The sequence below is a fragment of the Mucilaginibacter pankratovii genome (genome assembly GCF_014773265.1).
Lineage (GTDB): Bacteria > Bacteroidota > Bacteroidia > Sphingobacteriales > Sphingobacteriaceae > Mucilaginibacter > Mucilaginibacter pankratovii.
On record NZ_JACWMY010000016.1, the window covers coordinates 1 to 115,343 of the forward strand.

The 115,343-nt window shown below is 46.0% G+C and carries 99 protein-coding genes and 1 pseudogene (1 of these 100 running past the window's edge); 43 read left to right on the top strand and 57 right to left on the bottom strand.

The window, feature by feature from the left end; genetic code table 11:
• Positions 1-204 precede the first annotated feature (204 nt).
• Together IDJ77_RS24585 and IDJ77_RS24590 are read left to right on the top strand one after the other, a co-directional pair.
• On the top strand, positions 205-660 hold the full coding sequence (locus IDJ77_RS24585) for a hypothetical protein (RefSeq protein ID WP_191191644.1): 456 nt from the start codon (positions 205-207) through the stop codon (positions 658-660).
• A 133-nt stretch (positions 661-793) separates the two neighbouring features.
• The gene (locus IDJ77_RS24590; RefSeq protein WP_191191645.1) at positions 794-1,750 is read left to right on the top strand and encodes a CvpA family protein; all 957 of its coding nucleotides are present in this window, start codon (positions 794-796) and stop codon (positions 1,748-1,750) included.
• Between the two features lie 52 nt (positions 1,751-1,802).
• On the opposite strand, the gene IDJ77_RS24595 is transcribed toward IDJ77_RS24590, so the two are convergent.
• The 8 genes from IDJ77_RS24595 to IDJ77_RS24630 form a co-directional block, all read right to left on the bottom strand.
• Complete coding sequence (locus tag IDJ77_RS24595) at positions 1,803-2,528, bottom strand: SDR family oxidoreductase (RefSeq protein WP_191191646.1); 726 nt, start codon at positions 2,526-2,528, stop codon at positions 1,803-1,805.
• A gap of 51 nt (positions 2,529-2,579) precedes the next feature.
• Positions 2,580-3,479 carry a helix-turn-helix domain-containing protein gene (locus IDJ77_RS24600; RefSeq protein WP_191191647.1) on the bottom strand — a complete coding sequence of 300 codons (900 nt, stop codon included), beginning with the start codon at positions 3,477-3,479 and terminating at the stop codon, positions 2,580-2,582.
• A 104-nt stretch (positions 3,480-3,583) separates the two neighbouring features.
• Positions 3,584-3,769 carry a hypothetical protein gene (locus IDJ77_RS24605; RefSeq protein ID WP_191191648.1) on the bottom strand — a complete coding sequence of 62 codons (186 nt, stop codon included), beginning with the start codon at positions 3,767-3,769 and terminating at the stop codon, positions 3,584-3,586.
• A 9-nt stretch (positions 3,770-3,778) separates the two neighbouring features.
• A complete protein-coding gene (gene glgB, locus IDJ77_RS24610; RefSeq protein ID WP_224751232.1) occupies positions 3,779-5,734 on the bottom strand; it encodes a 1,4-alpha-glucan branching protein GlgB in 1,956 nt (651 codons plus the stop codon).
• A gap of 390 nt (positions 5,735-6,124) precedes the next feature.
• A complete protein-coding gene (locus tag IDJ77_RS24615) occupies positions 6,125-6,484 on the bottom strand; it encodes a hypothetical protein (RefSeq protein ID WP_191191650.1) in 360 nt (119 codons plus the stop codon).
• Between the two features lie 251 nt (positions 6,485-6,735).
• Positions 6,736-9,150 (bottom strand): glycoside hydrolase family 31 protein, encoded by a 2,415-nt coding sequence (locus tag IDJ77_RS24620; RefSeq protein WP_224751233.1) that lies wholly within the window; start codon positions 9,148-9,150, stop codon positions 6,736-6,738.
• A 218-nt stretch (positions 9,151-9,368) separates the two neighbouring features.
• Positions 9,369-11,090: an alpha-amylase family glycosyl hydrolase gene (locus IDJ77_RS24625; RefSeq protein ID WP_191191652.1), complete on the bottom strand. Its 1,722-nt coding sequence runs from the start codon at positions 11,088-11,090 to the stop codon at positions 9,369-9,371.
• Between the two features lie 258 nt (positions 11,091-11,348).
• On the bottom strand, positions 11,349-13,658 hold the full coding sequence (locus IDJ77_RS24630) for a glycoside hydrolase family 65 protein (RefSeq protein ID WP_191191653.1): 2,310 nt from the start codon (positions 13,656-13,658) through the stop codon (positions 11,349-11,351).
• 175 nt (positions 13,659-13,833) lie between these two features.
• On the opposite strand from IDJ77_RS24630, the gene IDJ77_RS24635 reads away from it, so the two are divergent.
• Both IDJ77_RS24635 and IDJ77_RS24640 read left to right on the top strand, forming a co-directional pair.
• Positions 13,834-15,132, top strand: coding sequence for a flavin monoamine oxidase family protein (locus IDJ77_RS24635; RefSeq protein WP_191191654.1), 1,299 nt, complete (start codon positions 13,834-13,836; stop codon positions 15,130-15,132).
• Positions 15,133-15,174: 42 nt separating this feature from the next.
• Positions 15,175-16,098: a hypothetical protein gene (locus tag IDJ77_RS24640; protein WP_191191655.1), complete on the top strand. Its 924-nt coding sequence runs from the start codon at positions 15,175-15,177 to the stop codon at positions 16,096-16,098.
• Positions 16,099-16,138: 40 nt separating this feature from the next.
• On the opposite strand, the gene IDJ77_RS24645 is transcribed toward IDJ77_RS24640, so the two are convergent.
• The 4 genes from IDJ77_RS24645 to pyrR all read right to left on the bottom strand — a co-directional run bounded on the left by IDJ77_RS24645 (position 16,139) and on the right by pyrR (position 19,457).
• On the bottom strand, positions 16,139-17,185 hold the full coding sequence (locus IDJ77_RS24645) for an endonuclease/exonuclease/phosphatase family protein (RefSeq protein ID WP_191191656.1): 1,047 nt from the start codon (positions 17,183-17,185) through the stop codon (positions 16,139-16,141).
• Between the two features lie 109 nt (positions 17,186-17,294).
• Positions 17,295-17,801 carry a hypothetical protein gene (locus tag IDJ77_RS24650; RefSeq protein ID WP_191191657.1) on the bottom strand — a complete coding sequence of 169 codons (507 nt, stop codon included), beginning with the start codon at positions 17,799-17,801 and terminating at the stop codon, positions 17,295-17,297.
• 31 nt (positions 17,802-17,832) lie between these two features.
• Entirely contained in the window at positions 17,833-18,756 is a 924-nt protein-coding gene (locus IDJ77_RS24655) for an aspartate carbamoyltransferase catalytic subunit (RefSeq protein ID WP_191191658.1), read from the bottom strand.
• Positions 18,757-18,905: 149 nt separating this feature from the next.
• Entirely contained in the window at positions 18,906-19,457 is a 552-nt protein-coding gene (gene pyrR / locus IDJ77_RS24660; protein ID WP_191191659.1) for a bifunctional pyr operon transcriptional regulator/uracil phosphoribosyltransferase PyrR, read from the bottom strand.
• Between the two features lie 169 nt (positions 19,458-19,626).
• Between pyrR and IDJ77_RS24665 the strand changes: the two genes are divergently transcribed.
• On the top strand, positions 19,627-21,252 hold the full coding sequence (locus IDJ77_RS24665; protein WP_191191660.1) for an aminopeptidase P family protein: 1,626 nt from the start codon (positions 19,627-19,629) through the stop codon (positions 21,250-21,252).
• 214 nt (positions 21,253-21,466) lie between these two features.
• A complete protein-coding gene (locus IDJ77_RS24670) occupies positions 21,467-24,217 on the top strand; it encodes a hypothetical protein (RefSeq protein WP_191191661.1) in 2,751 nt (916 codons plus the stop codon).
• Positions 24,218-24,279: 62 nt separating this feature from the next.
• On the opposite strand, the gene rpsA is transcribed toward IDJ77_RS24670, so the two are convergent.
• A complete protein-coding gene (gene rpsA, locus IDJ77_RS24675; RefSeq protein ID WP_191191662.1) occupies positions 24,280-26,289 on the bottom strand; it encodes a 30S ribosomal protein S1 in 2,010 nt (669 codons plus the stop codon).
• A 328-nt stretch (positions 26,290-26,617) separates the two neighbouring features.
• Positions 26,618-27,295: a hypothetical protein gene (locus IDJ77_RS24680; RefSeq protein WP_191191663.1), complete on the bottom strand. Its 678-nt coding sequence runs from the start codon at positions 27,293-27,295 to the stop codon at positions 26,618-26,620.
• 193 nt (positions 27,296-27,488) lie between these two features.
• Here IDJ77_RS24680 and tyrS point away from each other — a divergent pair, with 193 nt between their 5' ends.
• From tyrS to IDJ77_RS24700, 4 genes are all read left to right on the top strand, one after another.
• Positions 27,489-28,883: a tyrosine--tRNA ligase gene (gene tyrS / locus IDJ77_RS24685; RefSeq protein ID WP_191191664.1), complete on the top strand. Its 1,395-nt coding sequence runs from the start codon at positions 27,489-27,491 to the stop codon at positions 28,881-28,883.
• 89 nt (positions 28,884-28,972) lie between these two features.
• Positions 28,973-29,467, top strand: a complete 495-nt coding sequence (parS, locus tag IDJ77_RS24690) for a type II RES/Xre toxin-antitoxin system antitoxin (RefSeq protein ID WP_224751223.1) — start codon at positions 28,973-28,975, stop codon at positions 29,465-29,467.
• The gene (locus IDJ77_RS24695; RefSeq protein ID WP_191191665.1) at positions 29,467-29,925 is read left to right on the top strand and encodes an RES family NAD+ phosphorylase; all 459 of its coding nucleotides are present in this window, start codon (positions 29,467-29,469) and stop codon (positions 29,923-29,925) included. Before parS ends, IDJ77_RS24695 begins: the two co-directional genes overlap by 1 nt.
• Positions 29,926-30,004: 79 nt before the next feature.
• Complete coding sequence (locus IDJ77_RS24700) at positions 30,005-30,880, top strand: GLPGLI family protein (RefSeq protein ID WP_191191666.1); 876 nt, start codon at positions 30,005-30,007, stop codon at positions 30,878-30,880.
• Between the two features lie 30 nt (positions 30,881-30,910).
• Here IDJ77_RS24700 and IDJ77_RS24705 read toward each other — a convergent pair whose 3' ends face one another.
• The 4 genes from IDJ77_RS24705 to IDJ77_RS24720 form a co-directional block, all read right to left on the bottom strand.
• On the bottom strand, positions 30,911-31,594 hold the full coding sequence (locus tag IDJ77_RS24705) for a PH domain-containing protein (RefSeq protein WP_224751224.1): 684 nt from the start codon (positions 31,592-31,594) through the stop codon (positions 30,911-30,913).
• 88 nt (positions 31,595-31,682) lie between these two features.
• Positions 31,683-33,170, bottom strand: coding sequence for a gliding motility-associated C-terminal domain-containing protein (locus tag IDJ77_RS24710; protein WP_191191667.1), 1,488 nt, complete (start codon positions 33,168-33,170; stop codon positions 31,683-31,685).
• Positions 33,143-33,649 carry a hypothetical protein gene (locus IDJ77_RS24715; protein ID WP_191191668.1) on the bottom strand — a complete coding sequence of 169 codons (507 nt, stop codon included), beginning with the start codon at positions 33,647-33,649 and terminating at the stop codon, positions 33,143-33,145. The genes IDJ77_RS24710 and IDJ77_RS24715 overlap by 28 nt, the downstream gene beginning before the upstream one ends.
• An 88-nt stretch (positions 33,650-33,737) precedes the next feature.
• On the bottom strand, positions 33,738-34,724 hold the full coding sequence (locus IDJ77_RS24720; protein ID WP_191191669.1) for a long-chain-fatty-acid--protein ligase: 987 nt from the start codon (positions 34,722-34,724) through the stop codon (positions 33,738-33,740).
• A 236-nt stretch (positions 34,725-34,960) separates the two neighbouring features.
• Between IDJ77_RS24720 and IDJ77_RS24725 the strand changes: the two genes are divergently transcribed.
• Positions 34,961-35,632, top strand: coding sequence for a lipid-binding SYLF domain-containing protein (locus tag IDJ77_RS24725; protein ID WP_191191670.1), 672 nt, complete (start codon positions 34,961-34,963; stop codon positions 35,630-35,632).
• Positions 35,633-35,719: 87 nt separating this feature from the next.
• On the opposite strand, the gene IDJ77_RS24730 is transcribed toward IDJ77_RS24725, so the two are convergent.
• From IDJ77_RS24730 to IDJ77_RS24750, 5 genes are all read right to left on the bottom strand, one after another.
• Positions 35,720-36,811 (bottom strand): adenylate/guanylate cyclase domain-containing protein, encoded by a 1,092-nt coding sequence (locus IDJ77_RS24730; RefSeq protein ID WP_191191671.1) that lies wholly within the window; start codon positions 36,809-36,811, stop codon positions 35,720-35,722.
• A 139-nt stretch (positions 36,812-36,950) separates the two neighbouring features.
• Positions 36,951-37,574, bottom strand: coding sequence for a hypothetical protein (locus IDJ77_RS24735; protein ID WP_191191672.1), 624 nt, complete (start codon positions 37,572-37,574; stop codon positions 36,951-36,953).
• Between the two features lie 46 nt (positions 37,575-37,620).
• On the bottom strand, positions 37,621-37,965 hold the full coding sequence (locus tag IDJ77_RS24740) for a hypothetical protein (RefSeq protein WP_191191673.1): 345 nt from the start codon (positions 37,963-37,965) through the stop codon (positions 37,621-37,623).
• A gap of 4 nt (positions 37,966-37,969) precedes the next feature.
• Positions 37,970-40,396 (bottom strand): penicillin acylase family protein, encoded by a 2,427-nt coding sequence (locus IDJ77_RS24745; RefSeq protein WP_191191674.1) that lies wholly within the window; start codon positions 40,394-40,396, stop codon positions 37,970-37,972.
• Positions 40,397-41,106: 710 nt separating this feature from the next.
• The gene (locus IDJ77_RS24750; RefSeq protein ID WP_191191675.1) at positions 41,107-41,724 is read right to left on the bottom strand and encodes a thermonuclease family protein; all 618 of its coding nucleotides are present in this window, start codon (positions 41,722-41,724) and stop codon (positions 41,107-41,109) included.
• A gap of 533 nt (positions 41,725-42,257) precedes the next feature.
• Here IDJ77_RS24750 and IDJ77_RS24755 point away from each other — a divergent pair.
• Entirely contained in the window at positions 42,258-42,506 is a 249-nt protein-coding gene (locus IDJ77_RS24755; RefSeq protein ID WP_191191676.1) for a (2Fe-2S) ferredoxin domain-containing protein, read from the top strand.
• Between the two features lie 153 nt (positions 42,507-42,659).
• Here IDJ77_RS24755 and IDJ77_RS24760 read toward each other — a convergent pair whose 3' ends face one another.
• Together IDJ77_RS24760 and IDJ77_RS24765 are read right to left on the bottom strand one after the other, a co-directional pair.
• A complete protein-coding gene (locus IDJ77_RS24760; RefSeq protein ID WP_191191677.1) occupies positions 42,660-43,190 on the bottom strand; it encodes a ferritin in 531 nt (176 codons plus the stop codon).
• Positions 43,191-43,316: 126 nt separating this feature from the next.
• Positions 43,317-43,685 (bottom strand): hypothetical protein, encoded by a 369-nt coding sequence (locus IDJ77_RS24765; RefSeq protein ID WP_191191678.1) that lies wholly within the window; start codon positions 43,683-43,685, stop codon positions 43,317-43,319.
• Positions 43,686-43,797: 112 nt separating this feature from the next.
• Between IDJ77_RS24765 and pgmB the strand changes: the two genes are divergently transcribed.
• Together pgmB and bla are read left to right on the top strand one after the other, a co-directional pair.
• Positions 43,798-44,448 (top strand): beta-phosphoglucomutase, encoded by a 651-nt coding sequence (gene pgmB / locus IDJ77_RS24770; protein WP_191191679.1) that lies wholly within the window; start codon positions 43,798-43,800, stop codon positions 44,446-44,448.
• A gap of 40 nt (positions 44,449-44,488) precedes the next feature.
• Positions 44,489-45,214: a subclass B1 metallo-beta-lactamase gene (bla, locus tag IDJ77_RS24775; RefSeq protein WP_191191680.1), complete on the top strand. Its 726-nt coding sequence runs from the start codon at positions 44,489-44,491 to the stop codon at positions 45,212-45,214.
• Between the two features lie 152 nt (positions 45,215-45,366).
• On the opposite strand, the gene IDJ77_RS24780 is transcribed toward bla, so the two are convergent.
• The 9 genes from IDJ77_RS24780 to bglX all read right to left on the bottom strand — a co-directional run bounded on the left by IDJ77_RS24780 (position 45,367) and on the right by bglX (position 64,978).
• Positions 45,367-45,765, bottom strand: coding sequence for a hypothetical protein (locus IDJ77_RS24780; RefSeq protein ID WP_191191681.1), 399 nt, complete (start codon positions 45,763-45,765; stop codon positions 45,367-45,369).
• A 127-nt stretch (positions 45,766-45,892) separates the two neighbouring features.
• The gene (locus tag IDJ77_RS24785) at positions 45,893-48,304 is read right to left on the bottom strand and encodes an ABC transporter permease (RefSeq protein ID WP_191191682.1); all 2,412 of its coding nucleotides are present in this window, start codon (positions 48,302-48,304) and stop codon (positions 45,893-45,895) included.
• A gap of 338 nt (positions 48,305-48,642) precedes the next feature.
• Positions 48,643-50,193, bottom strand: a complete 1,551-nt coding sequence (locus IDJ77_RS24790) for an FG-GAP repeat domain-containing protein (RefSeq protein WP_191191683.1) — start codon at positions 50,191-50,193, stop codon at positions 48,643-48,645.
• Between the two features lie 35 nt (positions 50,194-50,228).
• Positions 50,229-51,776: an FG-GAP repeat domain-containing protein gene (locus IDJ77_RS24795; RefSeq protein ID WP_191191684.1), complete on the bottom strand. Its 1,548-nt coding sequence runs from the start codon at positions 51,774-51,776 to the stop codon at positions 50,229-50,231.
• Positions 51,777-51,806: 30 nt separating this feature from the next.
• Positions 51,807-53,126, bottom strand: coding sequence for a vanadium-dependent haloperoxidase (locus IDJ77_RS24800; protein ID WP_224751225.1), 1,320 nt, complete (start codon positions 53,124-53,126; stop codon positions 51,807-51,809).
• Between the two features lie 18 nt (positions 53,127-53,144).
• A complete protein-coding gene (locus tag IDJ77_RS24805; RefSeq protein ID WP_191191685.1) occupies positions 53,145-56,717 on the bottom strand; it encodes a VCBS repeat-containing protein in 3,573 nt (1,190 codons plus the stop codon).
• Between the two features lie 84 nt (positions 56,718-56,801).
• Complete coding sequence (locus IDJ77_RS24810) at positions 56,802-58,652, bottom strand: RagB/SusD family nutrient uptake outer membrane protein (protein ID WP_191191686.1); 1,851 nt, start codon at positions 58,650-58,652, stop codon at positions 56,802-56,804.
• Between the two features lie 27 nt (positions 58,653-58,679).
• The gene (locus IDJ77_RS24815; protein ID WP_224751226.1) at positions 58,680-61,883 is read right to left on the bottom strand and encodes a SusC/RagA family TonB-linked outer membrane protein; all 3,204 of its coding nucleotides are present in this window, start codon (positions 61,881-61,883) and stop codon (positions 58,680-58,682) included.
• A 788-nt stretch (positions 61,884-62,671) separates the two neighbouring features.
• Positions 62,672-64,978: a beta-glucosidase BglX gene (gene bglX / locus IDJ77_RS24820; RefSeq protein WP_191191687.1), complete on the bottom strand. Its 2,307-nt coding sequence runs from the start codon at positions 64,976-64,978 to the stop codon at positions 62,672-62,674.
• A 186-nt stretch (positions 64,979-65,164) separates the two neighbouring features.
• On the opposite strand from bglX, the gene IDJ77_RS24825 reads away from it, so the two are divergent.
• The 4 genes from IDJ77_RS24825 to IDJ77_RS24840 all read left to right on the top strand — a co-directional run bounded on the left by IDJ77_RS24825 (position 65,165) and on the right by IDJ77_RS24840 (position 68,165).
• Complete coding sequence (locus IDJ77_RS24825; RefSeq protein ID WP_191191688.1) at positions 65,165-65,926, top strand: NUDIX hydrolase; 762 nt, start codon at positions 65,165-65,167, stop codon at positions 65,924-65,926.
• A gap of 108 nt (positions 65,927-66,034) precedes the next feature.
• A complete protein-coding gene (locus tag IDJ77_RS24830; protein ID WP_191191689.1) occupies positions 66,035-66,892 on the top strand; it encodes a YitT family protein in 858 nt (285 codons plus the stop codon).
• A gap of 101 nt (positions 66,893-66,993) precedes the next feature.
• Positions 66,994-67,464 (top strand): RidA family protein, encoded by a 471-nt coding sequence (locus IDJ77_RS24835; RefSeq protein ID WP_191191690.1) that lies wholly within the window; start codon positions 66,994-66,996, stop codon positions 67,462-67,464.
• Positions 67,465-67,976: 512 nt separating this feature from the next.
• Positions 67,977-68,165, top strand: a complete 189-nt coding sequence (locus IDJ77_RS24840; protein ID WP_191191691.1) for a hypothetical protein — start codon at positions 67,977-67,979, stop codon at positions 68,163-68,165.
• 30 nt (positions 68,166-68,195) lie between these two features.
• Here IDJ77_RS24840 and IDJ77_RS24845 read toward each other — a convergent pair whose 3' ends face one another.
• Positions 68,196-69,518, bottom strand: coding sequence for a serine hydrolase domain-containing protein (locus IDJ77_RS24845; protein ID WP_191191692.1), 1,323 nt, complete (start codon positions 69,516-69,518; stop codon positions 68,196-68,198).
• A 225-nt stretch (positions 69,519-69,743) separates the two neighbouring features.
• Here IDJ77_RS24845 and IDJ77_RS24850 point away from each other — a divergent pair, with 225 nt between their 5' ends.
• The 11 genes from IDJ77_RS24850 (at position 69,744) to IDJ77_RS24900 (ending at position 81,379) form a co-directional block, all read left to right on the top strand.
• Positions 69,744-70,295, top strand: a complete 552-nt coding sequence (locus IDJ77_RS24850) for a hypothetical protein (RefSeq protein WP_191191693.1) — start codon at positions 69,744-69,746, stop codon at positions 70,293-70,295.
• A gap of 642 nt (positions 70,296-70,937) precedes the next feature.
• Positions 70,938-73,517 carry an FtsK/SpoIIIE family DNA translocase gene (locus IDJ77_RS24855; RefSeq protein ID WP_191191694.1) on the top strand — a complete coding sequence of 860 codons (2,580 nt, stop codon included), beginning with the start codon at positions 70,938-70,940 and terminating at the stop codon, positions 73,515-73,517.
• Positions 73,518-73,594: 77 nt separating this feature from the next.
• Positions 73,595-74,263: a LolA family protein gene (locus IDJ77_RS24860; protein WP_191191695.1), complete on the top strand. Its 669-nt coding sequence runs from the start codon at positions 73,595-73,597 to the stop codon at positions 74,261-74,263.
• Positions 74,264-74,422: 159 nt separating this feature from the next.
• The gene (locus tag IDJ77_RS24865) at positions 74,423-75,283 is read left to right on the top strand and encodes a DUF6438 domain-containing protein (protein ID WP_191191696.1); all 861 of its coding nucleotides are present in this window, start codon (positions 74,423-74,425) and stop codon (positions 75,281-75,283) included.
• A gap of 45 nt (positions 75,284-75,328) precedes the next feature.
• A complete protein-coding gene (locus IDJ77_RS24870; protein ID WP_191191697.1) occupies positions 75,329-76,207 on the top strand; it encodes a diiron oxygenase in 879 nt (292 codons plus the stop codon).
• 90 nt (positions 76,208-76,297) lie between these two features.
• Positions 76,298-76,687 carry a helix-turn-helix domain-containing protein gene (locus IDJ77_RS24875; protein WP_191191698.1) on the top strand — a complete coding sequence of 130 codons (390 nt, stop codon included), beginning with the start codon at positions 76,298-76,300 and terminating at the stop codon, positions 76,685-76,687.
• Positions 76,688-76,824: 137 nt separating this feature from the next.
• Positions 76,825-77,589 carry an SDR family oxidoreductase gene (locus IDJ77_RS24880; protein WP_191191699.1) on the top strand — a complete coding sequence of 255 codons (765 nt, stop codon included), beginning with the start codon at positions 76,825-76,827 and terminating at the stop codon, positions 77,587-77,589.
• A 283-nt stretch (positions 77,590-77,872) separates the two neighbouring features.
• The gene (locus IDJ77_RS24885; protein ID WP_191191700.1) at positions 77,873-78,997 is read left to right on the top strand and encodes a sulfotransferase family protein; all 1,125 of its coding nucleotides are present in this window, start codon (positions 77,873-77,875) and stop codon (positions 78,995-78,997) included.
• 12 nt (positions 78,998-79,009) lie between these two features.
• On the top strand, positions 79,010-79,531 hold the full coding sequence (gene cysC / locus IDJ77_RS24890) for an adenylyl-sulfate kinase (RefSeq protein WP_191191701.1): 522 nt from the start codon (positions 79,010-79,012) through the stop codon (positions 79,529-79,531).
• Between the two features lie 45 nt (positions 79,532-79,576).
• Entirely contained in the window at positions 79,577-80,494 is a 918-nt protein-coding gene (locus IDJ77_RS24895) for a DUF72 domain-containing protein (RefSeq protein WP_191191702.1), read from the top strand.
• Positions 80,495-80,554: 60 nt separating this feature from the next.
• Positions 80,555-81,379, top strand: a complete 825-nt coding sequence (locus IDJ77_RS24900) for a hypothetical protein (protein WP_191191703.1) — start codon at positions 80,555-80,557, stop codon at positions 81,377-81,379.
• Positions 81,380-81,418: 39 nt separating this feature from the next.
• Here the strand turns inward: IDJ77_RS24900 and IDJ77_RS24905 are convergent, their stop codons facing one another.
• Positions 81,419-81,640: a PspC domain-containing protein gene (locus IDJ77_RS24905; protein WP_191191704.1), complete on the bottom strand. Its 222-nt coding sequence runs from the start codon at positions 81,638-81,640 to the stop codon at positions 81,419-81,421.
• Position 81,641: 1 nt separating this feature from the next.
• Complete coding sequence (locus IDJ77_RS24910) at positions 81,642-82,928, bottom strand: DUF2851 family protein (RefSeq protein ID WP_191191705.1); 1,287 nt, start codon at positions 82,926-82,928, stop codon at positions 81,642-81,644.
• A 139-nt stretch (positions 82,929-83,067) separates the two neighbouring features.
• On the opposite strand from IDJ77_RS24910, the gene IDJ77_RS27730 reads away from it, so the two are divergent.
• From IDJ77_RS27730 to IDJ77_RS24920, 3 genes and pseudogenes are all read left to right on the top strand, one after another.
• Complete coding sequence (locus IDJ77_RS27730; protein WP_224751227.1) at positions 83,068-83,268, top strand: hypothetical protein; 201 nt, start codon at positions 83,068-83,070, stop codon at positions 83,266-83,268.
• Positions 83,269-83,292: 24 nt separating this feature from the next.
• Positions 83,293-84,069 (top strand): annotated as a pseudogene (locus IDJ77_RS24915) (glycoside hydrolase family 5 protein); the annotation flags it as partial.
• A gap of 290 nt (positions 84,070-84,359) precedes the next feature.
• The gene (locus tag IDJ77_RS24920) at positions 84,360-84,818 is read left to right on the top strand and encodes a hypothetical protein (protein WP_191191706.1); all 459 of its coding nucleotides are present in this window, start codon (positions 84,360-84,362) and stop codon (positions 84,816-84,818) included.
• Between the two features lie 61 nt (positions 84,819-84,879).
• On the opposite strand, the gene IDJ77_RS24925 is transcribed toward IDJ77_RS24920, so the two are convergent.
• Both IDJ77_RS24925 and IDJ77_RS24930 read right to left on the bottom strand, forming a co-directional pair.
• A complete protein-coding gene (locus IDJ77_RS24925; protein WP_191191707.1) occupies positions 84,880-85,641 on the bottom strand; it encodes an MBL fold metallo-hydrolase in 762 nt (253 codons plus the stop codon).
• Positions 85,638-85,910: a hypothetical protein gene (locus IDJ77_RS24930; RefSeq protein ID WP_191191708.1), complete on the bottom strand. Its 273-nt coding sequence runs from the start codon at positions 85,908-85,910 to the stop codon at positions 85,638-85,640. Before IDJ77_RS24930 ends, IDJ77_RS24925 begins: the two co-directional genes overlap by 4 nt.
• Positions 85,911-86,122: 212 nt before the next feature.
• Here IDJ77_RS24930 and IDJ77_RS24935 point away from each other — a divergent pair, with 212 nt between their 5' ends.
• Both IDJ77_RS24935 and IDJ77_RS24940 read left to right on the top strand, forming a co-directional pair.
• Positions 86,123-87,256: an acyltransferase family protein gene (locus IDJ77_RS24935; protein WP_191191709.1), complete on the top strand. Its 1,134-nt coding sequence runs from the start codon at positions 86,123-86,125 to the stop codon at positions 87,254-87,256.
• Positions 87,257-87,557: 301 nt separating this feature from the next.
• On the top strand, positions 87,558-88,628 hold the full coding sequence (locus IDJ77_RS24940) for a polysaccharide deacetylase family protein (RefSeq protein WP_191191710.1): 1,071 nt from the start codon (positions 87,558-87,560) through the stop codon (positions 88,626-88,628).
• A 230-nt stretch (positions 88,629-88,858) separates the two neighbouring features.
• On the opposite strand, the gene IDJ77_RS24945 is transcribed toward IDJ77_RS24940, so the two are convergent.
• From IDJ77_RS24945 to IDJ77_RS24960, 4 genes are all read right to left on the bottom strand, one after another.
• Positions 88,859-90,472, bottom strand: a complete 1,614-nt coding sequence (locus IDJ77_RS24945) for an amidase (RefSeq protein ID WP_191191711.1) — start codon at positions 90,470-90,472, stop codon at positions 88,859-88,861.
• A 65-nt stretch (positions 90,473-90,537) separates the two neighbouring features.
• The gene (locus IDJ77_RS24950; protein WP_191191712.1) at positions 90,538-91,053 is read right to left on the bottom strand and encodes a hypothetical protein; all 516 of its coding nucleotides are present in this window, start codon (positions 91,051-91,053) and stop codon (positions 90,538-90,540) included.
• Between the two features lie 5 nt (positions 91,054-91,058).
• On the bottom strand, positions 91,059-91,559 hold the full coding sequence (locus IDJ77_RS24955) for a hypothetical protein (RefSeq protein ID WP_191191713.1): 501 nt from the start codon (positions 91,557-91,559) through the stop codon (positions 91,059-91,061).
• On the bottom strand, positions 91,543-92,859 hold the full coding sequence (locus IDJ77_RS24960; RefSeq protein ID WP_191191714.1) for an alkaline phosphatase family protein: 1,317 nt from the start codon (positions 92,857-92,859) through the stop codon (positions 91,543-91,545). Before IDJ77_RS24960 ends, IDJ77_RS24955 begins: the two co-directional genes overlap by 17 nt.
• 153 nt (positions 92,860-93,012) lie before the next feature.
• On the opposite strand from IDJ77_RS24960, the gene IDJ77_RS24965 reads away from it, so the two are divergent.
• Positions 93,013-94,323 carry an MFS transporter gene (locus IDJ77_RS24965; protein ID WP_191191715.1) on the top strand — a complete coding sequence of 437 codons (1,311 nt, stop codon included), beginning with the start codon at positions 93,013-93,015 and terminating at the stop codon, positions 94,321-94,323.
• A 101-nt stretch (positions 94,324-94,424) separates the two neighbouring features.
• On the opposite strand, the gene IDJ77_RS24970 is transcribed toward IDJ77_RS24965, so the two are convergent.
• From IDJ77_RS24970 to IDJ77_RS25015, 10 genes are all read right to left on the bottom strand, one after another.
• On the bottom strand, positions 94,425-95,114 hold the full coding sequence (locus IDJ77_RS24970) for a DUF1345 domain-containing protein (protein WP_191191716.1): 690 nt from the start codon (positions 95,112-95,114) through the stop codon (positions 94,425-94,427).
• Between the two features lie 49 nt (positions 95,115-95,163).
• Entirely contained in the window at positions 95,164-95,367 is a 204-nt protein-coding gene (locus IDJ77_RS24975; protein WP_191191717.1) for a YwbE family protein, read from the bottom strand.
• A gap of 19 nt (positions 95,368-95,386) precedes the next feature.
• Positions 95,387-95,857, bottom strand: coding sequence for an HAD domain-containing protein (locus IDJ77_RS24980; protein WP_191191718.1), 471 nt, complete (start codon positions 95,855-95,857; stop codon positions 95,387-95,389).
• A gap of 2 nt (positions 95,858-95,859) precedes the next feature.
• Positions 95,860-97,194, bottom strand: coding sequence for an argininosuccinate lyase (gene argH, locus IDJ77_RS24985; protein WP_191191719.1), 1,335 nt, complete (start codon positions 97,192-97,194; stop codon positions 95,860-95,862).
• A 406-nt stretch (positions 97,195-97,600) separates the two neighbouring features.
• The gene (locus IDJ77_RS24990; RefSeq protein WP_191191720.1) at positions 97,601-98,665 is read right to left on the bottom strand and encodes a M20 family metallo-hydrolase; all 1,065 of its coding nucleotides are present in this window, start codon (positions 98,663-98,665) and stop codon (positions 97,601-97,603) included.
• Positions 98,666-98,786: 121 nt separating this feature from the next.
• The gene (locus tag IDJ77_RS24995) at positions 98,787-99,140 is read right to left on the bottom strand and encodes a single-stranded DNA-binding protein (protein WP_191191721.1); all 354 of its coding nucleotides are present in this window, start codon (positions 99,138-99,140) and stop codon (positions 98,787-98,789) included.
• 136 nt (positions 99,141-99,276) lie between these two features.
• Positions 99,277-99,567 carry a hypothetical protein gene (locus IDJ77_RS25000; protein WP_191191722.1) on the bottom strand — a complete coding sequence of 97 codons (291 nt, stop codon included), beginning with the start codon at positions 99,565-99,567 and terminating at the stop codon, positions 99,277-99,279.
• Between the two features lie 115 nt (positions 99,568-99,682).
• On the bottom strand, positions 99,683-100,333 hold the full coding sequence (locus IDJ77_RS25005; RefSeq protein WP_191191723.1) for a response regulator transcription factor: 651 nt from the start codon (positions 100,331-100,333) through the stop codon (positions 99,683-99,685).
• A gap of 170 nt (positions 100,334-100,503) precedes the next feature.
• Complete coding sequence (locus tag IDJ77_RS25010) at positions 100,504-101,757, bottom strand: DUF2130 domain-containing protein (protein ID WP_191191724.1); 1,254 nt, start codon at positions 101,755-101,757, stop codon at positions 100,504-100,506.
• Positions 101,758-101,858: 101 nt separating this feature from the next.
• Positions 101,859-103,499, bottom strand: a complete 1,641-nt coding sequence (locus IDJ77_RS25015) for a gliding motility protein RemB (RefSeq protein ID WP_224751228.1) — start codon at positions 103,497-103,499, stop codon at positions 101,859-101,861.
• 319 nt (positions 103,500-103,818) lie between these two features.
• Here IDJ77_RS25015 and IDJ77_RS25020 point away from each other — a divergent pair, with 319 nt between their 5' ends.
• A complete protein-coding gene (locus tag IDJ77_RS25020) occupies positions 103,819-106,839 on the top strand; it encodes a glycosyltransferase family 117 protein (RefSeq protein WP_191191725.1) in 3,021 nt (1,006 codons plus the stop codon).
• A 71-nt stretch (positions 106,840-106,910) separates the two neighbouring features.
• On the opposite strand, the gene IDJ77_RS25025 is transcribed toward IDJ77_RS25020, so the two are convergent.
• Positions 106,911-107,345, bottom strand: coding sequence for a lipocalin-like domain-containing protein (locus IDJ77_RS25025; protein WP_191191726.1), 435 nt, complete (start codon positions 107,343-107,345; stop codon positions 106,911-106,913).
• A 508-nt stretch (positions 107,346-107,853) separates the two neighbouring features.
• Between IDJ77_RS25025 and IDJ77_RS25030 the strand changes: the two genes are divergently transcribed.
• The 4 genes from IDJ77_RS25030 to IDJ77_RS25045 all read left to right on the top strand — a co-directional run bounded on the left by IDJ77_RS25030 (position 107,854) and on the right by IDJ77_RS25045 (position 110,110).
• Positions 107,854-108,630 carry a DNA-formamidopyrimidine glycosylase family protein gene (locus IDJ77_RS25030; protein WP_191191727.1) on the top strand — a complete coding sequence of 259 codons (777 nt, stop codon included), beginning with the start codon at positions 107,854-107,856 and terminating at the stop codon, positions 108,628-108,630.
• A gap of 89 nt (positions 108,631-108,719) precedes the next feature.
• Positions 108,720-108,983 (top strand): hypothetical protein, encoded by a 264-nt coding sequence (locus tag IDJ77_RS25035; RefSeq protein ID WP_191191728.1) that lies wholly within the window; start codon positions 108,720-108,722, stop codon positions 108,981-108,983.
• 321 nt (positions 108,984-109,304) lie between these two features.
• Positions 109,305-109,787: a ferritin-like domain-containing protein gene (locus tag IDJ77_RS25040; protein WP_191191729.1), complete on the top strand. Its 483-nt coding sequence runs from the start codon at positions 109,305-109,307 to the stop codon at positions 109,785-109,787.
• Between the two features lie 2 nt (positions 109,788-109,789).
• Positions 109,790-110,110 carry a hypothetical protein gene (locus tag IDJ77_RS25045; protein ID WP_191191730.1) on the top strand — a complete coding sequence of 107 codons (321 nt, stop codon included), beginning with the start codon at positions 109,790-109,792 and terminating at the stop codon, positions 110,108-110,110.
• Position 110,111: 1 nt separating this feature from the next.
• Here the strand turns inward: IDJ77_RS25045 and IDJ77_RS25050 are convergent, their stop codons facing one another.
• From IDJ77_RS25050 to IDJ77_RS25060, 3 genes are all read right to left on the bottom strand, one after another.
• Positions 110,112-110,789: a YoaK family protein gene (locus IDJ77_RS25050; protein WP_191191731.1), complete on the bottom strand. Its 678-nt coding sequence runs from the start codon at positions 110,787-110,789 to the stop codon at positions 110,112-110,114.
• A gap of 110 nt (positions 110,790-110,899) precedes the next feature.
• Positions 110,900-111,289, bottom strand: a complete 390-nt coding sequence (locus IDJ77_RS25055; RefSeq protein WP_191191732.1) for a hypothetical protein — start codon at positions 111,287-111,289, stop codon at positions 110,900-110,902.
• A gap of 42 nt (positions 111,290-111,331) precedes the next feature.
• Entirely contained in the window at positions 111,332-111,967 is a 636-nt protein-coding gene (locus tag IDJ77_RS25060) for an HAD family hydrolase (protein ID WP_191191733.1), read from the bottom strand.
• A gap of 803 nt (positions 111,968-112,770) precedes the next feature.
• On the opposite strand from IDJ77_RS25060, the gene IDJ77_RS25065 reads away from it, so the two are divergent.
• The 3 genes from IDJ77_RS25065 to IDJ77_RS25075 all read left to right on the top strand — a co-directional run.
• Positions 112,771-113,655 (top strand): helix-turn-helix domain-containing protein, encoded by an 885-nt coding sequence (locus IDJ77_RS25065; RefSeq protein ID WP_191191734.1) that lies wholly within the window; start codon positions 112,771-112,773, stop codon positions 113,653-113,655.
• Positions 113,642-114,079, top strand: a complete 438-nt coding sequence (locus IDJ77_RS25070) for a DUF983 domain-containing protein (RefSeq protein WP_191191735.1) — start codon at positions 113,642-113,644, stop codon at positions 114,077-114,079. The genes IDJ77_RS25065 and IDJ77_RS25070 overlap by 14 nt, the downstream gene beginning before the upstream one ends.
• Positions 114,080-114,593: 514 nt before the next feature.
• Positions 114,594-115,343 carry the 5' portion of a GAF domain-containing sensor histidine kinase gene (locus IDJ77_RS25075; protein ID WP_191191736.1) on the top strand. It continues 447 nt past the right edge of the window, so the window shows 750 of its 1,197 coding nt (coding positions 1-750); the start codon lies at positions 114,594-114,596; its stop codon lies beyond the right edge, outside the window.

The window sequence follows — 115,343 nt, forward strand, 5'->3', positions numbered from 1 at the left end:
AAATAAAACTATACAAATATGGGAAAATCTAAGTGGTTTTGCCCAAAGGCGAAGCCCCGTCTGAATGACATTCTGAAAATAACTTTCCAAATTCCCTTAAGTTAACGGCTATGGTGTCCTCACCGACGCCTATTATCAGGAGTTTGTTGATATTAATAAACGATACTATATTTTTTAATAAATTAGGTTTCTATTTTTACTTATATGCATCTCAAAAAAACACTAACCTATTCCTTAAAAGTGGGCCTTACCACATTAGTTGCATCACCCTTACTAAGCCTTATTATCTTGTACACATTTATGGCGTTAGTTTTCGTAATAAAGCCCGACAACTGGGGGTTTTCCGCCAATATCGATTTTTTTGATATTGCCGCGCTCACCGGCATCATCACCGTAGTACTACCCTTCGCCATTTACAAGGCCGTACGGTCTGCACCCGGCGTTTACAATAAAAAGTCTCAGATCACGGTTTCTACCTTCTTCTTTTCGGTTCCCCTATTTTATGCATACCTCCATATCGTCCGCAGCGCCGTAGATTATTCCCTGGGGAATATTTTACTGATGGTTATTCCAAATCTTTTTGTGGCGATGCTAAGCATACGGTTTTATAAGCTGGATATTGGGATGCCCATACCGGGAGTGGATATAGATCAACACTAAATTCCGGTTTATCCGTACCTCTCCTCAATGGTGATACCCTACCGCAAACAACTCCCCTAAAAATTCCTACCTGCCCCATTTCAAAAATTAAAAAGAACCGCTATTTTTAGAAAATATCCCTGCAGAAAAACCAATGAACTACATCGACCTGTTGCTGATCATCATCATATTGCTTTGTATTTGGGCGAGTGTTAAGCAGGGCTTTATATTGTCATCTCTTTCTTTATTATCCTGGGTGGGTAGTTTGGCTGCGGGGTTTTTGGCCTACCGGCCCCTTGCCAGTTTTCTGCACGATCTGATGCCCTTTGCGGGTTTTTGGCTGCCGCCTCTCTCATTTATGATAGGCGTATTGTTGGGGAAACTTATTTTTGATGTTATTATTACCTGGCTGTTAGACCGCATCCCCGGTCGGGCGCATAACAACCCTGTAAATAAATTACTTGGCGCTATTCCAGGCATCGCGAATGGCTTGATTTGGGCCATTTTGTTATCGGGCATCCTGTTATTGGTGCCCTTTACCACCGGTCTCTCTAAACAAACCCGGGAGAGCGCCCTGGCAAGCCGCCTTGTGGAGCGGATCAGCTGGCTCGACGATTCTTTATCCCCCGTGTTTAGCGAGGCATTAAACAGCACCCTCCCAAAAAAGCATGCCGAAGCCGGTCATGACGAATTTATAAAACTGCCATTTAAGGTAAAGGACCCAACAGTACGTACCGACCTGGAGGCTGAAATGCTGATACTGGTAAATAAGGAACGAACAGAACGCGGTTTAAAACCACTAAAAGCCGACCCGGAAATGACAGTTGTTGCCCGCAAGCATTCGGTGGATATGTTTGCGCGGAGTTATTTTTCGCACTATACACCAGAGGGTGCAGATCCGTTCGCGAGGATGAAAAAAGGGAAAATCGTTTTTTTAACCGCCGGTGAAAATATCGCATTGGCGCAAACCCTCGCCGTAGCGCATACCGGCTTAATGAATTCGCCGGGCCATCGCGCCAATATCCTAAACCCGGCTTATGGCAGGCTTGGGATTGGCATTTTAGATGGTGGCATCTACGGGTTAATGATCACACAGAATTTCAGGAACTGAGGATAAAGGAAAAGCGAAACGGTGACGCTTCGCTTTTCCTTTTTTATATGGTTTACCATGGGGTAACGCCATAATCGCTAAAATAGCCGCCTGTTGGGCCATCTTTGTCTATCATAGCAAATTTTACAATAGGTGCAGCGCCGTCTTCTACGCTTTTGTAACCCTGGTTGCCGTTAAAGTCGGTTTTGGTATAGCCGGGGTTTACAGCGTTTACTTTGAATTTATTTTTTAATTCGTGAGCTAAAGCAACAGTGTAGTTGTTTAAAGCACTTTTCGACGGCCCGTAAGCAGCCGTTTTAACCTCGTAGTGCCTCCACGTTGGGTCGCTGTGTAAAGTTAACGAGCCGAGGTCTGATGTTACATTTACAATGCGCGGGTTAGGTGCGTTTTGCATCAGGGGCACAAAAATGCGTACCATACGCGCTACGCCTATTACGTTCACCTCAAATACATCTCTGAAGATCTGATCGGGAGTATTTAATGCAGGCTGCGGAAAGCTGCCGGGAATACCCGCATTGTTTATCAGCACATCAAGATGATCTATACGACCGGCAAGTTCGCTATACGCAGTTTGGGCAGATTCTTCGCTTGTTACTTCCAATTGGATAAATTCCACATCGGTTAAGCCCTCGGCATGTAATTCGGCAACGGCTTTGCTGCCCCTTTCCTCATCGCGGGCGCCCAGATAGATGTGGTAACCGGCTGTTGCCAGTTGGCGGGCAGTTTCCAGCCCAATACCTTTATTGGCGCCGGTAATTAATACGGTTTGTTTTTTCATGATACAAAGCTATTGAGCATTAATCGTACCATCGCTGCACATAGCAGGGCATTAACTGTACATTTCACGGATTTGCTGGCGATAGGCCATTGGGGTGGCTTCGGTAAGGCGTTTAAAGAAGCGGTTGAAGTACGCAGCATCCTCAAAACCAAGCTCATCAGCAATTTGCTTTACCGATAGTTCGGTATGTAATAAACGGCGCTTGGCCTCTACCACCAACCGGTTATGAATATGGCTGATAGCTGTTTTGCCGCTTTGCTGTTTTATTACATCGTTAAAATAGCCCGGCGTAAGGTTCAGCAGATTAGCATACGCGGCAACATCATGCTGATGGGTATGGTGCTCGCTAATGAGTTGCTGAAAGCTTTTGAGCAGGCATTGCCCCTTGGTTATTTTACAGCTTTCGCCAAATTGCTCGTTATAAAGCCTGCTGAGGTATATCACCAGCACCCGCAGCCACGAAGTGAGCATCTGGTTGTGCCAGCTGCCTGCGGTATTATACTCTGCATGCATTTTATGCATTACATCTTTAAGGTAAGCGGTATCTTCTGCGGATAAAACAAGCTCGTGTGCACCTGCGGGGTTTTGGATAATGGGCAGTTGCCGCAACATCCTGTTCTCCTCCAGCAATAAAAATTCCTCGGTAAAGTAGGCTACCCAACCCTGCATGGGGCAGATCTCCTCTTTCAGGTGAACCTGCTGCGGTATGGTAAAATAAAAGTGGCCGGGCTTTACGGTGTAAGGTATATCATCTATCCAATGGCGGCTGTTCCCCTGCTCTACAAAAGCAAACAAATAATAGTCCTTACGATGCGGCATCAAGAAACCGGGATCAATTATAGCTTCAACCCCGTCGGACCGGCGGACCTGTATCATAGCCGGAGACCCGTCGTCGTTTGCCAAAGGATAATTGGTGATCACATTTTTTTCGGGAGCGGTTAAAACAGGCATGGTATAAAATTAAAAAATGGCGGTGAGGGTACCGCCATTTGTAAGTAAAATATCTGTTGTTGTTGTAATGGTGGTGAGGACACCACCATTGAGGGAAGAGTGTCCTACATCAACTCCTTATCCTTTTTTACGTGATAAGTTTTATTAGCCATGTAAAACAGCAGCACCGTTGGGATGATATAAAACAAAGCGCCGCTGTATTTAATATCCGGATAGGTAACTATCAATTGATAGGTGAGCAATATCAGTGCAACTATCCCGCCTATGAGGTACAAATAAAAGAACTTCATGCCTGTTGCTTATTTTGTTTTAGTTAGCCGTTTAAAAATGGCTGCGCCTAACGGTGGCGCGGTTACCTGCATCGAGTTTTCTTTGCCATGCCATGCCTCATGGTCGGTTTTTATCGGGTTGTAGTTGATCATGCCGCTGCCCCAGTATTGTTGCTGGTCGGAGTTGAACACTTCCTGCCACTCGCCTGCCGCGGGTACGCCAATACGGTAGTTTTGGTGCGGAACGGGGGTCATATTCAATACCACAACCACGTCGTTAGCGGGGTCTACACCCTTACGGATGTAAACGATCACCGAATCGGCCATGTTGCTGGCATCTATCCACTCAAAGCCCGTCCAGTCAAACGCTTTTTCGTAAAGGGCGGGTTCAGATTTGTATAAATTATTGATCGCTTTCACCGTTTCTTTGATACCCTGGTGGCTGGTATGCTCCAGCAGGTGCCAGTCTAAAGAACGCTCAAAGCTCCATTCGCCTACCTGGCCGAACTCGGCACCCATAAACAGTAATTTGGTACCGGGATGGGTATACATAAAGCTGTACATCAGGCGCAGGTTGGCAAATTTCTGCCAATCGTCGCCCGGCATTTTGGTAAGCATACTGCCTTTGCCATAAACTACCTCATCGTGCGAGAAAGGCAGCATAAAGTTTTCGGTAAAGGCGTATACCATGCTAAACGTTAGCTGGTTTTGATGGTATTTGCGGTGTATCGGGTCATGCTCAAAGTAATCAAGCGTATCGTGCATCCAACCCATCATCCATTTCATTCCAAAGCCCAGGCCGCCGGTATAAACCGGGCGACTAACACCACTGAACGAAGTAGATTCCTCCGCAATGGTTTGCACATCCGGGAAATTACTGTAAACGGCTGTATTAAATTCCTTGAGGAAAGATATGGCTTCCAAATTCTCGTTGCCGCCAAAAACGTTTGGCTCCCACTCGCCATGCTTACGCGAGTAATCAAGGTAGAGCATAGATGCGACAGCATCTACACGCAAACCATCAATATGGTAACGCTCCAGCCAAAACAGGGCATTGCTTATTAAAAATGCGCGCACCTCGTTACGGCCGTAATTAAATATATATGATTTCCAATCCGGGTGAAAGCCTTTGCGCAGGTCTTCGTGCTCGTAAAGGTGCGTGCCGTCAAAGTTATATAAGCCGTGCGCATCGCCGGGGAAGTGCGATGGTACCCAATCCAATATCACCCCAATGCCATTAGCGTGGAATTGTTCTACCAGGTACATGAGGTCCTGCGGGGTACCGTAACGGCAGGATGCAGCGAAGAAGCCGGTGATCTGGTAACCCCAGCTTGGATAATACGGGTGTTCCATTATCGGCATAAACTCTACATGCGTAAAGCCCATTTCTTTTACATAAGGCACCAGTTTTTCGGCCAGTTGGCGGTACGAAAGAAACTCATCGGGGCTCTCCGGACTGCGTGCCCAGGAACCGATGTGCATCTCGTAAACCGAATATGGCTTATCTAAAGCGGTGTACTGGTAGCGGTTGGCCATCCAATCCTGGTCCTTCCATTCGTAAAAAGTATCCGCTACTATTGATGCGGTATGCGGAGGCAGTTCCCAGCGCAGGGCGAAGGGGTCGCTTTTTTCCAGTTCGGCACCGTTGTGCGATTTGATGAAATATTTATAGGTTTCGCCGTTGCCTACATTGGGGATCCAGCCTTCCCAGATACCCGAAGCATCCCAGCGGTAATTTAACTGGTGCGAACCGCGGTTCCAGCCGTTAAAATTACCAATAACAGATATATATTGCGCATTTGGCGCCCATACAGCAAAGTAAGTACCTACCACGCCCTTATATTCCAGCACATGCGAGCCAAATTTTTCGTACAACTTAAAGTGCTTGCCGCCTTTAAACAGGTCGATATCAAAATCGGTGAAGCGGCTGTAGACTTCTACTGCTTTTATTTCGGTATTTGTAGTAGCATTGATGATGGTTTCCATATTAGTTTTGGAAGCCGGTTTCTTAGCAGGCTTTTCAGCGGGTTCGGTTGTTTTTTTTGCTGCTGCCTTTGGCTTTTTCACCACAGGCTCTTCAGCTTCCGGGGATAACTTGGCAGCTTCGGTTTTCTTTGCTGCTTTTGGTTTAGCTGCTTTTATGGGTTTCGATTCGGATAATTCGGCACCGGTAATTTCTTTTTTCTTCGCCATAGTAAGGGAGCGCCGCAAGCGCTTAGGTTAGTTGGTTGCAGGGATAATTCCTGTTGTTCAAATATATAATTATTGAACATACAATAGCAGGAGTTGTTTATATAAAACAAAAAAGAGGGTTCATTTTAACCGCAGAGGGCGCTGAGTTGACGCAGAGAGGCGCAGAGATGTTATTCGTGATGTTTATTTACTAACCGCACCCCTATTTGCTATGTACCCACCAACAATAGATACCGGCGCAAAAACAAACATAGCAAAGAGCTGCGTCCAATGACTGCCGCCGGATAATGCCATAGAAGTACCCGCCAACGCAAACATCACAAAAGCCAAAATGTAATTTAAAGTAAGGCTCTTTTGCTTCGCGATGAGTTGTACTACGGCGCCTGCCAGGATGGAGAAGAAAACACCATAAGCAATCGTTATTAGTTGAAAATTGAATGGCGCATCCTGGTGCGGATGATGCCCTGTTAACGTGAACAACAAAACCGAACTGATGGCAAAAACTAAGTAGCCTGCGATAACTGATAGGATTTTCCTGAGCATTTCTTTTTTTTTAAATATGGCGGATATTTTAATAGGTTGGTTGTTGAAAGTTGCGAAATTGTTGCGACTCAGAACATTCAGACCCCGGCTTAAACAACCCCATCATCTAAATTTTTTTCAGCACACATCTCCAAGGTGGATAAGCAGAGCGGCTACCTGTCCTGTGGGGTCCTGAAACAAGTTCAGGATGACGTGATTATCATTAAAACGCCCGTCACTTTATACATAAAAGGCCCCTTTCGGGGCCTTTGCTATTTCAATATTTCTATCTGCTTAAAGTTTTTACTAAACTTAAACTCGTAGGTTTTATCGGGGTTTACCGATACTTCTTTGATCTCCTTGCCATCGGCTATAATTTTTGATGGCTTAAACGGCAGGCCGTTTATTTTGATATGGTAACCTTCGTAACGCGGTGTGTACAAGCCTTCCATGCTTTGTTTAATGCTCATGGTTTTGGCAGTACCTTTTACGATGAATTTTTTCTCCAGGTAAATATCCTGCTCGTAGGCAAAAGTTTCGCCATAATCTTCAAACAGGAAGGAGTTTACCTCGTAATCGCTGTAGTAGATATTCAGTTTCACCTCTTCTATCGGTTTCTCGCTGGTGTACTGCATCACCGGGTATTCGGGTATTACCGAACCTGCCTTTACAAAGATCGGCATAGTATCCAACGGCGTAGCCACGTGTACTTCCTGCCCGCCTTCTACCATTTCCAGGCTCCAGAAGTGGTACCACTTGCCCTTTGGCAGATACACCATGCGGCTTGTTTGGCCGGGTTCCAGTACAGGGCAGATCAATATCTTATCACCATAAGTAAACTCGTCCTGCCTGAAGTGGTTGGCAACGGTTTCCTGCTCGTGCATTACCACGGGCCTTAATATAGGGAAACCGTACCGGTGATGCTCCCAGAATGCGGAGTATAGGTATGGCAATAATTTATAGCGTAACTCAATAAATTTACGATTAATGCTGGTGAAGGGCTCGCCAAAACTCCATGGCTCGCGCTCTTTGGTATCACCGGCAGAGTGCGCACGCATAAAGGGCGAGAAAGTGCCCATCTGGATCCAGCGGGTAAACAGTTCGCCATCCGGCTCGCCGCTGAAACCGCCGATATCTGTTCCGCAGAAAGAAATACCAGATACCGATAAACGCTGCAGCTGCACGTTACCAATTTTAAGGTGTTCCCATGAAGCAACGTTATCTCCCGTCCAAACCGACGAATAGCGCTGTACCCCTGCATAACCCGCACGGGTAATGGTGAACGGGCGCTTATTTTTCAATTGCTTGCGCAGGCCTTCGTACGTAGCACGTACCATTTGCATGCCATATACGTTGTGTGCCTTACGGTGACTTCCGCGGAAACCATCGTACTGGTGGCGCACATCATCCGGGAAGGTACCTGAGCCAAATACGGCAGGCTCGTTCATATCATTCCACACGCCGGCTACGCCAAGGTCTACCAGTTCATCAAACAAACCACCCCACCAGGTACGTACCTCAGGGTTAGTAAAATCGGGGAACTGGCAGCGGCCCGGCCATACATGGCCCTCCATAAAGTAATCATCGCTTCGGCGACAGAAATACCTGTTCTCTTTTCCTTCTTTAAATACCGAGTAATTATCATCCACGCGGATCCCTGGATCGATAATAACAACCGTTTTAAAGCCATTGGCGGCCAGGTCCTCTATCATCTTACGCGGATCGGGGAAGTATTTTTTGTTCCAGGTAAAGCAACGGTAGCCATCCATGTAATCAATATCCAGGTAGATCCCATCACAAGGAATCTTATTCTGACGGAAACCGTTCGCGATAACTCTTACTTTATTTTCCGGATAGTAGCTCCAGCGGCATTGGTGGTAACCCAGCGCCCAAAGCGGCGGCATAGGGTGTGTCCCGGTTAGGATATGGTAATTCTTTACCACGTCCATCATGTGCGGGCCGTGGATGTAATAGTATTGCAGTTCGCCCCCATCGGCCCAAAAACTGGTTTTAGTCGGGTCTTCTCCGCCAAAATCGAAGTGTGCCTTAAACGTATTATCGAAGAAGATCCCGCTGGCAATGCCATCGTTCACACTGATATAAAAAGGGATAGAGCGGTAAAGCGGGTCCTGGTTCCAGCCGTAGGAATAGGCATCTGTGTTCCAGTTTTTTAAGCGCTTGCCACGCAGGTTAAACTCTGTTGCCTTATCGCCCAGCCCGAAAAAGCTCTCTTCGGGCGCGCAGGTTTTGGTGCAAAACACGTAATAACCGCCGAATTTTACGTTTTCTTCCCAGTGCATCGGCGCGGCATCGCTGCTGGTAGTGATGCCCTTGCTGTCTGAAAACGAGATAAAGAAATCCTGTTTACGGATATGGCAGTTAACAGCCTCGGTAGATACTTTAAACTCCAGGTCGGTCTCGCTCAGGTTAAAGGCAACCGCCTTGGTGGGCAATTCGGGTACGGCGTAGCTAAATTCATCCAAAAAAACACTGTGCGGGGCAAGGCGTATGCGGATGATCTCTTTAGTAACAATGGTAACCTCTACGCTTGCATCTCCATCGGTAAAAAAGAATTTATTTCCTTTTTGCTCGGCATGGTTGGGTACACCCAGGTATTTTTTCACGATGGGTTTTATACCATCAGCGGGGTTATTTAAGTGGTGGAACTCCTCATCATCCACGATCATATTTTCCTCTGCAACGAGTAATCTGGCCGTTAGTAGTTCGGGGTTCGGGTCAGGTACATTTTCTTTCATAAAACTTAAAAATTCAATGGGCTTTGTTAATTATTACTTAAACAAAGTGTACACATTACATCAGCTAACATTCTTATCAGCTAATAAACGATTTATTACTGAATATTCAAGCCATAATTAAGCCAAAGTGTAGAATCGACAATACGATTTTAAAAATTCAACAACAATCCGCTTGTAGATTTTATATTAATATCCACTCCCGACGCAATATCGTCTGTTTTAAAGACCGTTTTTGTTAGCAGATCCGTAAACCCGGTATTTCCGTTCAAGTTAAATTGGTTTAGCAGGTCTCCCGGGATTTTTAGGCGGATGGTTTTTTCCGTACGGCTAAAATTCACCAGCACCAAAACCCGCTGTGTATCAGTATACCGCAGGTAAATGTACAATTTGGTATCGAAGCCGGGCTGGTGCTCATTGGCTATCATCAGTTCATAAAACTCACCAATTCGCAGCGCTTCGTTGTTTTTTACGGTATTAAGCAAATCGCTATAAAAGCCGCGTAGCTCTTTTTGCTGTTGCGATAATTGTACCCCATCAAACCGGGTATTATTTACCCACTTTTGATGTTCGGGCACACCCCAGTAATCAAATATGGTGGTTCGGCCATCGTCGCCGCTAAAACCTTGTGCGCCTATGGCCGGCTCGCCCACCTCCTGTCCGCTGTATATCATCACCGGGCCGGTGGCCAGCGTGGCGCTCACGATCATCCCGGGTATGGCATACCAGGCATCGCCCGCGAAAAACCTGCTGGCTATCCGCTGCTCATCGTGGTTTTCCATAAAACGGATCATGTGCTGGTCGATACCCTTACAATGGGTGTTCCACACGGCGTTGATCTCCCAGGTAGACGACCATTCATCATTACAGGTAAGCTTGCGGATGGCATCGTACAACCCCACCTTATCGTACAGGTAATCGAACCCGCCGTTGTGGATATAGTTGTAATACTGATTTTTATCGTAGGCTTCTCCGATGAAAATGAGCTCGGGGTGTGTAACTTTCAGCTTCGGGATGATCCATGCCCAAAACTCTACAGGCACCATCTCTATCATATCGCAGCGGAAACCATCTACCCCCATTTCGGCCCAATAGGTGAGGATATGGTGCATTTTATACCATAGCGGCGGCACGTGGCCAAAATAGATTTTGTGCCCATCGAGGTAGTACACGCCGTAGTTCAATTTGATGGTCTCGAACCAATCGTTTATCGACGGCGCTGGGCTAAATACATCGTTACCGGTCGCTTTAGCCGGGTACTCTTCAAAATGCCCGTCTTTTAGTGGAGAGACAAATTCATCGCCGCCGGGGTTGTAGCCCGCCGGTACTTTAAAATGCTGCCCGGGGATATAATAAAAGTCGTTCTCCGAGGTAAAATCTTTAGAGCTATCATCGTCCTCGCCAAAGTCGCGCACGGCCTGCGGGCGGTTATCCGAGGCATAAGTACGCGCCACATGGTTCGGCACAAAATCAATAATAACCTTCAATCCGTTGAAGTGCGTGCGGGTCACCAGATCCTGGAACTCGTTGATGCGGTTATTCACATCTACGGCCAGGTCGGGCGCTACATCGTAATAGTCCTTAATAGCATAGGGCGAACCTGCGCGGCCCTTTACTACGTCGGGGTCGTCGGTTTTGATGCCGTAGGCGGTGTAATCCGTCATGGTGGCGTGCTCTATTACGCCCGTGTACCAAACGTGACTAAAACCCATCTTACCTATTTCGGTAAGCGCCTTATCGGTAATATCGTTGAATTTACCGCAGCCGTTCTCTTCAATAGAACCATAAACTTTATTTATGGTTTGGGTATTGCCAAAGAGGCGTGGAAGCAACTGGTAAATGATTAATTTATGATCGGGGGTGGATGATTGCATGTATGATTAACGACTTTACTGATGATTGTATTTAAATTCTAACTTAGCACTAAATGAAAAAGCATTCTCTCCTGATCATAAGCATTTTTATGTTATTGTCAGGAATAGCCATGCTCTTTTTCGGAGTATCAATGTTCAGTTACCAGGGGCCTCCACTTAGCAATTTCACGAGCGCAGTCGGTAAATATTCGTTTGCACTTTGGCTCCCCACAATACTTTTAGGAATTGCCTTATTGATATCTATATCAGGATGAGAGATTAAGCCTTTACAAAAACTTCATTTTTCGCTTCAACAAATTGGCTGGCTCCCTTAAGTATTACAGTTATCGCTGTATCAGATAAATTCTTCACCGTGGTGCCTTCCTTTGCAATCCTGATATTCAGCAAACTCCCCCGGAAACCGATCTGAAACGAAAGCGCCCCCCATTCCTCTGGCAGCAACGGATTGAACGACAACATCCCATCCTTTACCCGCATGCCACCAAAACCTTCCACTACCGACATCCACGTACCGGCCATCGAAGTGATGTGGCAGCCGTCCTCTGTATCGTTGTTATAATCGTCTATATCCAACCTCGATGTGCGGAGGTAAAACTGATAGGCGCGCTCCACATCGCCCAGCTTAGCGGCTAATATGGCGTGTACGCAGGGCGAGAGCGACGACTCGTGAACCGTACGCGGCTCATAAAAATCATAATTGCGGCGAATGGTCTCCAGGTCGTAATCTTCTTCAAAAAAATACAGGCCCTGCAAAACATCGGCCTGCTTGATGAAAACCGAACGGAGGATCCTGTCCCAGCTCCATTTTTGCACCAGCGGGCGCTCCGTGGCGGGGAGGTCGGTCACCAAAAGTTGTTCCTTATCCAGGTAGCCGTCCTGCTGCAAGTAGATCCCCAGCTTTTCATCCTGCGGGAAATACATTTTGGCAATGATATCTGCAAAGCGGCCGCTTTCGATTGTTTCGTTGAAGGCTATTTTAGTGGCAAGGGCATCGTATTTGGCGTTATCGGAAGCCTTTACTTTATCGATAACTTCCAGCGTATATTTCATACACCATACCGCTATAGTGCTGCTGTACCAGTTGTTGTTTACATTGTTTTCGTACTCGTTCGGCCCGGTTACACCAAGCATTACATACTGTTGCCTATCTGCCGACCAGGTGATCCTTTGCGACCAGAAACGCGATATAGCGATCAAAACCTCCAGCCCGTAATCGTCCAGGTAAGCCTCGTCACCCGTATAGCGCACATAATTGTAAATGGCAAAAGCAATAGCACCGTTGCGGTGGATCTCCTCAAAGGTGATCTCCCACTCGTTGTGGCATTCGGTGCCATCCATGGTAACCATGGGGTAAAGCGCGGCGCCATCTTTAAAGCCAAGCAGTTTGGCATTTTCTATAGCTTTGCCTAATTGTTTGTAGCGGTACAGTAGCAGGTTACGGGCAACCTTCTGTTCCGCTGTTGCGAGGTAGAAGGGTACGCAATAAGCCTCGGTATCCCAATAGGTGCTGCCGCCGTACTTTTCACCGGTAAAACCTTTGGGGCCAATGTTGAGGCGGTCGTCCTCGCCGGTATAGGTTTGGTTAAGTTGAAATATATTAAAGCGGATGCCCTGTTGCGCTTTGGCATCACCTTCGATGATGATATCATTATTCTTCCATTTTTCGGCCCAGGCGGCGGCTTGCTCGGCCAGCATGATATCAAAACCTTTGGCGCTGATGGTCGCAAGTAACTCCGTTGCTCTGACTGCCATATCCTCCGCCTTATAATTCTGCGAAGACAGGTTGGTGGCGTACTTGATCAGAGTAACGACCTCACCCTGTTTGGCTTCAACCTTAATTTCGGTAGCCACATATTTCTCTTTCAGAATCGGGGTTGAGCGATAATCAACCGAAGCATCACCCTGCAAAAGCACGCATTTCATTGCGGTAAGCACTTCAAATCCTGTTTTTTTTGTGCGCAGCTGAATTGAACTGATATCATCAGCAGTGTTTTTATGCACTTCATCCCAAAACTTCTCATCGTAATTGGAATCTTTGTTGGCTATATCACCGTCGATAAAAGGCGTAATAGTAATTTCACCCGTGAAATTTACCGGGATGATGCTGTATTTGATTGCACCGCACTCGTCATCCACCATGCTACAAAAACGAATAGCCTCTACGGCTACTTCTTTGCCGGCAGCAGTTTTAGCATGAAAGCTGCGCTTTAGGTAGCCTTCTTTCATATTCAACTCCCTGCGGAAGCTGATCACCTCGCATTTGGCCAGGTCGAGTTGCTCTTCGCCTATCCAAACATCTATCCCTATCCAGTTAGCCGCATTCAGCACCTTGGCAAAATATTCGGGGTAACCATTCTTCCACCAGCCTACGCGGGTTTTATCGGGGTAGTAAACGCCGGCCACGTAATTGCCCTGCAGGTTTTCGCCGCTGTAGGCATCTTCAAAATTAGCGCGCTGGCCCATGCGCCCGTTACCCAAACTTAAAACACTCTCGGCCACCTTATTATAATGAGGATCGAAACCCTCTTCGATGATCTTCCACTCGTCAACTTTAAAATAATCCTTCATAAATGGGTATTGTATTACCGCTGCAAAAATAATATAAACATTTATAATAGCCTCACGTAAGTCCTCTCCTTTGGAGAGACTTAAAATCATGTTCTTTAAACCGTCTCCTTTGGAGGGGGCAGGTTGAGGCATTTGCACAATACAGGTATTCGTTTTACCTTGCATTACCTACTATATGAAAAACACCGTTTTAATTATTGGTGCCGGGGCCGCCGGGCTGATGGCTGCCCGTGCTTTGGCAATTGCCGGCAAGCAAGTAACTGTCCTGGAGGCGCGTAACCGCACGGGCGGGCGCATCAATACGCTTAGTGATGAATCCTTTTTTAAACATACCGAGCTCGGCGCGGAATTTATCCACGGCGATCTGCCGGTGACCTTAAACCTGCTTAAAGAGGCAGGGATCTCCTATCGCCCGGCTACCGGCGAAATGTGGACCTACCAAAACGGCAAGTTTGAGGAGAACGGGATGGTGATAGATGATTGGCAGCTGTTTATGGAACGGTTAAACGAACTGAAAGACGATATTAACATCTATGATTTCCTCCAAAAAGAGTTCCCCGGCGACAAGTACGAAGCATTGCGCGTTGGTGTTTGGAAATATGTAAGCGGCTACGACACAGCCGACCCTAAAGACGCCAGCGCCTTTGCCCTGCGTAACGAGTGGCAGCACGATCAGGAAGACGCCCAGCACCGGGTAGATGGCGGCTATTGCCACATGATCAGCTACCTCGCTTCGGAATTTAAGGCCAGGGGAGGTAAAATATTTTTGAACGCAGTTGTAAAAGACGTCAGTTGGGAACCCGGTAAGGTGACAGTTATGACCGACGACGGCACCGAGTACACGGCCGCTAAACTATTAATCGCGATGCCCTTGGGCGTATTGAAAGCCAAAAAAGGCGAGTTGGGCGCTGTGAGCTTTAGTCCGGAGATCCCCTCGTATAGCAAAGCTTTGCAGCAAATTGGGTTCGGGTGGATCATCAAGATCTTGTTTGAGTTTAGTCGGCCATTTTGGCTGGATAACAAAACGGAGCACCTAACCGGGCGGAACATCGAAAAAATGGAGTTCCTGCTATCCGATGAAGAGATCCCTACCTGGTGGACACAGGTTCCGGACAAATCCAACGTGCTAACCGGCTGGCTGGGCGGCCCCGCCGCTGCCGATAAAGCCAAACTATCTGATGATATCATCACCAAACAGGGCCTGCAATCTTTAGCTAACATTTTTAAGCGCGACCCGGAGGAATTAAAAAACCTGCTGATAGCCCGCCGTGTAATGAACTGGTGCACCGACCCATTTACCCGTGGCTCCTACGCCTACGATACGGTTGAAACTCCCGCAGCGCGAGAAGTTTTAAACACGCCGGTTGAAGGCACTATCTACTTCTGCGGGGAATACTTATACGAGGGCGCCGCAATGGGCACGGTGGAAGCTGCGTTAAGCAGCGCTGTAGATGTAGTGAAGATGATGGTTTAGTAAAGGCGTAATTATTTGCTACCTTGGGAGTTTAAGCCCCGTATGACGGTTTCGCAGTTAAACAGATTGAATTATTTGAACGTTGTGGCTATGCTGCTGGCATCGTGCCTGGCTATTGTTATCCCGTTTGAATTGGTTTTATTGTCATACGCTATATTAGGGCCCGCACATTACTTAACCGAGATCTCCTGGTTAAGCGGAAAGCAATTTTTCACTTTAAAAAAGTATGATTACGTACCCATTTTGGTGGTAGTTGTTATCTGTCTCATTTTCCGCATGCCTACGGTAAAACTGATATATTATACTTTTGGTTTATCCGTTATATTGCAATTAATAAACAACTACCGGTTACGCGGGCTCGCTTTTATTTTGCTGATAGCCGCCGGTAATTTACTCCTCGGCAATAATTTTTGGCGAACTATTTTTGGCGTGTACATCCCCACACTCATTCATGTTTATGTGTTTACCGGGGCGTTTTTATTATACGGGGCATTAAAAAGCAGAATCACTTCGGGCTACGTTGCCGTATTTTTCTTTTTGCTTTGCCCGGCCTTGCTTTGTATCTTATTTACTTCTGTTAATGCATCTCCTACACTTTGGGCCATAAGTAACTATGGGCATTTTGGGAGGCTGAATAAAATTAGCCTGCGCGACCAGTCGTTAAACATATTTACCGACAGGGGAAGTATCGTTTTAACCCGTGTAATTGCATTTGCATACACCTATCATTATATCAATTGGTTTACAAAAACAGAGATGATCGGCTGGCACCGGATTTCCATAACCAGAGCGGTTATCATCGGCGCAATTTGGACAGCTTCGGTCGCGGTATATTTTTACCACTACCGGCTGGGGTTGAGCTGGTTATTTATCTTAAGCCTTGGCCATGTAATTTTAGAGTTCCCGCTGAACCAGCGCAGCTTTGTTGGCATCGGTAAGGAATTAAGACGCAGGGTTGCAGGATAACACCAACTATTTGGGGCGCTATTGCTCAAAATATTTCAACCTATACAGCTGCTTTCTTTTCTTTTGCCGCTTCAATATCCTCTGCGTCCGGCGTCATGGGTTCCTGTTGTGCGGAGGCCTTTTTCTCGTATTGCAAATTGATATAGATAGGAAAATGATCCGAATCAAAATTAGATAACCGTTTCATCCCCTTCAGTTTAAAGTCGGTAGAAATAAAGGCATGATCTAAAGGAAACCGTACGACAGGGTAATGTGCATGAAACGAATTGTAAAATCCTCTGCCCCGCCGGGGATCTATCAAACCACTCATTTTCAGGAATAATTCTGTAGTATAACTCCAGGCCACATCATTCAGATCGCCTATTACGATAACCGGCAAAGCTGATGCCTTAGCCAGGTCGGCAACCAGCAACAATTCTTTATCGCGCTCTGTAGAGCGCGGGTTTTCGTTAGGTACCGGCGGTGTTGGATGTACAGCAAACAGCCTCACTTTAACGCCGCTTTCCAATACAATTACCGTATGGATGGATGGGATATCATCCTCCACCATGTATTTTACCTGCGCATCTTCCAGTTTAAGTTTAGAGTATAAAAGCATCCCATAGGTGTTTTCGAGTGGAACTTTTACTTCGTAGGGATAATCTTTGGCGAGTTCGGCGGTCTCGTTATCCCAGCGTTTATTGGTCTCCAGCAATAGCACTATATCAGGTTTGTATTTGGCGATCTCCTTAAGGCAGCCTTTGAAATTGGTATTGTATTGGAAAACATTGGCTATCATGATGCAGAGCGACTGTTCAGGAATGTCCTTATCGGCTCTTAGCACCTGCTTACGGCCCAGCGGTGTGAACGGAATGATTTGCGAGGACAAGTAGATGATGTTGGCCGAAAGCAACGCCAAAAAAGTATATAGTAAAACAGTACTGCCGTTAAAGAAAAACGGGAACAATGCTAAACATACTGCAGATAATACTAATTTCTGCAGACGCGGATAATCGAACACCCTAAACACCCAATACTGGTGTTTGATAACAGAGAGCAGCGTAAACGAGAGCAGCAGTACAGAAAAAGCAATCAGGAAGATATTCATCGGGATCCCTTGAGAAATTTAAGCTTGTAAATATATCAATATATTTCAACCGTCATCTGCTTAACACAAACAGCAGGCACGTGCCCAACGAAAAGAATAGTAAAAAATTTTAAGAAATGATATGTTCGAATTGGGTGAGTTGTTTAAACCTGCGTTCGTTGCCTATCCAGTATGACCTGTGGAGGGCAAAGCCGACTGTTATACCAATACCATACATAACTACAATCAGTATAAATGAGTTATTCAATAACGGGAGCCTATTGGTAATGCCTGCAATTTCCGAGAAAAACCCAATAAATATCCCGAGGATTGCTCCTTTTGCCAAGCCGCCTTCTATCAAACAATATCTCCTAAAGCCCCTTGCCCTGATTTCCTGCCAATTATTTAGGAAGCTCGTATTTGCCAACTGCTCTGCGGTTTGGCCTGTAGCCCTAATCAATTTTTCAATTCTCATAAAACCATAGTATTCTCTTCCATAATTCAATATGAATACAATCAGCAGCGGCATATAGTCTTTGCTCTTGTCGAATGCATATAACGCAGCAAATAGTGCCAGACAAAAAAGTAACCCTTTGTAACGCTTTTTGAAAAAAAGGATGGTTAACTCTATATTCATAAACTACGTTTTCCTTTCACGGGAATAAATTTTACGCCCCCTGCCCGGCCAGCAAATACAGTACCGCCATACGGATGGCTACGCCGTTCTCCACCTGGTCCAGGATGATGGATTGTTTGCTATCGGCTACATCGCTGGTGATCTCCACGCCGCGGTTGATAGGGCCCGGGTGCATAATGGTGATCTCCTTATCCAGCGAATCGAGTATCTGTTTATTTAAGCCGTACAGCATGGTATATTCCCGTTGAGATGGGAAGTATTTGATATCCTGGCGCTCCAATTGGATGCGCAGCATATTGGCCACATCGCACCAGTTGAGGGCATTGATGAGGTTATGCTCTACCTTCACACCCAACGAGCGGATATATTTTGGGATCAGCGTTGTTGGCCCGCAAACCATTACCTCGGCACCCAATTGCTTCAGGCAAAGGATATTGGAGAGCGCTACGCGTGAGTGCAAAATATCGCCTACTATAACAACCTTCTTACCGGCCACTTCGCCGTAGCGCTCGCGAATAGAGAAAGCATCAAGCAGGGCTTGTGTAGGGTGCTCGTGCGCGCCGTCGCCCGCGTTTACTATCTGCGCTTTTACGTGTTTGGCCAAAAACACACCTGCCCCCGCGTATGGATGGCGCATCACCACCATATCAACCTTCATGGCCAGGATGTTATTCACGGTATCCACCAGTGTTTCGCCTTTACTTACCGATGATGAGGATGCCGAAAAATTCACCACATCGGCAGAAAGTCTTTTTTCGGCCAGTTCAAACGATAAGCGGGTGCGGGTAGAGTTCTCGAAAAAAATATTGGCAATAGTAACATCCCGTAGCGAAGGCACTTTTTTTATCGGGCGGTTCAACACCGTCTTAAAATTATCAGCGGTTTCAAATATCTGTTCGATATCTGATAAGTTCAGATCTTTTATACCAAGTAAATGCCGTGTGCTTAATGCCATTTTCTATTTCGAATTTCGAATGTTCAATTTCGAATTTATGTACCTATTATTTACCACCCCGTCATTGCGAGGCACGAAGCAATCTCCAAGCTTTGCAAATCCGCCCTGCTCATCGGGAGATTGCTTCGTTCCTCGCAATGATGCTGGTTTTATTCTTCCTTCACTTCCGATACCAACACAATCCTATCTTCCCCATCCGTTTCCTTCCAGCTTACAACTACTTTTTGTGATGCGATGGAATCTACCTCGATGCCTACGTAATCGGGCGCTACAGGTATATGGCGGGAGTAACGGCGGTCTACCAGGGTAAGCAGTTCCACTTTTTGGGGCCTGCCGAATGCCTGCATGGCGTCCATAGCGGCACGGATGGTGCGGCCCGTCCACAGTACATCGTCCATCATGATCACCTTTTTACCCTCGATAATAAAATCTATTTTAGTTTGATTAGGCACCAGCTGCGTTTCCCTTCTGCGGAAATCGTCGCGGTAAAAGGTGATATCCAAGTCGCCCTGTAGTATATTGCTTTCGGGAAGGATCTTGCGTAATTCTTCGGCAACGCGGTAGGCTAAATAAACGCCTCTTGGCTGTATGCCTATCAGTACCGAATCGGAAAAATCGTTATGATTTTCAATTAACTGACGACATAAACGCTGTATAGTAATTTGAAATTTCTGACCGTCGAGCAGCGTTAAATTTTGCATCGTTTGGGTGGATTTGGGCAAAGGTAGTAATTTTAGCGATTAGTTAAATAGAGATTAGATATTTGTTAATTGCACACTGTCACACTAAAAATACATATCTGTAGCATTTATGTAACGTTATTATTTTTTATCTTCAACCTGTTTTTCAATCCATCACAATAAAAACTAAATGAGATTTTTTTATAAACTTTCGCTGGTTGCGGCGCTTGCCTGCACAGCCACTGCACCGGTTTTTTCGCAAACCGAAATTACCGAGAAACTCCCTACCGATTACCTTACCAAAGAGTTCCATGCCGGAAGGCGCCAGGCGCTGCGCGATAAAATGCCGGCCAATTCTGTAGCGGTGATCTTCGCTTTCCCCGAGGAGGTTTTTTCTAACGACGTAAACTACGTGTTCCATCAAAACCCCGACCTGTATTACTTCTCGGGCTATAAAGAAGCAAACTCCATGCTGCTGGTATTTAAGGATATGCAGGGTAGCGGGGCCGATGCGTACAATGAAGTGATATTTGTACAAAAACGCGATGCCGCCCAGGAACAATGGACCGGCAAACGCCTTGGCGTAGAAGGCGCTAAAGGCCAGCTTGGTTTTAAAATGGCGTTCAACGGGGCGGAGTTCGCTTCCTTCCCTATCGATTTTAAAAAATTCAGTACTATTTTATATGACGGCATCCCGGGCGATGTTGGCGCGGATATTTCAAAAGGAAGCCTGAGCGACCTGGTAAACACCTTTAAAACCAAAGCCGAAATAAAGGAAATGGATAAAGGCCTGATGAGCGACCTGAGCCTGATAGCCCAACGCAGCAATCCAAAAAATATTGACCGTATTATGGCTTACCTGAAACCAAAAATGACACAGGAGGCTTACAAAAACAACGCACTGTTGCAACAACTGGTTGCCAAGCCCGATTCGGCTACGCTGATGGATTTTAAGGCGAAAATTGGTGGCACCATGGGCGGCATGGTACAGTACGACGACGCGGTGATGCAGCTGCGCGGTGTAAAAACACCCGAGGAGTTAGTGCTCCTGAAAAAATCGGTACAGATAAGCAGCCTGGCTCATGCCGAGGCCATGCGCGCTGTGACCCCGCAAATGAGCGAGCGCGAACTGGAAGGCATTATGTTATACGTGCAAAAAAAATACGGTGCCGAAGATGAGGGCTACCCGCCAATTGTTGGCGCAGGTGGCAACGGCTGTATTTTACACTACGAAGAAAACAACGCCACCGCGGTACAAAACCAATTGGTACTGATGGATGTTGGCGCCGAATACCATGGCTACAGTGCCGATGTTACCCGCACCTTCCCGGCAAACGGCAAATTTACCGAAGCGCAAAAAGCCATCTACCAGTTAGTTTACGATGCACAAGAAGCTGTATTCCCGCTTTGTAAAGAAGGCGTACCGTATGCGCAGCTGGAAACCAAAACCGGTGAAGTGCTTGCAGCAGGCTTAATAAAATTAGGCATCATAAAAGACGAAAAGGAATTGCGCAAATACTATCCTCATGGCGTATCGCATCATTTAGGACTGGATGTGCACGATAAAGGCGGTTACGGTGGCGATTTGAAAGCCGGCATGGTGATCACTATTGAGCCGGGCATCTATATCCCTGCCGGCAGCCCATGCGATAAGAAATGGTGGAACATTGGCGTACGCATAGAAGATGATATCCAGATAGGCAAGGATAAAGGCATCAACCTATCTGTAGATGCGCCACGCACCTGGCAGGACGTTGAAAAAATGGCCGCAGAAAAAAGCATCTTCGACGCGGGAAAATTCCCGGCGCTGAAATAGCGGTTTGATCATAATGGTCTAATCACAAAGGGCACAAAGATTTTTCTTTGTGCCCTTTGTGATTTCTTACTCTGTGTACTTTGTGTTTAAAAAAATCAACGTATTGATTTTCAAACCCGATTACCTACATTTACTAAAACCATCAGCCTCGCCTATGCTGTTCTGCGGTAAACCTTCACGGCTCATTAAACAGGTATGCAAAATTTGTATTTGCATGGTTATAGTAGCGTTAAAACTTGATGCAGTAGCACAGGATACCGGCGCAGTAAAAAAACTTATCCGTATTGCCGAAGACCAGCGGGCGCGCTTCCCCGCAGAAAAACTTTACCTCCAGTTCGACAGGCCCAATTACACCACTTACGATACCATATGGTTTAAGGCATCCCTCTTCAACGCCGCCACTTATTCGCCATCGCGGTTAAGCAGCAAAGTGTATATCGAATTGATAAACGATAGCAGCAGCGTAGTAAACCGTTTTGCCATACCCATGGTATCTGGATTAGGGCAGGGCTATATTGTGCTCAACGAAAAGATAAACGATGGCACCTACACCGTACGGGCATACACCAACTGGATGCAAAACTTTGGCGACGACACCTATTTTAGCAAGCAATTTTATGTGGGCAAACCATCGGACCAGGGTAGTTGGCTGATAAGCGAGCAGCATATTTTAAAAACACTTCCACAGGGCAATGAGGTTAGTATCGCTCTAAAACTCAGCAATCTCAACAATGCCGTTATCCCCTACCGGGACATCGAACTGAGGCTTACAGAGGGTAAAAAAACGCTGTTTAAAAACAACTATCTAACATCCGATGGTGGAAATATTATCGCGAATTTCATCCTCCCAAAAAAAGCAGACACACGGCAGCTATCGCTGCTGATAACCGATAAAACCAACAAAAACAAATACAGCTTCCCCTTTTACCCGGGCGGCCAACTACAGGATATCGACCTGCAGTTTATGCCCGAAGGGGGCAATTTGGTGAACGGGCTTTCCTCACGTGTGGCTTTTAAAGCTATTAGCGAAGATGGCTTAGGAACGCCTGTTAACGGCAAAATATTGAGCAATACCGGCCGGGAAGTTTGCAATTTTGCCACTGTGCATAATGGGATGGGGAGTTTTTTTATTATGCCGCAGGCAAGCGAAACGTACGCCGCCAAATATGAATTAAACGGCGTTACGCATTCGGTGCCGCTTCCTTTGGCCCAACCTTCGGGTTTAGCTTTAAGGGTTGATAACCTGTCTTCACCAGATTCGTTGTACGTTTATATTAGGACCACTCCAGAGATAGCCGCAGCCAATAAACCCTACAGCCTCATCATACAGTCGGCCGGCGAGATCTATTTAGGGCTATCGTTCAAGATCAGTCGTGGGTTTACCAATATACAACTGGCTAAAAACAACTTCATGTCGGGTATTGTAGGTTTCACAGTTATTGATGCCGATAATAAACCGCTGTGCGAAAGGCGCATCTTCATCGACCACCACGACCGGCTAAACCTGGAAATTGCCGATCCGCAGTCGCGCTATCAGCCAAAAGACAGCATTGCGTTAAACGTTAATGTATGCGATGTTAACGGGGCGCCTGTAATTGGCAGCTTCGCGGTGGCGGTTACCGATGATGCTTTTATCAAGGCCGATCCGCTTGCCGATAATATTGTTAGCCGGCTGCTGCTCACATCCGAGCTTAAGGGCTACATAGAAACACCGGGGTGGTATTTTGCATCCGATAACATTAATACCGCTATTGCGCTGGATGAACTGATGCTTGCGCAAGGCTGGACTGGTTTTGATTGGGATAAAGCACTGCAAGTAGTACCCTTACAGCCAAAATTCAAGCCCGAGCCGGATAACCGCTTAACCGGCACCCTGCGAAACCTGTTTAATAAACCTGCAAAGGATTCCAAATTGAACCTGTTCTCGATAAGTAAAAAATATGGTTTACTGGTATTTGACACCGTGAGCAACGCCAGGGGCGAATTTGTATTTGACAATTTACCCTTGCTTGATACGATAAGTTACACGCTAAGGGTAAATAACAAAAAAGATAAAGCATCTACCGCCGATATAGTTTTAGATATATTTAAGCCAGCCGACGTTACCGGCAATGGTGTAAGATTGATGCCCTGGTATATGCATGTTAAAGATACCGCTATGCTGGCTTACTTTAACCGCCCCCAGCCCCCGCGTTACAATGGCATTGATATTAGTGAGGTAAAAGGCAGGCTTTTAAAAGAGGTAAAGATAAAGGCGGGCAAACCCAATATAATTGTGGGGCAGTACTCGGGCTATGTACAAAAGGAATTTGCCGAAAAGGAATTGGTAGAAGCCGGAAAAACCACACTTTACGATTTGATATCCCGCAAAGTAGGTGGCTTTGGAACCGGGCATTTATATAGAGAAAGTATATTCGGGAAAGCAACTTATCATGAGCAGCCTGCGCTTGTTGTAGGCATGACAATGGTGTCTGATATTATTGTTGATGGCCAGGGCACAAGCATCATGTCGGCGGACGGCAAAGGTTCCGACCCGCAAACCGCTATTGATTTTATGAAAAGCATTGGCGCGGACGATGTTAAAAATATTAAGATAGCCGAGGGCATGAACATGTTTATAACCGTAACCACCCGTAGCGGGAACGGGATCTTTACGCGGCCGGCGTTTAACATTTTGTCTTACCGCCCGGTACCGCTCTGTTTGCCCAGGCAGTTTTATCGCCCAAAATACGACGTAAAAAGTGCCGCTGCCTTTACACCCCGCCCAACCATCCACTGGGAACCGAATTTAATTACCGATAAAAACGGCAGGGCATCCCTCTCCTTTTTTGCAGCAGATAAACCGGGCACTTACACCGTCATCATCGAAGGGACGGATATGAATGGGAATTTTGGCAGGCAAACGGGGAAGATGGTGATATCGCCCCCAGTGAGAGCCGCAACCACCCAAAGCGCCGTAAAATAACAAACAAAAAAAGCCCTCCCGATTGCTCAGGAGGGCTTTGTAATATTTAAACGTTTAGAAGATTAAACTTCTTCGGTTTCTTCAGTTTCTGCAGCAGCTTCTGGCTCTGCTTTAGCTACCGGGGCTGGTGCAACAGGGGCTTTTTTAGCCGCTTTGCTTTCAGCACCTTCCATTTGCTCTTTTAACTGAGCTAATACGCTAAGATCGCCTAAAGTTGATTTCTCTACTGATTCTTTCACTTTCTTAACCGCGTTGTTAGCAGATTTTGCTTCTTTCTTACGGTTTTCAAATTCCTGAACACGAGCGTCAGCACGAGCTTCTTCCCATATACGTGAGTGTGAAATAACGATACGTTTGTTTTCTTTGTTGAATTCGATGATCTTGAACTCAGCAGCTTCTTCAGCTTTTACAGATTTACCGTCTTCTTTAACCAGGTGTTTGGTTGGCGCAAAGCCTTCTACACCGTAAGGTAAAGCTACGATAGCACCTTTATCAGTTACTTTCAATACGGTACCTTCGTGTATCGAATCGATAGTGAAGATAGTTTCGAAAGTATCCCAAGGGTTTTCTTCCAGCTGTTTGTGGCCTAAGCTCAGTTTGCGGTTATCAATATCCAATTCTAAAACTACCACGTTTAATTTTTCGCCAACCTTAGTAAATTCGTTAGGGTGGTTTACTTTTTTAGACCATGATAAGTCAGAGATGTGGATCAAACCGTCGATGCCGTCTTCCAGTTCAACAAACACACCAAAGTTGGTCATGTTCTTAACTGTAGCAACATGAGTGGTACCAATTGCATACCTGGTACCGGCATTTTGCCAAGGATCAGGAGTTAATTGTTTAATACCAAGGCTCATTTTGCGCTCGTCGCGATCTAAGGTTAATACCTGAGCTTCAACTTCGTCGCCAACTTTCAGGAATTCCTGTGGGTTACGCAGGTTTTGAGACCATGACATTTCTGACACGTGGATCAAACCTTCAACACCCGGGATAATTTCCAAGAACGCGCCGTAATCAGCAACAGTTACAATTTTACCTTTTACTTTAGATCCGATAACTAAATCAGTATCTAATGATTGCCAAGGGTGCGGGGTAAGTTGTTTTAAACCTAAAGCGATACGTTTTTTCTCATCATCAAAATCAAGCACAACAACGTTGATCTTCTGATCTAATGATAATACTTCTCTTGGATGCTCTATGCGGCCCCAAGATATATCGGTAATGTGTAGTAAACCGTCTACGCCACCAAGGTCGATGAATACACCAAAGTCGGTAATGTTTTTAACGGTACCTTCCAATACCTGGCCTTTTTCAAGCTTGGCAACAATTTCTGTTTTTTGGTTTTCCAAATCGTCTTCGATAAGCACTTTGTGCGATACCACAACGTTTTTAAACTCGTGGTTTATCTTAACAACTTTAAATTCCATTGTTTTGCCCACATATACATCATAATCCCTGATAGGTTTGATGTCGATCTGTGAACCTGGTAAAAAGGCTTCAACGCCCATAATATCAACAATTAAACCACCTTTAGTTCTGCTTTTCACAAAACCTGTGATGATCTCATCGTTATCCAGTGCCGAATTAATGCGCTCCCATGATTTTTGAGTTTTAGCACGTTTACGAGAAAGCACTAACTGACCGTTAGCATCTTCCTGCGATTCAACAAATACTTCAACTGAATCACCGATCTTCAGATCAGGTGTATCACGGAATTCAGAAACCGATACCAAACCGTCAGATTTAAACCCGATGTTTAATACAACATCTTTGTTATTGATATTTACAACAACACCAGAGATAATTTCGCCTTTGGTGATAGAGCTGAATGTTCCATCATAAAGTTTCTCCAGTTTCTCACGGTCGTCATCGCTGTAGTTACCAAATTTTTTGTCATCTGCATCCCAGTCGAAATCTTCCAGTGGTGCAACTGCGATCTTAGATTTGATCTCTTCGATTGATATTGAATCAGCTTCTGACTCAATAGTTTCTTTTTCTGCGGTTGCAGTAACTGTACCCAGTTCCGCTTCCTTAGCTTTTAATTCTTTTTCTGCTTCTTGTTTTTTTGCCATTAATAAATTTTACTCCTTTTTCCCAACACTTAATTGGGACTGCAAAGGTACGGATATAATTTTTATAGATAAAAATATTTTTAGTGTTAAATATTGATTTTTAGGCGGTTTTTGGTGGGGAAATGTAGATTGTGGGGAATGGTTTAGGCAAATCAGAGAGGAAGTCGATGATTTTAAAGCTTGTTTAAAGAGGTAGTTTGGTAAATAGCTATATTATGGCGTTGCCTGCGGCCCGGGCTATGCGCTGCAACTCCTCATTCCGCACTGCTGATAGAAGCAGTGCTTCATTCCGGGGTTTCCGCTTCTATCCCTAACGCGGATCTTCGTTTCAATCAATCTTTTGAGGTAACTTCTCCCCTATCTCCTCATAAATTTCCATAAAAGTATCCAGCAAGCCCAATCGGTATTGTAGTACAACAGCACTTACGGCCTCTTCGTGCTCGACTGTAAACGGGTCGCGCCATACACGCATACAGATACGTTTGAGGGCATAAGTTACCTGTCCAAGATTAACATAGGTAGCTAAATAGCGGCTTTGCTTAAAGCCTTCGTAAAATTTAGCAAAAACGGCAGTGTTCTTCATCCCCGCAAAAGCCACAAATTCTTTAATGATTTCCACATCGCAGCTATCCAGATGGCCATAAAAGTCATCCACGCTTATCTTATTGGTGGTGATAAGCAGGTTATCCAGTATCAGTTCCACACCGATGTGCCCCAAAAAGAATGGCTTTACCGGCGAACCTGTAATGGCAGGTGCGAGCATTTTTTTGAGCGTGTGCGAATGGTGCAGAAAGAATTCCGAGGTGTGAAAATACTTATCAACCAGCAAATGTTTATTCCAGCCGGCGATGATAGAGTTTACATTCGGGTTTGCATGCACCAATTTTTCGGGATGCAGAACGATGGTTTTGTCGGCATTTTTCAGCAGGTCGGGCAGTACGGTGCCTAAGGTAAAGTAGCAGTCGGTAGTGTCCCGGTCGAAATAATAGTGCGACAAAAAATTCATAGGCAGGGGCTGAAATGTTCCGTTTGTAGCAATAAACAAAAAATATACCACATAAAAAAGCCTTTACACAGATGTAATATCAACATTACCCTTAGTTTACACAGCAAAAAGCAATCAATTCGGCCTGCACCCAACAAATTATTCTTTTATCTTTGGCGTCCCGATAGCTATCGGGTTTGAAACACATACACTGATGAATTTTGTAGAAGAACTACGCTGGAGAGGCATGTTGCACGATATTATGCCCGGAACTGAGGAATTACTGAATAAAGGGATGGTATCGGGCTATATCGGTTTCGACCCAACTGCCGATTCGCTGCATGTTGGCAGCCTTGCCCAGATCATGACGCTGATACACTTTCAGCGTGCAGGCCATAAGCCATTTGCCCTGGTTGGCGGCGCTACCGGTATGGTGGGCGACCCATCGGGTAAATCGGCAGAGCGTAACTTACTGAACGAAGAAGATCTGCAGCATAATCTTAACGGTATTAAAGGCCAGTTGGAAAGGTTCCTTGATTTTGAAACCGGCGATAACGCCGCCCAAATGGTTAATAACTACGATTGGTTTAAAGGGTACGACTTTTTGAACTTCATCCGCGATGTAGGGAAGCATATCACCGTTAACTATATGATGGCTAAGGATTCGGTAAAGAACCGCATCAACGGCGATACGGGCATGTCGTTCACCGAGTTTTCGTACCAGTTGGTACAGGGCTACGATTTTTACTACCTGTGGAAAAACCGCAACTGCGCCCTGCAAATGGGCGGCAGCGACCAATGGGGCAATATTGTTACCGGTACCGAACTGATCCGCCGCAAAGGCCGTGGCGAAGCATTTGCTTTGACCACCCAACTCATCAAAAAATCCGACGGGACCAAATTCGGTAAATCTGAAGGTGGCAACATCTGGCTGGATGCTGCAAAAACTAAACCGTTTGATTTTTATCAATTTTGGTTAAATACCAGCGATGAGGACGCCAAGGCTTATATTAGAATATTTACTTTATTTGATCAATCCAAAATTGAATCAATTGAGATTGAGCACAATCATAATCCAGGAACACGTGTTTTGCAGAAAGCGCTTGCTGCAGATATAACAATACGCGTTCATGGTGAGGAAAAAATGAAACTGGTTTATATTACTAATGATTTTGCTTTTAATAAAGATTTCAAATGGGAACATTTATCCCTTTTATCGGAACAAGATTTTATTGACATTTTCAGTAGCACCAAAGTGTTTTATAATCGAAGTGCCGATGTTTTCTTAACAACGAAGTATAACAATCCCACATTTAGCGATGAGGATATAATCTCCTTTTTATCAGAAATTAGAGATTTTGATGAAAATTTAGAATCAAAACCTATGTTTGAATCTAAGAGTGAAATTAGAAAACTAATAATCAACGGAGGTATTTATATTAATAAGACGAAGGTACTTTTGGAAAATAAACTTTCAGATTTCAAAGCATTTAGAAACCAATACTTATACGTTCAAAAAGGGAAAAAAAATGCTGCATTGGTTGTTTTATGTAAATACGACTCTCTAACCGAAAAAATGAAACAGGTAAATTCTATGATGAATAGATAATATTTGATTACAAAAAGGCAAGAAGAATTATTTTTTAATTATTGCTGAATAATTTGGAATTACGACATTTGGTAATTAAATTTGTACAAATGTCTGATGAGATGAAAAACAAAGAAAAACCAAATCAGTTTAAAGAGCCCATGGCAGTATATACCTACAATACTGCCATGCCTTTATATAATTTGTTTGGTGGCGCAAAAGCCGTCGCTTTTTCTTCCGATTTTGATTTGGTAAAACTGGCAAGGCAGGGTTTTCCTAAAAAAGCTCTGCTGGCGTTAGCCAAAAAGATTTCATTAAGCATACAGGAGCTTGCCAACATTCTTCATATTTCAGAGCGAACCTTGCAACGTTATGAAGATGATGTTATTATTAAAACCGAATATGCCGAAAAAGCTGTAGAGCTTGCCCGTTTGTATACCCGTGGCGAAGAAGTTTTTGGCTCCATGGATAAATTTAAGCTTTGGATGAAAACTCCCAGCCTTATTTTTAACGGCGAAGCTCCGGTTACTTTTTTAGATACCTCCGCAGGCTTCGATATGGTTTTTAATGAGTTGGGCCGCATAGAGCACGGTATTTTTGTTTGATGATACTCTACCGCATCTCTTCCTGCAAATACATTAATAATCTCGATGGAGAAGGTGCAAGGCTATACGGCGCCCGGTGGAACAGCAAGGGCAATGCGATGATATACCTTGCGTCTTCGCGCGCTTTAGCCGTATTGGAAGTATTGGTTCATCTCCCGCCCCTGTTAATACCCGAGGGTTTCTGCATTGCCGAAATTGAAGTGCCCGACTCCGGCATTACCAATATAGATGCGGCCACCTTACCCAAAAACTGGAAAGACATCTCCGCGCCAAATGAACTAAAGCTGATAGGTAACCAATTTATAAGAAAAAACGAACATCTTGCTATGAGGGTACCATCAAGCATCGTGGAGAAGGAGTTTAATTACTTGCTAAACCCGGTACATCCAGGCATGAAACATGTAAAGCTATTGAGTACCTCACCCTTTAATTTCGATGAGCGATTAGTGCATAATTAATTTTGCATAATTAATTTATTGAGAGTTGGTATAATTCAAACTAAATATTTAGTTTTACGGCTTACCAATTATCTGCTTAATGAAAAAACTATTATTTACCCTGGCCTGCACACTATGCCTAACATCGGGCTTTGCTCAGAAACCCGATGTTGCCATCGGCAAAGCCACTTACGAACTTACCCACATCCGCGATACGGCCAACCGGGAAAAGCCTTATAAAGAAACCATGGTATTGCTGTTGGGCCGTAATGCCAGCGTGTATCGCAGTGTAACCAAACAGCTTCAGGATGAAATGCTTTCCAGCCAGATAGCCAGCCAGGTAAAAAATGCTACCGACCCTAATCACCTCAACCTTACAATTACAGGTGGCGGCGCGGTAACCAATGAGGAATTTTACCAGTATGCAAATACCAAAAAGCTTTATACTGAGCAGCAGATCGTTAACTATTACCTGGTAGAAGAGGCGCTACCGGTTATAAACTGGAAGATAGGGACGGACACCCTAAGTTTTGGAACTTTACATTGCCAGAAAGCAACCGGTATTTTTAAAGGCCGCGTTTATGAAGCCTGGTTTTGCCCGGAGCTGCCATTCCGCAATGGCCCATGGAAACTAAACGGCCTGCCGGGTTTGATTGTGGAAGTTGCCGATACAAAAAGAGAGGTGATATTTAAGTTCGCAGGATTTGAGGACATCAGCAATACCAATCAAACAATATTACCGCCGGCAGCTGATATTAAAACCACGGTAAAAGATCTGCAGCGCCTGCAGGAGGCACGGGCAAAAGACCCTGTGGGCTTTCCAAAGGCATCAAACGGGGGCGGCGGCACCCGGATAACAGGCATGCGAATGGGCGACATCGATCCATCAAAAATTCAGTCTATCACGGTAAACAAATCGCCCACGGCTAATGCGCGGGAAAATAACAATCCTATGGAACTGCCCGAAAAAAAATAACCCCGCAATTTGCGGGTTTGAATAGGGTTCTTAAAAATCGCTCAGCAGATCAAGCTTTTTAGCGTTATATTCTTCCTGCGAGATCAGCCCGTTCTCGAAAAGCATTTTCAGCCTCTTTAGTTTCTCGGTCAGTTCATCTTTCTTAGGCTCTTCCTGGGCTACCGGGGCAGCAACAGGTGCAGGCGGGGGAGTTGGAACCGGCGCTGGCGCGGCAAATGGTGGCTGTACCACAGGCGCAACCGGCTGAAAGGCAGCCTCGTTGGCGTGGCCTATCTGCATCGAGCCCGATTCGGCGCGTTTCTCTTCCAGGTCGCGCAGGCGGCGGGCTTCACGCTCGGCTTCTTTACGTTCCTGGGCGTATTGGTATAGCTTGCGGGCTTGTACCTTGGGCAGGTAATCAACCCCCATTTCGGCACCGTTAGTGGTTTTGGCACTGAATACGGCTCCTATAATTTCCTCGCGGGTGTATACGTCTACAATATCCTTCCATACAAAATCAACAAACTTGATAGATAACCCCAGGTTTGCCGGGGTAAAAAACAGGATGCGTTTATTGGTTAAAGCAATACAATCGGGGAACAGGTTCACTATCGGTTTCTTTTGTACCGCAATGTATAGTATCTCCTCGCCGGTGGTAAGCAGATCTACCAGGCGGCCATAAATACGTTCAACAGCTTTGGGGTCTTGTTCTTCCTTTAAAAATTTCTCTATCATATTTCTGATATTAGGATCGTGGGCAAAAATAACAATAATATTGCCTTTGTAAATATAAGTTTTAAGCTACAAATAGCAGCACTGCGCTTTATCTCAATAACGTAACAGATGTATTTTGTGTATAGCTTACACCGTCGCCCATGGTGTATTTTACCACCAGGTAATAAACGCCCGTGGTAGCGGGCTTACCGGCATAGGTGCCGTCCCAGCCAACGTTGAAGTTTTTAGTATGAAAATATTGTTGTCCCCAGCGGTTGTAGATATAATACTCGATGGCCATAGGGTTACTGTTCTGATTGGGTCTGAATATATCATTTACGCCATCGCCGTTTGGCGTGAATGTGTTGGGGAAGCTAACCAGTTCGCATTTATCCTGTCCAATCTCGATATCCAGTTCGTCTAATATACAGCCTTCGGCACTTAAAATTGTAAAATGATTACTTCCCGGTACCAGATCTGCAATGGTTTTGGTGAAGGGATAGACGTCTGCCCCATGCTTTATTTTGGCTGCTCCTTTTATATCGCCTGCGGGTGCAAATGTTATTTTGCCAAGCGCTGTGCAAACCGCGTTCCTCACATTATAAGTTAGCGCGGGTTTATTTACCACCGAAAGATCGGGCACAAACACCTGCTGTTCTTTCCTGTCGCCGCCGGATGAGGTTACCACAAGTGTGTAAGTCCCCGGCGGCACATTGCTGAACGAATTGTCAGGACCGGTAACACCATTAAACGAATAGGTGTAAGTATCCGGGTGTGGCTTGGTTATGATCGTAACTCGGGCATGAGTGTAGGCTGTACATTCCTGCAGGAACTGAGCATCGATTATTTCTATGGGCGGGCATACGTCCTGATCCAGCAAGTAATCTTTTTCATCAATAAGGCAGCCTGCTTTATTGATTATTACAAAATGATAACTCCCTGCCGGCAAACCGGCAAAGGTGTGGCCAAAATTGTAAACGGCGTTATTGTAGCTTATCCCGTAGGTACTGTTGCCGGTAGCGGTATTGAGAGTGATCTCACCGGGTACATCGCAAACAGGATTCTTTTTGGTGATGGTGATAACGGGATTATTGAGGCTATAATCCGGAATGGTAAACGTGGCTTCCTTCGGGGCCTCGCCACCGGTAGATGTCACCGTTACTTTATAGCCCCCCGCTGTAAGATTATTAAACACCCCGATTCTGCTACTCATTCCGTTATCGAGCGTGTAAACATATTCGCTGGTGGGCGTTTTGCAGATCACCCGGGCAACACCTCTATTAAAAACATTACATTCCTGTTCTATGGCTACATCCTTTATCTCTATTACCGGGATCTCCCCTGCTTCGGCGTTACTGCCTGCATCGTATACTACAAAAGGCAAGGTGCCCGCAGACCCCTTTATGGTCTGGTTTTCCATATCCAGTTCAAGCATTTCGGTGCCGCTCGGATGATCGGCAAATGCGTACACTTTAAGCTTGTTATTTACTGATACCGTTGTAAAACCCATAATATTACGGCCGATAGGTATATAAGAGGTGCTGTTGATAGGGTTTGCAATATTAACTTTTACGATCTCGCCACTGGCGGCCGCCATGTAAAGTTCGTCCTTATAAAACAACAAGTCGCTGCCGAATAGAAAGGCATATCGCCCAGGTAAACCGCATCGGTGGTGCCTTCCTTAAAAGAAAACAATGCACTTCCGCTGGCGAAATATACAAGGCCATTCTTATCCACCGTAAGCGCGTTTCCTGCAACGTTATTGCCAATTAAATTACAATTGCTGATAGACGGGGAAGCGCCACCATTTATGTCGCCACGGTAAAGTGCTCCATTACCAGTGTTGTAGTAAAGGTAGGTGCCGGATACTGCTACTGAAAAAAAAGTTCCACTACCACAACCACCAACATCGTCTGTTATAATGCCATTTTGGGTAAGCGTTATTCTTTTTAGTTGGAGTGAGCTTGTGGCCACATAAAATTGCTGGCAATAGCTTTTTGCTGCGATGCACAAGAGCATTACAAACAATACGGCAACTTTTTTTATGAGGGGGCGGATGATCAATAGCTTAGGCACAATAAGCAGTAAATATATTTATTTAAATACTCGGCAAGGCAAAATTTATTTTACCTTATTGTTATTTATTACTGCTTACATTGACGGACTAACCTACCAATAAGTTACAGCCTCTGATATCAGAATTATCAAAACGGCCCAAAACCTCAAAAGAACCGTCCTGATAAACTTTACCCAGATCCTGAGTAGCAATGAACGAGCAGGAATTGATATTAGCCAGATCGATAATGTTTACACCGCCTGTTTTGCCGGCATCTACAAGGGTGAACGGGTCGTTGGTATCGCGGGTGATGATCTTCATCCAGGGCGGGCAATTAAAGATGCCTTCTCCTTTTGAGTAGGCTTGGGAGAGCAGTTCGGTCATCCCGTATTCGGAATGAATGTTTTTTACACCAAAGCCTGCGCAAAGGGTGTTGTGTAGCTCCTCGCGGATCATTTCCTTGCGGCGGCCTTTCATGCCGCCGGTTTCCATCACAATAAGTTCGGGGAAATCTATCTGGTATTGTTCCACAAAATCCAGCAGGGCAAAGGTTACGCCTATCAGCAGCGTTGATTTACCGGCTGCCTTTTGCTTTTGCAAAATATTATATAGTTCCTCATGGTTGTATAAAAAGAAGCCGCTATCGGGGTTTGCCGATTGGGTGATCAGATCCTGCGCCATATAAATAAGAGATGAGCCTTCCCGCTCCAGGTACGAGGGCAGCAGAGCAAGCACCGTATAATTTTCTATATCGCCATAAAACAATTGGAAAGCATTACGGAAACTCTGCACATACCAGCTCACATCAGTAACCGTGTGGCTGCTGGTGATCATCCCTGTGGTGCCCGAACTGGTGAAAACAACTTCTGCATCGCCATCACTCGCCACCACCTTGTGTGATTTAAAAAACTCCACCGGCATAAACGGTATCCGTTCGGGATTAATAATCGACGCGGGGTCGATCTTTAGGCCTTCAATAAAAGCTTTGTAAACCGCGCAGTTTGCGGCCTGGTATTGAAAAACCTGCAAGGCTATCTCCTCAAAATCCTCTTTATTATTTATGGCGAATACCTTTTCTTTGCCCGGCTTTATCATGCTGCAAAAATACTAAATGTGCAGATTACAAATGTGAAGATGTGCAGATGAGAAAAAAGATGTGCAGCTATACAGATATGAGTTTGTACAATCGATGTGGGCTGAACATTCTATGGATTTTCATTTGCACATTTGAAATCTGAATCTGCACATTTACTCCTCCAGGTGTAACAATTTTTCCCTTTGCGAGTTAACTATAGAAAAACAACAATAATCATACATTCATCAAACCCACTATGAAACTCATTAAATTTTTAAGATTGCCGCTTTTGTTAAGCGCATTTTTTATACTGGCTTCCGCCACATCTACCGATAAAGGCCTGGAAAAAATACACCAGGCAAACAATGTTTTAAAGGCTTTCGGACAGATGAAGGAAAGCATCCCAAGCGACTTACTGAAAGAGTACGAAGGCATTGTGATCGTTCCGAAACTCATCAACGCAGGCTTTGGCATCGGCGGTAAACGCGGACAAGGGCTTGCCATGGTAAAACTGCCAGGCGGCAAATGGAGCGACCCTGTGTTTGTAACCCTTACCGGCGGCAGCTTTGGTTTACAAATTGGTGTTCAATCTGTCGACCTGGTTTTGGTATTTAAAAACAAAGGCGTGCTTACCAAAGTTAAAAACGGCGATTTCACCATCGGCGGTGATATATCGGCAGCAGCGGGCCCGGTTGGCCGCAGCTCTACCGCCAGTACAGATCATAAACTGGAAGCTGAGATCTATTCTTACTCACGCAGCAAAGGGCTGTTTGCCGGTATCAGCGTAAACGGTTCGAACCTGGCCATCAACAAAAGCCTGAACGCCGATTTTTATGGCGACGATGTAACCTCGGCACAAATATTTGACAGGGCAACAAGTAAAGAACCCGCTATTGCCGAGCTAAAAGCTACGCTTAGTGCGTTTTAAAAAAGGTTGTTAATGATCTTACTTAAAAGCCCTGGTATACCAAACGCCAGGGCTTTTTTCGTTTTAAGGATGGGCTTTCCACAACTATTACATCACCGTAAATAGTTCCATTTTTTCGCCCCGGCCTTTTAAAATATGTTCTCCTAAGGGTTTTATTTGAAAAATTGGATCGAGGTGAACCTTTTTTACAAGGTCGCCGGAAATAAGAATATCCACATTGAATTGATTACATAAGCCTTGTATCCGGGCGGCGGTGTTCAGCACGTCGCCTGTAAAGATGATCTCCTTTTTCAACACCCCTATCTCGCCGGTGGTTACCATTCCGCAATGAAACCCTGCCTTAAACCCGGGTAATAATCCAAATTGTTCTTCATATTTCATCGCCCGCCTCGCTATAGATTCTTTCATCGCAAAAAAGCACCGAATGCAATTACTATTTGCTGCGCCGTTTGTCAGCTTCCATGATACGATCATTTCATCACCTGCATATTGATAGATCTCGCCGGAGTGGTCGATAACAGGTGCCGACAGGTCGGCGAAATATTCCTTCAGCATTTCAAAGTATCTAACGTGGCCGAGCTTCTCTGCAATAGTGGTGGAAGAGCGCATATCCAAGAACATAAAAATCCTTTCCTCTTGAACCGGGCGATGGTACTTCCCTAAAAAGAAATTACGCAATGCGGCATGGCCTATGCTATCGCTCACCTCGGTATAAAACTGACTGATCAAAATGATAGGGGTAATATAGATGCAAACACTTATCAGCGAATAGTTGGTAAAAAACGCCCGGGCATAGTCCCAGGTCTCTGTACGGCTAACTGCAGCGGCCATCCCATCTGCCGTGCCGATGAAGGTAATTATGAGAAAAAACAGGATGATTATGAGGTAAATAAACGACTTATACAGGATCTTTTTACTGAAGCTTTTTTTGATAAACCACTTGCTGAAATAAAAAATTTCCAGCACGCCTATCAGCGTTCCGGTTACCAACGCCACAAGCGGCATTGTAACAATATTCCTCGTAAAAAAGTAAGGATTCCCGGTGGAAGGATAATAATTCAGGCTGCCCAGCAGGCCCTTTTCAAGCAACGTATAAACAAGGCTGAACACCAGCCACATGATACTAAAGGGGATGATGCGAAAAATATTCCTTTTAGCTTTTGGTGATAGTGTTGACATATGTGGATCGGTAACAGCAATATATCATTTTTTCTGCACGACGGCAAATCAGCGTCGGGTAAACGGGCACTTTTGCTTTAAGGCTTTACACCATCATTCGCAAGAAGGGGAGAAAAATCACAACAGGAGGAAAAAGGATTTATTCGTCAGCAACAAGCGACATTAACTGTATGCTCCACTTTTTACCTGTTTTGGAGTACAGGCTAAAGGTATACGCGTCGTCCCATTTACAATTAGCATAATAAATGAATTCGCCGAAGTAGGGTTCGATATTCAAAAGTTCTTGCTCTTTCATCAATTCTCCATTTTTATCTTCTATACGTGCCGTTGCCTTAAAATAGTTCAAATCCCAGTCACAGTAAATCGCCCCATACCAATTCCTTTGCGGCGACCGATAAGTCTTGTTTTTCAACTTAAACCTATATTCTAAATTATTTTCCAGGCATAGTTCATAAGCCTGTATAGCCGCTTCCTTATCCCATTCATAACGTTCACAAAGAAAAAGCATACATTTATGTAACATTTCAATCAACGTTACTTTTTTTGCTGCGTTACTTAACGAAAAATAATTATCAAGATCAAAGTACACCTCTACACGAACAACATCTACGCAATTAACGATCTCCTTAAAGCCATGATATTTCAAGGAAATATCGTCATTAACCTCTAAAACGATTTTACAAAAAACACCTGTATCGAAAGGCTTTAAATACGACCAATACAGTTCTTTAATGCACCAAGTCTCCCGGTTAAAAACCAACAAAGGATGTTGGTAAACTGTATTGAACGCGATCTCCCTTAGCCTCATATCACTTCCCGTTCTTCTCAAACACCCTCTTCACCAACAAACCCGATAAGGCGGACATCCCTCCTACCAAACCGCCAATTAAAACGGTAATCAGCAGCACCAATCCCCAATGCGGCAGTTGAAAAAGGTGCGCCACGCGGGTGGCCAGGATATTTTCATTCGGTAAACTCTTCAACAATGCCAGTGCCAGCCAGGCCAGGCCCAAACCCGCAAAACCCGACCAAAACGCCTGCTTTGACGTTTTGCCCAAAAAGAATGCTCCCGCGAATGCGAAAATGCAGGCCGCCCACCAGGGTAAAATATACCCGCTGATAAACGACAGTAAAAGTATCAGTGCTAATAACATAGGTTTATTTGCTAAGGGTTAAGGTTGTTTTGATCCGGTTGGAAGTTTCTGTTGGCGATTGCAGGTAGAGCAGTTCCTTCAGCTTGCCGTCCTTCCAGGTTTGCAGCATATCATCGTAATAAAAACTGCCGGGGTTGCCGCTTTGCCCGCCCGGTATGATGCCGTAGCCTTTTACCTGCGGACCAAGCTGAACCACCATGCGCCACGACGGACCGTGCCCCTCGTTTATTGCATTTACGGTAGAACCCGTACCACCCGAGGCAAAATTACCCGAGCCAAAGCCGGGGATATTGGCCAAATGCCGCACTTCAAATTCCTTTACCTTGCCCCATTGCCAGTTGCCAGGCTTGCCATGGTTTTTTATCAGGCCGTCTACTGCTAAATTAAAGCTACGGCTCAGTACATCCACGGCGGTTTCCTTCATAGGCGTTTTCTTATTGTCGAACCAAACCGAATTGGGTTCTTTCAGTAGTAACTCTTCCGTTCGGTCCATCGACGGCCAGTTGAGCGGCATCTTTTTGTCCGAGAAGTTATCATTCCAGGTGGCTCGGTAAAAACGGCTCCACCAATTGGCGAATACGGCTGCGCCTTCGGAATTGGCATCGTAGTACTTATCCCATTGTTTGAGGATATCGAGGGCGGCGAGCTGATTCCCATCCAGTTTGCTGGCGTCCAGATATTTAAGCATTGTTGGTAAAATATCCTGCGCGCGGATGCTGTAGGTATCGGTTTGTAATACACGCATGCTATCTACGGTGGCTTTTTGCATAGCGCCGAGGCGGTCGTTAATGCGTTTGCCGCGTTCGTAAGGCGCAAATTGCCAGTTAATGTAATACGGGTAGGTTGGGTCGGTAGAACTTTGGTTGGCCGAGCTTACGAAACCACGCGGGGGATTTTTCACCGTGGGGTTTTGCTCAAAGGGGATAAAGCCGTGCCAGTCGTTAGCCGGGTCGCTGCCATCCATCAAAAATTTGCCCTGATCTTTATACTTCAAAGGTATTTTACCGTTCGGAGTAATAGCGATATCGTTATCTGCCGATGCGAAAACAAAGTTTTGCGCCGGCGCGGTAAAGTAGGTTAAAGCCTCCCGGTAATCGGTATAGTTACTGCCGCGGTTAAGCAGGTAAAAGGCTTTGATATCGTTAGATTCCTGGTGGGCTATCCATTTAAGCGCGTTGCCAACGGGGATGTTATCGTGCCCCTCGCCCATCTTCGCGTTATCATAAACTACCGGGCCAAAATGGGTATAGCGCACCGTGTCGATAATATCCGACTGACCCTTCACGGTGATTTTCTCGATGCGATAGGTCACCTTGTTCCATTGGTTGTTGTACCAGTATTCGTTGCGGCTTTGGTCTTTAAACTTCAGCTGGTACCAATCTAATATGTCGGCATCCACATTGGTTACGCCCCAGCTTATTTTTTTGTTGTAGCCGATAACGATGCAAGGTGCGCCGGGCAGTGAAACCCCGTAAACATTTACGCCAGGGGCGGATAACTGCATTTGGTACCAGATGGATGGGAAAGTAAGATCGAGGTGCGGGTCGTTAGCCAAAATAGGGTAACCTGTAGCCGTTTTGCTGCCGCTGATGGCCCAGTTATTACTGCCAATGCCCTCTACCCTCTCCTTCATTTTTATACCCGTCAGCAATTGCGCTTTAAAGGCGGCAGGCGGCGCGGGTATGGGCAGCGGTTTAAAATCCCATTTGGTACCTACCGGGATAATGGGGCTCTCGTGCATAGGGTAATCCGGGAACAGATCGTTGGTTACCTTTGCACCGAATTTGTTCAGCACGTTGGTCATGGCCAGCTCGTTGGTGCCGCCCGCCAGCGTTTCCGACATCAGTTTTAGCAGCAGCGCGCAGTTAATGGGCTTCCATTCTTCGGGGGCATAATTCAGCAGTTTAAATTCTATGGGGTAATTGCGCGGCGAAAGCTGGTGTACATAGCTGTTGATGCCCTCGGTGTAGGCATTAACAACTACCCGCATTACCGGGTCCTTCATCATGCCTTTTAAGGTATTTTCGGCACCGTAAACCATGCCCATGCGGCGGTGGTAGCGGTCGATATCCAGCGCTTTGGCTCCAACCACTTCGGCCAGCCTGCCCGATGCGCTGCGGGTTTGGATATCCAGTTGCCACAGTCGGTCTCGGGCGGTGATATAGCCCTGGGCGTAATACAGGTCGTGCTCGTTTTCGGCGAAGATGTGGGGGATGCGGTTCTCGTCGTACTTCACGGTGACTTTACCCTGTAAGCCGGTCAGTTTTAGTTCATCCGCAGCGTCGATATTCCTGCTTTCGGCATTTTGCCAGAAACCGGTAGCCGGGTTCAAAAACTTCCCTACAGGTGGGATCTCGCCAAATTTTGTTTGCAGCGCCCAGATAAGCAGGCCGGTAAATGCAAGGGAAAGGATCGCTTTAACTATCTTCATCGGTGATGGTAAATGGTTAAGCAAGATAGGGAAATGAAGTTAAAAGGAGGTTAAGATAGCAAGGTAATTTTGAAATGCCCATTGGTGAGATTTGGCCGGAGAGTTTACTCAGCCCCTGCCCCCTCTCTGCTTCGGAAAGAGGGGTTGACTTAGGTTTTCATTTCTTTGTTCTTCACCCTCTTTACCGAAGGTAGAGAGGGTCGGACAGCGAAGCGTATCCGGGGTGAGTCAACTCGTAAAGCGACCGCAACCGTACTTACGCTAAAGATTTGGCAACTTTAAAACGTTGTTAAATCTGAATTGCTTTTACCCGTTTTAGTTGTAGTCGGGACCACAACCAAGGGCAAAAAAGTTTACAAAAGTTTACACATTTCCAGTGTAAACTTTTCAAATACTTGATAATCAATTTGTTGTATCTTACAGGGTTTACATAAAATGCGTCCGTATTTATCTATAATATTGCTTCTAAACCCGTAAAGAAGCCTCACCCTGCGCTCTTCAAAGAGTAACAGCCCATCATAAGACAGGCGGGTAATTCATAAGACGTTCCGTCGGAACGTTAGAGGGTTCCTTGGCATTTTCTACCCATAAAACATCCCGAAGGGATGAAGAAAAGCAAAATCGTTCCGGAGGAACGTTTTATGGGTAGAAAAATAACGGCAATTTTTACGTTCCAGCGGAACGTTTTATGGAATCTGTGTTATGGTGGGCTATTGCTCTCCAAACGAGAGGGTTTTAAACTGTACAGATGCTGTATCTGCGTACTTTGGTTTCCGCTTTTTGTAATGACGCTTTGGCTTATTAGTTTTTGGCGCCCTGGTTTGCACCCGGTTGGTTTTGCCTTCCTTACGGAAATTCCATGGCGGGGTTGGGTTAACGTCCTGCCACAGCCCAAGATGGTTTTGGCGCGCCCGCAGTTCCAACTCGGCCAGCGCCATACTTTTGGAGTAGGCACGGTATTGCCATGCATAACCACCTTTTACAATGGCATAATTTACATTGGTACCGTCGGCCAGTTCTACCTGCCCTACGGTGCGGCCATACCTATCTTTGGTAGTGCTAAAAAGCTTTACCTGTTTACCAAAGCACAGATCCGAAGTAAACTGCTTCGCGGCCTGCCCAAAAGCTTGCGATTTCTCGGGGCAATCGATTTCTGCAAGGCGAACGGTGGTTTGTATATGGTCGGGTGAGAGCAGCACCATGGTGTCGCCGTCTTTAATGCCTACTACGCGGTAGATGTATTCTTTGTTTTCTGACTCCTTATCGTTATTACAGGCGGTGGCAAGGGTGAGGATGAAAAGGCAAAGGAGTACGGATTTTTTGAACATGGGGCTAAATTAGCGAACACGAATTTCAGGAATGGAGTCGAATTTCACGAATTTTTAGCTACAATAACGGCGTTTATTTTACCACAGAGAGCGCAGAGATAGAAACACAGCTTAGCAACCGGCTATTATTGTCTGAACTCGAATTTTAAAGAATTTACGAATTATCAGAATTAAGAGTTGCATTCCGTTCTGTAAATTCCTAAAATTCGGGTTCAGACAATTGCGTTAGCGATAGCAGCGTAAAGCCCGTAAACGCAGCGAAGCGAAGTGCGGACTTGCAGCGAATAGCGCGGGCCGAAGGCAACGCCCATATTGGTAAAAGGCTCATTAAAGATGTTATCATTACACTAACCCATTATTTACTCAATCAACCATTACCATTTACTCAACTAATCAATTATCAACCATTTATCTATCCCCACCATTCACCATCTCGCTACTTACTTACCTTGTGGTTATAACATCATAAAAGTATAAATAAAAAATAAACCCGTTATTTGTATGTTGAATTATTTGGCACCAAGGAGGAGAAGATGAGCAAGTTTACTGTACCCGATAAGGTTTTATTTGTATGTACCGGCAGCAAATGCGCAAAGCGCGGCGGGAAGGACATGTATAAACTTGCCCATAAATTTGCCAAACACGCTAAAGATGATATTGAAGTATTCAGAATAGAATGCACCGACCGGTGTGATTATGCACCGGTATGCACCATATCGCCGGGGAATACCTGGTTAAAAGAGTATTCGCCTAAGGAAGTTTTGAAACTGCTGGAGGATTGAGGAGCCTCATCCCGACCCTTCTCCAAAGGAGAAGGGCTTTAGAAAGCTAAAAGCCTCATCCTAACCTTTCTCCAGAAGAGACGAGTTAAGATGAGGCTTATTTTTCTTAAAGTCCTCTCCTTTGGAGAGGATATAGGTGAGGCCAAGAGGCGCTTATGCTTCGCTGTCGTATTTTATGCCGCCAACGTGCTTATCTATCTGCCACCTGCCGGTACCTTCTTCACCAATAACTTCAAACAGTTCCAGCGCGCGGCGTGCTTTGTATTCTTCTTCGCGTTGCTCTTTCAGGAACCAGTTAAGGAACTCGTTGGTTACAAAATCCTGCTCTTTTAAGCAACGTGCGTAAATATTTTTGATAGATTGGGTAACGCTGATCTCCTGGTCAAGTGCTTCTTCAAACACTTCGCGGAAAGAGTTATATTCTTGTTTAATGCCGGTTACATCGGGTGATATCGCGTTGCCGCCCATATCCAGGATGTATTTGTAGAATTTTAGTTGATGTTGGCGTTCTTCTTCGGCTTGTTTAAAAAAATACTCCGAAGAAAAATCGTAACCGTTGCGGTTACACCATGATGCCATGGCTAAATATACCGAAGACGAGTATGCTTCTTTTTTTACCTGCTGATTTAAAAGCGACTCCACTTCTGTAGAAATCAGGCTTTTGATACGGATAAGATCTTTCATGTTCTTGATGGTTTATGAGCCAATAAACAAAGGCAACAAACGTGCCGATTTATTTAGCTACACAATAATACCGCTATAAATCAGCAGCTAAAGAAAATAAAAGCAATATGAATTCAGTCTAAATTACTAAAGGGGAAGGCGGTACAGGGTATCCTGGATGATGTGATTAAGCTGGAACATCACAAAGGTGCCTTCCAGAATCTCTTTCAGGGCGATAATTTGCAGCAGGTTAAGCACATAAGTATGGTCGCAGGCGCAAATGAAGATGATCTCTACATCGGGAGATTTACCGCTGTTGAGCAGGCGGTCTTCAATGTCTACATGGTAAACGGCTTTCTTCAATTTCAGCAGGCAGCGGTAATCAAATTTGGCTACTTTGCCGGCAAAATCTACATACCAGCAACGCTCTTCATCGCACTGGTAAATAGCACCCTGTTTGGTGCCAAATACGTTAGTCCAGGTAGAAAGTTCTTGCGTTTGAGTAGTATTAACCATGTTTATAATGCAAATGTTGGCATTATTTATAATTAATCCAAATAATGTTGATAATTATTTATAATGATTATTAACAAGCAAGCGAGTAAATTAGCGGCTTAGTAAAGCTACCATGAAATATAAAGCCTGCATATTCGACCTCGACGGTGTTATTGTTGATACCGCCGTGTACCATTATAAAGCCTGGAAACGCCTTGCAAACGAAATGGGTTTTGATTTTACCGAGCACCAGAACGAGCAATTAAAGGGTGTAAGCCGCATGGCCTCGCTGGAGCTGATACTGGGCTGGGGCCAGGTTACCGGCGCTACCGAAGCCGAAAAAGAGGAAATGGCCACCCGCAAAAATCTGTGGTATACCGATATGATCAACCAGATGACGCCCGACGAGATCCTGAGCGGCGCGGAAGAATTTGTACAAGCATGCCGCGATGCCGGAATAAAAACGGCTATCGGCTCGGCAAGTAAGAACACTCCTATTATATTGGCCAAACTGCAGCTAACCCAATTGTTTGATGCCATTGTTGACGGTAATAGCGTGAGCAAAGCCAAACCCAACCCCGAAGTATTTTTAAAAGGTGCCGAAGCGCTGGGCGTTGAACCCGCCGAATGCGTGGTGTTTGAAGATGCCGTTGCCGGCGTAGAAGCCGCGCTGAACGCCGGTATGAAAGCCGTAGGCATTGGCTCGCCCAAGATGCTTACCGAAGCGGATGTGGTAGTGAGCGGGCTGGATAAGTTTAGCTTGGAGATGTTGGAGGAGTTGTAGATTTGTTGAAAGGTTGGAAGGTTTTAAAGTTGGAAGGTTTATGCTGAAGAGACTGGCATTTTTTATTTTTTTGTTGATAGTAGTATTTCAGGCTTTTGCTCAAAAGCAGGAGCCGAAGATCAGCATTACGCCACTTACCAAAAATTACTATGTGTGTACCTCCTATGGCTATCCGGGTGATGATGCCGATCTGTTCCCGTCGAACAGTTTGTTTGTGGTTACAGATGCGGGGATTATTTTGATAGATACGCCCTGGGGCGAGAACCAAACACAGCAGCTGATTGATACCCTTTACAAAACCTACCACAAAAAAATTGTGCTGTGCATTGCCACCCACTTTCATGACGACCGGGTTGTTGGCTTCGACGTGCTGAAAAAACAAGGCACCAAAACGTACAGCAGTACCCTAACCTACAAACTTGCCAAAGCAGAACATAACAAACTACCCGAATTCACCTTTAGCCGCGATACAACATTTACCATCGGCGGCGTCACCTTAAAAACCTATTTCCCCGGCGAGGGACATACAAAGGATAACATCGTAGTTTGGTTTCCGAACGATTTGGTATTACACGGCGGCTGTTTTGTAAAAAGCCTCGAAACTGATAGCAAAGGTTTTATTGGCGATGCCAACTTAAAACAATGGCCGGCCAGTGTAGAGAACGTTATTAAATATTACGGCCATGCCAAATACATCATCCCAGGCCACCAAAGCTGGGCAGGCGGCGTAGAGCAGCTGAGCCACACGATAGATGTGGTGAAGTAACGCAACTTAACCACCACGTCATTGCGAGCGATAGCGCGGCAACCATCGGCAAGCAGAACCGATTTGCAGGTCCGCCCTGCCTCCCGATGATTGCCACGTCGCTCCCCCACACGCCCTCCCCTTCTGCTCCTCGCAAGGACGATCCCGAGAGCTTAAAACGGCGCCTTATTATTCTTCTTATCCGCCGCAACCTTCTCCTGCTGGCGGGTTATCTCCTGTACCGCTTCCGCTAAAAATTGTTTGCCGTCCGCATTTAGTTCGGTTGTACCATAACCGCCGTCGTAGTCATAAACTACCTTTCCTTTGCTGTCGCCTTCGGCTTCTATCTTTTTGCCGTTGCGTTCAAATTTTACGTAGCCGCCTTCGGAGATATAATTTATCCCGGTTTTATCCTTACTAAAAACCACCTTGCCCGAATATTCTATTCGCTTGGTAGAACCGTTATCATCCGATGATATGATGGTGGTGCCACGCCCGTGGTGGCAGGAGGTTGTTATAGCTGCCAGTGCCACACCAAGCACGGCTATCTGCATTTTTTTATAAATATTCATGTTGCTTTATTTTAATTATAAAACAAAAATAAACATTACATGGTATTATGCAATACATAGTACTATTTAAATTGTCTATTTGCTTATAAATAACTCATAATCAAACAGATAATTTTATACTAACTTCTTACTCGCTCCTTAAACTCTTCACCGGGTTCACCAAAGCAGCCTTTATCAGCTGGGAACTTACCGTTGCCAGCGCAATACAAACGGCTATTCCGCCTGCCATCGCAAAAATGCTCCAGTGGATGCTGATCTTATTGGTATAATCCTGCAGCCATTTATTCATCAGGTACCAGGTAACGGGCGATGCTATGGCAAAGCCGATAACAACAAGTACCACAAATTCTTTAGAGAACAGGTATACAATGCCGGATACCGAGGAACCCAGTACCTTGCGGATGCCCACCTCTTTAATGCGCTGTACCGCCATAAACGATGCCAGCCCGTACAAGCCCAGGCAACTCAATAAAATAGCAACCACGGCAAAGCTTTGATAGATGCTGCTCAGTTGGTTTTCCTGTTTATAAAAACTTGCCAGCTGTTCGTCTACAAACTGGTACTCAAACACAAATTCGGGGTAAACATCGTTCCATACTTTTTCAACCCCAGGCAAAGATGCTTTGAAACTTGAGGCGGACAATTGAATGCTGGCCAGCGAAAACTGCGTTTTATTGGTAGATAGCAGCAGCGGCGCGTAATCCTCTTTAAAAGAACGGTTATGATAGTTCTTCAGCACACCCACTATTTTACCTTTTATTTTATCATTAAATGCTATCTGCTTATTTAAAGCATCTTCGGGTTTGCTAATGCCGAGTTTGGCAACCAACGCTTCATTAACTAAAAACTCCCGGATGGTATCTGATTGGGCCATGTTATGCCCGGCAACAAATTTAAGTTTGTAAAGAGGCGCGTAGTTCTCATCCACCATCTTCACTATCGAATAAAAATCTACCCGCTTAGGCGAATTTTCGAAGATAAAGTTAGTCCAGTCTTCATCGCCGTCGGCGGGACGGCTCGAGTTAAGGCTGGTTAGCTCCACTCCTTTTATACCGGCAAGGCGCTGTTTCAGGTAGTCGAGTTTGCTGATGCCCACGCTATCACCCGGGAAAGGCACGTTCACAATGGCATCTTTGGCAAAGCCCATGCTCTCATGCGTAAAATAGTTCATCTGCTTTACAATAATGATGGTGCAAATGATCAGGCCCTGCGCTATAATGAATTGAAACACTACCAGCGCATGCCTTAATGAAATACCTTTTGGCGTTTTAAATGCCAGCTTACTTTTAAGCGCATTAATAGGATTAAAACCCGACAATACCAGCGATGGGTAGAAGCCGGCTACAACAGTTACCCCTATTGTTAACACCACCAGAAATATGGCTACCTGCCATTGCAATAACATACCAGCAGCCAATGGCAACTCCATAATTTTGCCGACCATCGGTACGGCCAAAAGGCCAATGCCTGCTGCCAGCAGCACCGATACAAGCACGATCACCAGCGTTTCGGCCAGGAACTGCATTTGCAGCTGCCAACGGTTACCACCAAGCACTTTACGGATGCCTACTTCTTTGGCGCGGCTAACGCTTTGCGCTGTGGCGAGGTTCACAAAGTTTACGCAGGCTATAATGAGGATGAACAAAGCTATCATCCATAACATCCTTATCATCTGCGGGCTGATGCTTTTATCCGAAAAATCACCGGCTTTGGTATCGTAGTGCACAGCATTCAGGGCCTGGGCTATTTCGCTATCGTTGTTGCCTGGCTCATGGTTCTTTTTCACCATTGCACGTGCCTGGGTGGTAAGGTAATCGCCGGTCATACCGGGGGGCGTAAGTACATAGCAGCCGAAACTACCCATGGTACCGTTCCACTCACGCTCTTTCACCATGCGCTCGGTCCACCCGGTGCCCAGAGAAAATACTATCTGCAGGTCAAAATCTGTATTAAGCGGGCTATTTTTAAGGATGCCGGCCACCTTCATGGTTGTTTGGTTATTCCATTTGATGGATTGGTCGATGGCCTTGTGCCAGTCGCCAAAGTAGCGCTCGGCAGTTGCCTGGCTTAAGAAAACGATATTGGGGTCTTTCAGTGCATCGGGGCTACCCTGCAGCATCGGGAAATCGAAAATGCGGAAGAAGGCCGGGGTTGTTGCAAACACGCCCTGGGTCTCTTTAAATTTCTTTACCACCTGCCCTTCGGCGTTCAACACCTGCATTTGTTCCTGCCTGGCATTAAATACCGGCGCAACCTCTTCTACAGCCGGTATATACTGTTTCAGAAACTGTGGTACAGCCCATGATACGCCCTTGCCATAAAATATATCTTTAGAATCGGCATGATGGTATTCCGTCAACAGGCGGTAGATCCTATCCTTTTTGGCATGGAAATTATCAAAACTGGTGTGGAACTGTATTAGCACAAAAATAACCAGGCAAACGGCAATGCCCGAACCCAGACCGATAATGTTGATAAGGGTGTACGACCGCTGGCGGTACACATTGCGCCACGCGGTTTTAAACAGGTTTTTTATCATAACGAGGTGGTAGTTAATTAGTCTGCCAGGTTTAAGTCAAACCCAGTGCCATCCCTAAAAACCCCTTTTCGGGCGTATTCGGAGCACTTTTCATTTTAGAGGTGTACGATAACGGACACTACTACGTACACTTTCGTACATCATGGGCTGGCATAAAAAAGCCGGGCAGTGTACTGCCCGGCTCACCAATTCCCAATTACTATGCATTGAGCAGAAACACACCCCTCCCCCCTCTCAAGAGGGGAATCGCACAAGCTTCCGCTCTTTTAAATTCGAACATCACCGTAGGTAAAAAAGTGAACAACAAGCTCACTACTCACCAATCACCACTAACTCCCCTACTTCTTCCCCTTATTCTCCAGCACGATTATCGGGTTATACATATCCCAGTTGGGCTTAAAATCTTTCTCGTTGATCAGTTTATCGCCATACACAGAGAAATTACCGAGAACAATATCCTGGTCGCCATCCTGATCGATATCGGCTACTTCCATAGAGATCCAGCGGCCGTATTTATTAACCGGCACCTGGTGTGCCTTAAATTTACCGGGAGTAGTTTGCTCCATATAGGTGAAACCTGCGGCGGGATTATATTTAAAATCGGCGAAGAAGGCTATCACCGCCATATCCAGGTCGCCATCGCCATCAAAATCTGCCGACATCACCTTGGATGCCCCGTTGATGTGGTGAAAATAGGTTTGCTTAAACCGCCAGTTACCCTGGTTGGTAAAAACGTATATGCCGTGGTAAGGCTTTAAGATGCTGGAGTAATCGTTATTATCGCCGCAGGTGTAAATAATATCCTTTTTGCCGTCCTTGTTTACATCTACCAGCTGAAAACTGTTGGTGCCATATACCGGGGGGAATCGCAGTAAATTCTGTTCGGTAAAGCCGCCTTTGTGGTCATTCAAAAGCATCCATACGCCTTCATCCCCCTGGGCAAAAAGGCACATTACATCCGGCCAGCCATCGTTATTAAAATCATCCACCTCTACCTGTATCGCCCCGGGAACGGCCCTGATCATCTTCTTTTTAAACCTACGACCGGACTGCTGTTCTATCAAAAACAAGCCGCCTTTGGTATTACCGTATCCGCACACAATATAATCAGTAAGCCCGTCCTTATTAAAATCACCGGGAGCGGTAAACACCGGGCGGGGCAGATTATCGGCAATCAGTAGGGTATCTGTCTTTTTTGTGCCGGGACTGAACTGCTTTAAAGTTCCATCTAAGAAGTCGTTAGGGGTTAATATGCCGATGCCTGTAAACACACCCGTGTTTTTGCCATCGGCGCCTCTAAAAAAGCTGGCGTCGGAAACAGGCGACTCAACCTTTGCAACCACTGTTGATCTTAGCTTCGCATCCCAGGATAAAAGCCTGTTGCCGGAATCACCGGTATAAAGCAACTTATCAAAGGGGTTAAGCTTTATCATGGTGGTCATGGCGGGCGAGCCCCTGCGGTTTACCTTCGCCGGAAGCTTGAGCGCGAAAACGGCCCAGTCTGTAGCGGTATCAGGTTTCGGCAGCACCAATTTTTCCGGGGCGGCGTTTTTGTAATAGTCGCGCAGTTTTTGCCAGTCGGCCAGGCTCATTGCCGATCGTGGGTCTACGTAATACTGCCCCATCTCCTGCTGAATGCCCAGGCGCAGCCCCATCTGGGGCATCACGCCGGTTTCCCAGGTAACTTTATCCAATAAAGATGGATCGGGATATTGGTGGCAGCTTTTGCAATATTTAATGGAAAGCGCCTTCCCGTCGGCGATATTCTCGGTTTGGGTGTTTACGTGCGGCGCCGTATCACAGCCGTTAAAAAGAAATATAGCCGCGGTAACAACTGCAGCTATACTTAAGGCCAATTTATTAGCAGATACCTTGTTTTTCTTCAACATCAATTCACGCTCACGGCAGGTATGCGATTTTTGTTCTATTTCTTAGTATGGTTTTCCAGTACAATGAATGGCGTATGCTCATCCCATTTTGGTGTAAAGTTTGGCTGAAATAAAAACCCGCTGGCATAATTGGCGAGCAGGATATCCGGCTTGCCATCGTGGTTCACGTCGCTTACATCCATGCTCATCCAGCGGCCGTTTTGGCTCACCGGTATGGCGTGTGGTTTAAATTGCATGGCTTTATCCTGTTCAAAATAAATAAACTCCTCTGCGGGGTTGTTCTTCATATCGGCAAAAAAGGCGATGGTGGCAATATCCAGGTCGCCGTCGCCATCAAAATCAGTAGCTATGGCTTTGCTGCAACCGTTTATAGGATAAAACCACTCCTGCTTAAATTTAAAATTGCCGGTATTTTTATAAATATACAGGCCGTGATAAGGTTTTAAGATGCGCGAATCGCGGAAGTTATAACCACAGGTGTAGATGAGGTCAAGGTCGCCATCGTGGTCTATATCCGCCAGCTGGAAACTGGTAGAGCCGTTTACCGCCGGGAATTTCAATAACTCGCGGGATTCAAAACCGCCTTTTTTATTGTTGAGGTACAAAGCAAGTCCCTCGTCGCCCGCACCGTACAATACCATTATATCGGCCCATCCGTCGTTATTAAAATCGCCTGTTACCGCCTGCGCCGCGCCCGGTCTGTCGGTTATCGACAACTGCTTGTAGGTTTTCTTTGCGGCATCCCACTTAAGCATATAAACACCGCCCTTTAAATTCCCCTGCGCGCAAACTACCATTTCGTTTTGCCCGTCTTTATCAAAATCGGCATTCAGGGTTTGTACCGGTCTTGGCAGATCGGATTGCACCTGGTTTAACTGCAGGGTTCCGGCCAGGTTTACCTTAAACACTCTCCCGTTTGGGAAATCGACAGGATCTAAACGGCCGATGCACGATACGATGGCTTGTTGGATGCCTGCCGAATCGGGCAGAAAATTAAGGCTTACGGCTGCCGACGGCAGTTTAACTGCCCTGGTGGCGTTAAACTGGCTATCCCACTCCGTTAAATTGCCCGATACCACATCGCCGGTATAAATTCTACCGTTTTTGGGATTAGCGGCAATCATTGTGGTGAAGCAGATATCATTACTGCGCGCCGATTTTTTAAGGGTAAAACCAGCCCAGTCGTTCAGCAACGGCACCGGCGCTTTGGCTGCCGCCAGTGTATCGGGCGCAATTTTTTTGTAATACGAAACGATGGCCTGCCAGTTTTGTAACGACATCCCGCTGGTATCGCCGTCCTCTTTATAATAATCTATTCCGTACGTTTTTATGGCAAAATACGGGGCCATGCCGGGCAGTGAGTGCACTGTCCAAACATCTTTTGTAAGCGCATTTACCGGCACCAGTGCGTGGCACTTGGTACAATGTTGCTGCACCAGGGCTTTGCCATCGGCCAGGGTGTCGCCTGTTAAAACATAACCGGCGGTTATGGTTGTACTTTTACAACCATTAAGTATGGTGCTTATTGATAATATTACAACCCCTGATAAGATACAGGAGGTGAGTAAGAAGGTCCTTTTCATTTCAATATTAAAAATAACGCTTTTGCTTTTTTAGTTCTGCAACTTCAGTTTATTCCAGATGTACTCGCCTATTTGCTTACCCTGCGCGGCACCTGCATTTACACTGTTAAGGTAATGTATCCCGCCATAGTAGCGGCTTAAGGAGGTTTCGTCCGACGCTTTCAGGAAGGATTTGAAATGGCGCTGCATGCCTATGTAACGCAGGTCGCTGGTATCATCGTATTCAAAATTATCGCCAAAAAGGTGCGTTAATATCACTGCCGAAGCAGCGCTGATATCGCTGTGCCCGCTCGGATACTCGGGGAACGGAGGGGTTTGCAGCATTGGCAGCCATTTTTGATCTATCTTATCGTTTATCACGGTAACCGGCCTGATGTACCTGGTATCGTATTTTACCTGCCAGCCGCAAATAAAGGCATCGAATAAGGCTATTGATGTTAAAGCATAAGCCTGCGCAGTTTTAACAGCGTCGGCCTTGGTTTTTTTACAGGCGATGGCGGTAATACCAATCCAGTGGCCACCCGGGGTTATCTTTTTATTTACAAACATCATGTGCCCGTTGTGCTGAATAACAAAGGGGTTATCATCCCAAAAGCGGGCAATTTGTACCTGCTCGGGAGTGAGGTTTTTGCTTTGCTCGTAAACTTGCATGTTTTGTTTAAAGTATTCGCTGGTTTTGTCTTCGCTAAATGGCGGCGGCGGCGGCAATTTAAACTGGGTGGATGTATCTATAGCGAAAGTGTGCATGGTTCCCCAACAATATTCTACGCCATCCAAATAATCGGGAGCGGTTGGGCGCCATTTGCCGTTATCGCTGCTGCCCAAAAAACGTGGTTTACCACGGGTTTGCGGGTAGTTGTCAAAAGCGGCGCGGGCCAAAATAGCTTTGCCTACTTTCTCACCAAAATCTACCGAGCGCGAAAACGTGGCGGTATCCAGGTTATCCTGGTACATGGCAAAAACTTTGTCCTCGTACTTTTTTAGGGTATCTATAGAGAAGGTAACTTTATGGGCCACCGTAAAATATGCTTTGGTAGCTGCAAGCGCGTAGTTATACTTTTGGCCTTTTTGCGGCTGGGGCATGGCTTTAAAGCCTTTAAGCTGGCTTGTTATCGATGCATATTTCGGGTCGGCTTGGCGCATGACCTCGTAAGCAGCAAGCGAGGTGTAGCCATATATGCGCGCCGCAACCGGCGGAGTGAATACATCGTAAATAATAACCTGGGTTAGCTGGTCTACGTTCTCATGCAAAACATCGGCATCCTTTTTAAGGGTGATCTTTGGCTTTTGGCCGCAACTAATAATAGCAAGGCTACAGGCAGCGGCAATTAATACTTTAAAGTATCTCATAATTTAATTGGCAATAGGTTATTTAACAGGTATATCTCTTTTATGGCCAATATTATCGGTAACGGTAACAGTTGCCATTGAACTGTCAATATTAAAAAATCTGCCCGACTGTGACAAGAACGATTGCCCATTATAAAATTCTTGCTTCGCGGTTTTCCCGTTTTTGTACCTGATGGTGGCAAACATATCCATCGGCAGCAGCCTAACGGTTTGTATAGCCTTCTTCAGTTCAAAAATTTTCATCGCATCTTTATATTGGGTTGCGGCCAGCAGGTACTTGCCATTTGCGCCCTGCAATTTCACCAAAGCTTTGCCATCGCCGGGGATATAAATGCCGCTTTGCATAATAGTAAGCGGTTTAAATCCACCTTTGCCATCGCCTTTCAGCATCAGGCCGTTAAAGGCATCGTAGCGGCCGGTGCTTACTTCGGTGCCATAATCGTTTCCACTCAGGGCAACATCCAGGTTACCATCGCCATCAAAATCATCAACCACCATACCGCTCAACTGCGACATCTGGGCTTCAACCGGTAAAGGTATCATGGTGAATTTGCCGCCGCCGTCGTTACGCAGGTAAACGGATTGCAGGATATTCGCCTTTAAACGGATAGCATCTTTACGCATTGCCGGTGTAAGTACCGAATCCATAGTAGATACCGCGAAGGATTTATAATTCTGATACCTTACACGCATGCTGATCATCTGCTTCACAATATCCTCGCGCGTATGCGCCGGGAACTCCTTCATCTGCCCGTCCTGGTCTTTCAAAAACAAGGATGGGAAGGCATCGTAGCTGCCATTATTGTCAAAATCTTTAGCGGTGATGTACATGGGGTACTGGTCGCTGGCCTTGTAAAAGGTGTTTGTACCGGTGTTGCCCACCACGTAATCAATATCGCCGTCATGGTCAAAATCGCCGCCGGCAATGGTGTTCCACCAACCCAGTTTATCGGCTATACCACTCGTTTCGGTAGCGTTTTTAAATACGCCGTGGTCGTTCTTCAAAAAGGTAACAGGCATCCACTCGCCTGTTATCACCAGGTCGGGCCAGCCGTCGTTATCGTAATCGCTAAAAGTGGCATCGCAAACAAGGCCTATCTTATTTAAGCCTTTTGCTGCTGATGGCGTGGCATCGGTGAATTTTATCTGCCCGTTTTTGCTATCGTTGCGCAGCACAAAGCTCGATACCGGTTTAGGGTAATTCCATGGGTCTACCCTGCCCGATACAAACAGATCTAAAGAGCCGTCTTTATTGTAATCAACCGCCTTTACACATAGTTTGCTGGTAAAATTAACCGGCAACGCGTTCGGCTGAAGCGCAAAATGCCCTTTGCCATCGTTGGCGTAAACCCTGTCCTGGTAGGATTTGGAACCCGGCTCGTCCTCGTATCCGCCACTGGCAGCATACAGGTCAAGGTCGCCGTCGCCGTCAGCATCAAATAATAAAAGGCCTTCGTCTTTATACTTATCGCCGCTTGCTACGCTGTCCAGTAAATTTCGCTGTACAAATTTACCTGTAGCCTGTTGCAAAAACACCTGCGCCGGGAATTGCGATGTACCGCCAACAACCATATCATCAAACCCGTTACCATCCACATCGCCAACGGCAATAGCGGGGGCGTACTCTGATAATTTATGCGGAAGCAACTTCTGTACGTTAAAATCGATAAAATCTTCGGACTTATGAACGAAGTTAACTCCAAGCGACCGCGTAACCTCGGTAAACAACGAGCTGTTATTTACAGCCGGCAGGCCGAAACTATAATTCTGTGTAGCGTTGGCTATATCAACTTTAAGTACCTGGTCGGTTTTTATATTTTTAAGTACCTGCTGTTTGCCATTTTGCCATTTTATAACAATCGAATCTACTTGTTTTATATTCCCTAAACCAAAATGGGCAATGTTTTGGATGGTTGATAAATAGCCCCTGAAAGGTGTGTTCTCGTATACCTGGTGTTTGCCTTTATCATAATAAATATCGGCCCAGGCGCCAATACCATCTTTGTTTTGGCTACCACCTTTAAACTGTACCTGCAGGTAATGGTTATTTTCTTTGTCCTTATCGCGCGATGTATTGCGGTACAGGAATGCTTCGTCATCAATATTATTAATCACCATATCCATGGCCCCGTCTCCATCCAGATCGGCATAGGCCGCGCCGTTAGAGAACGATGCGATATCCATCCCCCAACTTTTGGTTACATCCTCAAAGCCAAGCTTACCATTGTTATGAAAAGCGTAGTTAGCAATTTTTACAACGGGGATCTGATCGAGCACCTGTTTTTTGGTGGCTACTGCGTACGATTCATCGCGGAAGGTGATAAAATCATGGTCGGTAACGTCCCTGGGGTAACCATTAGTTACCACAATATCCCGGAAACCGTCGTTATCAAAATCAGTTATCATAGGCCCCCAGCTCCAGTCGGTTTGTGCAACACCGCCTAAAAAAGCAATTTCGCTAAATACCGGGGCGCCGATAGAATCGTTTTGCCCCAGGCGCGGGCCCTGGTTTAACTGCAGGGTATTGTGATTGTACTGGTATTGGTAGCCGTACTTATCAAAATTCTGAAAAAGCTGGTAAGACGTACCCGGCATAAACATCTTTTTCCGATAGTTATCCTCAGGGTCCATATCCAGTTCAAAAACATCGGCCAGGCCATCGTTATTAATATCCTGTATATCCTGCCCCATAGCGCTGGTGGCGGTATGCTTAAAATACTCCCTCGTACGATCGGTAAACGTACCGTTGTGGTTGTTAATGTATAGGATGTTGTTGGGTAAAAAATCGTTGGTTACGTAAATATCCTTCCAGCCATCACGATTGATATCCGCTATGGTGGTAGCGTGGCCGTAGCCTTCTATCAGGATGCCGGCTTCTTTAGATACATTGGTGTAAACCGGGTGCCCAAGTGCGGGGTTGGCATCGTTACGGTACAGCCTGCCGGTGCTTTTAGCCGAGCCATCCGTTGCCAGGTATCTAAAAGAACTGGTATTATCGGTAGACTGGGCCTCGTTTACGGTGAGGTACATATCCAGGTCGCCATCGTTATCGTAATCAAAAAACGAGGCCATGGTAGAGTGTACGTTAATATCAAGCCCGTATGCTTTGGCCTCTTCTTTAAATACAGGCACACCGTTGCCGTTGTTACCGTGATTAATGTAAAGCAGGTTGATGCGCTTCACAGGGCTGTTCAACAGCGTGTTGCAAACATAAATATCCGGCAATCCGTCGTTATTTATGTCAACAACCGCTACACCCCTGCCCCAGCCGCCTTTGCCGCCTACACCGGCCTCCTGCGTAACATCATCAAACTTCATATCGCCTTTATTTATATACAGGCGGTTTGATACTGCGTTGCCTATAAAGTAAATATCCTGTTTGCCATCGTTATTAAAATCGCCGATGCCTACGCCGCCGCCGTTGTAAATATTAAGCATATCCAGCGGGTTGATAGAATCGTTCTCAACAATGAGGTTGTTGAATTTTATGCCTGAATGTGAGGAATCTATCTTTTGGAAAAGGGTAGCTTTTTTGCACGAGAACAACGCGACGGAAAGCAGCAGCGGAAGTAAAAGTTTCAGAGGTCTCATAAGGTCAATAGTACGGGAATATATTATAATAAAAAAAGAGGAGAGGATAAAAACCCTCTCCTCTTTATAAAAAACCTTTAGCTATTAATAACCAGGGTTTTGTTTGATGCTACCTGCGGTAATATCTATCTGAGCTTGTGGAATAGGGTAAAGCTCGTTTTTACCAACCGTAAACTTAGCCTGTTTTAACAACAGGATAGGGAAGTTAGGCACGTGGTTTTCGTGATCAAGATAAAAATTGATCGCAGCTCCCATAAAGCCGTTGCCCATAGGGCCGCCGGTAATACCATCCCAACGCTGTAAGTCGAAGAAACGGTGGCCTTCCATACCGAATTCAAGCCTGCGTTCGAACTGTATAGCTTTACGGGCGAAAGCGGCTCCGTTTGCAGCAAACTGGCCGGTGTATTTCTCTACTTTATAGTTAGCAGCATATTGCGTATCATCTACAATAGGTTTAGAAGCAACCTTTACGCCTTTATCATTTAAACCATAATCCACTAACTTACCTTTAACCCAGCTCTCTGTTTTCATGGCACGTGCCCTAATTTGGTTTACATAAGCTTCTGCGCCGGCTAAATCACCAGTCTCAACCGCACATTCTGCTGCCCAAAGGATCACGTCGGCAAAACGGATAGCGTTGTAGCTATTTGATGTTGATTGGTTAGCTGCCCAACCACCGTAAGTATCAGATGTAGTCGCCTGTGCTGCTTTGTAATATACGTTTTTGATAGGGCTGTAAGGGCCACCGTCATCCTGGTCACGAGCCCATGATTTTCCCGGGTGAGTTCCCCAGTCAAGGTAAGGGATTCCACGACGACCGGCGGACCAATCCAAACGAGGATCTACACTTGCGGTGGAAGGGAAATAAAGATCAGATTCGGGTATGCCCTGGTCGTTTTTCAAATCCGAATCGTTATAAGTATCCAGCAAAGGTAAGCCTGTTACCGCATCTGTTTTAAACGCGTTAACAAAGCTAAACGATGGCTGAAAGAAACCGCAGCATGATGCAGGCCCGCCAGCGGCAAAGTTAAGCGTACTACCAGCGTTACCATTTAAACCATTAGCGCCATCTTTTACAGAGGTTTGCACTACAAACACGCCTTCGGACCCGTTCTTTTTAGATGGATTGAAGTTATCTCCGTAATTTACCAGAGCATATTTTACACCACCTGCAGTTTTACCATTGGCAATTACGTCTTTTAAGATGGTAAATGCCGCAGGGTACTTGTGATCATACATTAGCGCTTTGGCTTGGAAGGCTAAAGCTGCCCATTTATTGGCACGGCCAACCTGTGGCTGTGTTTCTGGCAATACCGCAGCAGCAGCAGCAAAATCGGCAGCTATCTTATCCCATATAGGGCCGGGGTTACCAATTTTATAGTTACCGGCATCGTAGGTGATGGATTCGTCAGCATAAGGTACATTCCTCCATAATTTTGCCAATTCGAAATGATAGAAACCACGCAGGAAACGGGCTTCAGCCGTTGCCTGGGCAATATTTGCCGCAGACATCGATCCATCTTTTACCAAAGGAATTTCGCGGATCACGTCGTTTGCGCGCTGCACGCCGGCAAAGTTCATTCTCCATTTCGGGTCAAGGTAGTCGTTTACACCATTTTGGGTACGGGCCTCAATATCCGCAGCGCTTGGCTGATCACCCGGGGTTGAGCCTTTGTGGGCATCATCACCGCCAACACTACCGTAGATCCAGTTATCAGTACCGGTAGCCCAGGTAGCACCTGCCTGGCCGTTGTAAACACCATCAGCCAGTGCGTAAGCGCCAATTAATAAACCATCAACACCTGCTTTGTTCGCTAAAACTATTTGGTTTAGCGCCCCTGTGGGGGTTTTCTCCAGAAACTTCTTGCACGACATAGAGAAGGCAAGCGTGGCTATGGACCCCACAACAATCATTTTGTTACTTAATTTTTTCATCTTTAAAAACTTTTAAATTCTTTCTAATTAAAATGTTGCGCGTACGCCTATGATAAATTTGCGCTCGGAGCTTGGGTAGTTACCAAAATCTACACCATTACTGTTACCGGTAACGGCCTGCAACTCCGGATCTAAACCGGTGTATTTTGTGATAGTGAATGGATTTACAACTTGTAAATATACGTTCAATTTATCAGCACCGATTTGTTTTACGCCGGTTTTGAAAGTGTAACCTAACTGTACCTGGCGCATTTTTAAGAACGAGCCATTTTCAAGGTAGTAAGAGTTAACTACACCAGCAGTACTAAAGGTACTTGCCGCTTCAGCAATCGGCGTTTTAGGGTTCAGGTTGGTTGGGGTCCACGAGTTAAATAGCAGGTCGTTACTTTTGTTACCGGTTAACGAACTATAAAAGTTGGTCCAGTATTTAACGTAGTTGAAGTTATCATTACCTTGAGAGCCATACAAATTGGTGCTAAGATCCCAGTTTTTATAGCTTAAACCTAAGTTTAAACCGTAAGTGAAATCAGGGTTAGGGTTACCGAAGTAAGTACGATCATCAGCGGTGATTTTTTTATCACCATTAACGTCGCGGTATTTGAAACGGCCAGGGGCAGCATCAGCTTGCGTAGGCGAAGCAGATACATCCGCAGCAGAAGAGAAATAACCAATTACATCATAACCATAGAACGAACCAATTGGGTGGCCAGTTGCCTGACGCGAAATATCGCCTATACGGCTACCCACAACAGTGAAAGGTGATGGCACATCATAGATCTCGTTTTTGTATGTAGTAAACTGCAGGCCTACAGTGATGCCTAAATTGCTGCCGATTTTATCACGATAGTTAAAAGATGCATCTAAACCTTTGTTACGTACTTCGCCTGTATTAACGAAAGGCTGCCTGGCGCCGCCAGTGGTTGCCGGCAATGCAGGGTTAAATAATAATTTTGTAGATCTTTTTTGATAGTACTCTATCGACATATCTAACTTATTGAACAAGGTTGCATCAAAACCAACGTTGGCAATATAATCGCGCTCCCAGGTTGTAGCCAAGTTACCAATTGTGGCGTTAAAGAAACCCTGCTGAATGCTGTTGCTTGTACCGCCGATATCATAAAAAGATGAACCTTTATCAAGTCTATATAACGAGAAAGCATTTGATGCCGCTTGGTCCATTACGTTCCTGTCGTAACCTGCAACACCGTAGCTGGCACGAATTTTTAACGAATTTAACCAGCTGATGCCTTTTGCAAAGTCTTCCTGGGTAACGCGCCAAGCCAATGAAGCTGAAGGGAAATAACCTACGTTTTGGCCTTTTGCGAATACCGATGAACCGTCGCGGCGTATGGTTGCAGACAAAATGTATTTATCATTGTATACATAATCTAATTTACCAAAAAACGACTGGTGGGTGATAGGCTGTGCATTATAGCTGAAAGCAGTTAATGCGCCTGTCCCGCCAGATAGCGTTACGAATGCCGGATCGAGAGATGGCAAGCTGGTAACGTTACCGCCAACACCGCGGCCAAATTGCTCCCGTTGCTCATAACCTGCCAGGAAGTTAATACTATGCTTCCCAAAAATCTGGCTATAAACCAAGGTGTTACTCCAGTTGTAGTTATTATAATAACCGGCATTCTCGCTAAAACTTTCGGTACCGCCATGGCCTTCACCACTATCGTACGGCCTGTAATTGATAGAATAGTTAGAAAAATTATTAATGGTACCGCTAAAAGCTGTACGAGCTGTGAAATGTTTCAAAAAGTCTGCTTCTGCGAATACAGTACCTTGCAAATTCCAGGTTTTATTTGTATTATACTTTTGCCTGTCCTGCGTAGCTACAGGGTTAACTGCGTTACCTAAAGAGGTAGGGCCTGCCCAGGTACCGCCGTATTGTTTACCGGAGATATCGTAGATAGGGATCTGAGGCTCGATACGGTAAACTTCAGATATGGAGTTACCTTCGCCCTGGTTACCGCCCGGAATATTACCTTGCCCGGTTGGAGATAGCGTGTAAAATAATGAAGCATTTTCACCAACTCTAAAGTGGTCTTTGATATTGAACGTAGTATTGATACGTGCAGTTGCCCTTTTAAAATAAGTTTCAATTAAAGTACCTTGCTGGTTAAGATAACCGGCAGAGAAGTAATACGCGTTTTTGTCGTTTGCACCTTGTGCGCTAACAGTATGCTGTTGCATAGACGCTGGTTTGAACACCGCGTGAAACCAATCGGTGCCCTGGCCATTATCGTATTTTTGGATCAGGTAATCATTGTTCGGATTAAACGTGTCAAATCTGTATTTTGTTGGATCAACGGCGGCATCGCCGGCGGCAAAGTTGCCTTTTACACCAGGGCCTTGCGCGCCAAAAGCCGCAACACCGCCATCAGCTAAAAACAAGCTGTTTTTAGGATCAACCTTTTTTACCAGTGTTAAATAATCCTGTGCGTTTAAAACGTTGAAAGGATTACCGCCTAAAGGCCTCTGTGTACCGTAATAACCATCATAGGTAATAGTAGATTTACCTTGTTTACCTTTTTTAGTAGTTACGATAACCACGCCATTACCACCCGCGATACCATAAATAGCAGCAGCGCCCGCATCCTTCAATACAGAGATAGACTCAATATCGTTAGGGTTAACGTTTCCTAAGTCGCCACCCTGCACACCATCAATAATGATGAGTGGAGATGAGTTTGCAAAGTTAGAGATACCACGAACAAGGATTTGCGCACCTGCACCCGGAGAACCCTGGGTAACTACGGTAACACCCGATGCCTGGCCTTGCAGTAACTGATCTGAGCTACTTGCAGGAACTTTAATGGCCTGGGCCACATCTACCGTTGCAACCGCGCCGGAGATGTCTTTTTTACGCTGAGAGGTGTAGCCCGTTACTACTACTTCGTTCAGCGTATTGTTGCTAACCTGCAGCGTAACACTAATGTTATCGCTTGAGCCAACGGTTACTTCCTGGGTGGTGTACCCAAGGTAAGAAATAACCAAAACGTTGCCGGCGCTTACACTTAATGTAAATTGCCCGTTAACGTCTGTTTGTGTACCGGTAGTGGTACCCTTAACGCGCACAGTGGCACCTACTACGGGCAGCTTGTCGTCGCTGCCGATAATCCGGCCGGTGTGTTTTGTTTGGGCTGTAACTACCAGTGAAGATACCATGCAGCATAATAGCAGGCAAAGTACTCTTCCTTTAAGGAGTAAACTTTTAAACATGAGATTGAGATTTAGTTGATTAATATATTTGATTTAAGATTTTATTTCATACCTAAGTGCGGTGATAATAATTGCCGTGGATAGTGGCATAGGAAAACTTTAACAATTTTCTTTGAGAGAAAGGGGTGAGATTCCCTTTATACGTGAAGTGTTCAAAAAGAAAAAAATGTAAAAGTTTTATCATATAGCGAAACTATCCTGCTTAAAATTTTTATTCCTATTTGTATTAATGGTGTACCTCGTTCGGCGCACCAAGTTTTTGTTCCTGAAAATTTGCGCTTTTCCTCGTCCGGAAAAGTTTATATTGGTAATGCATCTAATATAAATAGAGTGTATAGGTTACACAAGCCAAAATAATAGAATTATGAATTATTTATTTTTTAAGAAGTTTCGCACAATAATTTATAAATTTTAAAAACTATTTTAAATACATGTTAACAATAACGCCTCTTTTATAAAAACTTAGCAATGTAAAAAAGTTGTTATAAAGCCTTTTTAATTATAAAACATGCTGATTTTGTTTAATAGGTAGTGCAAAATCCATTTTCGGACATTTTTTTTGTGAAAACGACTGCTGTTAACTTCGGTATAAATTACCATTATATTATTTTTATGTTAATTATTCATTAACACGGGCATCTGCGGCAGGCGCCGCAAATGCCGGGATTTGTACCGGCCGCTAAACACCTTGTTTTAGCGGTTTTATAAAAAAAATGTGCCTTAGAATTAATTCAAGGCACATTAGCTTATCATTTGTATAAGTGTAATTTAACAATTACACCGTTTGTTTATTTTAGCCACTTCACTTTGGCGTTGTGCGTATCAGCCGAATTTGTGCCAATTTGGATGATAAATTCTCCCGGTTCCCAATCGTACTTCAACTGGCTATTGTAAAACTTCAGCAGCTCGGGCGTAATGGTAAAGCTTACTTCTTTTGCCTCCCCAGCCTGAAGATTTATCTTTTGAAAGCCCTTTAATTCTTTAACCGACCGCGAGATGCTTGCCACCGGGTCGCTGATGTAAAGCTGTACAACTTCTTCGCCGGCATAGGTGCCTTTATTGGTTACCGTTACTGTTGCGGTTAAGGTTTCGGCACCTTTTAAATTCGTTTTACTCAATTTTACATCGCTGTAGCCAAAGCTTGTATAGCTTAAGCCATAACCGAACGGAAACAGCGGATCGTTGGAAATATCCAGGTAATTTGATTTGAATTTGGTTGGCCCATCGGTATAAGGGCGGCCTGTATTTTTGTGATTATAATAGATAGGTATCTGCCCAACCGTACGCGGAAAAGTGGCAGTAAGCTTGCCAGATGGGTTATAGTTACCAAATAACACCTCGGCTATGGCGTTGCCTGCTTCGGTACCCGGGGCCCATACATCTAATATGGCAGCTGCGTTCTCATTTTCCCAGGTTAGGGTAAGCGGGCGGCCGTTAAACAATACAATTACCATAGGCTTGCCTAATTTGGCCAGCGCTTTCAGCATCTTTTTCTGGCTCTCGGGCACATCAATATCCGACCGGCTTGATGATTCGCCGCTCATGCTCTGGCTCTCGCCCACCACAGCAACAACAATATCCGCCTTTTTTGCCGCTTTAACAGCCTCTTCTATCATATCCTCGGGCGAACGGCTATCCAGGCTAACCATGCCCGGGCCAAAATTTAGGCGTTTCATAAACTCGGTATCATCAGTAATATTGGCACCTTTGGCGTAAATCAGTTTTACGTTATCGCCAACCACGTGTTTTATACCCTCTAATACACTCACCGATTTTTCCCACTCGCCGGCAATAACCCAGGTACCCAGCATATCGCGTTTATTATCTGCCAGCGGGCCAACAACAGCAATTGTTCCGCCCGATTTTTTCAGCGGCAGTATCTGGTTAGCATTCTTCAGCAATACAAAAGAGTGTTCGGCAGCTAAGCGTGCCGCTTTGCGGTTCTCTTCGGTAAAAACGTCTTTCTTTTCGTTTTCGGCGTTTAATGATTTGTATGGATTATCAAACAAGCCAAGTTTATACTTTGCTTCCAGCACACGGCGGCAGGCAAGGTCTATCTCGGCCTGTGTTACTTTGCCTTGTTGTAACGATTTTTTTAGTGTGCTTAAAAAGCCTTCGGCAACCATATCCATATCCAAACCGGCTTTTAAGGCCAGTGCCGATACCTGCGACAGATCGCCCAGGCCGTGGTTGCTCATTTCGCTCAGCGAAGTGTAATCGCTCACCACAAAACCCTTAAAGCCCCACTGCTTGCGCAGCAGATCGGTTAGCAACCATTTATTACCTGTTGATGGGATGCCATCCACGGTGTTGAACGAACTCATGATACTGCCAGCACCTGCATCAACCGCTGCCCTGTAAGGCGGCAGGTAATCCTGGTACATTTGCAGGCGGCTCATATCAACGGTATTGTACTCGCGGCCGGCTTCGGCGCCGCCGTATAGCGCAAAGTGTTTTACGCAGGCCATCACCGCGTCGGCATTTTTAAGGCTGGTGCCCTGGTAACCTTTTACCATAGCACCGGCAATTTTGCCCCCCAGCCATGGGTCTTCCCCGCTGCCTTCAGATATACGGCCCCAGCGCGCATCCCTCGCAATATCAACCATTGGCGAAAATACCCAGTTAAGGCCTTCGGCTGTTGCCTCTTTGGCAGCAATGCGCGCGGATTTTTGAATGATATCCAGATCCCATGTTGTAGACATCCCCAACGGTATCGGGAAAATGGTGCGGTGCCCGTGTATCACATCCAACCCAAATATTAAAGGTATATGCAGGCGGCTGTTCTTTACAGCCAGCTCCTGCGCTTTGCGTACGTTCTCTACACCATATAAACCAAATATGCCCCCTATTTGCCCTTTGGCTATACCGTTATCTACACCATTATTGGTAACAGAGCCGGTAATGGCCATGCCGCTTGTAACCAGGTTAAGCTGACCTATCTTTTCGTCGACGGTCATTTTTTTCATCAGCCCGCTTATAAAAGCATTCATGTTGACGTTAGATTGGGTTTGCGCCATAGTGTTGCCAAAAGGCAATACCAATATTGCAGCGGCAGCTATTTTAAAGAGAGGTTTGTTTGTAAAGAAACTTTTCATTTTGAATAAACTGGGTTATATGTTTACTTCAACACCAATAAATAAGGTAAATTTCCCCATTATTAAAGTTTATTAAACTTATTGGTTATAATTGGTTGTTAAAAAAATGTAAACAATGGGTGTAATTGGTACACAATTGTAGATATTAAATTTAAACATTCAAAGTATTTTCGTATAATAGTATAAATGCTGACTAAAGAAGAACTGGAAGAATTTTCTGCCGAAGCCCATGCGCTGTACCTCGACTATATTTCTATAGATTGTGTTGTATTTGGCTTTCATGAAGGCCAGATGAAGGTACTGATGCTGAAAAGCAAAAACGAGGCTGGCTGGCAGCTGCCCGGCGGTTTTGTACAAAAGGTAGAACCTATTGATGTGGCCGCCAACCGCATTTTAGCAACCCGTACCGGTATCGACGATGTGTTTTTACAGCAATTCCGTGTATTTGGCGACCCTGACCGCAACCGCCAGCACAACGAAATGTATAGCGATATTATAGCTAAGGAGAAAAACTTCTTTGCGCACCGCTTTATATCCATTGGCTATTACGCCCTGGTAGATTTTTTTAATGCGATACCTACCCCGGACGAGTTCAGCGAGATCTGCACCTGGCGCGATCTGAACGACCTGCCCCCTTTCCTGCTCGATCATGAACTGATATTTACTACCGCGCTGGATACCCTTCGCCTGCAATTGAGTTACCAGCCCATTGGCTATAACCTGATGCCAAAGGAGTTTACCATGCCCGAATTGCAAAAACTTTACGAAACCATCCTTGGCAAAAAGCTGGACAGGCGCAACTTTCAGCGCCGGATGCTGGGCTTTGGCATTTTAAACAAACTGCCCCAAACCCGTAAAGGCGGTGCGCATAAAGCACCATATTTATACTCCTTCGACCTAGAGAACTACCAGGCGGCTTTAAAAGAAGGTTTAAAGAGCGGCTGGTAATTCAGTGGGCAGATAGCAGTGGGCAGTTTACAGTTTTTTTTAACTGCCAACTGAGAACCGCCAACTGCAAACTTTTTGCTACCTTAAGCGCACATCCGATCCTTTGTTATGAAATACAGATCATACGTTATAGATACCACCCTGGTTATATTAGGCATCCTATCCGCAGGGATGGGGCTTAAAGGTTTTTTGCTGCCCAGCCATTTTATTGATGGCGGCGTAACCGGCATATCTATACTGCTGGCAGATGTTACTCACCTGCCCTTACCTATCTTAATATTTGTCATCAACCTGCCTTTTCTTTATTTAGGGTACCGCAAATTGGGTATAGGCTTTGCAACACGCAGCGCGCTGGCCATTGGCGGCCTGGCACTGGTGCTGGCCTTCGTGAAATTCCCGGATGTTACACCCGATAAATTATTAACGGCGGTTTTTGGGGGCGTGTTCATAGGCGCGGGTATAGGGCTCGCCATACGTGGCGGTGCGGTTTTGGATGGAACCGAAATTGCAGCCGTGCTGGTAAGCAAGCGCACACAAGTAGTGCGGGTAAGCGATGTGATATTAACCTTAAACGTATTTATATTTATTGCAGCAATTTTTGTTTTGGGTGTTGAAGAGGGGCTGTATTCTATCCTAACTTACCTCTCGGCATCTAAAATGATCGACCTGATACTAAACGGTTTGGAACAATATACCGGCATGACGGTGGTATCCGCCAAAGGCGAAGAGATCAGGATGGCCATCACCCAAAATCTGGGCCGCGGTGTTACCGTTTACCAGGGTAAAAGCGGATATGGTAAAGATGGCCATATCAACACCCCCCGCGAAATTATCTTCACCGTGGCCACCCGCCTGGAAGTGCCCTTAATAAAACGCGAAATATTAAAGATAGACCCTACCGCCTTTATTGTACAGCAAAGCGTGGACGATACAACCGGAGGGTTGTTAAAGAAGAAAAAACATTAGAGTTGGGAAACAAGAGATAAGAGGCAAGAATCAAGACAAAAGACAGGCATCCCAATCCCTTACTTAGGAGCTATATTTGCATTAACCATTTATCTTTCCACATGAAACGCTTTCTACCTTTAATAATACTATTCGTTTCCACAGCCTGCTTCGCGCAGCAAAAGTCGCCGGTAACATTTGTAAACCCACCCGGGGTTGTCACGCCAAAAGGCTATTCTCAGTTAGTGGTTATTGATATGGGTACCAGCAAAATGCTTATCCTATCCGGGCAGGTTGGGTTGGATAAGGATGGCGCGCTGATAGGCAAGGGCGATGTGGCCAAACAAATAGAGCAAACATTTGCCAATATAAAGGCCATTGTAGAAAGCCAGGGTGGCACCATGGGCGATATAGTGAAGCTTAACTTCTACCTGTTGGATGTGGCCAATATCCAAACCCTCCGCAATATCCGCGACAAATTCATCAATGCAAACCACCCGCCTGCCAGCACGCTGGTGCAGGTAAGCAAATTGTTTCGTGAGGATATTTTGGTGGAGATAGAGGCAACGGCGGTTATACCGAAGAAACCGTAACAACTTTACTCCCCTATTTTTGGTGTCCCCACCAAAAATCCGCAAGATTTTTTTCTAAGGGGACAACCGAAGTTCAATGCGTTTTTAAAACAACCGGCGAAACCCCTCGCTGCTTTTGCGCACATAGCCCACCACACCCCTCTCCAAGGAGCATAGCCGTCAATTTAAGGAGTAAAGCAGACGCTACGCGTCTGCCGATTTTGTAGCAACGGATTTCAATCCGTTGTCACAAAATCGCACCAGCGTAAAGAACCGTCGGTTCGGCCGATATAAATCGTAAATATGGGTCGTACCTACGGCACTCATCAAAACCCTCGGCTGCATCGGCGGGTTAAAACCCGCCGCTACAATATTTATCGAGCCGATGGCTCTTTTAAAATTCAAAACCTTAAGTTGACGGCTATGCTCCCCAAGGAGGGATTTAAAAAAAGAATTTGCCATACACTGCGTATAACCCATAAAACTTATTCTCCCGCCCCTTGTTATCATTCCATACCAAAAGCCCCAATAACATGAGAACAATAACAATACAAGGTAGCCCCGAAGGGATGACTGCCATTATGGTACCAAAATCAGAATCACCCTACCACGACCATGATACCGTCACACTGCAATCGGCAGATGGCAGCGAATCGGTATCAAAAACCATCTTTAGGGTAGTTGACGCCGGTGAAGATAAATGGGAACTGCAGTTTGAGTAAAAAAAATGCCCCGGTTAAGGGGCTTAATTCTTATTTCTCTTTGGTGAACAAAAACTCACCGCCACCCTGCTTTAGGGTGAACGTGCCATCGGCTGGCTTAAATTCCATTACGATACCTGCCGGGTCAAAAATAAATTTGTCGGGCGTGCTGGTTGCATCCAGCGGAAAAGCACCCTGCCCGGTTGCCTGCGCCGTAAGCGTATTGCCATCTTTGGTTACCGTAATTTTTATGGGTAACGAGGGGCAGGCGTAAACGCCGGTATATTTCTCCAAGCCTTCTGCTTTAACGGCTGCAAAGCTTGGGATGCTGTAGGGTTTATTAAAATAAATAGCCAGCACACCCGCAGTAACATCATCGGCCGAATAATTGCCGCCATTCTTTGTGTAAGAAACGGCAAGTTTATCTTCAGGAAAATAGGCCAGTGAAGAAAGAAAGCCGTCGATAGCACCGCCATGGCCATAGCCGGTTTTATCCTGAAAAGGAATCTTATGCATGGCCAGGCCGTACCGCTCTGTTGCAGGTTTCATTTGCGCCAGGCTGGCCGCACTGATGAGTTTGCCGGCAAAAAGCGCTTCTATAAATTTATCCAGGTCGGTTGGGGTTGATACCAGTGCGCCGGCACCGCCGGGGATGCTCATATCGCTTTCGGGCAATAGTTTCCAGCTCCCGGCATACCGGTAAGAAAATGCTTCGTTGTTAACCGGGTTTATCTTACCGCCATAGTAAGTATCCTTTAAACCTATTTTATCTGTGATGCGTTTTTTCACCACCTCTGCGTATGGCTTACCGGTAATATTTTCTATGATGTAGCCAAGCAAAATAAAATTGGTATTGCTATATTTATATTTCTCCCCAGGTTCAAACTCAGGTTTTAATGCAGCCATTTTAGCAAGCAGTTGTTCGTGTGTTTGCGCGGTTGTCATGTATGTGCCGAATGCAGGATCGTTGGTGATATTGAATAGGCCGCTACGATGGCCCAGCAATTGGGCAATGCTAATTTTTGCAGCATTTGGCATCTGCGGGTAATACTTATCCAGCGTGGTTTGTAGGGTAAGCTTCTTTTCTTCTATCAGCTGGAAAACGATCACCCCGGTAAATATTTTACTGATGGATCCGATGCGATATTTAGTGTGTGCATCCGCCGGTGTTTTAGCCTCAACCGAGCTATAGCCTACCGACTTTTGATAGATCAGCTTACCATCTTTTGATATGGCCAGGCTGCCCATGGTTTTATTATTGGCGGCAAGCACATCCAGCAGGCTATCCAGTTTGGGTTTATTAAGATCCTGCGCGCTAACGGTAAAGTTGAGCGCCAGGGCGAGTAATAAAAAGGCGGGTATTTTTTTGATCATGGTGGTAGATTTTGGGTGTGGTAGTTGGAGTGGGCTTTGTTGGAGATGTTACTAAAATTAAGAAAATATATTCACGCAAAACAGCCTCTTTATTAAGCCTGCACATAATATTTTAATGCAAAGTAAATGAGGCGAATACAAAATTAACCACATCATACACCAGTTGCTTTATACAACACCCGCTCTTTTAGCCGTTAATGCGCTATTTACACACTAAATCTTTTCATGAAAACAGCACAAAAATTACTTTTAACAACACTTACGTTTATCGTTCTATTTATTAGCGCAACCGCCAATGCACAGTCGGTACCTAAAAGCAAATGGCGCTTTGGTATTGGTGTTGACGGGCTTTTACCTGTGGGCAGTTTCCGCGATGCGGTAAACGCCGGCATTGGCATTACCCCGCGCTTACAGTACGGGATTGCCGATAATGTGGCGCTAACCTTTACATCCGGCTTTTACCATTTCTTTACCAAACCACTTTACGTACCAGCGGGCTTTTTAGGAGCCGGCCAGAGAATGCAAAACGACCTGGATATTATCCCGGTTAAATTCGGCATCAAAGCATTTGTATCGTCAAACATCTACTTAGGCGCGGAAGTGGGCGCTGGCTTTGAGGTTGATAACGGCGGCGGCGACAGCAAACTTATTGCTTCGCCGGGCATTGGCTACGCCTCCAAAAAATGGGATGTAGGCCTGCGTTACGAAAGCTTCTCGGGCCAGAGCCGAAACTATGGCTTGCTTGGCCTAAGGATAGCTTACGGTTTTGGGTTGTAGGTAAGCCTGGGATCTTATTGAAAAAGCCCTTCGCTTAACAGCAAAGGGCTTTTTTGTTGACATTTTCCCGTCCCGGCAGAATCTTTTTGAAAAAGGGCCCTGCGGCACCAGGACATTCCCGCGCAGCATCTCCGCTCTGCACGCTGCCGCAGGGTCTTCTGCGAGAGACCCTGCGGAGGCCCACATGCTCACTTGCTTTTGCTGTAAGTAAATATGGGATTCAAGGCATGCCATTGGCAAACAACCTTACAAAGCGTGCGCTTCCGCATTAGGGATTGCAGTGGAAAGCCCGTAAACGCAGCGCAGCGAAGTGCGGACTTGAAACGGAAAGCCCGGGCCGAAGGCAATGCCATAATCTACTCATTGTTCCCAAAATGGTTTTACAGAAACAGCCAATAGCTATGTACCTTTCTGCACATTCAACTAATCGCCATCTTCCGTTCGGTATCCAGCTACTCCCGCTCAATCTCAACTCACTTACCTAACCACTCTCCATTGACTACACACCATTCATTATTCAACCACTCTCACACTACTATGAACTATGAACCACTCCCCCACCAAAAAAATCTCCACCATCCCGTTAATCCGAATTAATTCTAATAACTTTATATTTGCAATTAAACGTGCGGAGAAAGCAGGATGCCAGTAAAAGGAAACCAGTTCAGGACTAATAGTTTTAAGGATGAAGAAGCACCGCGCAAGCCGGGTGCTAAAGCCGAAAGGCCAAAAACACTAAAACAGCAGGTAGAGCGCCTGCCCGTTTTTAATTTGCAGGATGGCCGGATTTTAAAAATAACGGGGCTTTTCTTCCTTGTGCTCGCGGTATTTTTCCTCATCGCGTTCACCTCTTACCTGTTCACCTGGGAGCAGGACCAAAGTTATGTTTCGCCGGCAAACGGCGGCTGGCATAATATGTTCAAATCCTCCAAAGAACTCATCGAAAGCGGCATTACCGACCCGGTTGATAATTGGCTGGGCATATTTGGCGCGCTACTGTCCAACCAGTTCATTTACCAGTGGTTTGGCGTGGCCTCCTTTATTTTTGTGTTCATTTTCTTTGTTATCGGTTTCAGGCTGGTATTTAAAGTGAGGTTGTTTTCTCTCCCAAAAATGCTTGCCTACAGCATTTTTACCATGGTGTTCCTATCAGTTACTATTGGTTTTATCCACGCCATGGTTATAGATTACCCTCACTTTTTGGAGGGCGAATTTGGGTATTGGAGCAACCGCCTGCTGAGCGTGCAGGTTGGCCATGCCGGCACCGGTGGTATACTGGCGTTTGCCGGGCTCACCGTATTGGTGATCGCTTATAATATCGATTTTAAGCTCCCTTCCCGCGCGGACAAGAGCGTTAACCCTGTTGCAGTTGACGACGTTTCGCCCGAGCCGGTTGACCTGGTGGACGAGGATATTTCCCTGCCGGTGGAATGGCCGCGGGGTAACCGCCCAAGGCAAACTGTCCGCGAAAACCTGGTGGCCGGCGAGCCTATGAAACAGGAACCCCTGAAACAGCAGCCATTAGTACAAAATGTAATAGCGCACGAGCCGGTGGTTTTAACGCCGGAGCCATATGTTGAGGAGGAGCAGCCGGACAACGACATCCCGCTTACTATTGACGTAGCGCGCCCTATGCCTATTTTAAACATCGAAAAAAGCGACGATGATAAAAAAGCACAATCGTTGGTAGACCAGTTTGGCACTTATGATCATACGCTGGAGCTGGCATCCTACAAATACCCAACGCTGGATCTGCTGGAGAACTATGGGTCTAACAAGATCCCGGTAAACACCGACGAACTGGAGGCCAACAAAAACAAGATCGTTGAAACGCTGAACCATTATAACATCGAGATAGATAAGATAAAAGCCACCATTGGCCCAACGGTTACGCTGTACGAAATTATCCCCGCGCCCGGTGTGCGGATCTCTAAAATTAAGAATCTGGAGGATGATATAGCCCTGAGCCTTGCGGCTCTTGGCATCCGTATCATTGCGCCAATGCCGGGTAAAGGTACAATCGGTATAGAAGTACCAAACCAACACCCCGAGATGGTATCCATGCGCTCGATCCTGGCTACCGAAAAATGGCAGAATACCGTTATGGACCTGCCCATAGCGCTTGGTAAAACTATCAGCAACGAGGTGTTCATTGCCGATTTGGCTAAGATGCCCCACTTACTGGTTGCTGGTGCTACCGGCCAGGGTAAATCGGTAGGAATCAACGCCATATTGGTATCACTGCTTTATAAAAAACACCCTGCCGAACTTAAATTTGTACTGGTAGATCCTAAAAAGGTGGAGCTTACCCTGTTCCGCAAAATAGAGCGGCACTTTTTGGCCAAACTGCCCGATGAGGCGGATGCTATCATCACCGATACCAAAAAGGTGGTAAACACGCTCAATTCGCTTTGTATTGAGATGGACCAGCGTTATGATCTGCTGAAAGATGCACAGGTACGTAACCTGAAAGAATATAATACCAAATACGTAAACCGGAAAATTAGCGACCCGGAGAAACACCGTTACCTGCCATTTATTGTACTGGTGATTGATGAGTTTGCGGATTTGATGATGACCGCCGGTAAAGAAGTGGAGCAGCCGATAGCACGTATTGCCCAGCTGGCCCGTGCGGTGGGTATCCATTTGGTGATTGCCACGCAGCGCCCGTCGGTAAACGTTATTACGGGCACTATTAAGGCCAACTTCCCGGCCCGTTTGGCTTTTAGGGTGTTGTCCAAGATAGATTCACGTACGATATTAGATGCCGGCGGTGCCGACCAATTGATCGGTCGCGGGGATATGCTGCTCTCTACCGGCAGCGACCTCATCCGTCTGCAGTGCGCCTTTGTAGATACACCAGAGGTGGAAAGGATCTCTGATTTCATCGGTAACCAGCGCGGCTATGCTTCGGCAATGATGCTGCCCGAATATGTGGGCGAGGGCGAAGCCGGAAGCAGTGCCAAAGAATACGACCCTAACGACCGCGACCCGATGTTTGAGGAAGCAGCCCGCCTTATTGTACTGCACCAGCAGGGGTCTACCTCGCTTATCCAGCGTAAAATGAAACTGGGCTACAACCGCGCCGGCCGTATTATCGATCAGCTGGAAGCTGCCGGCATCGTTGGCCCGTTTGAGGGCAGCAAAGCCCGCGACGTACTCTACCCGGACGAATACAGCCTGGAACGCCACCTGGAAAGCCTGCAAAAACCACGCGATTAAACTAAATTGTATAACATCACTCTAAACTATTATTAACCCCAACGGTTAATGCTGTGACGTTTACAAACACACCAAAAATGAGAAAATTAGCACTATTGATACTGGCATCGGCATTTACTTTTACAAGTGCCTTTGCGCAAAAAGACAACGAAGCAAAGCTGATATTAAACAAGCTGAGCAAGCAATACCGCAGCTACGATGCCGTAAAAACCGACTTCACTTTGCTGGTAGATAATGCCCAGGCAAACATCAAGCAAACGCAAACGGGTACGCTTATCGCCCGGTCGAAGACAAACAAATACAAGGTAACTATTTATGAAACAGGCAAATTGGTTTCACAGGAGATCATCAGCGATGGCAAAAGCCAGTGGACTTACCTTAAAGATGCCAACGAGGTACAGTTAGCCGATGCGGACAACAGCGAGGAAGGCTTTAACCCCGCCAAGATCTTCACCATGTATGAGAAAGGCTATAAATACATCTACACCGGCCTCCAAAAAGCCGGCGGCAAAACTTACCAGGCTATAGACCTCACGCCCGAAGATAGTAAAGCTACTTTTTTCAAAGTGCGCCTACTGGTAGATAAAGTTAAAAATCAACTGTATAGCGCCATGATATTTGATAAAAATGGCAGCCATTATACCTACACCCTAAAAACATTTGCCCCGGTTACCAAATTAACCGATGCAACTTTCACCTACGATAAAAAAGCACATCCGGGTGCGGAACTGGTGGATCTGAGGTAGTTGGTTAGAGGTTAGAGGGAAAAGGGAAATTTTTTATATAGAGTTGGGTTTGAAACTCATCGCTATTTTTGTTTAACTTTAGGTATGCCTAAATACCTGTTTATCATATTGTCCTTTTTGCTTCTGAGCCGATTTGCATCAGCCAATAAAATTGATAGCTTGAAAATCAACGAGGATGTAATTAATTTCATGGCCAATCTGGGCGGTAATCCGGAGGAAAATCGGGAAAGATTAAAAAAATTCATTCACCCGGTATCAGAAATAATTGAAGAATTAAAAAAATGCGATGTGAATGTTGACACCGCAGCAATACACACCTGGATAAAGTTGGACGTAAATAAAGATGGCTTAACTGACCTGGTTATTAATGGCATCAAGGGCGACGCAAGGGCACCCTTACTTGTTATGGATGGTGGGAACAACCACTTTAAGTTCGTACACATCGGTAATACCAACTCGATATACCAGACCAACTGCGTGTATGTTACCGTAATAAATAATAAAAATCAACCGCTCATTCTGTTTCATAGTAATTATAGTCCATCTAAGGATGTGTTGAAAGCGAAAAGCCAAGCTTTATACGTGGATACACTTATCTATAAATTCGGCAACTTAGTGGAATACAACTCCATGCCGGTACATGCGGGCATCGAGTGGATAAAACTGGAAAACGAACAAAGCGGCTACAAATTATTTACTATATCCTTTAGCAGTTCAGGCAAGGCAAACTATCGTAAAATAAAGGATGACCAACGGCAAGGAAAATTCAAGGGGACTATTAAACCTAATACGATACGAGAAATTTTCAGTTTGCTCAGCTATATAGATGTCGGCAAAATGAAGAAAGCCTATTTCGCAGACTGGACAGACGGCATATCCACCACGCTTACTGTCAGATTCGGTGACGGAACGGTAAAAAAAATAAAGGATTATGGCAGTATAGGCACTTTCGGGCTACGGGCGCTTTATGCATTAATATATAGGCAAACTGATAGCCAACAATGGGAGGAAACTCATTAACCTACCAGCAAACCCCAAGTTCTTTTTTTACGTTATCTTCGTACTATGCGGGCCGAGGAAATAGAGCGATTGGTAAAAATTAGCAAGGAGCGCCCGCTGATGCCCGAAACTTATGTACCCTGGGCCGAGCAACCCTCCCCTGCCGACCTTTACCTGCCGGAGATCTTAACGTCGTTACAAGGCCTCGCCGTTTACGATACCCTCACCCAACAACAAAAAACCGACCTGGGTCGGCACGAAGCAGTACAGGTGCTGTACTCTTATGGCTGGGGCGAGGCGCTGTTCTGCGTGTTTATGACGCGCCACCTGCTCACCCTGCCGCCTGACGGGCCGGAACACCGCTTTCTCATCCGCGAGATCATCGAGGAATACCGCCACCAGGAAATGTTCGCGCAAACTATTACGCAGTTAAAGGGGCAAGCATTACCGCCGACCAAAATGCACGCCTTTGTAGGGAAATTCAGCACCAATTACCTGCCCGCCGATTTCCTGTTTATGGGCAGCCTTGCCGTGGAACTGATCACCGATATGTATGGCAACCACACCCGCCGCGCCCCCGAGATTTACATCGTTTTGCGCAAAGTATTCGAGCTGCACAACATAGAGGAAGGCCGCCACATCCATTTCACAAAAGGTTTATTAGAGGGTTACACCGCCAAAGCAGGTTATATCAAACGCACGCTGTATAGCTTTGTAATACTGATGAATATCTACTTTGTACGCACCATGTACGTGCGCAAAGCGATATACGAACGCATCGGTATCCCAAACGCCGATGCCGTTTTTAAAGAAGCCACCAAAAACTATCGCGGCAAATTCACTCAAAACTGCCTTGGGCATATTATTGAATTTGTGGATAGCTTCGGCGGCTTTAATACCGCCACCCGCTGGGCATGGCGCTGGCTGTTAAAGGCCAACGTGTAGCAGGCTTAACCGTCATTCATCATCGTCCCCTCAACCTTGCAAAAATGAAACGCTTTATCATTAACTTTGATAAAGTAACTGTATACCAATATGCCGCCTGTTATCCCCAAAAAAATATTAGCCCGCCGGCACCAGATCACCGCTGATTTCCTGAAGGAGTTAGATAAGCACCTCGACGATATTGTACAAGAAAAAACAACCGATATGTTCGAGATCCGCGATTTCGCGGAGATCCTGCACATCCATCCAACCCATTTAAGCAATACCATTAAACTCACCACAGGCAAATCGCCCTGCTTCTTTTTCGAAAAAAGAATAATGGACATTGCGAAAAACATGCTGCAACAGAAAACCCCTATCAAACAGATCGCTTACCTGCTCACCTTCGATCCATCCAACTTCACCAAATTCTTTAAGCGCTTTGAAGGTGTTACGCCAAAGGAATATAAAGAGCAGATGTTTGAGGGAGTAGCGAATTGAAAGTCATCATCATCCTGTCGAAATCGGCGTAATCCCCCAATAATACTGAAGCTGTCACCATTTATTCTGAAGCTGTCACCATTTTTGGCGCCGGTTTTTGCTGCATCTTTGTATCATCATCTAAAACAAAAACAAAAATGGAACCGACAAACAAAATTGCACTCATAACAGGTGGAAGCAGGGGCCTTGGTAAAAACGCTGCCTTAAAACTGGCCTCGAAAGGAAATGATGTGATAGTAACCTATCGCAGCAAAAAAGAAGAAGCCGACGAAGTAGTGACAGAAATTGAATCGCTTGGATTAAAAGCCGCAGCCTTACAGTTGGATACCGGTATCGTATCGTCGTTCGAAGGGTTTAAAACGGCCTTAACCGCTGTTTTAAAAGAAAAATGGAACCGTGATACGTTCGATTTCCTGGTAAACAACGCCGGTATCGATGCTGCCTCGCCATTCGCCAAAACCACCGAAGAGGACTTCGACAACCTGTTCAACGTACATTTTAAAGGCGTTTACTTTTTAACACAAACGCTTTTAACTACCATAGCCGATGGCGGGCGCATTATCAACCTATCTACCGGGCTTACCCGTTTTGCTACCCCGGGCTACGCCGCTTATGCATCCATGAAGGGCGCTATAGAGGTATTTACCAAATATTTGGCTAAAGAACTCGGGAGTCGCGGCATTGCCGCCAACCTGGTTGCACCGGGCATTATAGAAACCGATTTCACCAAACGCGCATTCGACAGCCACCCGGGTATGCACGATTTTATATCCTCTATTACCGCATTGGGTCGCCCCGGCCAACCCGATGATATCGGTGGTGTTATCGCATTCCTATGCTCGGAAGATGGCCGCTGGATCAACGCACAAAGGATTGAAGCTTCGGGCGGTATGTTCTTGTAAAAGAGGTTAAATCATAGCGTGTATGTCCGCGAGGTGAGTTGACTCACCCCCTGCCCCCTCTCTCCTGCGGAAAGAGGGGGCTTTTCTTTTTTTCTTTTTCTTCACCCTCTTTGCGTAGCAGAGAGGGTCGGCCAGCGTAGCGTCGCCGGGGTGAGTCAGACATGAAAGCGATAAGGAAACCAATCTCCAGAGTTGCGCATCGTTCATGCAAAAAGCATAGCGGTACGCAACCCTTTATTCGTTTTTACAGTATTACTTATAACAGAACCCGTCTTTACCAGCAATGCTTGCCAGCATCATTCAAACCGAAGCGCGATTACACAACCTACTGCCACAGCAGCGGCTGGAAGGCAGCGTGCCTGCGGATCTTTTAACTGCAGCAAGGGAATGGTCGCAATTGGTTTGGGATGTGGCCGAACAGCTTGGCCCCATGCCTTTATCAAAAAAACAGGTGGAGGACGGGTTGAACCTTGCCACCCGCCCGGTGTTTATCTGCGGGGTGCACCGCAGCGGCACTACGCTGGTTCGCAACCTGCTCGATGGCCATCCACAGCTTTGCGTATTACCCTCCGAGGGCACGTTTTACACCAACCTGGAAGCCAAGCTTAAACAATTACCTCCGGATAAATGGCCCGCTTATATGGGTACCGAATGGCTGCGCAGGCTGGCTAACCCTATAAACCAGCCACCTTACTGGCTGCTGGGCCGCAGCTGCAACATTGCATCGCCCTATGTGGATTTTGCGCGTTACCTGCTCAGCTGGTGGCAAGCCATAGAGCAGGCTCCCGGCACACAATGGCCGCACATGGCAGTAGTTTTGGCTTATGCCAGCTGTACCTGGGGACTAAACGCAAAATACTGGGTAGATAAAACGCCCACCAACGAACGCTTTCTTAACCACATCAGGCTGGAGGCACCAAACGCCCGCATCATCCATGTGATCCGCGAGCCATTGGCTACCATCGCTTCGCGAAGGGTAATGGAGCCGGGTGCCGGCATCCGCGGTGCTTTGCGCGCGCTGAAAGCTTCCTATATTATTGCCCGGCGCGAAGGTGGTTTAAAGCAAGCAGGATACTTGCTGCTGCGCTACGAGGAACTGTGCGATGACCCGCAGGCTACCACTTGTCAAATGGCATCGTTCTTAGGCATTAAAAATCTGCCGGTGCTGGGCCAGGCAACGGTAGCAGGGGTATCGGCAAAGGCCAACAGCTCGTTCAATAAAAACTCTTCACCGGGAGAAATACTAAAAGCAAGTAACCCTAAGCAGCACACTACCTTAGGTAAAACCGAGCAGGCGTTAATAGCGGCCTACTTAGGCTTGCAGGCCGGGCAACTGGGTTACGTCATGCCCAAAGTGATTTTTTGGGAGGGCGCATGGTTGCGACTAAAAAACCGGCTTCTTATTTAAAACTCAGGAAAAATGGTCATACAGTTTTGCGGATTATCGGGCGCGGGAAAAACTACTCTGGCCAACAGGGTTAAAGTTTTATTGGCCGAACAAGGCCTTAAATGCAAGGTGATAGATGGCGATGTATACCGCAAAAAACTTTGTGCCGACCTGGATTTCTCCAAAGCCGGTCGTAACGAAAATATTCGCCGACTTGCATTTGTGGCCGATGTACTGGCGAAGCACGATATTATCCCTATCATCTGCGCCATTAACCCGTACGAGGATATCCGGCAGGAAATTGAAACCGGATATGCAAACGTAAAAACCGTTTACATCAGCTGTAGCATGGATACTTTGATGCTGCGCGATACCAAGCAGCTTTACCGTAAAGCCATGCTGCCCGAAGGGCATCCCGATAAGATAACTAATCTAACCGGCGTTAACGATCCCTTTGAGGTCCCTGCTCATCCCCATTTTATTATCAATACCGATACCGAGCCTGAAGAAGACTCTGCGCAAAAATTATTGGCCTTTATTCTTTCGATTAAATAACCGCCGGATTTTAAATCTGCTTATCTTGCCAAAAATTATAGCAATATGGAATTTGGCCGCGTAACCGACGAAGAACTTAATTTTGTAGATTTCAGCCTCCCGCCCGATCCGGAGTTTACGGTGGAAACTCTGCGTTCGGCAGGTACCACGGGAGCCCTGCAGGTACGTGCGGGCTGCGCCAAATGGGGACGTAAGGAATGGGTAGGGAAAATTTATCCGCCAAAAACCAAGGACGCTAATTTTTTGGATGAATACGTAAAACACTTTAACTGCATCGAACTTAACGCCACCTTCTATCAAACTTATGGCCCTTCCACCATCAGCAAGTGGAAAGAAAAGGCGGATGCTAACCCCGATTTTAAATTCTGCCCCAAATTTTCGCAGAGCATCAGTCATATCCGTCGCCTAAAAAATGCCGAAGAAATCACCACTGCTTATTATGAGGGCATTATGGCCTTCGGCGATAAGCTGGGCCCCTTGTTTTTACAGCTGAGCGATAACTACACGCCCAAAAGCCTGCCCGAGCTTACCGCCTACCTGGAAAGTTTGCCCACCGATGTGCCCGTTTTTGTAGAGCTGCGCCACAAGGACTGGTTTGCCGTTCCGGAGAACAAAGAAGCTGTTTATAACCTGTTTAAACGCCTGAATATTGGCAGCATACTTACGGATGCCAGCGGCCGCCGCGATTGCCTGCACATGATGCTGCCCACGCCACACGCCTTTATCCGCTTTGTGGGCAACAGCCTGCACCCTACCGATTACGTCCGCTGTGATGAATGGGTAGACAGAATCATCCAGTGGAAAGACCTGGGCTTGCAATCCGTTTGGTTTTTTATGCACCAGCACGATGAACGTTACAGCCCCGAACTGTGCGATTATGTAATAAGCAAGCTGAACCAGCGATTGGGCACCAGTTTGATGAGGCCGCAATTTATTAGCAAGGATGAAGGATTGTTTGGGTAGGCTAAATTTTTAAAGTGCAGCACATCGATATTTCGCTTTCAAAACCTATCTTCGCACATCATGAAAAAATCCTATTCCTTATTACTGCTGCTTTTTATAATTTTTCTAACCGTGCAATCCTGCTCAAAAGGAGGCACCGTAACGCCGGTTGTCCCGGTAACACCTGTCACGCCGGTTACACCGGTTACTCCCGTTACACCCGAGGAGACTTTCGCCCCCGAGCGTTATTTTGTCAGCCGCATAACTACAAAAATGGGTTACAGCCGTACCAATGTTGAGGAATTTGTTTATGATGATAAAAAACGTCTGTCCGAATACCGTTTAAGAGATTCGTTACAGACTATCTATGAAAGTTACAGGTATACCTATGATGAGCAGAACAGGGTAGTAAAATCAGCTTATTTTACATTTAACGGCGCACCCGGCGAGGTGAAATTATATTCCTACAACAGTGATATAATAACTCCGACAAAGGCCTACCCCGCTACTACAGAAGATGGAAAAGCCGCATATATGTGGCCGGTTTCGTTAACCGCAAGTAATCAGATAATATTTTTGGGCGACCTGGGCAGGTATTCTTATAACGCGCTTGGGCAAACGGTATATTCTGGCGCGCCAACTCTATTTGATCCGGCTTATGCCTACCCTGTTTCTTACGATAATAAAAACAACCCGTTTAAAAATGTAGTTGGCGTAAATCCGCACTATACCTGCTTTATAAATACTTTCCCTGCTAACACCATCAATAATAGATTGTCGATAAAATTTAGCGGCGGTATTCAGATAAATTTAACTTATAACGGTGCAGATTTCCCTAAGAGTGCCTGGTATACCGATGATACCGGTTTTAAACACACAATTACCTACGAATACGCAATAAAGTAATGTCAGCCGAAAGAAAATTATCAGGCAATAACTGTAACATCACATATCCACAGCCCGGGTTCTGCTGCGCTTGATGTAGTTACGGAAGTCTAACACAATACCCGCAAAGAAGTAAAATATCAGCGGGAAACCTACCGCCAGGAACGACGAGTAGATGAAGAACAATCTTATTTTGGCGATGGAAACGTTGAAACGCTCGCCCAGGTAAGTACATACTCCAAAAGAGTAGCGCTCAAAAAAGGTGATGATCCGTTGTAGCATATCAGCCGGGTTTTAGTATTTTAATTCCAACGCCGCATTGCAGGCATTTCTTATAGTCGCAATAATTATTCTTGAGCTCCAGCAGTGCCTGCGACTCGAACGCTGTGAAAATATTCACCCCTAAGTTAGCAAAATCTGCCGTAACATGGTTATTTTCAGCAGGTATATTTTCCAAAAGTTTTAAAGCGCGGCTGGTAAAGTACGTTTGCTGCATATGCTTGCCATAACTAAACAAAAATAAAGCCACGGTATTCAGCAGTATAGTATCTACAGATGCCTGCCCAAAATGTTTGGCTGAAGGCGGCGATTCCTTATCAAACCGATAATGGTTTTCCCAATAATCATTCACCTTAATATCGGCAAACAGCGCCCGCAGCTGCTTCACCTCTTTCACCTCCAGTATCTTCGAGAACAGGTGGTTGCTTTGCACCACCAGCGCCGCAAACTGCGCCAGCCGCACGGTAGGAAAGTTTTGCGGTCGCATGCGTAGGAATTTCCAAAGATGGTTCTCTATGGGTGTAAGGCTTAGCTTTTTCCGAAGGTAATCGTATTCCTTTTTTAAGCTGCGCGGGTATTCATCCACCAATTCGCCTTCCAAAAAACCGGCCTGCCCAAATAGCAGGGCCTCAATTTGCAGCGGGTTGTTTTTATGCTTCGCGAGGATATTTTGCGGCAGCGATTTCGCCAAAAGCTCGAAAGGCAGCGCGTTGGTTTTAAAGCCAAAATTGGCAGCAAGGTATTGGTAAAAGGTTTCTTCCCAGTCTCCCCGGTTGATGGCGAGGGCGGCGTTCACCGCTTCTGCGCGTTTTTCCAGGCGCTCTACCAACACGCGGGTAAGCCAGTTTTGCATCGTCAGCGGGTCTATCCTGCCAATACCGGCCTCGCAGGGGATAATGGTTTGGTTACCAAAAACAAGGTTGTGGTAGCGCTGGTACAGATCGGCACTAATACGGTCCTTCAGCTCCAGCGTAGGCACACGGCGACCGCTGGGTAGCCATACGGGCGCGTCATCGTTATACACCACATGCAGTATCACATTATCGTAGGCGCCATCATCGGTGTGTCCGTGGCGCTGCCAGTCGGCCGAGCTTAAATGCAATTCGGCGTTGCCCGCCCAGGTAGTTTCGCCAATGCGGATACGCGCGTTCTGAAAATCGGGCCCGGCGTGGGTATTATGCAGTCCCACCGAATAAATTTCAAGCTCCTCCCCTTCGGTTGTGCGCAGGTTGAGCCTGTCGAACAGGCGAAACTTCCATACGTAATGCAAAAAATCTTCGGTGAAAAGCATGGTACCAGGTTGCAGGTTGTTTTTTAAGACGGTTCAATATACAAATTTTGCTAATTTATTTGGCAAAATTTTTTTACTTCTATTGAATTTCAAGCATACTCTTATTAATTTATTACAATCTTCAGGTTATCCGCGGCATTTGCCCTACATTGTTCTGATGATGAAGAAAGCTATTTTGTTGCTGCTGATAACCATTGGTTTTTTATCCGCGGCACTCGCGCAACCCGCCGGATCGCCGGTGGCGGTTAACGGTGCCTTAAGCGTTAAGGGTGGTAAAATTGTAAATAAAAATGGGGTTCCGCCACAGCTAAGAGGTATCAGCCTTTCCTGGAGTTTATGAGCGGGTAAGAAATATTACAATCCGGCTGTGGTTGACTGGTTGGCGAAGGATTTTAAAGCATCCATCATCCGTTCTGCTATGGGTGTGCAGCCCCGGCATGGTTACCTGCAGGAGCCAGCCCTGCAAAAGCAGCTAATGATCACCGTGGTAGACCAGGCCATTAAAAACGGCATTTATGTACTTATAGACTGGCACGACCATAACAGCCACCTGCATACGCCCGAAGCCAAAGCCTTTTTTGCGGAGATGGCCAAAAAATACAGCGGCGTGCCTAACGTGATCTATGAGATATGGAACGAACCCGAAAGGATCGGCTGGGACACGGTAAAAAACTACGCTCTGCAGGTGATCCCCGAGATCCGTAAATACGACGCTAAAAACCTCATCATCGTAGGCAGCCCGCATTGGGACCAGGACGTGGATATTGCCGCTGCCGACCCGGTAACTGGCTTTAACAATATCGCTTATTCCTTCCATTTTTATGCTTCGGATAAGGGCCACCAGGATAGGCTACGCGCAAAGGGTGATAAAGCCATTAAACTCGGCCTGCCGCTAATGATAACCGAGTGGGGCGTTGGCGAAGCCAATGGTAACGGGCAGTTCAGCAAAACAAAAACAAAACTTTGGGTAAACTGGATGGCGGCAAACCAGCTAAGCTCGGCCAATTGGAACCTGACCGATAAAGACGAAACCACCGCTATTTTAGAGCCCGGCGCTCCTGTCAACGGTAGCTGGACGGACGAACAACTTACGGGTGCCGGCTCTTACATCAGGCGTTTGCTGAGGGAGCTGAATAAGTAAATTGCCTTCTACTTTTTAAGCAAACGTTGCCGGCGTTTTCTGATAAATATATAGGTGAGGAAGATTAAAAGGGAAATAATTAAGCCGATTTGCCACCAATTTAAAACCGCGTTTAAATACAAGCCGCCAGCCACAACATCGTCATTGGGTACTGTCTGAATAAGGGATACTTTCACGCCGACTGATTTTTAGATAAAATACGCATTTACAGTATAATTATTACACTAAATAAACCGTTTATCATCCGCCGTTTTACTTAACTTGTAAACTATTGGTTTAAAGGCTGGCAAATGGGTAAAGTAGGCATGTTATGGTTATTAATTTCGGCTATGTGGCTATACTCCGGCTGCGCGCATAACAAAAAGCTTTACACCAGCGATTGCAGCGCCGGGATAGCCTTTAAAAAAGTAAGCTATACCAACCTGGTTGATAGTATTAAGTACTACGATAAGCAATACGTAGAGGTTTATGGTAAATATACAGAGGGTAAAAACCTATCGGCGCTGGTGAACGACAGCCTGTTTGCCGACCATGGCAACAGCCGCGCCCTTTGGGTGAATTTTACGCAGGATTGCCCGCTTTATTTAAAAGGGACACAACAGGGCTTTTTTGCATCAGAGGACGGCAGTTACGCTCATATGAATAACCGCATGGTAACAATCCGCGGTCAGGTAGATGTATTGCTGAAAGGCCACCAAAAAGCTTACAGCGGCACCATAAACCAGGTGAGTTATATCGAGCTGTATTGAATCCTAGTCGCCTATTAATGGTTATCCGCTATGCTTTAAGGATGCGATTTTGAGGGAGAGCTTAAATTTCCAGCTTCAGGCCGTCGTAGGCCAGCTTTATACCGGCAGGTAATTCTTCGGTAATTTCGGCATGCCTGCCCAACCGGTGGCTGATGTGGGTAAAATAGGTAGTTTCGGCACCTATATCTTTCGCGAAGGCAATGGCCTCATCCAGCGTAAAGTGCGAAATGTGGGTTTGCTTTTGCAGGGCATTTATCACCAATATTTTGCTGCCGCGAATCTTTTGCTTCTCCGCCTCGGTTACCGTTTTGGCATCGGTGATGTAGGTAAAATCATTTATCCGGAAACCCAGTACCGGCAATTTATAATGCATTACCTCTACGGGCGTAAAATGAATGTCGCCGATATCAAAAGGATGCAGATCGATACTGTGCATCTCTATCTGCGGGATACCCGGGTATCCTTTATCATCAAAAATATAAGGGAACTCGCGGCGAAGGGCCGTCTGTACCCGGGCATCGGCGTAAATATCCACTGCAACTTGCTGCTTGTAATTAAACGCGCGGATATCGTCCATCCCGGCCACATGATCTTTATGCTCGTGCGTAAAAACAATGGCATCCAGATGCTTTACACCGGCACGCAGCATCTGGTATCTAAAATCAGGCCCCGAATCTATCACCACGGTTTTATCCGGGCTTTCAATTAAAATGGAGGCGCGCAGGCGGTTGTCGTGCGTATCGACAGAGGTGCATACTTCGCAGTCGCAGGCTATTACAGGCACGCCCTGCGATGTTCCGGTTCCTAAAAATGTTATGGTCACAGCTGCAGTGTTGTTTGTTTTAGTTGATGCAAAAATGCAGCCTGTTTTTCATCGAGCAGGTGTTGGTCTATTTCGAGGGTGCGGGCCAGGTCGGCAATGGCCGCAATTTTACTCTCCAGGTTGGCAAACTTGTTCACCATTACCATACGGCTGCTTAGCAGCAGGCAGGCACCGGTTTTAAAGTTGCCTTTCTCGTAACGCACGCGGTAACCGGCTGTTTTTAACAGCAGTTCCAGTTTCTCCAGCGTATGGTTGGTCATCGTAAGCATGGAATTCAAAAATAGGATAATTACCGGTTAGATAAATAGGCGTTGGTATGTTTTTACACTAATCTGCAAGATTAAAAATAATCTTTTTAAAATATTTTAAAAACTTTTATATAGTTTTAGAAACGAAATAAGGAGGACTATTTTTAGTATCGAATTATTTATATATTGTACCATTGTTTCCCCTAAACAAGTTTTAAACCTTTTATTGAATTATGAGCCAAAAGCCCGACAGGTTTCTTTCGCTGGATGTGTTTCGCGGAATGACCATTTGTTTTATGATCATTGTAAATACACCCGGCAGTGGCGCGACGCCCTTTGCCCCGCTGGAGCACGCCAACTGGTTCGGTTTTACCCCTACCGACCTTGTGTTTCCGTCGTTCCTGTTCGCGGTGGGCAACGCCATGAGTTTTACCTCGGCCAAATTCGCGCAAATGAGCACCGGCTCTGTTTTGGGTAAGATCTTTAAACGCGCATTTATCATTTTCCTGCTGGGCTACCTCATGTACTGGTGTCCGTTCTTCGATCGGATTAACGGCGTATGGACGTTCAGGCCTTTCAGCGGAACACGCGTTATGGGCGTACTGCAGCGCATAGCACTCTGCTATCTATTTGCTTCGCTTATCGTTTACTTCATCAAATCCAAACGAGCAGTCATTATCATCAGCATATTGCTGCTGGTGGGCTACCAGGTTTTGCTGCTGCTGTTTGGCGATCCTGCCGCGCCCTACGGTATGCTGACCAATGCAGGAACTTACCTCGATAAATTTATTTTAGGCGACGGGCACCTCTACCACGGCGAACGTGTAGCCTTCGACCCGGAGGGCATCCTGAGCACCCTCCCTGCTATTGTGAACGTAATATGCGGCTATTATGTGGGTAAATTCATACAGGAGAAAGGCAAAAGCTACGAATCCATAGCCAAGCTATTGCTGGTTGGCTGCCTCTTCCTTTTCATCGCCCTTGCCTGGAACATGAGCTTCCCGATAGGTAAAAAATTATGGACCAGCCCGTTCACGTTACTTACCGTTGGGCTGGATATGGTGATCATCTCCTCGCTCATCTACATTGTTGAAGTGCTTAAATGGAATGCCGGAAACTGGACCTCCTTCTTCACTACCGTAGGTAAAAACCCGCTCGCCATTTATATCCTCTCCGAGATCCTCATCATCGCTTTCTGGATGATCCCCGTAGGGAAAGTAAGCTTTTTCGATTGGATAAACGGCGCGGTTTACCAGGCCATAGCGCCGGGCGCCATAGGCTCGCTGCTGTTTGCCATCAGCTATATGCTTATCTGCTGGGTGGTTGGGAAGATACTGGATAGCAGGAAGATCTATATAAGGGTATAAGGGAAATTATCGCTCGCATATTTAACTCACCCCGACTGCGCTACGCTGGTCGACCCTCTCTACCTGCGGTAAAGAGGGTGAAGAAAAATAAGGAGCTAAAACCCTCTTTGCGAAGCAGAGAGGGTGGTCGAGCGGAGCTATGACCGGGTGAGTCAATTCACCGCCTTGCTGCGTTAAGGATTTCAGCGGATACCAGCCCTGTGGCTAATGCCTTGTGCAGTATGAGCGGAAAGCCTAGCCCGCTGGTAAGCGGAAACGCCCATATAATTGATCGTGTCATCATTATCTCAACCCATACCCCATGAAAAAACTCACCATCCTCACCGTCGCCCTCGCTTTTGCCTTCACCGCAAATGCCCAGCAAGCCACTACCTATGCCGAAAAACTGGGCTGGCCAAAAGGCGCGCGTGTAATTATTTTGCACGTGGATGATGCGGGGATGTCGCACGATTCGAATGAAGGTGTGGAGCAGGCTACCAGCCTTGGCGTGGCCAATTCTACCAGCATTATGATGCCCTGCCCCTGGGTGCCCGAGTTTAAAGCTTATTTAGACAAGCACCCTACTCTGGACGCCGGCCTGCATTTAACACTCACCAGCGAATGGGATAATTACCGCTGGGGCCCGCTGGCCGGTAAAGCCAATGTTCCGGGCCTGGTAGATAAACAGGGCGCTATGCACAAGGATGTTGCCGTGGTTTATTTTAAAGCCAAGGCGGAGGAAATTGATAAAGAGATCCACGCGCAGTACGACCGTGCCGTTGCCATGGGCATTACCCCTACGCATTTCGACTCGCACATGGGCACGCTGTTTGCCAAGCCCGCCTTTATGGAGAAATACATTCAGCTGGGGATAGAAAAGCAAATCCCCGTAATGTTCCCCGGTGGCGAGGACCTGTTTTACCGTGCCGAAGCCAAAGCCGCCGCCATTGCCGAACTAAAAAAACAAGGGAAATATACCGAAGGTATGCCCATCTCCGAAGTAGCAGCGCTGGACAAAGCAAAAGAAGTGGGCGAAAAGATCTGGAAGAACGGCCTGCCTGTGCTGGATGATCTGCACAACTCCAGTTACGAGTGGAACATGCCGGATATTGCCCATAAAACAGATAAGCAGATCCAAAAATGGTACACCGACCGCTACATCGAAAGCATTGGCCGCCTTTCGCCGGGGCTCACCATGGTTATTATGCACTGCACCGATCCATCGGAAACTTTTAAATACATCTCTGATACCGGACGGAAACGCAAAGGCGATCTGCTGGCCATGACCGACCCAAGGCTTAAAGCTTTCTTAAAAGAAAAAGGCTTTATTTTAACCACCTGGCGGGAAGTTATGGAACGGAGAAGGAAAGTGGGCGCGCAATACCCCCCCTGATGCAATAGCCCATTAAAAGGCCGATTCCATAAAACGTTCCGCTGGAACGTAAAAATTATCGCTTTTTTTTCTACCCATAAGACGTTCCTCTGGAACGATTTTAACTTCGTTTCCTTCGGGATGTTTTATGGGTAGAAAATGCCGGAAACCCTTTACGTTCCAGCGGAACGTCTTATGAATTGCCAACCTGTAAAGTCATGGCCTATTACCCTCTATATAAAAAACAGGGTTTACGCAAACAGATTCTCTTTAAATTCAGGCTTCTTCCGTTTTTTTGATGCCTGTTCATAAGCATAGGCCAGCGTTAAAAGCTCGCCCTCCTTCCAGGCGGTGCCGAAGAAGGATAAGCCCATCGGCAGATCGTGCCAGGCACCCATGGGTACGGTAATATGCGGGTAACCCGCCATTGCCGCAGGGGTAGAAAAAGAGAAACCATTATCGTAATCGCCATTAATGAGATCGATACAGCTGGCGAAACCGTTGGTAGGCCCGCAAATGGCATCCAGCTTATTTTCGGTGAGGATGGTATCTATCGCTTTGCGGCTTACACCTGTTGATTTAGCGAGGGCGTCGGTATATTCTTTGGTGGTTAGGTCGCCTTTGCCTTGTGCCTCTATCAGGGTTTCCTGTTTAAAAAAGGGCATGGCTTTACCCTCGTTGCTTTTGTTGAACGCAATTACATCTGCCAGGTTTTTTACACTTGCGCCTGCATTACCAAGGTATTTGTTCAGCCCATCCTTAAACTCGTACAGCAACACCTGGAATTCCGCGCCATCGGCTGGCTTTAGTGCTTTGTAAACCTCTACTTCTATTACCTCCGCGCCTTGTTTTTTGAGGGTTTCTTTGGCTTCTTTGATTAAATTAAGCGTGCCATCGTTTGCATGTTCTATTTTCTCAAAACCGATGCGCTTGCCTTTCAGGCCGTTCGCATCAAGGAATTTGGTGTAATCTTTCTCGGGCTTAGCTTTTAGGGTATAGCTATCGTTAGCGTCGGCACCGGCTAATGCGCCCAATAAAATGGCAGCATCTCTTACGGTACGCGTCATCGGGCCTGCGGTATCCTGGGTTATAGAGATGGGGATGATCCCGCTGCGGCTCCATAAACCAACTGTTGGCTTAATACCCACCAGGCCTGCAACAGAGGCGGGGGACACTACCGAACCATCCGTTTCGGTACCTATTGCAATAGCACACAAATTAGCAGCCGCCGCCGAGCCTGAGCCAGCGCTTGAACCGCTTGGCCCCCTATCCAATACATACGGGTTTTTGGTTTGTAATCCCCGGCAGCTCCAGCCGCTGGTAGAACGTGATGAGCGGAAATTTGCCCACTCGCTCAGGTTAGTTTTGCCTAATATGACTGCGCCCGCCTGGCGCAGTTTGTGTACGATAAAGGCATCCTGTTTGGCAAAATGATCTGCCAGGGCCAGCGAACCTGCCGTGGTGTGCATGGTGTCGCCGGTATCGATATTATCCTTTATTAAAACAGGGATACCATGCAGCGGGCCATGTATTACGCCTGCTTTGCGCTCCTTATCCAGTGTGTCGGCCATTTCGAGTGCGTTTTTATTCAGTTCTATAACAGAATTTAGCTTTGGGCCAGCTTTATCTATAGCTTCAATTCTTTTTAAATACAGCTCGGTAATAGAGCGGGCGGTGTAGGTGCCATCCTGCATTTTCTTTTGCAGTTCATCAATGGTTACCTCATTCAGTTCAAAATCATCAGCAGGGGCAATTCCGCTATCCGCTTTTGTGTCTGTAGATGGTTGCGCACACGAAACCGCGCTAAGGGTGGTTAATGTTAAGCCTGCTAAAGTGCCTGTTTTTAAAAAGTTTCTTCGTTGCATATGAGGGATGATGTGAAAATGCATCCCAATTTAAGAAAAATAACAGGCGTTTAAAACAGCGGAAATTAATTCGCCAGAAATTCGGGCTTTACCGGCGCGGGGATCTTCAATTCCTCGTTAAAATTGGGCAATAAACGGCGCAGCACATCGGCAGGCATATTACCTACGTCTAAAAAAGTCCAGCTTTCGCCGTTATCGTCGCTCACCCCAAGCAGGTAAGAACGGGCCAGGTAACGGCCCGCGGCGGTTTTAAGGATGATCTGCTCGGGGATGAGGCAATGCAACTGGGTGCCGGATTTATAAATTTTACCAGGCGTACCTACTGTACCTTCAAAACTGGTGATGCCCTGCTTTTTCAGTTCTTCCATCCTTTCGGTGATCAGCTGCTGCATTTGCTCCTTCCCGCCGGAGAGTTCGATGAGTTTAGGATAAGTGCCTGCTATGATGACAGCTACATCGCCCTTAAAAGTAGCATGCGCGAAAAGGCCTGCCTGGCGTTTTACCGTGGCGGTATCCTGTGCATGGAGACTAAGGGGCAAAAAAAACAGGAAAAGCAAACGGTATAATATGATCTGGTTCATCACCCTTAAAAGCCCTGCTGCTTTGGCTCGGGTATCACAAGCGCCTTGTTAAAGTTGGGGAATAATTTAGGGATAGCTGCTATGGTATTTTTATTCAGGTCGGTAAAACTCCAGGTTTTGCCTTTATCGCGGCTTACCGCTAATAGATTACTCTGAGAATGCAACGTGCTAGTACCCACCTTCATGGTAATATTTTCGGGCACCAGGCAATGGATCTCGGTACCGGCTTTGTAGAATTTGCCCGGTGAGCCTATGGTAGCACTCTGAAACGTTACACCCTGGGCTTTCATCTGCTGCATACCATTGGTCATCATCTGCAATATTTTATCTTTTCCGCCTGCCATCTGCACTATTTTAGGGTGCATATAACTTATAACGGTGCTATAATTGCCTGCAATTATAGCTTTGGCAACAATATTGGCCTGTTTTTTTACAACAGCCGTATCCTGGGCGTGCAGCGCCACAGGCAATAATAGTAATACAAGTAACTTAGTAAGTAATTTCATTTCTTCTTTTCCTTCTAACGGTTTTTTTGATCAAAATCTTATTCGCCAGTGCATTGGTACCATCTACTTTTTCGCTGATCTTTAGTCCCAATACTTCGGCTATCATATTATATACATCAACATTGGGGAAGGCAGTAATGTTTAAATGCTTTTTAAACGCCGGGCCCCAGGCATAAAAGGTGGCGTGCATGTCTTTTATAACCGTGGGGTCGTAACCGTGCCAGCCGGGGTTTGTGTTTTTACGATTGTTCAGGTTAAATACCTTTGGCCAGTCGGGTATCAGCAATATATCGCCAATGCGGTCGTGCCAGTCGTCGCTTGCCCCGTAATGGAATTTGGCCGGCATATCGGTTTTTAAATACACCTTGTAATCTTTGGCTTCTTTGGTAAGCTCCGCAAAAGTGCTTTGGATAGCCGTTTTATCTTTGGCGTACAGCTCCACCAGGATGCCATCGCCCGATACCTTGAATTTTGTGGTATCGATAGCGGCAGGCACGCCTAAGGGGTGTTGGTTGTCAACTTTCGTCATGCCGTGGTCGGCCACAAAAACAAAATTTACTTTCAACCCGGTCTTTTTCACGGCCTTTTGTAATTCATTCACCGCTGAGTCTACAAAATGCACCTCGTGTGCGGTCTCCGGCGCATCGGGGGTGTATAGGTGCCCGGCGTGGTCTACCTGCGGCAGGTAAAAAGTAATAAAGTGCGGGCGCTGTTCCGCAGGGAGTTTCAGCCAGTTAACCACCGCAGCTATGCGGTTGTTCATTTCTATCTTGTCGTTGTAAATGTAATAGTAGGTTGGTCGGGTATCTTTTATGGCCGCTTCTGATGCTACCCAATAAAAACTTGCCGACAACATTTTTTGCTGCTCGGCCAGTACCCAAAGCGGCGTGCCGCCATACCAGGTACCATCGGCAACTTTTACTTTATTGCCCATATTGTAGGTCTCGTTGCGGGTAGGATCGTAAAAAGTATTGTTTACCAACCCCGAATGTGATGGATAAAGCCCGCTTACCATCGCATAATGATTAGGGAAGGTTACCGAAGGATAAGATGGCACCATCGACTGTGCCTCCACACCCGCCGCCCTAAGTTTTTTCAGGTTAACGGCATCATATTTATCGGCATAATCCCAGCGAAAACCATCGGCAGAAATTAATATTACATAAGGCTTTTGTTGCTGCGCGATGCTGTTTTTACGCCCTGGGATGATCTGTTGAGTGGTATCGACAACCGGGGGCGACTGGCAAAGGCCAGGTAAGCAAAACATTACCAAGACTGCAAGGATGCTGTATCTTTTCATTTGGGGATATTACTACAGCCTCAAAAGTATATAATTAAGGTTAAGATATTGATACTATAACATTAATGTTGCGGAGCGGCAAATGAGAGTTGCCCTGATTTTCAAACCAATTTATTATTTATATCTTGGCTTGGCAAATCCTCCCAATACATCATGAATACTGCACATACCTCTCAGCCTATCACCACAGCAAGCCGCATCAAATCCATCGTAGGGGGCTCGCTGGGGAACCTGGTGGAATGGTACGACTGGTATGTATACTCGGCATTTTCGCTTTACTTTGCTTCCTCATTTTTTCCTTCGACAGATAAAACGGTGGAACTATTGAACGCTGCCGGGGTATTCGCCATTGGTTTTTTAATGCGCCCGCTGGGTGGCTGGCTGATGGGCACCTTTGCTGATAAAAAAGGCCGCAAGGCGGCACTTACCTACTCCGTTTTGCTGATGAGCGCCGGATCACTGATCATCGCCGTAACGCCCGATTACAACCACATCGGCATAGCCGCACCCATATTACTGGTTTTCGCACGTATTGTGCAGGGGCTTAGCGTTGGCGGCGAATACGGTACCAGCGCCACTTACCTCAGCGAAATGGCCGCTAAAAAACATCGTGGCTTTTATTCCAGCTTTCAGTACGTTACACTCATTATGGGGCAACTTACCGCTCTTGGCGTACTGGTATTGCTTCAGCGCGTATTCCTCACCGAAGAGCAGCTTCGCCTTTGGGGCTGGCGCATCCCGTTTGCTATCGGCGCCGCACTGGCCATAATTACCATGTACCTGCGCCGCAGCCTGCACGAGCCTGCTACCTTCACCAGCAAAGAGAATAAGGAAAAAAAAGACAGCCGGGGCACCATTAAAGCATTGCTGCAACATCCCCGCGCGGTGCTGACCGTTATGGGGCTTACGCTGGGCGGCACGGTTGCTTTTTATACGTTTACTACCTACATGCAAAAGTTTTTGGTTAACACCAGCGGCTTCAGCAAAAACACCGCTACGCTGGTATCAACACTCACCCTGTTTGTTTTTATGCTGGCACAACCGCTATACGGCTATATATCCGACAGGATAGGCCGCAAACCGCTGCTTAAGACTTTCGGCATATTAGGTACACTTACCACTGTACCCATTATGATCGCCCTTAGCCATACCAAAAACGAGTGGCTTGCTTTCGCGCTCATTATGGTGGCATTGCTCATCGTTAGCAATTATACGTCCATCAACGCCGTGGTTAAGGCCGAGCTTTTTCCGGCGCATATCCGCGCGCTGGGGGTTGGTTTCCCTTATGCTATTGCGGTATCGCTATTCGGTGGCACGGCGGAGCCTATCGCCCTCCTGTTCAAACTAAAAGGACATCAGGAATGGTTTTACTGGTACGTTACAGCGTGTATCCTGGTGTCATTGGTGATCTATATTACCATGAACGATACGCAGAAGCATTCGAAGATTGAAGAGGAAGTTTAGTCCGCAGTCGGAGAGTCTGAAAGTTCGAAAGAAGGATTAATTTAAAGATTCGAAGCGTGTTACTTTCGGACTTGCCGACTTACGGACTTTCGGACTCTCTCCTACTTTGATACCAACCCCGAGATCACATTAATACTCAACGCTACAATGGCCGTATTAAAAGCGAAGGAGATGAGCCCATGTGCCCATACAATGCGACGAATGCGGCGGGAGGTGATCTGCACATCCGACACCTGGAACGTCATGCCGATAACAAAGGAGAAATACACAAAATCGAGGTAGTCCGGGTCCTTGATGTCTTTAGGAAACTCGAGCCCGGCTTTAGTACCGTTTGTGCCACTCTCAGCAGCATAAAATAAATGGGCATAGCGCATGGTATAAACCGTGTGCACCAACCACCAGGATACTGCCACGGCACCCATCGCCAAAAAGATATAGGCGCTTACTGTTTCTTCTGACTGGCCTTTGGTTGATTTTAGCAGCAGGTACATAGCCACCAAGCTCACTAAGGATGCCGTCATCACAAACAAAAATATGAGGTAGCGGCTGCTGTCTTCCAGGCTGGCCAGTTTGCGGATGTCACGTGGGTGCGCCCAGAGAATAATGATCCAATCGAGGATAATGATGGTGAGCGCCACGGCTATCCACACAATTAGGGTAACCGCCGGAACCGACGGGATGTGCCTCGCCAAAAAGAAAGCCACAAGCCCCATCAGCAAGGCAATATAAAGCCGGTAATGTGCATCCAAACGTAGGATGAGGTATTTTTTGGGTTCTTTTACGGGTTCCATTTGGTGAGTGGTGAGTAGAGAACGGTGAGTGGTTGCCTATTGATATAAATTAAAAATCTTCCTCTATAATTTCCGCCACGCGCCCTACCTGTCCGTCTTCCAAACGCACCTTTATTCCGCGGGAATGAAAAGCGGAACTGGTAAGCAGTTTTTCTACAATGCCGCGGGTAAGCTTGCCGCTGCGCTGATCCTTTTTAAGGATGATATCTACTTCGAGGCCGGGATATATGTCTGCCCTGTTTTGTCCGTTCATTTTATTTTGATTACACTGATTAAGTATTGAATTCACCGATTAGCTGCAATGCCTTTTGCTTTGCGTCATCGTCAAAACCTACAGTCGATTTTGTTATAACACATCTTTCCTTGATATGTTCGGGCAAACTATTTAAAGAAGGATCGTCGTCAATAATTAAGTATTCGACGTTCTCTCCCTGTAAATAAACCCAATCTTGAATTTCGACAGCCCTGCTTTGCATCAATGCGATAGACTCAATGTTATTTAGCTTGGAAATTGATTTAATAGTTATGCCTCGCGCAGCAAATATTTCAATCCATTTATCCAATTGGTAATTAATCCGGTGTGTTGTAGTGAGGATTACCGATGCGTTTGACTTAACTAATATTTCTGCCAAATTTCTAGCAGACTTTTCATTAAAAACCATAAAGCCGTCCACAGCAATTTCTACTTTTTTCCAGGCTGGTTCTGTTACCAACACGCCATCGATATCCAGCAGGATAAACATGGTTATTTCACCAGGGCGGCTATCGCCGCTTCCACCTTCTCAAACGCAAAACTACTCAACACCTTATCCATCGCTGCGCTTATTTGTTGATTTTGCAGGTTGCCGATGCTGCCTTCGTGGGTATGGTTTACAGATTTTTCGGGGTTAAAATTGCCTTGTTCAATATCGAGCCCTATTTGTTTGTAAGCATCACGGAAAGGTGTACCGCTTAAAACGGCCTTATTCACTTCTTCTACACTAAAGAGGTAAGCGTATTTAGGGTCATCCAGGATATTCTTGTTGACGCTGATGTTTTGCAGCATAAAGGTGGCCATGTGCAGGCAATCCAGCAGATCGGCAAAGGCAGGGAACAGCAGTTCCTTAAGCAATTGCAGCTCGCGGTGGTAGCCCGATGGCAGGTTGGTGGTCATCATGGCCACATCGTTTGGCAGGGCCTGCAGGCGGTTGCATTTGCCGCGCATAATTTCCCAAACGTCCGGGTTTTTTTTATGCGGCATAATGCTGCTGCCGGTGGTCAGGTTCTCGGGATAGCTTACAAAGGCGAAGTTCTGGCTCAGATAAAGGCACTGATCCATCGCCATTTTTGCCATGGTGGCTGCTACGGATGATAAGGCCTGCGCGATGATGCGTTCGGTTTTACCGCGGCCCATCTGGGCGTAAACTACATTATAATTCAAGCTCTCGAAGCCTAAGAGTTCGGTGGTCAATGTCCTGTTCAAGGGGAACGACGAGCCATAACCCGCGGCAGAACCCAGTGGGTTTTTGTTGGTGATCTTCCAGGCAGCGAGCACCATCTCCAGGTCGTCGGCAAGGCTTTCGGCATAAGCGCCAAACCATAAACCGAAGGACGATGGCATAGCCACCTGTAAATGCGTATAGCCGGGCAGCAAAACATCTTTATGCTGTTCGCTTAGCGTTATCAGCTGGTGGAAAAGTTTTCCTACTTCTTCTACCACTTCTTTTAGTTTATGGCGAAAGAAAAGTTTGAGGTCTACCAGCACCTGGTCGTTACGGGAGCGGCCGCTGTGGATCTTTTTACCGGCATCGCCAATACGCTGGGTAAGCAGCATCTCTACCTGCGAGTGTACATCCTCCACCCCATCCTCAATAGTGAAATTATTGTTTTGGATATCGGCATAAATAGCCTTTAGTTCCTGTTGCACCAGCGACAGGTCTTCCGCGCTCATTAACCCGATACTCTCCAGCATGGTGGTATGGGCAAGGGAGCCAAGCACATCAAAAGCGGCCATTTCCCTATCCAGCACGCGGTCGCGGCCTACAGTGAAATTTTCTACCAGTTGATTTACATTGGTGGTTTTTTGCCATAACTTACTCATGGTGCAAATATAAAATTAAATGGGGTTGTTGTAATCCCTAATTAACGTTGTCCTTTCGATAGAGCACGCGGTGGGAAAGAGCGGGAGGGCGAAAGAGAAATTTTCTGTGATACGAAAGGTCGGCTATGTATGCCGGCTATTGGACTCACCCCGGGTACGCTATCGCTGCCCGACCCTCTCTTTCTGCGAAAAAGAGGGTGAAGAAGAAAAAACAAGAAAAGAACTCCCCTCTTTGCGGAGCAGAGAGGGGCTGGGGGTGAGTAAACTCGCGACGCAGGCATTGACGCAATTACATTACCGCTCTACATGGTTCCATAGCAAAGCGTAGAAGATTTTTCGCTATCGCTCAAGAGATAGTTCCTCGTCGCTGCGCTTCCCTCGGAATGACAGGGTGGAGAAGGTCGCGCTAAACTATCTTATCCAGCATTTCCACATACAAGGCTATTCCCTTCCCTATCTCGTCCACATAAATAAACTCATCGGCCATGTGCGAGCGGGCGCTGTCGCCGGGGCCAATTTTGATGGACTGGATATCCAGCAGCGATTGATCTGATGTGGTGGGTGAGCCATATGGCGTTCTGCCAAGCGAAATACCCGCCTGTACAAAAGGGTGGTTCTTATCTATCGAAGACGGTTTTAAACGGATTGAGCGTGGCTTTACATCGCAGCTTACATGCTGGCGAATGATCTCCAGCACTTCTTCGTTGCGGTAGGCATCAGTTACCCTTACATCTACCGTAAAAGTACAGGTAGCAGGCACCACGTTATGCTGCGAACCTGCGTTGATAATGGTTACCGACATTTTTATAGGCCCGAAAACTTCCGACTCCTTTGGGAACTTATAATTACGGAACCACTCGATATCGGCCAGTGCTTTGTAAATGGCGTTCTCGCCTTCCTCGCGGGCGGCGTGGCCGGCTTTGCCGTGGGCGGTACAATCCAGCACCATCAGGCCGCGTTCGGCAACGGCAAGGTCCATCAGGGTGGGCTCGCCTACAATGCCAAAATCAAGCTGACCAAGATCGGGGATAATCAATTCCAGTCCGTTTACGCCGGAAATCTCTTCCTCGGCAGTGGTGGCCAGGCAAAAGTTATATTTAAGATTCTCCTGTTCAAAATAATACAGAAACACGGCTATCAGCGATACCAGGCAACCGCCGGCATCGTTACTGCCGAGGCCGAAAAGCTTGTCGCCCTCTATTTTGGCGTCGTATGGGTCGCGGGTGTAGCCCGAGTTTGGTTTAACGGTATCGTGATGCGAGTTGAGCAGGATGGTGGGTTTGGCGGCATCAAAATGCTTGTTCCAGGCCCAGATGTTATTGAGTTTACGGTGCGTTTTTACGCCGTGCTGCTGCAGGGTTGTTTCTATCAGGTCGGCCGTGCGGTCTTCCTCTTTACTAAACGATGGTATCGAAATTAATTGCTGTAGCAGGGTCAAGCTCTGCTGCTGTAAGGTTGCTAAATCTGCCATAGATGCCGGTGAATACTCCCGATGATAAGGCAGCAAAATTAGTGTTTTTTATGAAAGGGCACAACCGGGCGTACGTTAAGAATGTGTTAAGGGCGGAGGCGATCAGGGGCGTGGATAACAATTATTTCAGCACGTTGATATCTATCGTACTGAGAATATCTATCCGGTTAGCAACTACTTCCAGCGAATAGCGCTTTACGCGTTGCTCATCATAATAAGAGGCAGTTTGGATCTTGCCCTCTATAAACAGCGACTGCCCCTCCGCCAAATGCAGCGAATCCTGCGCTATCAGTTTTTCGGGGACTCTAATTTTGTGATACTCGTGGTGCTCAGTCTGCTCGTACCCTTTTTTGATGTACTCGGTTGTAACCAGGTTAAAGCATAAAAAATCCTGTCCCCTATCGGTGGTTTCCCTAAACGGCCCTTTCGCTGTTCCCAGCAATATCACTTTATTTATCCCGGTGTTACTCAACATTTAATTTGTTAATAGGATAGCTGGCAAATTTAATTAGATGATTAATTACTTCACCGACAAGAATACATTATCGGTAAGCAATTATACGGCTAATAATTGGCAACGAAACCTATTTAATGGCGTGAACCGAGCTTTATTAAAGAAAACTGATACTGCCCTGGTATTTGGCTATCTCTACATGTTCTACATTAACGATAACTTCGGTATCGTCCACACCTTCGGCCAGGAGTAAAGGCTCTTTCATAATGTTGAAGTAAGTATCATAGCCTTCCGGTAGCTTCCTTACGTCCGGGCGTCTTTTTACCGGCGTGAGCGTAATGCACACTGATGCGTATGCCTTGGATATATTTGATGTTTTTGATAAACAATAAGTGTACCCCTCCAAAACCAGGAAGCTTACAACCGAGCGCGTTAAGAGAGCTTTCATAATCGTTTGAATTAGAAATATAAATCTCTTCAAAAAGGAATAAAAAAGCATCAGTATTTATACCAAAACGCAATGGGTATAAATACGTATTTTCTTTAAGTAAAGTACTTGCCGGTTAAGCAACCATGTTATTAAGCATAGCATAACGTACCAAAGCGGCTGTATTACGTACGCCCGCTTTTTCTATCATATTTTGTCGGTGGATTTCCACGGTGCGTTTACTGGTAAAAAGTTGGTCAGCAATTTCCTGGTTGGTATAACCTTCTGCAATAAGGGTAAGGATCTCCAATTCGCGTTTAGAAACATCCATTATGGTAATGCCTTTGCTGCTCACCTCCGGCGTGCGCAAAAAACGCTCTAATAATTTAAGAGCCAGCTGGTTACAAAGAAATCTTTCGGTATGCAGGTGGATATGCCGGATAGCGAATATCAGTTCAACAGGTTTCACACTTTTAAGCATATAAGCTGTAGCGCCTGTTTTAAACGCTTCCACAATATACTTATCTTCATCTACCGTTGACAGTATGATCACCTTGATTTCAGGGAAGGTCTGCCTGACCTGTGTAAGCAACTCAAAACCAGTTGTATGAGGCAAATTGATATCAGTGATGATGATATCCGGCTTATGGCCCTCTGCTAATAGTTGCAATGCATCTTTGCCGCTTCCGGCTTCAGCAATTACTTCGATATCGCCTTCCTTTTCTAACAACAAACGGACACCAACGCGCACGACAGTCTGATCTTCGACCAGCAAAATTTTTATCATAAAGAATAACGGGTTATCAATAAGCGTTTCTGCTCCACCAAATTTAAGAAAAAGGATTTTTACAATTAGGAGTAAAACCACAATTTTGAATGAACGTTACTTTATCCAGCAGTATACTCAGCCGGGTTTCCTGAATACTTATCAGTAATAAATTCCCTTTTGGTACAATCCTAATCTAACAACAAAGGCTCGTCGTCCTCATCACTCAAACTTAAGTGAATCACATCGTTACCTGCTATACCTTCAATGGAGCCTTTGATGTGGGCAGCGTTTAATAACACCTTTTCCAGTTGTTTCTCGCGGGCCTTCCACATTTTCTCCATGGCGTCGCGTTCTTTTTGGATGGAGAGGCGCATACTCATGTACCCTTCGCGGATGGCCTTCCATTGCTCGGAAAACTCGCTGCTGGTTAAATAATCATACAGCAGGTGCATTTTATCGCCTTTATTATCCTGCGCTTTGGCCAGGTTGGCCAATTTGATCACGCCATCTCGCAGTATAAAGCTTACAGCCTTCACCTCGTCAAAGCTGCAGATCCAAACGCCGTCGCGTTCGCCAAAGCAATCCATCCCTTTTGGGTAGCATTGGGTAACTATGACGGCCACATCAACACCCTGGGCGCGCATATCTTTCTTCAGCTTGTCTATCCAATCTCCGCCGAAGGCGGTAGTGCGCTTACTTTCGTAAATAATTTTACCGCATTCCTGTCCAAACTGGTTACGCACGGTTTGCACGCAATCGGCCCCGCGCACGCCCTTGCCCACCTCACTGATCAGGTCGAACGGGAAATAGGTACGCAGCAATTCTTCCAGTATCAGCTCCTGTGCCTCGCCCTGCAATTGCATCGAGCCTTGTTCGGCGCGGCGTTTCATTTCATCAACCAGGCGCTTTTGGTCTTCCAGCTGTTTTTCCATCTCTTTTACCTTCAGCTGGTGCTCGGTGTCTTTGATGGAGTATTTTTCGGTTTCCTGCTTGCGGATCTGTTCGCTCAGTTCGGCGCGCTGCTCCTGCAGTTTGCGCTGGGTAGACAGTTCCAGTTCTTCTTCTTTTTGTTTGAGGGATTGCTCGCGCTGTAAAAACTCCAGTTCTTTCTGGCGCGATTCCTTCAGTTTTTCGGCACTGGCATTTACCGAGTTTTGCAGCATCAGCAGCTGGTTCTCAAAATCGGATGCGATGGACTTGCGCAGGTTTTCTTCCAGTGTAAGCTGCAAGGCCTTTTTTTCGCCGGCCAGGCGCTGCTCAAATTCCTGCTGCTGTATCTTTTGGCGATTATTGAACTCGTCGTCCTTTTTGCGGTATTCTTCTTCTTTCTGGCGGGTATAATCCTGCATCTTCAGCCTTAGCTGCTGCTTGTATTCCTCGGCCATCACTTCCTCAATAGGGAAACCATGTCCGCAGCTGGGGCACTTAACTTCTGTAGCCATATATTCAAAGATAGAGATTATTTAAAACGCCGTTAAACAAAAACGGCGTAAAAAAAGAGGCGCAAAATATTGCGCCTCTACAATGCCGGTGTAATATGTACTTAAAAATCCTTATACAAATTCCTGAAGGTAGTCCTCACCCCAAAAGTTACTACCGCGTTCTTACGTTCGCCAAGTGCGTTCTTTTCGGTACGGTAAAGGCCGCCCAGTTCAAAACGGAGATTGTATTTTGGGTTCACCAGGAACGATACTGTTCCTTCGGCGTAATACATATCTGTGGATATACCCTGCCCTACCGTGGGTGTTAGGTTGGCGGTTGCGGCGTATGGCGCGTTGATGTTTTTGCCATTATTTTCGGTAGCAGCATCCAGCCCGTATTTGGCGTAGTTAAGCTGTCCCTGGAAATCTAAGCGGCCGATAGAATAGTTCAGCAGGCCCACAAATTCCCTGAAATTGGCGCCCAGTGGATGTGCCAGCGGATCGCCATAAAAAGTATAGCTGCTTAGCGGCTGCGCATCAGCATAGGTATATGGCTTAACGGTGTTGAACTCTACCAGGTAACTAAGGTTTTTTACACCGCCAACATCGCCACCGCGTAAACCTACCTGGTAGCCGTTGCTGCTTTTGCTTGCGCCGCCCGTAGTTTTTTGGTTATCGAGGATCAGCTGGGCATATAAGGCGTTTTTATCAAACACCTTGTACTTGCCGGTAAAGCCAAACAGTACGTTGTTTGGCGAACCTGCCTTGCCGCCGGCTGTAAAAAACAGCGGATTAATAAAGTTAGCGTCAAAACCATGGAAATTACCCTGGTCATCAGCTTCGGGCATCACCACCGCATTAAAGAAACCTAAGGACAGGCTTTTGGTTGCGTTCCAGTCTAAATAATGGTATAGCGCGTACTTGCGGCGATTGCTGCCAAAATCGTCAAACTTTGGCGCCTTCAGGTCCTGCAGGTAGGTCCACATCATCATGTACTGCACGGGGCCAATGTTGGCAGTAGCCCTAAGCAATGGCGCGGGCGCCGAAAAATCTGATAAGAGTAACGAGCGGTATCCATCGCCGATAAAGGTTTTGTCCTGCCCTAAAGCAATATTAAAATACTTTGACGGCGTATACGATAACAGCGCCGTTACGTACGAATAATCTTTTTGCGCCTTGCCGAAACTACGATCATAAGCCTGCCCGGGCACAAAGCCGCTGGCGTTTACGTAGTCGTTATAATAGGTTGGGTAGATGGCTTGGTTTTCGTAAGCGCTGGTGTAAAAAGAAAATTTACTGCCAATAGTACCCCCCACCTGGAAACCGCGGGTATTGATGCCTAAAGGTGTTTTTAATATGTAACCAAATGGCTTAAAGGCCGATGGCGCGTTCTTGCCATCTTTAAAATCTTTACCAAATATGTTATCTATCAATATATCGGCATAAAAGGTATACTCTTTGGTTTGCACATCAAGCAGGTGCTCGTTGAGCAATTTACGGCCAAACCAATTTTTACGGTCACTTTTTACCCCTACGTTCATCAGTTCGTTATACCTGCCGGTTAGCGAACTATCTATCAGGAACGGCCGCAGCGACGTATGCATGCCGTTGCTTTTTGAATAAACCTGCCCGTTAAACTTTTGATAAAACTGGTAGGATTGCGGCAGGTAAACCGACTGAGCCTTAGCCGCTCCGGCGCAAAACAACAGGCAGGTAATTATCAATATAAATTTGCCCGGTAAAAGGGGGTGGTGTTTTTGCATCGCAACAAAATAAGTATTATTTATTGTAACATTAAAATACAAGCGGCAATTAAATGTTAATACTTCAGAAGCCTCACCTAAACGGCGAAGCCCTCACGCAGTAAACCCTCTCCAAAGGAGAGGACTTTCTTTAGAACAGTTGCATATTTCCTCTTTTTTAGCCTTTCTCCTTTGGAGAAGGGTTGGGATGAGGCTTCAAAGCATCAACATCGGCTCAAACGGTTAATTTGTGTTAAATTTGTTAAGCTAAGGCCTTTATTGTTAGAATAATTTATAAAATTACTGATATTTGCCGCGCTCATTAGCTATCCATTAGTACATGCAATACAACAAAATTAATAACCTTTTAGGCTGGCTTTGCTTCGTTATAGCCTCTGCAACTTACATTTTAACGTTAGAACCATCCGTAAGCTTTTGGGATTGCGGCGAATTTATATCCTGCGCTTTCCGCTTACAGGTATCGCACCAGCCGGGCTACCCGCTGTTTGCCATGTTGGGCAAAGTTTTCTCACTGCTATCTATGGGCGATAACGCCAAAGTGCCCTATTTTACCAATATGGGTTCGGCCATTGCCAGCGGCGCTACGGTAATGTTCCTGTTCTGGACCATCACCGCCATGGCTAAAAAACTGTTGGCCGGTCGCGAAAAAGAATTTGGCAACGCGCAGACCCTGCTCATCATGGGCTCGGGCCTGGTAGGTGCGCTGGCTTTTACTTATACCGATACCTTTTGGTTCTCGGCGGTAGAGACCATCGTATTTGCGCTTTCATCCCTTTGTATAGCCGTTATATTTTGGGCGATATTGAAATGGGAAGCCCATGCCGATGAGCCCGGTGCCGACAGGTGGATCGTGTTCATTGCCTACGTAATGGGCCTTTCAATCGGTATCCACTTATTAAACTTATTAACCATCCCGGCTATCGCGCTGGTATATTACTTCCGCAGGTATAAAAACATTACCACCAAGAGTGCTATCCTGGCCTTTTTGGTGAGCGTTGTTATTTTAGGCGTGGTGCAGTATGGCATCCGTGGGTATACGGTTAAGTTCGCTGCTAACTTCGACCTTTTCTTTGTAAACACCCTTGGCTTGGGCTTCGGCACAGGCGCGCTTTTCTTTTTAGTGCTATTGGTGGGCGCTATCGTTTTCGCTATCATCTACAGCATCCGTAAAAACAAGCCTACGCTAAATTTGATCATGCTTTGCGTGGCTGTTATATACTTTGGCTATGGCTCGTTCGCCTATATCCCTATCCGTGCAACCGCTAATCCCGATCTGAACAACTCACACCCGGATAATGCCTTTACCATGTACGGCTACTTAAACCGGATCCAGTATGGCGAAAACCCCTTGCTGGTTGGCCAGTATTACGATGCCCAGGTGATAGACCAAACCGAAGGCAGCACCATTTACCGCAAAGGCGATAAGAAATACGAAGTTGCCGGCAAAAGGCCGAATTACGTGTACGACCATACCACCTTTTTGCCCCGGATGTACAGTACCGATGGCAACGATGTGAATTTTTACAAGCAATGGCTGGAGATCCCCGAAGGGCAAAAACCAACCTTTGCCAACAACATCAGCTGGATGGCCAGCTGGCAGATATACCAGATGTATGTGCGCTACTTCTTGTGGAACTATGTTGGCCGCTACAATGATGAAGACGGCCAGCAAAGCACCGAAGGAATAGATGGCAACTGGACCAGCGGCTTATTTGATGGCGGCAAACACCTGCCAAAATCGGTACTGAACAACCCTACTTACACGCCGCTTTACGCCCTGCCTTTAATTGTTGGGCTGGTGGGTATGGTATACCATTTTAACCGCAAAAAACGCGATGCATTGATCATCACCCTGCTTTGGTTTTTCACCGGCATTGCTGTGGTGCTTTACGTAAATCAACCCTCGGTACAGCCAAGGGAAAGGGATTACTCCTACGTCGGCTCGTTCTACGCGTTTGCCATTTGGATAGGGCTTGCAGTAATTGCCATTGCGGATCTGTTGAGCAAAAAGATAAACGCCCGCACCTCGGCGCTGATAGCTACAGGTGTTTGCCTGTTGGTTGCCCCTGTGCTGATGGCCAAACAGGAATGGAAAGCGCACGACCGCTCTACCAAGATGACGCCGCACGATATGGCGTATAACTACCTCATCTCCTGCCCGCCAAACGCCATTTTGTTTACCTACGGCGATAACGATACCTACAGCCTTTGGTACGACCAGGAGGTAGAAGGCATCCGCCCTGATGTGCGGATAGTGAACCTGAGCCTGTTCACCGGCGACTGGTACATCCGCCAGATGCAGCGCCCCATGAACCAGAGCGCCCCGCTGCCTATCACCATGCCTTTTGATAAATACAAAGAGGGCGTGCGCGATGTGATCTATTACAACGACGGCAACATTCCGGGCTATACTTCTATTAAAGAAGTGTTCGACTTTATTACATCTGACGACAAAGCCATGCAGGGCCAAAGCCAGGGCGGCGAGTACTCCAACTACCTGCCTACCAAAAGCTTTAAACTGGATGTAAATGCCCAGGATGTTTTAAAGAATAACGTAATAACGCCCGACCAAATAAGCAAGCTGGATACCGTAATGAAGTGGAAATACACCTCCAACTACGTTACCAAAGAGAACCTGGCCATATTTGATATACTGGCCCATAACAACTGGAAACGCCCTATTTGCTTTACTACCACCATTGGTAACGAAAACCTGATAGGCCTGCAGCCTTACCTGTACAAAGAAGGCTTTACTTATCGTTTAATACCGTTTAAAGCCGATACCGCCAACCACGATCAGTTGAGCAAAACCAACACCATGGTGATGTACAACAACATGATGACGAAGTTTAAATACGGTAATTTTAAAAAGGCAAGGTTCCTGGATCACGAATCGGTTAACATGTTTTACCCGGTGATGATGACCACCTTTTTAGACCTGGCCCGCAATCTTGAGGCCGAGGGCCACGGCGACCTGGCGATTAAAGCCCTGCACAAATTTGATGATGAGATGCCAAACCTGTACCCTTATATAGATGTGGCCGGCCGCAAAATGTTTATGGCGCAAATGGCTTACCGCCTGGGCGATATTTCGCTGGGTACTAAATTCACCAACGAGATAAACGGGCATTTGAAAGATCAGCTTGATTTTAACTACTACAACCTGCAAAACAACCAGCGCCTGTTAAACCAGCGCGATGTGCAGGTAGCCATGCAAGTGCTTAACGGCTTAACCGAATACACCCTGCAAGGCCACCAGGATGCCCTGCACAAAACATTAGCTGCCGAGTTAAAAGATTATTCGGCCAAGTTTGCACCCATCATGAGCATGGAGCAATAAGCCGGGTTTATAAAACAAGCAAAGCCATCCTGATTTTTTGGGATGGCTTTTTTTATTTGGATGGCCTTGAACTAAGGGCGGATGTAAACTACCGTATCGCGCTCCGCCAGCCCAACAAGCTGTATGCGGGTTGCGGCGAGGCTAAGGATGCTATCTTTGCGAATAACACCATTTTTAGTGGTCGACAGGATATGGTTGTTATCGCTTAAATTCCATGTGCCGGCAGTGGTTTTGTCGCCGCTTTGTATGGCGGTGGTATGGTCGGCACTAAAGGTCACCCTTACGGCTGCAATTTGTTCCTTAATTCTGTTCCGTTGATCTTCTATTTTACCCGCCATGCCCAGGTTAGCCAGTTTGAGTTTAAAAAGCACACGGTTGGTTGCATTATTTACCGATGCATCATCTATTTTCCATTTGCCGATGATATCCGTTTCGGGCGGGGCGGGGTTGGTAAATGCGGAAAACAGCGCTATAGCCGCCACCGCGTATAGTGTTTTTAATTTCATTTCGGGGTAGATTTTCGGAAAGGTAGCGATTGAGATACTTTAATCCAAAAGAGAAATAGCAATATCGGACGAAAATAATTATTTCATTGATTAATTTATCCTCGCAGGGTCTCTCGCAAGATTTAGGTTAACCCACAAAAGCAACTACTTTTAATTAGAAAGTCCGCATAGCGGACGAGACATATTGTAGCAAGGGGTTTCAACCCCTTGGCGTATGCGCAAACAAAACTGAGTTCCGGAGGAACGGCCCATATTTAGCGAGCTGCACTGATTTTATATGTGTCGAGCCTACAGCTCTCGGGGTTTCTATTATATTCATACAACGGATTAAAATCCGTTGCTACAATATCAGCCGAGGCGCTGCCTCTTTATTTCGGTCTACCCTGGTGGGTTAATTTAAACTTTGAAAAAGGACTCGCGGGGACGGCATTTAAACAATAACTAAGGTGGGCTGTTGTTGTAGTTCATCATTCATTGTAATAAATTCGCATACTAAAAAGCTACCACCATGCCCGAACTACCCGATCTGCAAGCCTTCAGCCGTAATCTCGATAAAAAATTAGCCGGAAAAACGGTTAAGGAAGTTATCATCCATAATGCCAAAAAACTCAACGTGAGCGAAAAAGAGCTGCAGGCGAAACTGGAAAAGCAAAAGCTGGAAGAAGTTTACCGAGACGGCAAGGAGCTCTACATCAAATTCAGCGAGGGTGATATTTTAGCACTGCACCTGATGCTGCACGGCAAGCTGTTTTTATTTGAGGGCAAAAACGACAATAAATACTCCATTATAGAACTGGTATTTACGGATGACAGTGGCCTGGTGCTTACCGATTTCCAGGGCATAGCCACCCCTACCCTCAACCCCGAAGAGAAAGAAGCGCCCGATGCGGTGGATGATAAAGCAGGTTTTAGGTACCTGAAGGAAAGGCTGGGTAAAACCAAAACCAATGTAAAGACCGTTCTGCTCGATCAAAAGATCATCCGCGGTATAGGCAATGCTTATGCCGACGAAATTTTGTGGGATGCGGGCATCTCGCCCTTCTCGGTAAGCAATAAATTACCCGAGGATAAAATAAAAGACCTGGTAAAGTCCATCCATTCGGTTTTAAAAGATGCCGAACAGCAGATCTTAAAATCAAACCCTGATATCATCAATGGCGAGGTGCGCGATTTTATGAATATCCACAATTCCAAAAAGAAACACAGCCCCAAAGGCGCTCCCATCCTCATAAAAGAAGGCACCAGGAAGACGTATTACACCGAAGAACAAACACTTTATAGCTAAGGAAAGCACGCTGCGTGTAATTAAAATTGCTAATTAGCAATAAGCGGCACGGCTATTGCACTTGGTGGTTAACTAATTTAATTAATTTTATGGCACACTACTTAACAATCGCCCTCCACTTGTTTGTTGTTGCTATGATGGCCGCATTTATCATTGGCTGCATAACCGCCCTTATCGGCACGTACGACCATTGGGGTAACCGCTATGTTTTAAAAGCACGCCGCAGCCGCCTTATTCGCGAACGCGCCCGCAAAACTCAGACAGACGACTCGAACGTAAGAAATATAACTCCATACCGCGCCCGAAAAGTAAATAAACACGCGGTGATCCATGTGGCCAGGTTCGCAGCCTGATTACCTCTTTCAAATCTAACATCGGGCCTCAATTAACATTGGGGCTTTTTTATTTATTTTACGGGCATTTGCTTCAAATAGCAATTATCCTACCTCAGACTAAACTGATGGCCGGCAACATATCAGTACGCTTCCGGTATTAAAAACCCAAAAGAGGCTCAGGCAAAAAAGATAGAAAATGCGTTGCACAAACTATCAAAAGAGATTAATAAGGTATCTGTTTATGCCGATTGATTTTTGCCGAAGGATTGCGTATTTATAACGTATGACTACAAACAATTAACCAAACCGTTATGTTATTTAACCAAAATAAACATAACAATGGGAACATTACAGCATATCCAGCACCAGATATCGGCGCTAAACGATCTGATAAAAATCAACAACGACCGTATTGCCGGCTACCAGAAAGCCATTGAAGGCATTGAGGACCTCAGCCTTAAAACAGTATTTGAGGGCTATGCCGATCAAAGCAAAGGTTACGTAAACCAACTGAACGATTACATTCACTTGTTAGGCGGCTCGCCTGCTGATGGCACTACCCTTGCTGGTAAGTTTTATCATACCTGGATGGATGTGAAATCAGCTTTCGTTAAAAAAGATAATCTTTCCGTATTATCCGATTGCGAGTATGGGGAGGACGTTGCTAAAGGCTCTTATAGAAAGGCGCTGGATGATAAGGAACTGATATGGGAAGATGAAAAGGTGGTTAGCCTGCTTACCAACCACTTGAACGGGCTTAAAATGGCGCACGATGCCATTAAGGCACTTCGCGATTCATTAAAAGAAAAACAGGAGGCATAACAATGGATAGCCCCGACCAGGATTTTTTAAAAGACTACAAGCCCTTGCACGTACCCCACAAGTACGATGCGGCGGCTTCCGTACAGGATAACGTGGTGTATGCACTTGCCCAACTGGAATATGCTACGGCACCCCAGGTTGCGCAAAAGCTTGCCGAATTTGATTCGCAAATACCTTTAGCCACGCACCAGAAGAACGCCGAAGAGATACTTACCCACTTATTTAATAAAGGCCTGATAAAAGGAGATGATGAGCCGGATCGGCAGTATAACCTGAGCAAGATACTGGTACAAAACTCCGGCAAGGCAGACCCGCTGTTTTAAGTTAAAGCAGCATTATTATCAATATCACCGGCACAAAGTAAAATACCGCGAACTCATATTTGTTAAAAAAGAAACCGCCAACCGCGCCGCCCAATGCATAAAATGCCAGTACCGTAAGGCGCACAAAGATGCGGTTACGGATGTGCCGGTCTTTTTTTGTGCCGATGTGGTAATATTCGGCAACTTCTGCACCGAGGTCGGTAAATAAGCTGGCCAGGCTGGTTGATTTGATGAGCCCGCCGGATACGATGGCCACCAGCCCCGTTTGCAGCCCCATGGCAAACACGGTACAGCTGATCACAATTTCCCGCTCCAGCTTGGTTTCTTCGTAAAAGTGGTTACCGTAAACGGCTACAAAAAGCAGGATAAGGATCTCCAGCACTACCGGGAAGGCGTGTGCCCTGTATTGGTTACGCTGCGCGAAGGATTTAACCGTAAAACTGGACAAAAACGACCCGCAGAAAAAAAGCAGCAACCAGCCCAGGAATAAAACAATTTCGTACAAATTTTGGGTCACCAGGTTTTTAGCCATATTGGCCATGTGCCCGCTGATGCTTGATGTAAAGGCAAAAAAAGAGACCAGCCCCGCAACATTAATAATGCCGGATACAAAAGCACTGGAGGAAGCAAGTGCGAGGTTTTGTTGAAGAGTGCGATGGTGTTTAGCGTGCCGCAGCATAAAGTAATAAGGCTTTAACCGCTAAATATGTACAAAAAATGCTGATGCACAGGCACTCCATATTAAATTTAACATAAACTTAATATTGGCAATCTCTTGAATAACAGAATTTAAGGTGCCGTTGGTGCTACCGGCGTAACCGACATTATGCTATCAACCACAAATACACTTACACCGCGCCATGGCAGGGTGTGCAGGTATTCTTTATAATGCAAATCCATCATGGAACCGGCGCTATGGTTAAGCTTATCGGCAACTTTTTCATCCGTTACCGAAAACATAAATTCGTTGGAAGCAATGCCGCCCTGCGTTTGGGTACGGATGCCGTTTTGAATGAGCCTCCCTTCGAAGGTTTTAAATACATAACCCTTCTTCACAAAATAGTTCAGCGTGCCGGCCTTGGTGCCTTCGCCAAAAACAAAATAATAGCGGTAGTAGCCTACGCCTACCAAAACCAATACGAGCACCAAACCAATTATTGTAAATATGCGGCCTTTCATAGCAATGTATTTTTGTGTGCGTAAAGCTAACGCATCTGCTGCTTATAAGTTTAAAAAATGTGTGGTAAGCGCGTTAAAATCGTCAAACTTCAGGTCGTAATCATCCGTTTGCCCAAAGCCGTAGCTTACAAACACAAACGGTATGCCCGCCAGGCGGCTTTGATGGCCGTCGCCTTCGGTATCGCCAATGTAAACGGGGTTCTTCAGGTCGTATTTGTCGGCCAGTAATTTGATGTTATACTGCTTGGGCATAAAATTGATGCCGTAGGCAATTTCGTCTTTAATATGCTCATCTATCCCCGCCCAATCAATAAACTGGCGGATGACGCCCGCCGCGCAGTTACTCAGGATGAACAACTGGTACTTTTGGGCAAGCTGTTTTAGCCCTTCGAGCACGCCGGGGTACAAAATGCCACCCATCTCGGGGATCAGTACTTTGCGTTTTTCGTTTACCTGGGCGTAGATCTCCCAGCGTTTATCAGGCTCAAATTCGGGTAAAATTACTTCTATCACCTTTTTGCCTTCCCAACCAACCATACCGGCCAATTGGGCGCGGTTGATGTTTTTATCGAGGCCCAGTTCTTTAAACATTACGTTCCAGGAGTGCGCGTAGGTGTCAACGGCATCCCAAAGGGTGCCGTCCATATCAAAAATAAGGCTGTCGGGTTTTGTAAGCATGGCCGTGAAATTAAAAAATAAGCAGGACTTTTCAGGGGAGTGGAATTATTTTAACTACAAAGCCAGTTTGATTAAGATGGATGTCTATAAAAATGAATGGTAAAAAATCAGCGGCTTATCAAATTGTGTTGATTCATTTTCCTTTTATAAATTCCCTGGTCGAGTTTGTAGAAGTAGAAAGCACTATGAAACACTTTGTTGTATAATACTTTGTTTAAAATGTCAAAGCTGAAGGCAGATGTCGTTCGCAGTTTTTTATAGATCTTCAATAACATTTCATGGACAATTGGTTCCTGTATCGAAGTACAACTAATCCCAAGAAAAAACATATCATTTTGGTCAGTGGGTTCCTTTAACAAATCCAAGTATGCAAACACCTGATCATCGGATTTACTATGAAAAACTTCTACAGAGTGGTCTAATTGATTATTATAAACTTTAACAACATGTTCTCTATCGAAGTCGATCCCCAGGAAATTAAAAATATCTGATATTTCATTCCCGGATAATTCACTCTCCCAATCGCAGCTATCCCTAAACAATTCGTCAAAGCAGCAACGGAAATAAAACTCAACGTAGTTCTTACGTACCGAGCCATTTAGATTGCCATGATGAAGATCGGTGTTTACCATTTGATAGAGGGAGTTTGGTTGCAAACTTACCATAAAGTTAGGCAATTAAACTTTCTATCTCCAAAATCAAACTTTTATGCCGGAGCCACACAATTTACTTATCAGTAAAAAATACCACAAAAGTGATATATATCACCATAAGGCCTTGTGTTTGTTAAGTATCTTTGTTTAATGAAAAAGGCATTCCCGGTTTATGATATTTGCGCCCTGAGCGATCATCAGCATGATGACCTGCTCATCAGCCGGTTTGCGCCTTATTTGCAAAAGCACCAAAACCTTAGTATGGCGCATAAGCACAGTTTTTACCATGTGGTATTTTTTACCGAAGGCGGCGGTACACACGCCATCGATTTTAAAAGCTTCGCGGTAAAGCCCTACCAAATTTATTTTATGGTGCCGGGGCAGGTGCATAGCTGGAGCTTTGAAGGCCCGGTAAACGGTTACATCATTAATTTTTCGGCTTCGTTCTTCCAGTCGTTTTTTCTGCGGCCCGATTACCTGGACAACCTGCCCTTTTTTAGCGGAAATATCGACGACGAGGTAATTAACCTGCCAGTCAATATTCATCTACCGGTAGTGAGCCTGTTTGAGCACCTGGTACAGGAGAGCAGCGATATCCATCGCCTGGGTATGGATATGATAAAGGCACTAATGCTGCAGTTATTTATTTTGATAGCCCGGCAAAGCGAGCACAGCAACCCGGCCATTGCCCCCAACTACAACTACACCCTGCTGCAAAGCTTCCGCAAGCTAACCGATAAGAATTTTGCTACGCTGAGGCTGCCGAAGGATTATGCCGCGCTGCTGTATATTACCCCTAATCATTTAAATGCGCTTTGTAATGATATGCTGGGCATCCCGGCAGGCGAAGTGATCCGCAACCGGGTGATACTGGAGGCCAAACGCCTGCTGGTAAATCTCGACCTGAATATTACCGCCATAGCCGCCCAGCTAAACTTTGCAGACAACTCGTACTTTACCAAATTTTTTAAAAAATATACCGGGCAAACACCCGAAGAATTTCGCAAACAAACATTGAATTATGGACACCAGTAACTTAACACCCGCCAAACCCATATCCGCCCTCGAAGGCTGTTTAAAAGCCAAATGCCCGAGGTGCCGCCGCGGCGATATTTTCTCTACCGGCACTTACGAACTCTTCGGGCAAAAGATGCATGACAATTGCTCGCACTGCGGCCTGCATTACGAGCGCGAACCGGGATACTGGTACGTGGCTATGTTTGTAAGCTATGCCTTTAACGTGGCCCAAATGGTAACCTTCGCGGTAGCTACTTATGTACTCACGGGCTCCCATTCGCCATGGCTGTACGTTGGCATTTTAATGGGGGTGATATTTGTGTTATCGCCGTTCAATTACCGCTACTCGCGCGTGGTGCTGCTGTACTGGCTTACCCCCGGCCTTAATTATGAAGCATGGAGAAGTGAGGATAAAAATAAAGGGTTGACGAGGGAACCGTAGCCCCCCAGCCCCCCGAAGGGGGAGCTTTTGAATGCCACAAATAATGTCGAACACCGAATGCTGAACGCCGAATAATGAAGTATACGTTACTTCATTATTCGGCGTTCGAAGTTCATTATTCGATATTTAAAATCAATTCGTCAGCTCTTCTATCGTCCGCAGCAGTTCATCCATCTCAAATGGCTTGGCTAAAAAATTATCATCGCGCACCCAACACGCGAAAAGGATTCCTCTATCAGCACTTTTAATTAAAATAGTATTATTGCGGAGGTAATATGGATGGCTATGACTATCCATTCCGGGCAGAAAATATTTTTTTTGATTTTTAAGGTATCAGCAATGGAGGTAAAGGGTAGAGTTCGTGCGACAGTAACGTAAAACACCATTATGCTCTTATAAACCATATAATAATTATTATTTATTTAAGGTAAATTAACTACAACAATATCCACTTTATTAACAGTACATTTATCTACCTTTTTTATACTACTTAGTTACTTTTTGATTATAACATATGGATCCGTTTTTTAAACAGGTATCCCTTATCCCGCTAAATGACGAAGAGCGATTAAGGAAACTGTACAAGTATGAGATACTTGATACACCAGCCGACAAAACCTTCGACAAGATAGCTATACTTGCCGCCCAAATTTTTGATACCCCAAGTGCTTTTGTAAGCTTTGTAGACCACGACCGCGTATTTTTTAAAGCCAAAATTGTTACGATAGATGGCATTGAAGTACCCGAGGACGCCATTGCTACACTGGCCGTGCTAAGCGCCGATACAACAGTTTTTGCTGATATACATTTAGAACCCCTGCTACAAAGCACCCCCCTGGTTGCTGATAAATCTGTGCGATTTTACGCCGGCACGCCTATAAAGACACTGGATGGGCACCTGCTGGGCACCGTAAGCGTGGTTGATGCCGTGCCCCGCGTGGCAACCGAAAAACAGCTGGAGATGCTGAAGAACCTATCGGAAATTATTATTGACGAGCTGGAACTGCGCCAAACTACCCGCAACATTGTACGCGTACAAACCGATCTGATGAACATTGCGGTGCACGATATTAAAAACCCGCTTACCGCTATATCGCTGTACGCCAAGCTGATAGAGCAGCGCTGCACCGAGGAACCCATAAAAGTAATGGCAGATAAAATCTCCCTGGCATCTAAACGCATACTGGAAGACCTGAACGAACTGCTTAACCTCGCCAGGATAGATAATGGCGCTATGATGCTGCACTTTGAAGAAGTAAGCCCA

Bases quoted from the DNA above. Each gene is read 5' to 3' on its own strand.
- IDJ77_RS24585 (WP_191191644.1), top strand. From the start codon at position 205: ATGCATCTCAAAAAAACACTAACCTATTCCTTAAAAGTGGGCCTTACC.
- IDJ77_RS24590 (WP_191191645.1), top strand. From the start codon at position 794: ATGAACTACATCGACCTGTTGCTGATCATCATCATATTGCTTTGTATT.
- IDJ77_RS24595 (WP_191191646.1), bottom strand. From the start codon at position 2,528: ATGAAAAAACAAACCGTATTAATTACCGGCGCCAATAAAGGTATTGGG.
- IDJ77_RS24600 (WP_191191647.1), bottom strand. From the start codon at position 3,479: ATGCCTGTTTTAACCGCTCCCGAAAAAAATGTGATCACCAATTATCCT.
- IDJ77_RS24605 (WP_191191648.1), bottom strand. From the start codon at position 3,769: ATGAAGTTCTTTTATTTGTACCTCATAGGCGGGATAGTTGCACTGATA.
- glgB (WP_224751232.1), bottom strand. From the start codon at position 5,734: ATGGAAACCATCATCAATGCTACTACAAATACCGAAATAAAAGCAGTA.
- IDJ77_RS24615 (WP_191191650.1), bottom strand. From the start codon at position 6,484: ATGCTCAGGAAAATCCTATCAGTTATCGCAGGCTACTTAGTTTTTGCC.
- IDJ77_RS24620 (WP_224751233.1), bottom strand. From the start codon at position 9,150: ATGATCGTGGATGATGAGGAGTTCCACCACTTAAATAACCCCGCTGAT.
- IDJ77_RS24625 (WP_191191652.1), bottom strand. From the start codon at position 11,090: ATGCAATCATCCACCCCCGATCATAAATTAATCATTTACCAGTTGCTT.
- IDJ77_RS24630 (WP_191191653.1), bottom strand. From the start codon at position 13,658: ATGAAGGATTATTTTAAAGTTGACGAGTGGAAGATCATCGAAGAGGGT.
- IDJ77_RS24635 (WP_191191654.1), top strand. From the start codon at position 13,834: ATGAAAAACACCGTTTTAATTATTGGTGCCGGGGCCGCCGGGCTGATG.
- IDJ77_RS24640 (WP_191191655.1), top strand. From the start codon at position 15,175: ATGACGGTTTCGCAGTTAAACAGATTGAATTATTTGAACGTTGTGGCT.
- IDJ77_RS24645 (WP_191191656.1), bottom strand. From the start codon at position 17,185: ATGAATATCTTCCTGATTGCTTTTTCTGTACTGCTGCTCTCGTTTACG.
- IDJ77_RS24650 (WP_191191657.1), bottom strand. From the start codon at position 17,801: ATGAATATAGAGTTAACCATCCTTTTTTTCAAAAAGCGTTACAAAGGG.
- IDJ77_RS24655 (WP_191191658.1), bottom strand. From the start codon at position 18,756: ATGGCATTAAGCACACGGCATTTACTTGGTATAAAAGATCTGAACTTA.
- pyrR (WP_191191659.1), bottom strand. From the start codon at position 19,457: ATGCAAAATTTAACGCTGCTCGACGGTCAGAAATTTCAAATTACTATA.
- IDJ77_RS24665 (WP_191191660.1), top strand. From the start codon at position 19,627: ATGAGATTTTTTTATAAACTTTCGCTGGTTGCGGCGCTTGCCTGCACA.
- IDJ77_RS24670 (WP_191191661.1), top strand. From the start codon at position 21,467: ATGGTTATAGTAGCGTTAAAACTTGATGCAGTAGCACAGGATACCGGC.
- rpsA (WP_191191662.1), bottom strand. From the start codon at position 26,289: ATGGCAAAAAAACAAGAAGCAGAAAAAGAATTAAAAGCTAAGGAAGCG.
- IDJ77_RS24680 (WP_191191663.1), bottom strand. From the start codon at position 27,295: ATGAATTTTTTGTCGCACTATTATTTCGACCGGGACACTACCGACTGC.
- tyrS (WP_191191664.1), top strand. From the start codon at position 27,489: ATGAATTTTGTAGAAGAACTACGCTGGAGAGGCATGTTGCACGATATT.
- parS (WP_224751223.1), top strand. From the start codon at position 28,973: ATGTCTGATGAGATGAAAAACAAAGAAAAACCAAATCAGTTTAAAGAG.
- IDJ77_RS24695 (WP_191191665.1), top strand. From the start codon at position 29,467: ATGATACTCTACCGCATCTCTTCCTGCAAATACATTAATAATCTCGAT.
- IDJ77_RS24700 (WP_191191666.1), top strand. From the start codon at position 30,005: ATGAAAAAACTATTATTTACCCTGGCCTGCACACTATGCCTAACATCG.
- IDJ77_RS24705 (WP_224751224.1), bottom strand. From the start codon at position 31,594: ATGATAGAGAAATTTTTAAAGGAAGAACAAGACCCCAAAGCTGTTGAA.
- IDJ77_RS24710 (WP_191191667.1), bottom strand. From the start codon at position 33,170: ATGGCGGCCGCCAGTGGCGAGATCGTAAAAGTTAATATTGCAAACCCT.
- IDJ77_RS24720 (WP_191191669.1), bottom strand. From the start codon at position 34,724: ATGATAAAGCCGGGCAAAGAAAAGGTATTCGCCATAAATAATAAAGAG.
- IDJ77_RS24725 (WP_191191670.1), top strand. From the start codon at position 34,961: ATGAAACTCATTAAATTTTTAAGATTGCCGCTTTTGTTAAGCGCATTT.
- IDJ77_RS24730 (WP_191191671.1), bottom strand. From the start codon at position 36,811: ATGTCAACACTATCACCAAAAGCTAAAAGGAATATTTTTCGCATCATC.
- IDJ77_RS24740 (WP_191191673.1), bottom strand. From the start codon at position 37,965: ATGTTATTAGCACTGATACTTTTACTGTCGTTTATCAGCGGGTATATT.
- IDJ77_RS24745 (WP_191191674.1), bottom strand. From the start codon at position 40,396: ATGAAGATAGTTAAAGCGATCCTTTCCCTTGCATTTACCGGCCTGCTT.
- IDJ77_RS24750 (WP_191191675.1), bottom strand. From the start codon at position 41,724: ATGTTCAAAAAATCCGTACTCCTTTGCCTTTTCATCCTCACCCTTGCC.
- IDJ77_RS24755 (WP_191191676.1), top strand. From the start codon at position 42,258: ATGAGCAAGTTTACTGTACCCGATAAGGTTTTATTTGTATGTACCGGC.
- IDJ77_RS24760 (WP_191191677.1), bottom strand. From the start codon at position 43,190: ATGAAAGATCTTATCCGTATCAAAAGCCTGATTTCTACAGAAGTGGAG.
- IDJ77_RS24765 (WP_191191678.1), bottom strand. From the start codon at position 43,685: ATGGTTAATACTACTCAAACGCAAGAACTTTCTACCTGGACTAACGTA.
- pgmB (WP_191191679.1), top strand. From the start codon at position 43,798: ATGAAATATAAAGCCTGCATATTCGACCTCGACGGTGTTATTGTTGAT.
- bla (WP_191191680.1), top strand. From the start codon at position 44,489: ATGCTGAAGAGACTGGCATTTTTTATTTTTTTGTTGATAGTAGTATTT.
- IDJ77_RS24780 (WP_191191681.1), bottom strand. From the start codon at position 45,765: ATGAATATTTATAAAAAAATGCAGATAGCCGTGCTTGGTGTGGCACTG.
- IDJ77_RS24785 (WP_191191682.1), bottom strand. From the start codon at position 48,304: ATGATAAAAAACCTGTTTAAAACCGCGTGGCGCAATGTGTACCGCCAG.
- IDJ77_RS24790 (WP_191191683.1), bottom strand. From the start codon at position 50,193: ATGTTGAAGAAAAACAAGGTATCTGCTAATAAATTGGCCTTAAGTATA.
- IDJ77_RS24795 (WP_191191684.1), bottom strand. From the start codon at position 51,776: ATGAAAAGGACCTTCTTACTCACCTCCTGTATCTTATCAGGGGTTGTA.
- IDJ77_RS24800 (WP_224751225.1), bottom strand. From the start codon at position 53,126: ATGAGATACTTTAAAGTATTAATTGCCGCTGCCTGTAGCCTTGCTATT.
- IDJ77_RS24805 (WP_191191685.1), bottom strand. From the start codon at position 56,717: ATGAGACCTCTGAAACTTTTACTTCCGCTGCTGCTTTCCGTCGCGTTG.
- IDJ77_RS24810 (WP_191191686.1), bottom strand. From the start codon at position 58,652: ATGAAAAAATTAAGTAACAAAATGATTGTTGTGGGGTCCATAGCCACG.
- IDJ77_RS24815 (WP_224751226.1), bottom strand. From the start codon at position 61,883: ATGTTTAAAAGTTTACTCCTTAAAGGAAGAGTACTTTGCCTGCTATTA.
- bglX (WP_191191687.1), bottom strand. From the start codon at position 64,978: ATGAAAAGTTTCTTTACAAACAAACCTCTCTTTAAAATAGCTGCCGCT.
- IDJ77_RS24825 (WP_191191688.1), top strand. From the start codon at position 65,165: ATGCTGACTAAAGAAGAACTGGAAGAATTTTCTGCCGAAGCCCATGCG.
- IDJ77_RS24830 (WP_191191689.1), top strand. From the start codon at position 66,035: ATGAAATACAGATCATACGTTATAGATACCACCCTGGTTATATTAGGC.
- IDJ77_RS24835 (WP_191191690.1), top strand. From the start codon at position 66,994: ATGAAACGCTTTCTACCTTTAATAATACTATTCGTTTCCACAGCCTGC.
- IDJ77_RS24840 (WP_191191691.1), top strand. From the start codon at position 67,977: ATGAGAACAATAACAATACAAGGTAGCCCCGAAGGGATGACTGCCATT.
- IDJ77_RS24845 (WP_191191692.1), bottom strand. From the start codon at position 69,518: ATGATCAAAAAAATACCCGCCTTTTTATTACTCGCCCTGGCGCTCAAC.
- IDJ77_RS24850 (WP_191191693.1), top strand. From the start codon at position 69,744: ATGAAAACAGCACAAAAATTACTTTTAACAACACTTACGTTTATCGTT.
- IDJ77_RS24855 (WP_191191694.1), top strand. From the start codon at position 70,938: ATGCCAGTAAAAGGAAACCAGTTCAGGACTAATAGTTTTAAGGATGAA.
- IDJ77_RS24860 (WP_191191695.1), top strand. From the start codon at position 73,595: ATGAGAAAATTAGCACTATTGATACTGGCATCGGCATTTACTTTTACA.
- IDJ77_RS24870 (WP_191191697.1), top strand. From the start codon at position 75,329: ATGCGGGCCGAGGAAATAGAGCGATTGGTAAAAATTAGCAAGGAGCGC.
- IDJ77_RS24875 (WP_191191698.1), top strand. From the start codon at position 76,298: ATGCCGCCTGTTATCCCCAAAAAAATATTAGCCCGCCGGCACCAGATC.
- IDJ77_RS24880 (WP_191191699.1), top strand. From the start codon at position 76,825: ATGGAACCGACAAACAAAATTGCACTCATAACAGGTGGAAGCAGGGGC.
- IDJ77_RS24885 (WP_191191700.1), top strand. From the start codon at position 77,873: ATGCTTGCCAGCATCATTCAAACCGAAGCGCGATTACACAACCTACTG.
- cysC (WP_191191701.1), top strand. From the start codon at position 79,010: ATGGTCATACAGTTTTGCGGATTATCGGGCGCGGGAAAAACTACTCTG.
- IDJ77_RS24895 (WP_191191702.1), top strand. From the start codon at position 79,577: ATGGAATTTGGCCGCGTAACCGACGAAGAACTTAATTTTGTAGATTTC.
- IDJ77_RS24900 (WP_191191703.1), top strand. From the start codon at position 80,555: ATGAAAAAATCCTATTCCTTATTACTGCTGCTTTTTATAATTTTTCTA.
- IDJ77_RS24905 (WP_191191704.1), bottom strand. From the start codon at position 81,640: ATGCTACAACGGATCATCACCTTTTTTGAGCGCTACTCTTTTGGAGTA.
- IDJ77_RS24910 (WP_191191705.1), bottom strand. From the start codon at position 82,928: ATGCTTTTCACCGAAGATTTTTTGCATTACGTATGGAAGTTTCGCCTG.
- IDJ77_RS24920 (WP_191191706.1), top strand. From the start codon at position 84,360: ATGGGTAAAGTAGGCATGTTATGGTTATTAATTTCGGCTATGTGGCTA.
- IDJ77_RS24930 (WP_191191708.1), bottom strand. From the start codon at position 85,910: ATGCTTACGATGACCAACCATACGCTGGAGAAACTGGAACTGCTGTTA.
- IDJ77_RS24935 (WP_191191709.1), top strand. From the start codon at position 86,123: ATGAGCCAAAAGCCCGACAGGTTTCTTTCGCTGGATGTGTTTCGCGGA.
- IDJ77_RS24940 (WP_191191710.1), top strand. From the start codon at position 87,558: ATGAAAAAACTCACCATCCTCACCGTCGCCCTCGCTTTTGCCTTCACC.
- IDJ77_RS24945 (WP_191191711.1), bottom strand. From the start codon at position 90,472: ATGCAACGAAGAAACTTTTTAAAAACAGGCACTTTAGCAGGCTTAACA.
- IDJ77_RS24950 (WP_191191712.1), bottom strand. From the start codon at position 91,053: ATGAACCAGATCATATTATACCGTTTGCTTTTCCTGTTTTTTTTGCCC.
- IDJ77_RS24955 (WP_191191713.1), bottom strand. From the start codon at position 91,559: ATGAAATTACTTACTAAGTTACTTGTATTACTATTATTGCCTGTGGCG.
- IDJ77_RS24960 (WP_191191714.1), bottom strand. From the start codon at position 92,859: ATGAAAAGATACAGCATCCTTGCAGTCTTGGTAATGTTTTGCTTACCT.
- IDJ77_RS24965 (WP_191191715.1), top strand. From the start codon at position 93,013: ATGAATACTGCACATACCTCTCAGCCTATCACCACAGCAAGCCGCATC.
- IDJ77_RS24970 (WP_191191716.1), bottom strand. From the start codon at position 95,114: ATGGAACCCGTAAAAGAACCCAAAAAATACCTCATCCTACGTTTGGAT.
- IDJ77_RS24975 (WP_191191717.1), bottom strand. From the start codon at position 95,367: ATGAACGGACAAAACAGGGCAGACATATATCCCGGCCTCGAAGTAGAT.
- IDJ77_RS24980 (WP_191191718.1), bottom strand. From the start codon at position 95,857: ATGTTTATCCTGCTGGATATCGATGGCGTGTTGGTAACAGAACCAGCC.
- argH (WP_191191719.1), bottom strand. From the start codon at position 97,194: ATGAGTAAGTTATGGCAAAAAACCACCAATGTAAATCAACTGGTAGAA.
- IDJ77_RS24990 (WP_191191720.1), bottom strand. From the start codon at position 98,665: ATGGCAGATTTAGCAACCTTACAGCAGCAGAGCTTGACCCTGCTACAG.
- IDJ77_RS24995 (WP_191191721.1), bottom strand. From the start codon at position 99,140: ATGTTGAGTAACACCGGGATAAATAAAGTGATATTGCTGGGAACAGCG.
- IDJ77_RS25000 (WP_191191722.1), bottom strand. From the start codon at position 99,567: ATGAAAGCTCTCTTAACGCGCTCGGTTGTAAGCTTCCTGGTTTTGGAG.
- IDJ77_RS25005 (WP_191191723.1), bottom strand. From the start codon at position 100,333: ATGATAAAAATTTTGCTGGTCGAAGATCAGACTGTCGTGCGCGTTGGT.
- IDJ77_RS25010 (WP_191191724.1), bottom strand. From the start codon at position 101,757: ATGGCTACAGAAGTTAAGTGCCCCAGCTGCGGACATGGTTTCCCTATT.
- IDJ77_RS25015 (WP_224751228.1), bottom strand. From the start codon at position 103,499: ATGCAAAAACACCACCCCCTTTTACCGGGCAAATTTATATTGATAATT.
- IDJ77_RS25020 (WP_191191725.1), top strand. From the start codon at position 103,819: ATGCAATACAACAAAATTAATAACCTTTTAGGCTGGCTTTGCTTCGTT.
- IDJ77_RS25025 (WP_191191726.1), bottom strand. From the start codon at position 107,345: ATGAAATTAAAAACACTATACGCGGTGGCGGCTATAGCGCTGTTTTCC.
- IDJ77_RS25030 (WP_191191727.1), top strand. From the start codon at position 107,854: ATGCCCGAACTACCCGATCTGCAAGCCTTCAGCCGTAATCTCGATAAA.
- IDJ77_RS25035 (WP_191191728.1), top strand. From the start codon at position 108,720: ATGGCACACTACTTAACAATCGCCCTCCACTTGTTTGTTGTTGCTATG.
- IDJ77_RS25040 (WP_191191729.1), top strand. From the start codon at position 109,305: ATGGGAACATTACAGCATATCCAGCACCAGATATCGGCGCTAAACGAT.
- IDJ77_RS25045 (WP_191191730.1), top strand. From the start codon at position 109,790: ATGGATAGCCCCGACCAGGATTTTTTAAAAGACTACAAGCCCTTGCAC.
- IDJ77_RS25050 (WP_191191731.1), bottom strand. From the start codon at position 110,789: ATGCTGCGGCACGCTAAACACCATCGCACTCTTCAACAAAACCTCGCA.
- IDJ77_RS25055 (WP_191191732.1), bottom strand. From the start codon at position 111,289: ATGAAAGGCCGCATATTTACAATAATTGGTTTGGTGCTCGTATTGGTT.
- IDJ77_RS25060 (WP_191191733.1), bottom strand. From the start codon at position 111,967: ATGCTTACAAAACCCGACAGCCTTATTTTTGATATGGACGGCACCCTT.
- IDJ77_RS25065 (WP_191191734.1), top strand. From the start codon at position 112,771: ATGAAAAAGGCATTCCCGGTTTATGATATTTGCGCCCTGAGCGATCAT.
- IDJ77_RS25070 (WP_191191735.1), top strand. From the start codon at position 113,642: ATGGACACCAGTAACTTAACACCCGCCAAACCCATATCCGCCCTCGAA.